The organism is Microbacterium sp. C-MGS6 (assembly GCF_058140415.1).
Window position 1 is genome coordinate 1,461,410 of record NZ_CM176934.1, and the last position, 111,352, is coordinate 1,572,761.

The 111,352-nt window shown below is 70.0% G+C and carries 111 protein-coding genes, 1 tRNA gene and 1 other RNA gene (2 of these 113 cut by a window edge); 75 read left to right on the top strand and 38 right to left on the bottom strand.

From position 1 onward, the window contains the following. From atpD to AC3B5L_RS07005, 6 genes are all read left to right on the top strand, one after another. Positions 1-1,053 carry the 3' portion of a F0F1 ATP synthase subunit beta gene (atpD, locus tag AC3B5L_RS06980; protein ID WP_187663822.1) on the top strand. Its footprint begins 402 nt before the window's first position, so the window shows 1,053 of its 1,455 coding nt (coding positions 403-1,455); the start codon falls outside the window, past its left edge; it ends in the stop codon at positions 1,051-1,053. A gap of 2 nt (positions 1,054-1,055) precedes the next feature. Beyond that, positions 1,056-1,316: a F0F1 ATP synthase subunit epsilon gene (locus AC3B5L_RS06985; protein WP_025103153.1), complete on the top strand. Its 261-nt coding sequence runs from the start codon at positions 1,056-1,058 to the stop codon at positions 1,314-1,316. Between the two features lie 75 nt (positions 1,317-1,391). Continuing rightward, positions 1,392-2,138, top strand: coding sequence for a YaaA family protein (locus tag AC3B5L_RS06990; protein ID WP_259953680.1), 747 nt, complete (start codon positions 1,392-1,394; stop codon positions 2,136-2,138). A gap of 136 nt (positions 2,139-2,274) precedes the next feature. Further along, a complete protein-coding gene (locus AC3B5L_RS06995; protein WP_268776469.1) occupies positions 2,275-3,084 on the top strand; it encodes a large exoprotein in 810 nt (269 codons plus the stop codon). Between the two features lie 243 nt (positions 3,085-3,327). Then, positions 3,328-4,125 (top strand): PP2C family protein-serine/threonine phosphatase, encoded by a 798-nt coding sequence (locus AC3B5L_RS07000; RefSeq protein ID WP_187663825.1) that lies wholly within the window; start codon positions 3,328-3,330, stop codon positions 4,123-4,125. 57 nt (positions 4,126-4,182) lie between these two features. Then, positions 4,183-6,948, top strand: coding sequence for an FtsK/SpoIIIE domain-containing protein (locus AC3B5L_RS07005; RefSeq protein WP_490096341.1), 2,766 nt, complete (start codon positions 4,183-4,185; stop codon positions 6,946-6,948). A 31-nt stretch (positions 6,949-6,979) separates the two neighbouring features. Here the strand turns inward: AC3B5L_RS07005 and AC3B5L_RS07010 are convergent, their stop codons facing one another. Further along, positions 6,980-7,975 (bottom strand): asparaginase, encoded by a 996-nt coding sequence (locus tag AC3B5L_RS07010; RefSeq protein ID WP_490096342.1) that lies wholly within the window; start codon positions 7,973-7,975, stop codon positions 6,980-6,982. A gap of 84 nt (positions 7,976-8,059) precedes the next feature. On the opposite strand from AC3B5L_RS07010, the gene AC3B5L_RS07015 reads away from it, so the two are divergent. Next, complete coding sequence (locus AC3B5L_RS07015; protein WP_259953684.1) at positions 8,060-8,557, top strand: OsmC family protein; 498 nt, start codon at positions 8,060-8,062, stop codon at positions 8,555-8,557. Positions 8,558-8,566: 9 nt separating this feature from the next. Here AC3B5L_RS07015 and AC3B5L_RS07020 read toward each other — a convergent pair whose 3' ends face one another. Further along, positions 8,567-9,346, bottom strand: coding sequence for a lysophospholipid acyltransferase family protein (locus AC3B5L_RS07020; RefSeq protein ID WP_259953685.1), 780 nt, complete (start codon positions 9,344-9,346; stop codon positions 8,567-8,569). 124 nt (positions 9,347-9,470) lie between these two features. Between AC3B5L_RS07020 and AC3B5L_RS07025 the strand changes: the two genes are divergently transcribed. Both AC3B5L_RS07025 and dxr read left to right on the top strand, forming a co-directional pair. Next, the gene (locus AC3B5L_RS07025; RefSeq protein WP_187663830.1) at positions 9,471-10,433 is read left to right on the top strand and encodes an FKBP-type peptidyl-prolyl cis-trans isomerase; all 963 of its coding nucleotides are present in this window, start codon (positions 9,471-9,473) and stop codon (positions 10,431-10,433) included. Between the two features lie 42 nt (positions 10,434-10,475). Then, a complete protein-coding gene (gene dxr / locus AC3B5L_RS07030; RefSeq protein WP_490096343.1) occupies positions 10,476-11,558 on the top strand; it encodes a 1-deoxy-D-xylulose-5-phosphate reductoisomerase in 1,083 nt (360 codons plus the stop codon). Between the two features lie 12 nt (positions 11,559-11,570). Here the strand turns inward: dxr and AC3B5L_RS07035 are convergent, their stop codons facing one another. From AC3B5L_RS07035 to AC3B5L_RS07045, 3 genes are all read right to left on the bottom strand, one after another. Next, positions 11,571-13,187 carry a Mur ligase family protein gene (locus AC3B5L_RS07035; RefSeq protein ID WP_490096397.1) on the bottom strand — a complete coding sequence of 539 codons (1,617 nt, stop codon included), beginning with the start codon at positions 13,185-13,187 and terminating at the stop codon, positions 11,571-11,573. A 92-nt stretch (positions 13,188-13,279) separates the two neighbouring features. Continuing rightward, positions 13,280-13,954 carry a YcnI family copper-binding membrane protein gene (locus AC3B5L_RS07040; protein WP_280569756.1) on the bottom strand — a complete coding sequence of 225 codons (675 nt, stop codon included), beginning with the start codon at positions 13,952-13,954 and terminating at the stop codon, positions 13,280-13,282. An 89-nt stretch (positions 13,955-14,043) separates the two neighbouring features. Then, complete coding sequence (locus tag AC3B5L_RS07045; protein ID WP_490096344.1) at positions 14,044-14,628, bottom strand: hypothetical protein; 585 nt, start codon at positions 14,626-14,628, stop codon at positions 14,044-14,046. Between the two features lie 66 nt (positions 14,629-14,694). Here AC3B5L_RS07045 and AC3B5L_RS07050 point away from each other — a divergent pair, with 66 nt between their 5' ends. Further along, positions 14,695-16,008, top strand: a complete 1,314-nt coding sequence (locus tag AC3B5L_RS07050) for a M50 family metallopeptidase (protein WP_259953691.1) — start codon at positions 14,695-14,697, stop codon at positions 16,006-16,008. 15 nt (positions 16,009-16,023) lie between these two features. Here the strand turns inward: AC3B5L_RS07050 and AC3B5L_RS07055 are convergent, their stop codons facing one another. Next, positions 16,024-17,907, bottom strand: coding sequence for a chorismate-binding protein (locus AC3B5L_RS07055; protein WP_363444411.1), 1,884 nt, complete (start codon positions 17,905-17,907; stop codon positions 16,024-16,026). 210 nt (positions 17,908-18,117) lie between these two features. Here AC3B5L_RS07055 and ispG point away from each other — a divergent pair, with 210 nt between their 5' ends. The 3 genes from ispG to AC3B5L_RS07070 are packed head-to-tail and all read left to right on the top strand — an operon-like array spanning position 18,118 to position 20,513. Further along, positions 18,118-19,248 (top strand): flavodoxin-dependent (E)-4-hydroxy-3-methylbut-2-enyl-diphosphate synthase, encoded by a 1,131-nt coding sequence (gene ispG / locus AC3B5L_RS07060; protein WP_025103167.1) that lies wholly within the window; start codon positions 18,118-18,120, stop codon positions 19,246-19,248. A gap of 14 nt (positions 19,249-19,262) precedes the next feature. Further along, positions 19,263-19,595 (top strand): nuclear transport factor 2 family protein, encoded by a 333-nt coding sequence (locus AC3B5L_RS07065; protein WP_268776464.1) that lies wholly within the window; start codon positions 19,263-19,265, stop codon positions 19,593-19,595. A 51-nt stretch (positions 19,596-19,646) separates the two neighbouring features. Continuing rightward, positions 19,647-20,513, top strand: a complete 867-nt coding sequence (locus tag AC3B5L_RS07070) for an alanyl-tRNA editing protein (RefSeq protein WP_366236567.1) — start codon at positions 19,647-19,649, stop codon at positions 20,511-20,513. Between the two features lie 89 nt (positions 20,514-20,602). Here AC3B5L_RS07070 and AC3B5L_RS07075 read toward each other — a convergent pair whose 3' ends face one another. Further along, a complete protein-coding gene (locus AC3B5L_RS07075; RefSeq protein WP_187663838.1) occupies positions 20,603-21,295 on the bottom strand; it encodes a nucleotidyltransferase domain-containing protein in 693 nt (230 codons plus the stop codon). Positions 21,296-21,398: 103 nt separating this feature from the next. Next, positions 21,399-22,814, bottom strand: coding sequence for an RNB domain-containing ribonuclease (locus AC3B5L_RS07080; RefSeq protein WP_187663839.1), 1,416 nt, complete (start codon positions 22,812-22,814; stop codon positions 21,399-21,401). Between the two features lie 78 nt (positions 22,815-22,892). Here AC3B5L_RS07080 and AC3B5L_RS07085 point away from each other — a divergent pair, with 78 nt between their 5' ends. Continuing rightward, positions 22,893-23,663, top strand: coding sequence for an isocitrate lyase/PEP mutase family protein (locus AC3B5L_RS07085; RefSeq protein ID WP_187663840.1), 771 nt, complete (start codon positions 22,893-22,895; stop codon positions 23,661-23,663). Between the two features lie 39 nt (positions 23,664-23,702). Further along, positions 23,703-25,463 carry a proline--tRNA ligase gene (locus AC3B5L_RS07090; RefSeq protein ID WP_187663841.1) on the top strand — a complete coding sequence of 587 codons (1,761 nt, stop codon included), beginning with the start codon at positions 23,703-23,705 and terminating at the stop codon, positions 25,461-25,463. A gap of 22 nt (positions 25,464-25,485) precedes the next feature. Here AC3B5L_RS07090 and AC3B5L_RS07095 read toward each other — a convergent pair whose 3' ends face one another. Then, on the bottom strand, positions 25,486-25,989 hold the full coding sequence (locus AC3B5L_RS07095; RefSeq protein WP_187663842.1) for a pyridoxamine 5'-phosphate oxidase family protein: 504 nt from the start codon (positions 25,987-25,989) through the stop codon (positions 25,486-25,488). A 134-nt stretch (positions 25,990-26,123) separates the two neighbouring features. On the opposite strand from AC3B5L_RS07095, the gene AC3B5L_RS07100 reads away from it, so the two are divergent. The 6 genes from AC3B5L_RS07100 to AC3B5L_RS07125 all read left to right on the top strand — a co-directional run bounded on the left by AC3B5L_RS07100 (position 26,124) and on the right by AC3B5L_RS07125 (position 34,221). Then, the gene (locus AC3B5L_RS07100; RefSeq protein ID WP_187663843.1) at positions 26,124-27,164 is read left to right on the top strand and encodes an LOG family protein; all 1,041 of its coding nucleotides are present in this window, start codon (positions 26,124-26,126) and stop codon (positions 27,162-27,164) included. A 186-nt stretch (positions 27,165-27,350) separates the two neighbouring features. Next, a complete protein-coding gene (nusA, locus tag AC3B5L_RS07105; protein WP_187663844.1) occupies positions 27,351-28,334 on the top strand; it encodes a transcription termination factor NusA in 984 nt (327 codons plus the stop codon). A gap of 62 nt (positions 28,335-28,396) precedes the next feature. Then, on the top strand, positions 28,397-28,651 hold the full coding sequence (locus AC3B5L_RS07110; RefSeq protein ID WP_083391685.1) for a YlxR family protein: 255 nt from the start codon (positions 28,397-28,399) through the stop codon (positions 28,649-28,651). A gap of 94 nt (positions 28,652-28,745) precedes the next feature. Continuing rightward, positions 28,746-31,475 carry a translation initiation factor IF-2 gene (infB, locus tag AC3B5L_RS07115; protein WP_490096345.1) on the top strand — a complete coding sequence of 910 codons (2,730 nt, stop codon included), beginning with the start codon at positions 28,746-28,748 and terminating at the stop codon, positions 31,473-31,475. 105 nt (positions 31,476-31,580) lie between these two features. Beyond that, positions 31,581-32,006 carry a 30S ribosome-binding factor RbfA gene (gene rbfA, locus AC3B5L_RS07120; protein ID WP_187663847.1) on the top strand — a complete coding sequence of 142 codons (426 nt, stop codon included), beginning with the start codon at positions 31,581-31,583 and terminating at the stop codon, positions 32,004-32,006. A gap of 208 nt (positions 32,007-32,214) precedes the next feature. Further along, positions 32,215-34,221, top strand: coding sequence for a LuxR C-terminal-related transcriptional regulator (locus tag AC3B5L_RS07125; RefSeq protein ID WP_490096346.1), 2,007 nt, complete (start codon positions 32,215-32,217; stop codon positions 34,219-34,221). A 7-nt stretch (positions 34,222-34,228) separates the two neighbouring features. Here the strand turns inward: AC3B5L_RS07125 and AC3B5L_RS07130 are convergent, their stop codons facing one another. Then, positions 34,229-35,125, bottom strand: coding sequence for an HhH-GPD family protein (locus tag AC3B5L_RS07130; protein ID WP_268776457.1), 897 nt, complete (start codon positions 35,123-35,125; stop codon positions 34,229-34,231). A 52-nt stretch (positions 35,126-35,177) separates the two neighbouring features. Between AC3B5L_RS07130 and truB the strand changes: the two genes are divergently transcribed. From truB to AC3B5L_RS07160, 6 genes are all read left to right on the top strand, one after another. Next, positions 35,178-36,071 carry a tRNA pseudouridine(55) synthase TruB gene (gene truB, locus AC3B5L_RS07135; protein ID WP_315637026.1) on the top strand — a complete coding sequence of 298 codons (894 nt, stop codon included), beginning with the start codon at positions 35,178-35,180 and terminating at the stop codon, positions 36,069-36,071. After that, the gene (locus tag AC3B5L_RS07140; RefSeq protein WP_187663851.1) at positions 36,068-36,436 is read left to right on the top strand and encodes a hypothetical protein; all 369 of its coding nucleotides are present in this window, start codon (positions 36,068-36,070) and stop codon (positions 36,434-36,436) included. Before truB ends, AC3B5L_RS07140 begins: the two co-directional genes overlap by 4 nt. A gap of 56 nt (positions 36,437-36,492) precedes the next feature. Then, the gene (locus AC3B5L_RS07145) at positions 36,493-36,930 is read left to right on the top strand and encodes a hypothetical protein (protein WP_268776454.1); all 438 of its coding nucleotides are present in this window, start codon (positions 36,493-36,495) and stop codon (positions 36,928-36,930) included. Then, positions 36,927-37,877, top strand: a complete 951-nt coding sequence (locus AC3B5L_RS07150) for a bifunctional riboflavin kinase/FAD synthetase (RefSeq protein ID WP_268776453.1) — start codon at positions 36,927-36,929, stop codon at positions 37,875-37,877. The genes AC3B5L_RS07145 and AC3B5L_RS07150 overlap by 4 nt, the downstream gene beginning before the upstream one ends. A gap of 201 nt (positions 37,878-38,078) precedes the next feature. Further along, positions 38,079-40,223 carry a DEAD/DEAH box helicase gene (locus AC3B5L_RS07155; RefSeq protein ID WP_187663853.1) on the top strand — a complete coding sequence of 715 codons (2,145 nt, stop codon included), beginning with the start codon at positions 38,079-38,081 and terminating at the stop codon, positions 40,221-40,223. A gap of 204 nt (positions 40,224-40,427) precedes the next feature. Continuing rightward, the gene (locus AC3B5L_RS07160) at positions 40,428-41,456 is read left to right on the top strand and encodes a 6-phosphofructokinase (protein ID WP_187663854.1); all 1,029 of its coding nucleotides are present in this window, start codon (positions 40,428-40,430) and stop codon (positions 41,454-41,456) included. A gap of 197 nt (positions 41,457-41,653) precedes the next feature. Here AC3B5L_RS07160 and AC3B5L_RS07165 read toward each other — a convergent pair whose 3' ends face one another. After that, positions 41,654-42,517: a DUF559 domain-containing protein gene (locus AC3B5L_RS07165; RefSeq protein WP_187663855.1), complete on the bottom strand. Its 864-nt coding sequence runs from the start codon at positions 42,515-42,517 to the stop codon at positions 41,654-41,656. A 285-nt stretch (positions 42,518-42,802) separates the two neighbouring features. Beyond that, positions 42,803-44,896 carry a S9 family peptidase gene (locus AC3B5L_RS07170; RefSeq protein WP_490096347.1) on the bottom strand — a complete coding sequence of 698 codons (2,094 nt, stop codon included), beginning with the start codon at positions 44,894-44,896 and terminating at the stop codon, positions 42,803-42,805. Between the two features lie 154 nt (positions 44,897-45,050). Between AC3B5L_RS07170 and AC3B5L_RS07175 the strand changes: the two genes are divergently transcribed. The 4 genes from AC3B5L_RS07175 to AC3B5L_RS07190 are packed head-to-tail and all read left to right on the top strand — an operon-like array spanning position 45,051 to position 49,237. Then, positions 45,051-46,415 (top strand): inorganic phosphate transporter, encoded by a 1,365-nt coding sequence (locus AC3B5L_RS07175; RefSeq protein ID WP_490096348.1) that lies wholly within the window; start codon positions 45,051-45,053, stop codon positions 46,413-46,415. Next, the gene (locus AC3B5L_RS07180; protein ID WP_187663858.1) at positions 46,412-46,747 is read left to right on the top strand and encodes a peptidase; all 336 of its coding nucleotides are present in this window, start codon (positions 46,412-46,414) and stop codon (positions 46,745-46,747) included. Before AC3B5L_RS07175 ends, AC3B5L_RS07180 begins: the two co-directional genes overlap by 4 nt. A gap of 47 nt (positions 46,748-46,794) precedes the next feature. Continuing rightward, the gene (locus tag AC3B5L_RS07185) at positions 46,795-47,724 is read left to right on the top strand and encodes a phosphodiesterase (RefSeq protein ID WP_490096349.1); all 930 of its coding nucleotides are present in this window, start codon (positions 46,795-46,797) and stop codon (positions 47,722-47,724) included. Positions 47,725-47,776: 52 nt separating this feature from the next. Further along, complete coding sequence (locus AC3B5L_RS07190) at positions 47,777-49,237, top strand: aspartate ammonia-lyase (protein WP_187663860.1); 1,461 nt, start codon at positions 47,777-47,779, stop codon at positions 49,235-49,237. A gap of 63 nt (positions 49,238-49,300) precedes the next feature. On the opposite strand, the gene AC3B5L_RS07195 is transcribed toward AC3B5L_RS07190, so the two are convergent. Further along, entirely contained in the window at positions 49,301-50,170 is an 870-nt protein-coding gene (locus AC3B5L_RS07195; protein ID WP_490096350.1) for a fumarylacetoacetate hydrolase family protein, read from the bottom strand. Positions 50,171-50,259: 89 nt separating this feature from the next. Here AC3B5L_RS07195 and AC3B5L_RS07200 point away from each other — a divergent pair, with 89 nt between their 5' ends. From AC3B5L_RS07200 to AC3B5L_RS07210, 3 genes are all read left to right on the top strand, one after another. Then, positions 50,260-51,561: a PrsW family intramembrane metalloprotease gene (locus AC3B5L_RS07200; RefSeq protein WP_490096351.1), complete on the top strand. Its 1,302-nt coding sequence runs from the start codon at positions 50,260-50,262 to the stop codon at positions 51,559-51,561. Positions 51,562-51,775: 214 nt separating this feature from the next. After that, positions 51,776-52,144, top strand: coding sequence for an FKBP-type peptidyl-prolyl cis-trans isomerase (locus AC3B5L_RS07205; protein ID WP_025103196.1), 369 nt, complete (start codon positions 51,776-51,778; stop codon positions 52,142-52,144). Positions 52,145-52,321: 177 nt separating this feature from the next. Next, positions 52,322-52,876, top strand: coding sequence for a YceI family protein (locus tag AC3B5L_RS07210; RefSeq protein WP_187663862.1), 555 nt, complete (start codon positions 52,322-52,324; stop codon positions 52,874-52,876). 28 nt (positions 52,877-52,904) lie between these two features. Here the strand turns inward: AC3B5L_RS07210 and AC3B5L_RS07215 are convergent, their stop codons facing one another. Beyond that, positions 52,905-54,200: an MFS transporter gene (locus AC3B5L_RS07215; RefSeq protein WP_490096352.1), complete on the bottom strand. Its 1,296-nt coding sequence runs from the start codon at positions 54,198-54,200 to the stop codon at positions 52,905-52,907. A gap of 186 nt (positions 54,201-54,386) precedes the next feature. Between AC3B5L_RS07215 and rpsO the strand changes: the two genes are divergently transcribed. The 3 genes from rpsO to AC3B5L_RS07230 all read left to right on the top strand — a co-directional run bounded on the left by rpsO (position 54,387) and on the right by AC3B5L_RS07230 (position 56,003). After that, on the top strand, positions 54,387-54,656 hold the full coding sequence (rpsO, locus tag AC3B5L_RS07220) for a 30S ribosomal protein S15 (RefSeq protein WP_017203073.1): 270 nt from the start codon (positions 54,387-54,389) through the stop codon (positions 54,654-54,656). Between the two features lie 155 nt (positions 54,657-54,811). After that, positions 54,812-55,681, top strand: coding sequence for a hypothetical protein (locus AC3B5L_RS07225; protein WP_280566055.1), 870 nt, complete (start codon positions 54,812-54,814; stop codon positions 55,679-55,681). Then, positions 55,674-56,003 (top strand): transcriptional regulator, encoded by a 330-nt coding sequence (locus tag AC3B5L_RS07230; RefSeq protein ID WP_280566053.1) that lies wholly within the window; start codon positions 55,674-55,676, stop codon positions 56,001-56,003. Before AC3B5L_RS07225 ends, AC3B5L_RS07230 begins: the two co-directional genes overlap by 8 nt. Before the next feature lie 7 nt (positions 56,004-56,010). Here the strand turns inward: AC3B5L_RS07230 and AC3B5L_RS07235 are convergent, their stop codons facing one another. Continuing rightward, on the bottom strand, positions 56,011-57,015 hold the full coding sequence (locus AC3B5L_RS07235) for an isopenicillin N synthase family dioxygenase (RefSeq protein ID WP_259963049.1): 1,005 nt from the start codon (positions 57,013-57,015) through the stop codon (positions 56,011-56,013). Between the two features lie 150 nt (positions 57,016-57,165). On the opposite strand from AC3B5L_RS07235, the gene efeU reads away from it, so the two are divergent. From efeU to efeB, 3 genes are read left to right on the top strand one after another with little or no spacing between them, the layout of a single operon-like run. After that, positions 57,166-58,104 (top strand): iron uptake transporter permease EfeU, encoded by a 939-nt coding sequence (efeU, locus tag AC3B5L_RS07240; protein WP_490096353.1) that lies wholly within the window; start codon positions 57,166-57,168, stop codon positions 58,102-58,104. Continuing rightward, positions 58,101-59,333, top strand: coding sequence for an iron uptake system protein EfeO (gene efeO / locus AC3B5L_RS07245; protein ID WP_490096354.1), 1,233 nt, complete (start codon positions 58,101-58,103; stop codon positions 59,331-59,333). Before efeU ends, efeO begins: the two co-directional genes overlap by 4 nt. Positions 59,334-59,352: 19 nt before the next feature. After that, entirely contained in the window at positions 59,353-60,663 is a 1,311-nt protein-coding gene (efeB, locus tag AC3B5L_RS07250; protein WP_419181670.1) for an iron uptake transporter deferrochelatase/peroxidase subunit, read from the top strand. Between the two features lie 7 nt (positions 60,664-60,670). Here efeB and AC3B5L_RS07255 read toward each other — a convergent pair whose 3' ends face one another. Together AC3B5L_RS07255 and AC3B5L_RS07260 are read right to left on the bottom strand one after the other, a co-directional pair. Continuing rightward, positions 60,671-61,555 (bottom strand): serine hydrolase domain-containing protein, encoded by an 885-nt coding sequence (locus AC3B5L_RS07255; RefSeq protein WP_490096355.1) that lies wholly within the window; start codon positions 61,553-61,555, stop codon positions 60,671-60,673. Then, positions 61,552-62,682, bottom strand: a complete 1,131-nt coding sequence (locus AC3B5L_RS07260) for an acyltransferase family protein (RefSeq protein WP_268776443.1) — start codon at positions 62,680-62,682, stop codon at positions 61,552-61,554. Before AC3B5L_RS07260 ends, AC3B5L_RS07255 begins: the two co-directional genes overlap by 4 nt. 111 nt (positions 62,683-62,793) lie before the next feature. Between AC3B5L_RS07260 and AC3B5L_RS07265 the strand changes: the two genes are divergently transcribed. Further along, positions 62,794-64,020 carry an LLM class flavin-dependent oxidoreductase gene (locus AC3B5L_RS07265; protein WP_490096356.1) on the top strand — a complete coding sequence of 409 codons (1,227 nt, stop codon included), beginning with the start codon at positions 62,794-62,796 and terminating at the stop codon, positions 64,018-64,020. A 1-nt stretch (position 64,021) separates the two neighbouring features. Further along, entirely contained in the window at positions 64,022-64,666 is a 645-nt protein-coding gene (locus tag AC3B5L_RS07270; RefSeq protein ID WP_268776441.1) for an FMN reductase, read from the top strand. A 107-nt stretch (positions 64,667-64,773) separates the two neighbouring features. On the opposite strand, the gene AC3B5L_RS07275 is transcribed toward AC3B5L_RS07270, so the two are convergent. Both AC3B5L_RS07275 and AC3B5L_RS07280 read right to left on the bottom strand, forming a co-directional pair. Beyond that, the gene (locus AC3B5L_RS07275) at positions 64,774-64,953 is read right to left on the bottom strand and encodes a DUF5302 domain-containing protein (RefSeq protein ID WP_136052140.1); all 180 of its coding nucleotides are present in this window, start codon (positions 64,951-64,953) and stop codon (positions 64,774-64,776) included. 39 nt (positions 64,954-64,992) lie between these two features. Then, on the bottom strand, positions 64,993-65,577 hold the full coding sequence (locus AC3B5L_RS07280) for a DedA family protein (RefSeq protein ID WP_490096357.1): 585 nt from the start codon (positions 65,575-65,577) through the stop codon (positions 64,993-64,995). Between the two features lie 139 nt (positions 65,578-65,716). On the opposite strand from AC3B5L_RS07280, the gene AC3B5L_RS07285 reads away from it, so the two are divergent. Then, complete coding sequence (locus AC3B5L_RS07285; RefSeq protein ID WP_490096358.1) at positions 65,717-67,657, top strand: GDSL-type esterase/lipase family protein; 1,941 nt, start codon at positions 65,717-65,719, stop codon at positions 67,655-67,657. Between the two features lie 13 nt (positions 67,658-67,670). Here the strand turns inward: AC3B5L_RS07285 and AC3B5L_RS07290 are convergent, their stop codons facing one another. Next, the gene (locus tag AC3B5L_RS07290; RefSeq protein WP_259953994.1) at positions 67,671-68,981 is read right to left on the bottom strand and encodes a UDP-glucose dehydrogenase family protein; all 1,311 of its coding nucleotides are present in this window, start codon (positions 68,979-68,981) and stop codon (positions 67,671-67,673) included. 359 nt (positions 68,982-69,340) lie between these two features. Here AC3B5L_RS07290 and AC3B5L_RS07295 point away from each other — a divergent pair, with 359 nt between their 5' ends. The 5 genes from AC3B5L_RS07295 (at position 69,341) to AC3B5L_RS07315 (ending at position 74,766) form a co-directional block, all read left to right on the top strand. Beyond that, positions 69,341-71,617, top strand: a complete 2,277-nt coding sequence (locus AC3B5L_RS07295) for a polyribonucleotide nucleotidyltransferase (RefSeq protein ID WP_259953993.1) — start codon at positions 69,341-69,343, stop codon at positions 71,615-71,617. Between the two features lie 213 nt (positions 71,618-71,830). Continuing rightward, positions 71,831-72,859 carry an aldo/keto reductase gene (locus AC3B5L_RS07300; RefSeq protein ID WP_187664141.1) on the top strand — a complete coding sequence of 343 codons (1,029 nt, stop codon included), beginning with the start codon at positions 71,831-71,833 and terminating at the stop codon, positions 72,857-72,859. A gap of 73 nt (positions 72,860-72,932) precedes the next feature. Continuing rightward, complete coding sequence (locus tag AC3B5L_RS07305) at positions 72,933-73,535, top strand: histidine phosphatase family protein (protein ID WP_187663877.1); 603 nt, start codon at positions 72,933-72,935, stop codon at positions 73,533-73,535. A 56-nt stretch (positions 73,536-73,591) separates the two neighbouring features. Continuing rightward, positions 73,592-74,332 carry a 4-hydroxy-tetrahydrodipicolinate reductase gene (gene dapB / locus AC3B5L_RS07310; RefSeq protein WP_187663878.1) on the top strand — a complete coding sequence of 247 codons (741 nt, stop codon included), beginning with the start codon at positions 73,592-73,594 and terminating at the stop codon, positions 74,330-74,332. Beyond that, positions 74,332-74,766: a tetratricopeptide repeat protein gene (locus AC3B5L_RS07315; protein ID WP_187663879.1), complete on the top strand. Its 435-nt coding sequence runs from the start codon at positions 74,332-74,334 to the stop codon at positions 74,764-74,766. The genes dapB and AC3B5L_RS07315 overlap by 1 nt, the downstream gene beginning before the upstream one ends. A gap of 12 nt (positions 74,767-74,778) precedes the next feature. Here AC3B5L_RS07315 and AC3B5L_RS07320 read toward each other — a convergent pair whose 3' ends face one another. The 3 genes from AC3B5L_RS07320 to AC3B5L_RS07330 form a co-directional block, all read right to left on the bottom strand. After that, positions 74,779-75,204, bottom strand: a complete 426-nt coding sequence (locus AC3B5L_RS07320; RefSeq protein ID WP_259953991.1) for an OsmC family protein — start codon at positions 75,202-75,204, stop codon at positions 74,779-74,781. Between the two features lie 84 nt (positions 75,205-75,288). After that, positions 75,289-75,870 carry a DUF4395 family protein gene (locus AC3B5L_RS07325; RefSeq protein ID WP_490096359.1) on the bottom strand — a complete coding sequence of 194 codons (582 nt, stop codon included), beginning with the start codon at positions 75,868-75,870 and terminating at the stop codon, positions 75,289-75,291. Positions 75,871-75,890: 20 nt separating this feature from the next. Further along, positions 75,891-76,307: a TlpA family protein disulfide reductase gene (locus AC3B5L_RS07330; protein ID WP_187663882.1), complete on the bottom strand. Its 417-nt coding sequence runs from the start codon at positions 76,305-76,307 to the stop codon at positions 75,891-75,893. A 113-nt stretch (positions 76,308-76,420) separates the two neighbouring features. Between AC3B5L_RS07330 and AC3B5L_RS07335 the strand changes: the two genes are divergently transcribed. The 16 genes from AC3B5L_RS07335 to dapF all read left to right on the top strand — a co-directional run bounded on the left by AC3B5L_RS07335 (position 76,421) and on the right by dapF (position 91,900). Continuing rightward, positions 76,421-77,230: a thymidylate synthase gene (locus AC3B5L_RS07335; RefSeq protein WP_259953989.1), complete on the top strand. Its 810-nt coding sequence runs from the start codon at positions 76,421-76,423 to the stop codon at positions 77,228-77,230. Beyond that, positions 77,227-77,703, top strand: coding sequence for a dihydrofolate reductase (locus AC3B5L_RS07340; protein WP_187663884.1), 477 nt, complete (start codon positions 77,227-77,229; stop codon positions 77,701-77,703). Before AC3B5L_RS07335 ends, AC3B5L_RS07340 begins: the two co-directional genes overlap by 4 nt. After that, positions 77,703-78,464: an SDR family NAD(P)-dependent oxidoreductase gene (locus AC3B5L_RS07345; RefSeq protein WP_490096360.1), complete on the top strand. Its 762-nt coding sequence runs from the start codon at positions 77,703-77,705 to the stop codon at positions 78,462-78,464. Before AC3B5L_RS07340 ends, AC3B5L_RS07345 begins: the two co-directional genes overlap by 1 nt. 52 nt (positions 78,465-78,516) lie before the next feature. After that, a complete protein-coding gene (gene dapA, locus AC3B5L_RS07350) occupies positions 78,517-79,494 on the top strand; it encodes a 4-hydroxy-tetrahydrodipicolinate synthase (protein WP_187663886.1) in 978 nt (325 codons plus the stop codon). 53 nt (positions 79,495-79,547) lie between these two features. After that, positions 79,548-81,224, top strand: coding sequence for a ribonuclease J (locus AC3B5L_RS07355; RefSeq protein ID WP_259953985.1), 1,677 nt, complete (start codon positions 79,548-79,550; stop codon positions 81,222-81,224). Positions 81,225-81,313: 89 nt separating this feature from the next. Next, positions 81,314-84,025, top strand: a complete 2,712-nt coding sequence (locus AC3B5L_RS07360) for an FtsK/SpoIIIE family DNA translocase (RefSeq protein ID WP_490096361.1) — start codon at positions 81,314-81,316, stop codon at positions 84,023-84,025. Further along, the gene (gene pgsA / locus AC3B5L_RS07365) at positions 84,025-84,600 is read left to right on the top strand and encodes a CDP-diacylglycerol--glycerol-3-phosphate 3-phosphatidyltransferase (RefSeq protein ID WP_268776433.1); all 576 of its coding nucleotides are present in this window, start codon (positions 84,025-84,027) and stop codon (positions 84,598-84,600) included. Before AC3B5L_RS07360 ends, pgsA begins: the two co-directional genes overlap by 1 nt. Further along, complete coding sequence (locus tag AC3B5L_RS07370; protein WP_292797151.1) at positions 84,597-85,085, top strand: CinA family protein; 489 nt, start codon at positions 84,597-84,599, stop codon at positions 85,083-85,085. The genes pgsA and AC3B5L_RS07370 overlap by 4 nt, the downstream gene beginning before the upstream one ends. Before the next feature lie 141 nt (positions 85,086-85,226). Next, positions 85,227-85,535, top strand: coding sequence for a helix-turn-helix domain-containing protein (locus AC3B5L_RS07375; RefSeq protein WP_025103227.1), 309 nt, complete (start codon positions 85,227-85,229; stop codon positions 85,533-85,535). Positions 85,536-85,553: 18 nt separating this feature from the next. Then, positions 85,554-85,778 (top strand): DUF3046 domain-containing protein, encoded by a 225-nt coding sequence (locus AC3B5L_RS07380; protein WP_187663891.1) that lies wholly within the window; start codon positions 85,554-85,556, stop codon positions 85,776-85,778. 262 nt (positions 85,779-86,040) lie between these two features. After that, complete coding sequence (gene recA, locus AC3B5L_RS07385) at positions 86,041-87,087, top strand: recombinase RecA (protein ID WP_268776431.1); 1,047 nt, start codon at positions 86,041-86,043, stop codon at positions 87,085-87,087. Between the two features lie 281 nt (positions 87,088-87,368). Further along, positions 87,369-87,935: a regulatory protein RecX gene (locus AC3B5L_RS07390; RefSeq protein ID WP_259953979.1), complete on the top strand. Its 567-nt coding sequence runs from the start codon at positions 87,369-87,371 to the stop codon at positions 87,933-87,935. Between the two features lie 48 nt (positions 87,936-87,983). Next, the gene (gene miaB / locus AC3B5L_RS07395; protein WP_280566019.1) at positions 87,984-89,528 is read left to right on the top strand and encodes a tRNA (N6-isopentenyl adenosine(37)-C2)-methylthiotransferase MiaB; all 1,545 of its coding nucleotides are present in this window, start codon (positions 87,984-87,986) and stop codon (positions 89,526-89,528) included. Further along, entirely contained in the window at positions 89,525-90,436 is a 912-nt protein-coding gene (miaA, locus tag AC3B5L_RS07400) for a tRNA (adenosine(37)-N6)-dimethylallyltransferase MiaA (RefSeq protein ID WP_490096362.1), read from the top strand. The genes miaB and miaA overlap by 4 nt, the downstream gene beginning before the upstream one ends. A gap of 33 nt (positions 90,437-90,469) precedes the next feature. After that, complete coding sequence (locus AC3B5L_RS07405; protein WP_490096363.1) at positions 90,470-91,018, top strand: dihydrofolate reductase family protein; 549 nt, start codon at positions 90,470-90,472, stop codon at positions 91,016-91,018. Between the two features lie 9 nt (positions 91,019-91,027). Next, positions 91,028-91,900, top strand: a complete 873-nt coding sequence (gene dapF / locus AC3B5L_RS07410; RefSeq protein ID WP_187663897.1) for a diaminopimelate epimerase — start codon at positions 91,028-91,030, stop codon at positions 91,898-91,900. Positions 91,901-91,914: 14 nt separating this feature from the next. Here the strand turns inward: dapF and AC3B5L_RS07415 are convergent, their stop codons facing one another. Continuing rightward, positions 91,915-92,556 (bottom strand): class I SAM-dependent methyltransferase, encoded by a 642-nt coding sequence (locus AC3B5L_RS07415; RefSeq protein WP_259953970.1) that lies wholly within the window; start codon positions 92,554-92,556, stop codon positions 91,915-91,917. 66 nt (positions 92,557-92,622) lie between these two features. On the opposite strand from AC3B5L_RS07415, the gene hflX reads away from it, so the two are divergent. Further along, positions 92,623-94,134: a GTPase HflX gene (gene hflX / locus AC3B5L_RS07420; protein WP_259953968.1), complete on the top strand. Its 1,512-nt coding sequence runs from the start codon at positions 92,623-92,625 to the stop codon at positions 94,132-94,134. A gap of 9 nt (positions 94,135-94,143) precedes the next feature. Here hflX and AC3B5L_RS07425 read toward each other — a convergent pair whose 3' ends face one another. Then, positions 94,144-94,809: an SIMPL domain-containing protein gene (locus AC3B5L_RS07425; protein WP_187663900.1), complete on the bottom strand. Its 666-nt coding sequence runs from the start codon at positions 94,807-94,809 to the stop codon at positions 94,144-94,146. Positions 94,810-94,950: 141 nt separating this feature from the next. On the opposite strand from AC3B5L_RS07425, the gene ssrA reads away from it, so the two are divergent. Beyond that, positions 94,951-95,320: a transfer-messenger RNA gene (ssrA, locus tag AC3B5L_RS07430) on the top strand. Between the two features lie 64 nt (positions 95,321-95,384). Here ssrA and AC3B5L_RS07435 read toward each other — a convergent pair. After that, positions 95,385-95,729: a hypothetical protein gene (locus AC3B5L_RS07435; protein WP_187663901.1), complete on the bottom strand. Its 345-nt coding sequence runs from the start codon at positions 95,727-95,729 to the stop codon at positions 95,385-95,387. A 262-nt stretch (positions 95,730-95,991) separates the two neighbouring features. Between AC3B5L_RS07435 and AC3B5L_RS07440 the strand changes: the two genes are divergently transcribed. Next, positions 95,992-96,333, top strand: coding sequence for a DUF7882 family protein (locus AC3B5L_RS07440; protein WP_187663902.1), 342 nt, complete (start codon positions 95,992-95,994; stop codon positions 96,331-96,333). A 25-nt stretch (positions 96,334-96,358) separates the two neighbouring features. On the opposite strand, the gene AC3B5L_RS07445 is transcribed toward AC3B5L_RS07440, so the two are convergent. The 3 genes from AC3B5L_RS07445 to AC3B5L_RS07455 form a co-directional block, all read right to left on the bottom strand. Then, positions 96,359-96,535: a hypothetical protein gene (locus AC3B5L_RS07445; protein ID WP_187663903.1), complete on the bottom strand. Its 177-nt coding sequence runs from the start codon at positions 96,533-96,535 to the stop codon at positions 96,359-96,361. A 92-nt stretch (positions 96,536-96,627) separates the two neighbouring features. Further along, a complete protein-coding gene (locus AC3B5L_RS07450; RefSeq protein ID WP_187663904.1) occupies positions 96,628-97,176 on the bottom strand; it encodes a hypothetical protein in 549 nt (182 codons plus the stop codon). A gap of 15 nt (positions 97,177-97,191) precedes the next feature. Continuing rightward, complete coding sequence (locus AC3B5L_RS07455; protein ID WP_187663905.1) at positions 97,192-97,989, bottom strand: inositol monophosphatase family protein; 798 nt, start codon at positions 97,987-97,989, stop codon at positions 97,192-97,194. Positions 97,990-98,144: 155 nt separating this feature from the next. On the opposite strand from AC3B5L_RS07455, the gene AC3B5L_RS07460 reads away from it, so the two are divergent. After that, positions 98,145-98,217: transfer RNA gene (locus AC3B5L_RS07460), tRNA-Lys, on the top strand. 232 nt (positions 98,218-98,449) lie between these two features. Here AC3B5L_RS07460 and AC3B5L_RS07465 read toward each other — a convergent pair. From AC3B5L_RS07465 to AC3B5L_RS07500, 8 genes are all read right to left on the bottom strand, one after another. Further along, on the bottom strand, positions 98,450-98,725 hold the full coding sequence (locus AC3B5L_RS07465) for a hypothetical protein (RefSeq protein WP_187663906.1): 276 nt from the start codon (positions 98,723-98,725) through the stop codon (positions 98,450-98,452). A 29-nt stretch (positions 98,726-98,754) separates the two neighbouring features. Further along, a complete protein-coding gene (locus AC3B5L_RS07470) occupies positions 98,755-99,006 on the bottom strand; it encodes a hypothetical protein (protein WP_187663907.1) in 252 nt (83 codons plus the stop codon). Positions 99,007-99,087: 81 nt separating this feature from the next. Beyond that, positions 99,088-99,429, bottom strand: coding sequence for a DUF7882 family protein (locus tag AC3B5L_RS07475; RefSeq protein ID WP_187663908.1), 342 nt, complete (start codon positions 99,427-99,429; stop codon positions 99,088-99,090). A 145-nt stretch (positions 99,430-99,574) separates the two neighbouring features. Then, a complete protein-coding gene (locus AC3B5L_RS07480) occupies positions 99,575-100,267 on the bottom strand; it encodes an SOS response-associated peptidase (protein WP_187663909.1) in 693 nt (230 codons plus the stop codon). Positions 100,268-100,344: 77 nt separating this feature from the next. Then, positions 100,345-100,827, bottom strand: coding sequence for a YbaK/EbsC family protein (locus tag AC3B5L_RS07485; protein WP_259953926.1), 483 nt, complete (start codon positions 100,825-100,827; stop codon positions 100,345-100,347). 22 nt (positions 100,828-100,849) lie between these two features. Next, positions 100,850-102,088, bottom strand: coding sequence for an MFS transporter (locus tag AC3B5L_RS07490; protein ID WP_187663911.1), 1,239 nt, complete (start codon positions 102,086-102,088; stop codon positions 100,850-100,852). After that, entirely contained in the window at positions 102,085-102,522 is a 438-nt protein-coding gene (locus AC3B5L_RS07495; RefSeq protein ID WP_259953925.1) for a MarR family winged helix-turn-helix transcriptional regulator, read from the bottom strand. The genes AC3B5L_RS07490 and AC3B5L_RS07495 overlap by 4 nt, the downstream gene beginning before the upstream one ends. 35 nt (positions 102,523-102,557) lie before the next feature. Continuing rightward, entirely contained in the window at positions 102,558-103,346 is a 789-nt protein-coding gene (locus AC3B5L_RS07500) for an IclR family transcriptional regulator (protein WP_259953924.1), read from the bottom strand. A gap of 103 nt (positions 103,347-103,449) precedes the next feature. Between AC3B5L_RS07500 and AC3B5L_RS07505 the strand changes: the two genes are divergently transcribed. From AC3B5L_RS07505 to AC3B5L_RS07515, 3 genes are read left to right on the top strand one after another with little or no spacing between them, the layout of a single operon-like run. Next, complete coding sequence (locus tag AC3B5L_RS07505) at positions 103,450-104,223, top strand: CoA transferase subunit A (RefSeq protein ID WP_292797183.1); 774 nt, start codon at positions 103,450-103,452, stop codon at positions 104,221-104,223. A gap of 1 nt (position 104,224) precedes the next feature. Next, complete coding sequence (locus tag AC3B5L_RS07510; RefSeq protein WP_259953922.1) at positions 104,225-104,887, top strand: CoA transferase subunit B; 663 nt, start codon at positions 104,225-104,227, stop codon at positions 104,885-104,887. Then, complete coding sequence (locus tag AC3B5L_RS07515) at positions 104,884-106,068, top strand: acetyl-CoA C-acetyltransferase (RefSeq protein WP_187663916.1); 1,185 nt, start codon at positions 104,884-104,886, stop codon at positions 106,066-106,068. The genes AC3B5L_RS07510 and AC3B5L_RS07515 overlap by 4 nt, the downstream gene beginning before the upstream one ends. A gap of 21 nt (positions 106,069-106,089) precedes the next feature. On the opposite strand, the gene AC3B5L_RS07520 is transcribed toward AC3B5L_RS07515, so the two are convergent. Then, positions 106,090-106,389 (bottom strand): hypothetical protein, encoded by a 300-nt coding sequence (locus AC3B5L_RS07520; RefSeq protein ID WP_490096364.1) that lies wholly within the window; start codon positions 106,387-106,389, stop codon positions 106,090-106,092. A 206-nt stretch (positions 106,390-106,595) separates the two neighbouring features. On the opposite strand from AC3B5L_RS07520, the gene AC3B5L_RS07525 reads away from it, so the two are divergent. The 4 genes from AC3B5L_RS07525 to ilvD form a co-directional block, all read left to right on the top strand. Beyond that, positions 106,596-107,852, top strand: coding sequence for an MFS transporter (locus AC3B5L_RS07525; protein WP_187663917.1), 1,257 nt, complete (start codon positions 106,596-106,598; stop codon positions 107,850-107,852). A gap of 65 nt (positions 107,853-107,917) precedes the next feature. Continuing rightward, a complete protein-coding gene (locus tag AC3B5L_RS07530; protein ID WP_259953919.1) occupies positions 107,918-109,324 on the top strand; it encodes an alpha,alpha-trehalose-phosphate synthase (UDP-forming) in 1,407 nt (468 codons plus the stop codon). Positions 109,325-109,367: 43 nt separating this feature from the next. Beyond that, positions 109,368-110,165 carry a trehalose-phosphatase gene (otsB, locus tag AC3B5L_RS07535; RefSeq protein ID WP_259953918.1) on the top strand — a complete coding sequence of 266 codons (798 nt, stop codon included), beginning with the start codon at positions 109,368-109,370 and terminating at the stop codon, positions 110,163-110,165. Between the two features lie 9 nt (positions 110,166-110,174). Continuing rightward, positions 110,175-111,352, top strand: partial view of a dihydroxy-acid dehydratase gene (gene ilvD / locus AC3B5L_RS07540; RefSeq protein ID WP_259953917.1) — the 5' portion only. It continues 541 nt past the right edge of the window; 1,178 of the gene's 1,719 nt are visible here — the first part of the coding sequence; its start codon is at positions 110,175-110,177; its stop codon lies off the right edge, out of view.

Here is a 111,352-nt window from a genome sequence, read left to right on the forward strand (position 1 = left end):
TTCGACCAGCTCGAGTCGAAGACGCAGATGTTCGAGACGGGCATCAAGTCGATCGACCTCCTCACCCCGTACGTGCTGGGTGGCAAGATCGGTCTCTTCGGTGGTGCCGGTGTCGGCAAGACCGTCCTCATCCAGGAGATGATCCAGCGCGTCGCGCAGGACCACGGTGGTGTGTCGGTGTTCGCCGGTGTCGGTGAGCGCACCCGTGAGGGCAACGACCTCATCCACGAGATGGAGGAGGCGGGCGTCTTCGACAAGACCGCCCTCGTCTTCGGCCAGATGGACGAGCCGCCGGGGACGCGTCTGCGCGTCGCCCTGTCGGCTCTGACGATGGCGGAGTACTTCCGTGACGTGCAGAAGCAGGACGTGCTGCTCTTCATCGACAACATCTTCCGCTTCACGCAGGCCGGTTCCGAGGTCTCCACGCTGCTGGGCCGCATGCCCTCCGCCGTGGGTTACCAGCCGAACCTCGCCGACGAGATGGGCCTCCTGCAGGAGCGCATCACCTCGACGCGCGGTCACTCGATCACCTCGCTGCAGGCGATCTACGTGCCAGCCGACGACTACACCGACCCGGCCCCGGCCACGACCTTCGCGCACCTCGACGCGACGACCGAGCTCTCCCGTGAGATCGCGTCGAAGGGTCTGTACCCGGCCATCGACCCGCTGACCTCGACGTCGCGCATCATGGACCCCCGCTACTTGGGCGAGGACCACTACCGCGTGGCCACGACGGTGAAGCAGATCCTCCAGAAGAACAAGGAGCTGCAGGAGATCATCGCGATCCTCGGTGTCGACGAGCTCTCCGAGGAAGACAAGATCGTCGTGTCGCGTGCACGTCGCATCCAGCAGTTCCTCTCGCAGAACACCTACATGGCGAAGAAGTTCACGGGCGTCGAGGGCTCGACCGTGCCGCTGAAGGAGACCATCGAGTCGTTCGATGCGATCACCCGGGGTGACTTCGACCACGTCGCCGAGCAGGCCTTCTTCAACGTCGGTGGCATCTCCGACGTGGAGGAGCGCTGGGCGCAGATCCAGAAGGAGAACGCCTGACCATGGCGCTGCATGTCAGCCTCGTCTCCGCCGACGCGGAGGTCTGGACGGGAGAGGCGAGCCTCGTCGTCGCCAAGACCGTCGAGGGCGAGATCGGCTTCATGTCCGGTCACGAGCCGGTGCTGGCCATCCTCGCCGAGGGTCAGGTCCGGATCACCCAGACGGATGGCGCCAAGGTGCTGGCGAACGCGCAGGACGGCTTCCTCTCCATGGAGGGCGACGTCCTGACGATCGTGGCCGGCAACGCGGCACTCATCTCCTGACAGTCCTGTACATCGCGTCCGCCTCGACACCCGCCCGGGTGTCGAGGCGGACGCGTCTCTTTCCCCTGAGGTCCCATGAAGATCCTGCTTCCGCCGTCCGAGACCAAGCGCGAGGGCGGTGACGGCGGCCCGCTGGATGTGCCCGCGCTGGCACTCCCGGACCTCACACCGCAGCGGACCGCCGTGATCGACGCTCTCGTCGCTCTCGCCGCCGATGAGGACGCGAGCCGGCGCGTGCTGAAGCTGAGCGATCGGCAGCGGGGGGACATCGCGCACAACCGTGTCATGAGGAGCGCGCCCACGATGCCCGCGGTGGACCGCTACACCGGTGTACTGTTCGACGCCCTCGACGCGGCGTCGCTCTCGACCGCCTCCCGTCGCTGGCTGGACGCCCACGTGTGGATTCACAGCGCTCCGTTCGGCCCGGTCGCGGCCCTGGACGCGATCCCGACCTATCGCCTGGCAGCCGGCACCACGCTTCCGGGGATGCCGCCGCTGCGTCGCCACTGGGCCGATCCGACGGCGGCGGCGATCGCGGCCGATGCCCCGGCTTTCGTGCTCGATCTGCGCAGCGAGGCGTACGCGGCACTCGGACCCGTGCCGGCCGGGGTGCCGTCCGTGTACGTGCGGGTCGTCACGGCGCAGGGGAGGGCGCTGAACCACTTCAACAAGAAGTCCAAGGGGCTGCTCGTCCGGGCACTTTCCGAGGACCGGCCGCGTCTCGGCTCGCTCCGAGGGCTGCACCGGTGGGCGCGGGCGCACGACGTCGTTCTGCGGGACGGCGCCGCACCGGGGGAGATCGAGCTGGTCGTCGCCGACTGACGGTCCCGAGGCCGGCGAATCGCCCCCGGCGGTCGTTGCCGCCCCCTGGGCGCACCGCTACCATGTCCAATGCGAGGCGGGGAGTCTCGTGGCGGGGGACGAGAGCCGTCTCCCCTGACCAGAGAATGTGAGCCTCATGGGTTACGACGACTACGGAGCGGGCTATCTCGGCCTGCTCTTCGCCTACTTCTTCGTCATTCTGCTGATCGCGGTCGCCGGGTACGTCCTGGTGTCGCTCTTCTACATGAAGATCTTCCAGAAGGCCGGCGTGCAGGGCAACTGGCGTGCCTGGGTGCCCGTCTACAACATGATGATCTTCTTCAAGCTCGGTGACCTGAGCCCGTGGCTCGTCCTGTACGGCATCGCCGGCACGGCCCTGCTGAGCTGGATCGGCATCGGCTTCCTGTTCTCGCTCGCGCTCTCGGTGCTCTCGGTCATCGCCGCGTGGCGCGTGGGCCTCAAGCTCCAGAAGGACGCCGTCTGGGTCGTCCTCTACGTCTTCCTCTCCGTCGTCTGGCTCGGTATCAACGCGTTCGACAAGTCGCGCTGGAACCCGAACATCCAGCCGGCCTCCTGGGCGGGTAACGGCTTCCTCGGCGACCGCACGGTGTGGGACGGCATTCCCGTCCAGCCGGCAGCGGCCGCCCCGCAGCAGGGCTACGGTGCGCCGCAGGGATATGGGGCACCGCAGGGCTACGGCACCCCGCCGCAGGGCTACGCGCCGCCGACGCAGGCGTACACGCCGCCTTCGGCACCCGGCTACGCGCCGCCCGCCGGCCCCGCCGCCCCGGCGACGGGTGCGCCGATCCCTCCGGTGCCGCCCACGACGCCTCCGGCGCCTCCCGCGGCTCCGCCCACGACGCCTCCGGCCCCGCCCGCGGCTCCTCCCGCCGCTCCTCCGGCTCCGCCGACCACACCGAACGATCCCACGCAGCCGCCTGCGTGACGACGTGAGGAGAACCCCCGGTCTTCGGATCGGGGGTTCTTCGCGTCCGTGGCTCCTCCGTGTCCCCACATGCCGCTAACGTGGAGACATGGACTCGTCGCAGCGGAGGGAAGTCGTCCCTCCTCCCGTCGCCCCGCGCCCCGTCCACCGCCATCCCGGTGCGGTCCCGAGGAGCGAGTTCCACTACGATGTGTGAGTATCCTGCGCCCGCCCCATCCGCCGCAGGTCCATCGGAGGCAGTTCGTGGCTGAGACCAAGACGCACACCCTCACGGTTGCGCATCGTCCGTTGCGGCTGTCCTGGGCCGGCGTCACCGACCAGGGGCGCCGCCGGGAGACGAATCAGGACGCCCTCCTCGCCGAGTACCCGCTCTTCATCGTCGCGGACGGCATGGGAGGTCATGCCGGCGGGGAGATCGCGAGTCAGAGCACAGTCGCGCGCCTGCGGGCGATGGTCGATGCCGACGACGTCACCCCCTCCGCGATCGAGAAGGCTCTCGCGCTCGCGGTAGACGACATCGCCGAGCACCCGGACACCACCGACGAGGGGACCGGCACCACGCTCACCGGCGTCTACCTGGACGAACAGGGAGACGAGCCGCACTGGGTGGCACTGAACATCGGTGACTCGCGCGTGTACCTGCTGCGCGACGACCGGCTGCTGCAGGTCACGACCGATCACTCCGTTGTGCAGGAGCTCATCACCGCCGGCAAGCTCAGTCCCGAAGAGGCGGAGGGCCACCCGTACAGCAACGTGATCACCCGCGCGGTCGGTGCGAGCGAGCTCACGGCGCCGGACTACGTCACCATCGACGTGCGGCCGGGCGACCGTTTCGTCATCTGCTCCGACGGTCTCACGAAGGAGCTCACGGACTACGGCATCCAGCACTTCCTCCGCGCTCATGCCGACCCCGCGGAGAGCGTCGACGCGATGCTCGCGGCGGCCCTCGACAACGGAGGGCGCGACAACGTCACCGTGATCGTGCTGCAGGTCGACGATCCCGAGGATCCTTCCTCCCCACCCGCGGACTCGGGGGAGTAGCGCTCCGGACCCTGTGGAGAGGCCCTATCCGCCCCGGCGGTGAGCTCCACTGGAGGCATGCACTCCTCGCCCCTGGTCCTCCCGTCCGCCATGGCGCCGGCCCGGCGGCGCCCGCTTCCCCTCATCGCCGCCGTCGTCCCCGTGGGAGTCGGTCTGGCTCTCTGGTTCACGACCGGTGCGCTGCATGCGCTCTGGTTCGCGGCTCTCGGGCCGCTGATGCTGGGCGCGTCGCTCCTCGACGCAGCCCGCGGACGTCGTCGCGAACGGCGAGCCGAGGTGCTCCGGATGGACGCCGCATGGGCAGAGGTCGAAGCCCAGCTGCACCGCCGCCACGCGGAGGAGCGCGCAGACGAGGAACGTCGTCACCCGGATGCCGCCTCGTGTCTGCGCAGCCGCCCGTTGCAGGATGCCCGGCCGCCCGACCACGACACTCCGCTCGTCGTGGGACGCGGATCCCGGGTCAGCACCGTGCGCTGCGAGGGCGGTGACGACGAGCGCGCCGCTGCGTTCCGCCGCCGGTGCGGTGTCCTGGAAGACGCGCCGCGGGTCGTCCTCCTCGGTCGAGGAGTATGCCTGCGGGGCCCGCAGCCGCTCGCCAGGGCCGCCGCACGTGCGCTCGTCGTCCAGCTCTGTCTCCGCTTCTCCCCGAGTGTGCTCTCCCTCGTCGGCGACCCGGCGCGGGACGGGGCGCTGGCGGGCTTCCCGCACATGCAGCAGGCGCGACGCGGTGGTTTCCGGCTCGCCCTCGCAGAGGAGGCCGCATCGGCCCCGAGCGCCGATGCGGTGATCTGGACCCTGCCGACCGGTGCGGACGTTCCGGACGGCATCACGACGGTGGTCGACATCGTGGAACCCGGTGCGGCGACTCTGCGCACCCCGGACGGCGAGGACGGGGTGGACGTCGAGTACCTGTCGTCGGCGCAGGCGACGGCGGCCGCCGAGCTGTGCGGCGGGAAAGGGTCCGCGACGGAGGCGACCGGGGCGGCGGTGGCGCTCCGGGACCTTCCGCAGCCACCGGTGGGCCCAGGCCTCCTCGTGGCGCTCGGTCGCGGAGCACACGATGCCCCGGTGATGGCCGACATCGTCGAGGACGGCCCGCACGCGATCGTGACGGGGATGACGGGGACAGGCAAGAGCGAACTCCTCATCACATGGGTCGCCGCCGTCTGCGCGGGGTACGGGCCGGAGCGGGTGAGTGTCCTCCTCGCGGACTTCAAAGGAGGGACGGCCTTCGATCGCCTGCGTGAGCTGCCGCAGGTCGTCGGCGTCCTCACGGACCTCGACGAGACGGAGGCGCGGCGCGGCGTCGCCAGCCTGGTCGCAGAGATGCGCCGCCGTGAGGGTGCCCTCGCGGCGGCGCAGGCGCGCGACGTGCGTGAGACCGACCTTCCCCGACTCCTGATCGTCGTCGACGAGTTCGCCGCCCTGCTGCAGGAGCACACAGAGCTGGCGGCGGTGTTCACCGACGTCGCGGCGCGGGGGCGCGCCCTGGGCATGCACCTGGTCCTCGGCACGCAGCGCGCCGCCGGGGTCATTCGCGATGCGCTCGCGACGAACTGCCCGCTGCGGCTGAGCCTGCGCGTCGCCGAGACTTCTGACAGCAGGGCGATGCTCGGCACCTCCGGCGCCGCCGAGCTTCCCGGCGGAGCGGAGGGCCGAGGCCGTGCGCTCCTCCGTCGCCCGCAGGACGACGAGCCGCTGCCGGTGCGCATCGCCCTCACCGATGACGACGTCATCCGACGGATCGCGCAGCGATGGGCGGGAGCGCCGACGTCTCCACCTCCGTGGCGACCCGCTCTCCCGACGCGCCTGCCGCTCGACGCGCTGCTGACCGCTCGGGCAGGGTCCGCGCCTTCGGAAGCCGGGCCCTCCCTGGTGCTCGGACGCGCTGACGAGCCCGAGAATCAGGCGCAGCCGCTGGAGATTCTGCATCCTGGCCGCGACCGCGGGCTCGTGGTCCTCGGCGCCCCGGGAACGGGGCGGACGACAGCCTTGCGTGTGATCGCAGCGCAGCATCGCCACAGCGCGTGGTTCCCGGATGATCCCGAAGCGGCCGTCGACCTGCTTGCCGCGTGGGTCGAGGGCGGCACGGCGCCACCCGACGTCGTGCTCGCGGATGATCTCGATCTGCTCCACGCGCGCCTGCCTCTCGACGTCGGCCACGAGTTCGTCCAGCGGTGGGAGCAGCTGGTGCGATCATCGGCCACCGTCACCTGGGTGCTCGCGGCCGGTCGGGCGACGGGTCCGCTGGCCCGCGTGCTGGAGGCACTCCCGCGTCGGGCCCTGCTGCGGATGCCGACCCGCGTCGAGCACATCGCCGCGGGCGGCGAGGTCGCTCACTTCCGACGCGATCGTCCGCCGGGGAGGGCCGTGTGCGGAGAGCGGGAGATGCAGTTCGCCTGGGTCGAGGGTCCCGGGGTGGAGTCGCGCTCCGGAGAGCTGCGGGGGACCACGCCGGTGTGGGTGCCGCAGGCGGAGATCACGGCGTTGGTCACCCCGGGCGTCGTCGGCGTCGTCGCGGCGTTGGCGGCCGCGCATCCCGGCTGCGACGTACAGGCGGTGGGTCCGGAGGTGAGCGGAACGGGGCGACCGCTCGTGCTGGTGGGCGATGCCGAGAACTGGCAGCGTCAGTGGGCACTGTGGCAGCGGGTGCGATCGCAGGGGGAGGTGCTCATCCGGGCGGAGCGGCCCGGCGAGCTCCGCCAGCTCGTCGGCATCCGCGCTCAGCCGCCGTACGCGCGACCGGACGCCGGGCGGGCCTGGTCCGTGATCGGAGACCGCCCTCCCCGGAGGGTGGTCCTCCCGGCGCTGGACCGGCGATGACGGTCAGCGGCACGGGGACGACGAGGTCGGGTCAGATGCCCGCACCCGGACGGATCGCGCCGACGTTCGCGCCGCCTCCGAGCACCGTGAGCGGCAGGGAGTCGGCCAGTCCGGTCACGTCGGCGTCGCTGAGCCCGCCCGCCCGTGCCAGCAGCGTGGCGGCCACGATCGTGGACGCGCGTGCGCCGCCGTCGAGCATCTTCAGCGCCACCGTGGTCCCGTTCGGGGCGACCATCACCATGACACCCTCCGCGCCGCCCTTGGCGAAGACCCCGAGCCGTTCGATCGCGATCGTGTCAGGGCGCCCGGGACCGTCGATGGTCCAGGGGTTCTCGCGCACCGCCTTCACCAACGAGCCCGCCACGCGGTGCAGCGCGAAGGGGGAGCGCTCGGAGGCGGTTCCGATGCGGTGGATCGCGCGGGCCAGTCCGGTGAGGCTGAGCGCGTACACGGGGGCACCGCAGCCGTCGATCGCAGTGTGGGCCATCTTCTCGCCGGTCAGCCGGGCGATCACATCGCGGATGTGCGCCTGGAGCGGATGCGAGGGCTCGAGGTAGCCGTCGGTCGGCCAGCCCGTCGCGACGCAGGCGCGGAGCATCGCGGCGTGCTTGCCCGAGCAGTTCATGCGGATGCGCGCCTCCTGGCCGTGCTCGCGCACCATCTCATCGCGGGTCGCGGAGTCGCTCGGCCAGGCGGGAGGACACGCGAGGTCGTCCTCGTTGAGGCCGCCCGCGGTGAGCATCTCGCGCACGACCTCGGCGTGCCGATCGGTGCCGGAATGGCTCGCCGTCGACAGCGCCAGCTGCTCGCCCTCGAGTACCGCACCGGCGGTGAGGCAGGCGACCGCCTGCAGGGGCTTCAGGCTGGAACGGGGGAGGATCAGCGCATCCGCATTCCCGTGCCGCGCGACCACCTCGCCCTCGGGGGAGAGCACCACGGTCGCCCCGGCGTGACGCGACTCGATGAAGCCGCTCCGCTCCACGACGGCGAGCTCGACGGAATCCTGAACGGTGAGAGTCTCCAGCACCCGACAACTCTACCGGCGGGTCCGGCCCAGCCTGGTCGGGTGCCGAGTCGGCGCCGTGTCGGCCGCACCTGGCAGACTGAGCGCATGCCAGAGCAGACGACTCCGCGGTCCCTCGGCGAGCACCGCTACGCCCTCACCTCCACCTGGACCGGCAACACCGGATCCGGCACGAGCGGCTACCGGGACTACCGCCGCGATGTCACGATCGAAGTCGCGGGCAAGCCCGAGCTGCTCGCCTCCTCCGACAAGCCGTTCCGCGGCGATCCGGCGCGGTGGAATCCGGAGGATCTGCTGCTGGCCTCGCTCTCCGAGTGCCATCTCCTGTCGTACTTGCACGCCTGCGTGACGGCCGGAGTGGTGGTCGTGTCCTACCGGGACACCGCGAGCGGCCTGATGCGCGAGAACGGCGCCGGCGGCGGTTCCTTCGTCGAGGTGCTGCTGCGCCCAGAGGTCGTCGTCGCCGAGGCCTCGATGATCGAGGCGGCCGAGCGCGCGCACGCTCAGGCGAACGAGTGGTGCTTCATCGCCAACTCGGTCAACTTCCCCGTCCGGCACGAAGCGACGGTGACGGCCGCCGGCTGAACGGACTCCTCAGCGGCGTTCGTGCGGGAGCGCCTGCTTGATCTTCTCGATCGTGTTCTGAGCCGGCGCCTCGTTGTAGGTGCCCGCGAGCTCCTGTCCGGAGAGCGCGTGGATCGCGGCCATGATCTCGTCGGTCGCGAGCCGGCGCGCGCGGCCGCTCGTGGCCGGTCCGTGCGGCGACAGATCCAGGGGCTCGCCGAAGCGCACGGTGATCCGCTCGGACAGCGTGGGCATCTTGGCGCCGACCGGCATCACCTTGTCGGTGCCGATGAGTCCCACGGGGACGACGGGTGCTCCCGTCTGCAGAGCGAGGAAGGCCACGCCCGTGCGGCCCTTGTACAACCGGCCGTCGGTGGAGCGGGTGCCCTCAGGGTAGAGCGCGACGGCGAGGCCCTCGTCCAGGAGCTGACGCTGCAGGTCTAGGGCGTCCAGCGCCGCCTGGCCGGCGCCGCGGCGGACCGGGATCGCACCGATCGCCTCGAAGAACGTCTTGGACGCCCAGCCCTTCATGCCGGTGCCCTCGAAGTAGCTCGACTTGGCGAGGAAGTGCACGGGACGCGGAGCCGCCACCGGGATGGCGATGGAGTCGATGAACGACAGGTGGTTGCTGGCGAAGATCACCGGGCCTGTGGTGGGGACGTGCTCACGTCCTTCGATACGCGGCCGATAGACGAGCCGGGCGAGCGGGGCGATGAGGCTGCGGCCCAGCGTGTAGGTGAAGCCGGCGTGCCGGGGCTTCGGGGAGTCCTCTGAGGGGGTTTCGGGGTCCACGGACTGCTCAGAGCTCATCAGAGCAGGCTACTCCCGGATCCATGCCGACGTGGGAATGAAGACTCGCGCCGCCGCTTCCCAGCGCGAGCAAAGGGCGATGAGGCAGGATGGAAGCTCCCGCCCGCGATCGTGAGGTCTTCCTGTGCGCACCCGTCCGCTGCTCGTCCTGTCCACCGTCGCTGCGGCGACCCTGCTGCTGGCGGGATGCTCCGGGAACGGCGATCCGCAGAGCACCTCCTCTCCGGACGCCTCCGGGTCGAGCCAGTGCCTCGTGAACGCGAAGGCCGGCGACACCTCGGACGCCATCGAGGTGGACGGCGAAGGTCTCGACGCCAAGATCACGGTTCCCGCCGATGCGGAGTTCGCGAACGTCGAGCGGACCGTCGTGTCCGAGGGCGAGGGAGACGACCTCGCGGCGAACGACCTCGTCTCCGTCCAGTATCAGATCGTCGATGCCGCCAGCGGCGACGTGGTCGACTCGTCGGCGCGCGGCGAGGACGGCACGCTCCCCGTGCTCCTCGACCCGAACCAGTCGTCGCTGTTCGTCGCCGCGCTCGAGTGCGAGCCGGTCGGATCCCGCGTCGTCCTCGCCATCCCCGGCAGCGCGCTCGGTGAGGGGCAGAGCAACATCGTCGTCTACGCGGAGGCCGTCGACCGGCTCCCCGAGGTCGCCTCCGGCAAGGAGGTCGAGCCGACCGCCGGCATGCCCGAGGTCGAGCTCGACGACGATGGCAAGCCGTCCGTCACGATCCCGGACGGCGATGCGCCGACCGAGACGAAGGTCTCCGTCCTCAAGCAGGGCGACGGCGCAACGGTGGCGTCCGGCGACCTCGTCGTGGTCCAGTACCTCGGGGTGAAGTGGTCCGACGGCGAAGAGTTCGACTCCAGCTGGAGCCGCGATGCGGCCCCCGCCCAGTTCCAGACGACGGGAGTCGTCGCCGGGTTCCAGAAGGCGCTCGAGGGTCAGAAGGTCGGTTCGCAGGTTCTCGTCGTCATGCCGCCGTCCGATGGCTACGGCGCGAGCGAGGGGCACGAGCTGCAGGACGAGAGCCTCGTGTTCGTCGTCGACATCCTCGCCACGACTCCGGTCCAGCCGCAGCAGTAGCCGCGGCCCGGGAGAGCCGGCGGCGTGTCCTAGGCTGGCGTCATGCGTCGCGTCATCATCCTCGGCTCCACCGGTTCCATCGGCACGCAGGCGCTGGATGTGATCCGCGCCAATCCGCGACGCTTCGAGCTCGTCGGTCTCGCCGCGGGGTCGAACGCCACGATGGTGGCCGAGCAGGCGGCGCAGTTCCAGGTGGAGCACACGGCTCTCGGCGCGGTCGAGGCTGAGCAGCTGGTCCGCGACGTCGAAGCCGATGTGGTGCTGAACGCCATCACCGGCTCGATCGGTCTCGGCTCGACGCTCGCTGCGCTGGAGGAGGGGCGGACCCTCGCGCTGGCGAACAAGGAGTCGCTGATCGTCGGCGGTGATCTCGTGCTCGCCGCCGCGGCACCCGGGCAGATCGTCCCCGTGGACTCCGAGCACTCCGCGCTCGCCCAGGCCCTGCGCTCCGGCACACACGATGAGATCCGCCGTCTGGTGGTCACGGCCTCGGGTGGCCCGTTCCGCGGCAGGTCGCGCGACGAGCTCACCGGAGTGACCCCGGAACAGGCGCTGGCGCATCCGACGTGGAACATGGGTCGCACGGTCACCACGAACTCCGCCACACTGGTCAACAAGGGGCTCGAGGTCATCGAGGCGCACCTGCTGTTCGACGTGCCCTACGACGACATCGACGTCGTCGTGCACCCGCAGTCGATCATCCACTCGATGGTGGAGTTCGTCGACGGCTCGACCATCGCGCAGGCTTCGCCGCCGGACATGCGTCTGCCGATCTCGCTGGGCCTGGACTGGCCGCACCGCGTGGGCGGCGTGGGCCGTCCGCTGGACTGGAGCACGGCGACGTCCTGGACCTTCGAGCCGCTCGACGACGACGCCTTCCCCGCGGTGGCGCTCGCAAAGGCCGTCGGGCGCGCCGGAGGCACCTTCCCCGCCGTCTACAACGCCGCCAACGAGCAGGCCGTGGACGCGTTCCACGAAGGGCGTCTGCCGTTCCTCGGCATCGTCGACACCGTGCAGCGGGTCGTCGACGCGCACGACGCTCCGGACGCGTTGACCGTGGAATCGCTCGCGGCGGCCGAGGACTGGGCGCGGCGGAAGGCCGACCAGCTCATCGCCGCCGTCTGACGCGGCGCGGGCTCAGTCCTCGTCCGGGTACGGCACGGGCCAGCGCGGCTCCGGCACCGGCCAGCCGGCGGCCTTCAACGCACGCCGGGAGAGCTCGCGGGCCGAGTACGGCGTCCGCACCCCTCGGATGTCGCGGTAGTCCTGGTGCCCGGGACCGGCCCAGAGGATCGCGTCGCCGTCGCCGACGAGTCCGACGGAGGCCACGATCGCGGCCTCCGGCGGGGAGTACTCGTGGATCTCGGCGTCGGGACGGGCGCGACGTGCGCCCTCGACGAGCGTCGCGCGGATCGACGCCGGGTCTTCGAATCGTGGGTGGTGATCCGTCACGACGAGGATGTCGCTGCCCTCCACCGCGGTGCGGGCCATGTCGAAGCGCTTGCTGGCGTCCCGGTCGCCGTCGGCGCCGAAGAGCATGAGCACCTTGCCGGGAGTCACCCGCCGCACGGCGGCCAGGGTCTTCTCGAAGGCGTCGGGCGAGTGGCCGAAGTCGACGAAGACGGCCGGCCCCCGCGCGCCTGAGACGAGCTGCGTGCGCCCTGGCAGGTAGGCGTGGATGCCGCCGTCGCGCTGCAGGGCCTCGACGATCCGCTCCCAGGCATAGCCGCCCTCGAGCAGCATGACGATCGCGAGCGCCGCGTTCGCGGCCATGTGGGGGCCGATCACCGGGACGGTCGTGGTGAGCGTGCCAGCCGGTCCCGTCATCGTGAACGTCGTTCCGGTCGTCCGCTCGTCGTCGATGACGACCACCCAGTCCGCTCGCGATGCCTGATCGGCGTCGGCGGCGATGGAGGGCGTCCCGACGGTGATGACGGGGATCTCGGAGCGCTCCACGACCAGGGCCCCGGAGGCGGAGTCGAGGCACACGACGCCGCGGACGGCGCGATCGGGCCGGAAGAGCGGCAGCTTCGCCTCGAAGTACTCCTCCATGTCGGCGTAGTCGTCGAGGTGGTCGTGGCTGAGGTTCGTGAATCCCGCGACGTCGAATCGGATGCCGTCGACACGGTGCCGGGAGAGGGCCTGGGCGCTGACCTCGACCGCGACGGCCTCGACCTCGCGCTCCCGCATCAGCGCGAGCAGGGCGTGCATCTCCGACGCCTCAGGGGTGGTGAGCCGCGAGACGATGACCTCGCCCGCGATGTGTCGTTCGGCCGTGGAGGAGAGCCCGGTGACGACGCCCATCTGTTCGAGGATGCCCTCGAGGAGGTGCGAGACGCTCGTCTTGCCGTTCGTCCCGGTGGTCGCGAAGAGGAGGGGAAGCGGGTCCTCCGCTCCCGTGCCGTACACCCAGGCGCTCAGCGCGCCGAGCACGCCGCGGGGGTCGTCGACGATGAGGATCGGGAGGCCGGCGTCCGCGGCGATGTCGGCGCCCGCCTGGTCCGTGATCACGGCGACCGCCCCCTTCTCGGCAGCGGTCTTGGCGAAGTCCGCGCCGTGGCGGTTCACGCCGCGGATCGCGACGAACGCCTCGCCGGGACGCAGGTCCGCCGTGGCGAGGGTGATGCCACTGAGAGCGACGCCCTCCACGTCGCCGCGCACGGAGCGGGCGAATCGGGAGGCGAGTTCGGACAGCTCGCGCCGGGGCGGGTTCGCGGGGCGGAGCACGGGGGGCAGGGTCGGCTGTTGTTCCATCGACATGTCGTCTCCATGTTCTCATGACGGCGGTGTCGGCCCGGGCGGGTCGGTCCGCCGCGCGCCGGAGCCGGGCGCGGCGGACCCGGGGCTCAGGCGCGGCGGCGGAACGCGAGCACGGCGACCACGAGAGCCGCGACACCGGCCAGGAGGCCGCCGGCGCCCAGCGCGATACCCAGGGCGTCGTCGCCGGCATCGGCCGTCGCGGGCTGCGGTACGGTGCTCGTGCCGTGACCGCCCTCGGCGTTGTCCGTCACCGTCACGACGGGAGCGGGGGAGTCGAGGTCGTGAGGGTCCTCGCCCTTCTCGGCGAGCTGCGTCCACTCCGTCGCCCCGTCGACGCACTGCTGGACCACCGGGAAGGCGAGCGTCTCGGGCGTGTCCTCATCCAGTCCCACCGACATGCTCACGGCGCCGCGGAGGTCGGTCGGCACGGGCGTGAGGGCGGTGTAGGTGACCGCGCTCACGAGACCGTCGTCGCCGCGTTCCACCTGGATGCTCCAGTCGCCGTCGAGCGTCGGGGCGACGGAGGCGAGGCCCTCCGGCATGGTGACGCGCAGGGCTGTGGTGGGCGAGGTGCCGCACCCGTGCGAGAAGGAGAAGGTCAGCACGCCGTGGTCACCGGCGGCGAGCTCGTCCGGGCTGACGGTGACGTGGGCGCCGGCCATCGCCGGGACGGCGAGGGCGAGGGCGAGTCCGCCGATGATGCCGGTGGCTCCGAGGAGGGCGCGGCGCGGACGGCGGGGGCGGATGGTGGGGTTCGACATGGGGTCTCCAGATGCTCGTGTGGGGGCGCGCGGGAACAGCGCGGCCCGAAGGGGCCGTCTCTCGAGGACGGCAGGGTCGGCGGGGCGGCTCAGCCGCCGACGGGCACCGGCGGACCGCGCCGCGACACCACCGCGGTCATCGCGGCATCGAGCGGAGAGCGGAGAGCGGAGCGCAGCGGACGCGGCGGTGCGGGAGGCGCGGAGGTGGGAGTCGCCGCGCGCCGGAGCGCGGCCTGGAACCAGCGGGCGATCGCGCGCAACACGCTCTCGCCATGCCACAGCAGCAGCGTGGTCAGCACCGCGCAGGCGAGGTGCGCCGACAGCATCAGCGTGTCCGGGCCGGCAGCCGGGGACAGCGGTGCGAGCGCGCCCAGGTCGAGGTGATGCGCGTGCGTGCCGATGACGGACGCGCCCCCCGCTGTGGGCGCACCCAGAAGCTGGAAGAGCAGGTGGAACGCGGCCTGCGCCAGGAGCACGGCCACGGCGACCCGTGCGCGTGACGGCCGACCGCCGGCCACCGCGGCGGAGAGCGGGACGAAGAGCACCGCGACGGCGGCGATGAGCAGGGGGTGCGGAGCGGCGCCGCCGGCGAGCGTGTGCGACACGGCTGCGAGGAGCGTGGCGATGGCGGACACGGCGGCGGCGCGGAGGAAGCGCAGCTGCCGGGACGTCATCCCGCCAGCCTAGCCATGCTGTGCGAGCCGGGCGGATTCCTAGGCGGTGGGCAGTAGCGTGGGCACGTGGAATTCCTGCTCTATCTGGGCGGCATCGTGTTCATGCTGATCGGCCTCGGGCTCTCGATCGGTCTGCACGAGGTCGGTCACCTCGTCCCTGCGAAGCTCTTCGGCGTGCGTGTCGGCCAGTACATGATCGGCTTCGGGCCGCGCCTGTGGTCGAAGCGGATCGGCGAGACGGAGTACGGCTTCAAGCTCCTGCCTCTCGGCGGCTTCATCTCGATGTCGGGGATGTATCCGTCGTCGAAGGACAGCGGACCCGCGTCCGGCGCGTTCCGCACGCTCATCCAGGATGCGCGCTCGGCCAACGACGAGACGATCGCCGAAGGCGCGGAGGATCGGGTCTTCTACAAGCTGCCGGTCTGGAAGCGCGTGATCGTCATGCTCGGCGGACCGCTCATGAACCTCGTGCTGGCCGTGGTCATCTTCACTGTCCTCGTCAGCGGAATCGGCGTGCAGCAGGGCACCACGACGGTCGCGGCGGTGAACGAATGCGTGGTCCCTGCCTCATCGTCGGCGACCGAATGCGGTGCCGACGATCCGGAGTCTCCGGCGGCGGCGGCCGACGTGCAGCCCGGCGACGTCCTCGTCTCGATCGACGGGACACCGGTGGCGACCTTCGCCGAGGCGACGGCGATCGTGCAGGCCTCGCCGGGACAGCCCCTCGATCTCGTCGTGCGCCGGGACGGCACGGAGCAGACGCTCACCCTCACGCCGATCGCCGCGGAGCGCACCATCACGGATGCGAGCGGGCAGCCGGTGCTCGACGACGACGGCGAACCCGTCGTGAAGGAGGTCGGCTACGCGGGCATGATCGCGCAGATGGGCTACGTGCAGCAGCCGCTCACCGCCGGACCGCAGATGGCGGCGGACACGGTCGCCCGGGTCGGCTCGCTCATCGTCACGCTGCCCGTGCGGCTGTGGGACGTGGGCGTGTCGTTGGTGACGGGTGGGGAACGCGATCCGAACGGGCCGCTGAGCGTCGTCGGTGTCGGGCGTCTGGCGGGCGAGGTGGCCGCGACGGACGCGCCGGTTCTCAACCGCTTCGCCGTGCTGCTCGGCCTCCTCGGGTCGCTCAACGTCGCGCTCTTCGTGTTCAACCTCATCCCGCTGCTGCCCCTCGACGGCGGACACATCGTCGTCGCGCTCTGGGAAGGGATCAAGCGGGCGTGGGCGAAGCTCTTCCGGCGGCCGCCGCCGGCTCCGGTCGACGCCACGAAACTCGTCCCGCTGACCGTCGTCGTCGCGACGCTGCTGATCGCGATGGGAGCTCTGCTGTTGGTGGCCGACCTCTTCAACCCGGTCAAGCTGCTGGGCTGAGCGACCGGGACGCACTCAGCGCAGGGCGTGCGCGACCAGACGCTCCAGCGTGCGGATGCCGTCGCGGGACAGGATCGACTCGAGGTGGCCCTGCACCGATGCGAACCCGTCGCCCCGGAGGGCGTAGACGTCGCCGGTCGCCGGATCCGCCGACACCTCGGCCGCGCCGACGGTCAGCGTACCCGGGTCCACCCGCGCTGTGAACGTGTTGTAGAACCCGATCGACGCGTCCTCGCCGAAGATCGGCACGGCCTTCTGCAGCCCCTGATGCGGAGCGTCGAGGGGCGTCAGCGCGATCCCCATCCGGTCCGCCAGGATCTGGTGGCTCAGGCAGACCGCGAGCAGCGGGGCATGCGCCTGCAGGCGGGCCGCCACGACCTCGCGCATCCGGGCGATGCGCGGGCTCGCGTCGTCTCGGGGGTCGCCGGGGCCGGGGCCGGCGACGACGAGATCGGCCGTCTCGACCGCCTCGTCGTCCACGTCGTCCCAGGACGCGATGGTCACGTCGAGCCCGAGGTGCCGCAGCTGATGCGCGAGCATCGTCGTGAAGCGGTCCTCGGCGTCGACCACGAGGGCGGAGCGGCCGGAGAACGGCCCCGTGAAGTCCTCACCCTGCGGGTTCAGCCAGAACTCGGCGAGGCGGGCGTTGCGCGAGGAGAGGAGCGCGGCGACGTCCGGGTCGTCGGCGAGACGCCGGGGCTCACCGGGGGCGTCGGCGTCGCTGCGGGCTTCCGCCACACGGTCCCGGTCGATCGCGCCGATGGCGCCGAGCACACCCGCTGCCTTGCCGTGGGTCTCGGAGACCTCGCCGTGCGGGTCGGAGTGGCGGACGAGGGTGGCGCCGACGGGAACGCTCAGCTCGCCGTCCTGCAGATACACCGTGCGGATGAGGATCGGCGCGTCGAGGTCGTGGCCGCCGTCGGCGTTGGGGGTGAAGAGCGCGGCGACGCCGGAGTAGTAGCCCCGCGGCTTGCGCTCGTGCCGCCGGATCACGGCGCAGGCGTTCTGCATGGGGGAGCCGGTGACGGTGGGGGCGAACATCGTCTCGCGGAGGATGTCCCGGGGGTCCAGAGCGCTCCGGCCGCGCAGCATGTACTCCGTGTGCGTCAGCCGCGACATCTCCTTCAGATGCGGGCCCGTGATGCGTCCGCCATCGGCACAGACGGCGCTCATCATCTTGAGCTCCTCGTCCACGACCATGAACAGCTCCTCGGTCTCCTTGGTCGAGGCCAGGAAGTCGGTCAGCGTCTCCTTCGTCGCGCCGCCCGCCGGATGCCGGAAGGTCCCCGAGATGGGGTTCATGGTGACGACGCCACCGCGGGCCACGACGTGTGCCTCCGGGCTCGCCCCCACCGCGATGTGGCGGGGGGTGAACACCGCGAACGTCCAGTAGGCCCCGCGCTCATGGGCGAGCAGAGCCCGGAACCAGGTGAGGGCCGCCTGCCGTTCGTCCGCCTCGACGGTCGCCGTGAAGTCGCGACGGATGACGAAGTTCGCCCCCTCGCCGCGGCCGATCTCGTCGGCGATCACGGTCTCGACGATGGCGGCGTACTCCTCGTCGGCGATGTCGAAGCCCTCGTCGCGCAGTGGGATCGGCGCGGTGGGAAGCGCATCGAGCACAGCCGCGGTCGGCAGATGGAGGTGCTCGTCCACGACGATGCAGCGCAGCGGCGCCCCGTCGTCCTGCGCGACGAATCCGCGCTCTCGGACCTGCCGGTAGGGGACGAGGGCGAAGACCTCCCGGGGCTCTCCCTCGGACGTCAGAGGGATGTCGGAGAGCAGCTCGACATCGGTCACGGCGCCGGTGAGCAGCTCCACGGTGTCCGCGCCGTCACGGGCGATCAGCACGAAGGACGCGGTGGGATCGGCGCTGAGCTCGTCGAGGCGAGAGAGGGTCATCGATGTCTCCTGTGCGAGGGCTCCGGCTCGGCGCAACGAAAAGACCGCCCCGGAGGCGGTCTGGATTCGAGGGAACGCGAACACACCGCCTAGGAGGCGGGCCACCAGGTGATGTGCGCGATCATGGGGCGAAACTACCACACCCGCCGCATCCAGCCCTTCCGCATCCTGGCGGCGTAGGCTGGGATCGTGCCAGCAGTGAATCTTGGGATGCCGAAGGTCCCCGAAGTCCTCGCCCCGCGTCGCAAGTCCCGTCAGATCAAGGTGGGCAAGGTGCTCGTCGGCGGCGATGCGCCCGTCAGCGTGCAGTCGATGACGACGACGAAGACCACCGACATCAACGGCACTCTGCAGCAGATCGCGGAGCTCACCGCCTCCGGCTGTGAGATCGTCCGGGTCGCCGTGCCCTCGCAGGACGACGCCGACGTGCTGCACATCATCGCGAAGAAGAGCCAGATCCCGGTCATCGCGGACATCCACTTCCAGCCGAAGTACGTCTTCCAGGCGATCGACGCCGGCTGCGCCGCCGTGCGGGTCAACCCGGGCAACATCCGCAAGTTCGACGACCAGGTCGGCGAGATCGCCAAGGCAGCGAAGGACGCGGGTGTCTCGCTCCGTATCGGCGTCAACGCGGGCTCCCTCGACCGTCGCCTGCTCGAGAAGTACGGCAAGGCCACTCCGGAGGCCCTCGTCGAGAGCGCTGTCTGGGAGGCGTCGCTGTTCGAGGAGCACGACTTCCACGACTTCAAGATCTCGGTGAAGCACAACGACCCCGTCGTCATGGTCAAGGCCTACCGTCAGCTCGCCGAGCGGGGCGACTGGCCGCTGCACCTCGGCGTGACCGAGGCGGGACCGGCCTTCCAGGGCACGATCAAGAGCGCGACCGCCTTCGGCATCCTGCTGGGGGAGGGCATCGGCGACACCATCCGCGTCTCGCTGTCCGCGCCGCCGGCCGAGGAGGTCAAGGTCGGTCACCAGATCCTCCAGTCCCTCAACCTCCGGGAGCGCAAGCTCGAGATCGTCTCGTGCCCCTCGTGCGGTCGGGCTCAGGTCGACGTCTACACGCTCGCGGAAGACGTCACCGAGGGGCTCAAGGAGATGACGGTGCCGCTGCGCGTCGCCGTCATGGGCTGCGTCGTGAACGGCCCGGGTGAGGCACGCGAGGCCGACCTCGGCGTCGCGTCCGGCAACGGCAAGGGCCAGATCTTCGTCAAGGGCGAGGTCATCAAGACCGTCCCGGAGGCTGACATCGTCGCCACCCTCATCGAGGAGGCGAACCGCATCGCCGCCGAGATGGGCCCGGACGCTCCGCTCGGCACCGCCCAGGTCGTCACGGCCTGACTCGAGGAGCGCCTGTGTCCGACTTCCTGTTGCCCGCGCCGGTCCAGACGATGATCGACGCGATCAATGCCGGAGACACCGAGGCCTTCGTCGCCGCGTTCACCGCGGACGGCTTCGTGAGCGACTGGGGCACCGTGAAAGCCGGTGCCGACGGCGTGCGCGGCTGGGCGGACAGCGACGCGATCGGCGCCGGGGCACGGATGACCGTGCTCTCCGCCACCACGGACGGCGACATGACGCGCATCCGCTTCGGGTGGAGCAGTCGCGTCTTCAACGGCGAGTCCGATGGGATCTTCGTCGTCGACGGCGACCGGCTCGCCAGCTTCACGATCCCACCGTCCCACTGACACCCCGTGCCTGATCGGCACCATCGTTCCGTCGTCTCTCCGAGGAGCCCCATGACCACGCCCACGATCGTCACCTTCCCGGACGGCAGCCTCCGCGGAGACGCCGTCGTGACCCGCGTGGCGGACGATGCCGACGGAGCCGTGGTCGTCGTCGACGCCACGCCGTTCCACCCCGTCGATCACACCTGGCCCGATCAGCCCGGCGATACCGGCGAGATCTCCGGCGAGGACGGAGCCGTCCACGTGACCGAGGCGCTCATGGCGGCGGTCTCGGATGACGGCGCGTTCGCGGTGGGGAGTGCGATCCCCGTCAAGCGTGGGACCGAGGGGTGGACCTGGCTGGTGGGCCAGCGGCTCGATGGTGCCGCGCCCGCCTGGCTCGCGGAGGGGACGCGCGTGGCCCTCTCGGTCGACGAGGCGCACCGTGCCGGCCTCAGCCGCGGTCACACCGCGTGCCATCTCGCCTCCCTCGCTCTCGATATCGCCGTCTCGGACCTTTGGCGCAAGGACCCGGGGGAGGATGCGCTGGGAAACCCGGACTTCGAGGGACGGGCGAACCAGTCCAGCCGCATCCACGAGGACGGCGCCGTCGACGAGTACCGCCTGGGCAAGAGCCTGCGCCGCGCGGGATTCGACACCGAGACGTTCGCGGCGACGTTGTCTGACCGCGAGCACCGCATCAATACGCAGCTCACCGCGTGGGTCGCCTCGGCTGCCGCGAGCCGCATCGAGGTGGACGGACCGACGATCGTGGACCGGCGGCGCTGGCACTGCGAGCTCCCGGAGGGCGAGGCCGTCATCCTCTGTGGCGGCACCCACGTCCGTTCCCTCGCGGAATTCGCCGCCATCACGGTGGCCCTGGACCTGTCCGACCCTCAGCTGCTCGTGATGACGACGACTGCGACCCCCGCCTCCTGAGCCCTCGCCCGCCTCAGGCCTTCGCGCGAGGACAGGCGCCAGCCGCCGGTGTCGCCTGCTGTCGCGCGATTGCCTGTGAACGAGTGAGGTCAGCGCACGAACCCCGCCTGCACTCGACCACCCGCCATCGTCAGTTCCTCATCGACCCGCGCCGCGAAGCCGGGGAAGTCTCCAGCGAGCAGCGGAGTGCTGAGCTGGTCCGCGCGCTCGGGGCTCCACGCGCGCAGACGTCGGGGGAGCCACTTCCCGGATCCGATCCACTGCCCGCTGGCCAGCAGCATCAGCTCGGCCATGCGCTCGAACAGCAGGCCGGCGACGACGCGCTGCTCGAGAGGGTCCGTCGCGTCCTGGAGGTCGTCGAGGAGATCGGTGATCACGTACCGCCGGATCCGCGACTCCGTCTCACTCAGCACAGAGCCGAGAGCGAGCACAGCGGACCACCGCGTCCGCAGTTCCGCGAGCGCGGGCGTCGACCGGATCGCGGCTCCTTCCACGAGCATGTGCGCGATGACGGGGCGGTGCTGGGCCACGCCGCGGTCCGCCCACTCCCGGAACCCTTCCACCGTGTACGCGAACACCTCGAAGATCTCGTCCTCGAACGCGTGGGTGGCGGCCTCGCTCACCTGTGACACGTCGGCGAAGAGGTCGTCGTCGATGAGGAGGAGGTCGATGTCACTGGTGGGCGTGCGCTCCCCACGGGCCGTGCTCCCGGCGACGATCGCGATCCCTGCACGCGGATACCGCGCCACGAGGAAGCGCTCGATGCGCTCTGCCTGATCCATCTCGACAGGGTATCCGGCGCGGACGCAGGCGGCCGCTGCGGTACAGGCAGTCCTGCCCGGGAGCGCCTGATTCGACGTCTTCGCCTGATCCCCGGCGGCGGGCTCAGAGGGCGAGCTCGATCTCACCCGTCCCGATGTCCACGCGCACGACGCGCACCTGCACCACATCGCCGGGCTTGGTGTCGGGGGCCACCGGCGCGGTCGTGGTCACTGCAGGGTCCGCGATCTGGACGGCGGCCCGCTCGCCCCGGAGCTCGATCACCGTGGCCTCGATGGTCTGTCCGACAAGCGGAGTGAGCAGCGCGGCCTCGACGCGGTTCACGGTGTCCGCGTCCAACTGCGACGCCCGCCGACCCGATTCCTGCATGAGCGCGGGGAGCTCTCCGAGGGAGGAGCGGACCCATCCCGGCACCGGCTGCCCGGTCGACACGGCGAGGCAGATGGCGAGCACCCAGCGGTCGACCAGTCGGCGCAGGGGTGCGGTCGCGTGCGCGTACGGTGCTCCGATCGCGGCCTGCACGGCGTCGGCGGGTGGTTCGCCGTCGAACACCAGGTACCCCGCGCCGCGGAACAGCGAGGCGGCGGCCTCCAGCACCGGGAGCGTCATCGGGTCGGAGCGGTCGAGGCCCCGGAGGTACTCGCCGTAGGTGCCGTCGGTCCACGGGCGCCCGAGTGCCTCCGTCTGGTGCCGGAAGGCAGTGAAGGCCGCCTCGTCGGGTTCCGGCATCGTGCGGAGGATGCCGACGCCCGCGTCGATCATGAGCGCGGCGGCCGCCATCCCCGTCATGAGCGACAGCTGCGCGTTCCACTCCTCGACGGGCAGCGGGCTGCGGCGCTCGATCGCATAGGAGCCGTCGTCGGTGCGCACGACCTCCTCGTCCGGCATGTTCAGGCTGGCGCCACCGCGGCGGCGCTCCTGCTCCAGACGGAGGGAGCCGATCTCCGGCAGCAGGGCCGCGTGACCGCCGTCGCCCCGGTCGAGCGCCTCCTGGGTGGAGGCGTAGTCGAGCTGGGCCCGGGAACGGATGAGGGCGCGCTCCAACCGGAAGTCGATCACGGATCCGGCCGCATCCAGGTGGAACGTCCACACCAGGGCGGAGCGGTCGACGTCGGGGAGCAGGGAGGCACGGTCCTCGCTCAGCACGGGTGGGTGCAGCGGGATCGAGCCGTCCGCGGCGTACAGGGTCTGTCCGCGCCGGCGGGCCTCCGCGTCCACGGCACCACCGGGGGTGACGAAACCCGGCACGTCCGCGATCGCGTAACGCACCCGATAGCCGTCGCCGTCCCGTTCCAGGTGGAACGCCTGGTCGAGGTCGCGGGCACCGGCCGGATCGAGGGTCGCGAACGGCACATCCGTGAGGTCGAGGTCGGGGAGAGTCGCCGTGGCGGCTTCCGCCTCCGCGAGTACGTCGGCGGGGAACTCCGTCGACGCGTCCAGATCCTCCCGAAGGGCCGAGAGCGCCGCGGCGAGCTCGGTCTGGGCGGCGGAGGGGGCGACATGCGAGCGGCGCTGGGGCATGCTGCCAGCCTAGGTCGACCGCCGCAGGGAACCCGGGCATCCGGCCCGCGTGCCCGCACCGGCCGCTAGCGTGGGGACATGACCACTGCTGCCAAGGCCCAGACCCTCGTCGGACTCTATGACGCCCCGGAGATCCTCCGCGTGGTGAACGTGTGGGACGTCGTCTCCGCGCGTGCCGTCGCCGCACTGCCGGAGACCACGGCGATCGCGACCGCCGGTCACGGCATCGCGGCGTCGTTCGGCTACGACGACGGGGGCACCCCGCGCGACGTCATGATCGACATGGTCGGACGGATCGCCGCGGCCGTGTCCGTTCCCGTCACCGCCGACCTGGACGACGGATACGGGGACGCCGGGGAGACCACCCGCCTCGCGATCGCGGCCGGCGTCGTCGGCGCGAACGTCGAGGACCGCCTCAAGCCGCTCGACGAATCGGTCGCCGTCGTCGAGTCCATCGTGAAGGCTGCGGAGGCCGAGGGCGTGCCCTTCGCCCTGAACGCCCGCACCGATGCGTTCGTGCGTGCCGGGTCGCGGCCCGTGGAGCAGAGCATCGCGGATGCCATCCAGCGCGGCCGCGCCTTCCTCGACGCCGGTGCCACCGCGGTGTTCGTCCCCGGCATCCTCGATGCGAACGTCACGCGACAGCTGGTCGAGGGCATCGGGGAGCGCAAGGTCAGCGTGATCGGGATCCCCGGGGCGCTCGCCGCATCCGAGTACGAGAAGCTCGGCGTGGCCCGCATCTCCTACGGTCCGCTGCCGCAGCGGGTCGCGCTGACCGCGCTGCAGGAGCTCGCCGAGAGCCTCTACCGCGGCGGCGTCGTGCCACAGGGGCTGCCGGCCCTCAACTGAGCGACGAGGCGGGTGACCGCGGCTCACTACACTTGAGCCGTGGTCACTCGTCTTTCGAACTTCTTCCTCCGTACGCTCCGCGAAGATCCTGCCGGTGCCGAGGTCGCCAGTCACAAGCTGCTGATCCGCGCCGGGTACATCCGACCGCAGGCAGCAGGCATCTTCGCGTGGCTGCCGCTCGGGCTGCGCGTCAAGGCGAAGATCGAGACCGTCATCCGCGAGGAGATGGCCGCCGCCGGTGCCCAGGAGGTGCACTTCCCCGCACTGATGCCGCGCGAGGCGTACGAGGCGACCGGGCGCTGGGACGAGTACGGCGACCTGCTGTTCCGCCTCCAGGACCGCAAGGGCGGCGATTACCTCCTGGCGCCGACGCACGAGGAGGCCTTCACGCTGCTGGTGAAGGACCTGTACTCGTCGTACAAGGATCTGCCGCTGACGATCTTCCAGATCCAGGACAAGTACCGCGACGAGGCCCGGCCGCGCGCCGGTCTCCTCCGCGGGCGCGAGTTCACGATGAAGGACGCCTACTCCTTCGACGCCTCGGACGAGGGGCTGGACGTGAGCTACCAGGCGCAGCGGGACGCCTACGAGCGCATCTTCCAGCGGCTGGGCCTCGAGTACGCGATCGTGCAGGCCGACGCCGGCGCGATGGGCGGTTCGCGGAGCGAGGAGTTCCTGCACCCGACGCCCGTCGGGGAGGACACCTTCGTCCGCAGCGCCGGGGGGTACGCGGCCAACGTCGAGGCCTTCAGCACGCCCGTGCCCGCTCCGGTCCCGTTCGACGCCGATGGCGCTCCGGTGATCTTCGATTCGCCCGACACGCCCACCATCGAGACTCTCGTCGCGCACTGCAACCGAGAGCTCGACGGCGAGTACACCGCCGCCGACACGCTCAAGAACGTCGTGCTCGCCCTGAAGCACCTCGACGGCACCCGTGAGCTCGTGATCGTCGGCATCCCCGGCGACCGCGAGGTGGACGAGAAGCGTGCCGAGGTGGCCTTCGCCCCTGCCGAGGTGGAGACCGCGACCGCGGACGACTTCGAGAACAACCCGCTCCTAGTGAAGGGGTACATCGGTCCCTGGTCGCCTACGGGTGCGGTGCTCGGCGAGGAGTCCGCCACGGGCATCCGCTACCTCGTCGACCCCCGCGTGAGCGAGGGCACGAGCTGGGTCACCGGCGCGAACATCGACCAGAAGCACGCGCACTCGGTCGTCGCCGGGCGCGACTTCGAGGCGGACGGCATCGTGGAGATCGCGAACGTGCGCGCCGGCGACCCGGCGCCCGACGGCTCCGGTCCGGTCGAGCTCGCCCGCGGCATGGAGATCGGTCACGTCTTCCAGCTCGGGCGGAAGTACGCGGAGGCGCTCGGCCTGAAGGTCCTCAACGAGAACGGCAAGCTCGTCACGGTCACCATGGGGTCGTATGGCATCGGCGTGACGCGGATCCTGGCGATCATCGCCGAGCTCAACAACGACGACAAGGGCCTCATCTGGCCGGCCTCGGTCGCGCCGTTCGACGTGCAGGTCGTCGCCGCCGGCCGTGACCAGGTCGCCTTCGACGTCGCGGAGGGCCTGTCCGCGCAGCTGGAGGCGGCCGGCCTCGACGTGCTCTACGACGACCGCCCGAAGGTGTCGCCCGGGGTCAAGTTCGGCGATGCCGAGCTCGTCGGCGTCCCGAAGATCGTCATCGTCGGCCGCGGAGCCGCCGACGGGCAGGTGGAGTTCTGGGACCGTCGGACGGGCGAGCGTGAGGCCGTCTCGGTCGCCGAAGCGGTGGAGCGGGTCTCCGCCGCGCGCTGAGCCGGCGCTCGGAGCGGGCCGCTCAGCAGGTGATGCGGCCGTGGTTCATGATGTCGTCGTCCGGGGTGTCTCGGGTCACCAGCGCCTTGAGCGCCCCGGCGGCCATCGCGACCTTGCCCTTCGCGGGCTCCCAGAACTCGGCGACGACCGGAGTGACCTTGAGCAGCGCGATGCCCGGGGTCCCCAGGCCGTCCTCGAACCAGATGTCGAGGGAGGGGGAGTAGAGCTCCTCCATCTTCGCGCGGTCGTGGACGATCTCCGCGGTGCCGGCGACCGACACGTAGCGCATCCCCTTGGCGTCGCAGTAGGCCAGCCCCACGTCGTGATGACGACGGGCCTCCTCGACCTTCTCGGTGTCCTCCGCCGTGAAGAACCAGATGGCGCCGGCATCGTCCATCTGCCTGGTCGACATGGGGCGGCTGACGAGGTTCCCGTCCGGATCGGTGGTCGTGAGCATGGTGAAGTCGATGTCCTCCACGAGTTCGGCGACGCGGGCGAGGGCTTCGGGACCGGTGATCTCTGTCATGTCGCCATGGTGACGCCTTCCCCGGCGGCGGGCACGGGTGTTGACACCGCTCCTTCTCCGTGCTCCGGAGCCCCGGGGTACGGTCCCTCGGCGTTGCGTCCCGCCGACCGGATGCCGCGTGGGACGCTGGGGGCATGACCGAGGAACCGCTGCCGGCAGCCCTGAGCGACGAGATCAACCGTGTGCTGGACGAGGCGGGTGTGGCCACGGACCGTCGCCTCGTGATGCGGATGCTCCGCACCGCGCTGCTGCTGGGGGAGGACGGCACCGACCGCCTCGACCTCAAGATCGCTTCCGCCGCCCTGGCCGAGATGCGGGACGCGTTCCGCCTGTTCGCGCCCTTCCGCGGGGTGCCGAAGGTGACGGTGTTCGGGTCCGCCCGCACCCTCCACGACGACCCGCTGTACCTGCAGGCGCGTGATGTCGCCGCGGCCCTCGCGAGCGACGGCTGGATGGTGGTCACGGGCGCCGGGCCGGGGATCATGCAGGCCGCGGCCGAAGGAGCCGGGCCCGCGCTGTCGCTCGGTGTCTCCATCCGTCTCCCCTTCGAGGAGAAGGCGAACAGCCTGGTCGCGGGAAGCGATCAGGTCGTCGCGATGAAGTACTTCTTCACCCGCAAGCTCATGCTCATCAAGGAGTCGAGCGGCTTCATCTGCCTCCCCGGCGGATTCGGCACGCTGGATGAGATGTTCGAGCTGCTCACCCTCCAGCAGACGGGCAAGGCCGAGCCCACGCCGATCGTGCTGCTCGACGAGAAGGGCGGATCGTTCTGGCAGGGCATGCGGCGCTTCGTCGACGAGCACCTCGCGCCGATGGGGGTGATCTCCCCCGGTGACTTCGATCGGGTCGTCGTCACCGATTCCGTGGAGGAGGCTCGCGCCGAGATCACGGGGTTCTGGCGCAACTACGATTCGCTGCGGTGGGTCGGCGACACCCTGGTGCTGCGCCTCAAGGCCGAGCCGACAGACGCCGAGATCGAGGAGCTCAACGCCGGCTTCGCAGGGCTGCTGTCCACCGGGCGCATCGAGCGCACGGCTCCGCGGTCCCCGGAGGTCGCCGACGACGACCGGCTCGACCTCCCGCGCCTCGCCCTGCACCTGAATCAGCGTCAGGTGGGCAATCTCTTCCGCCTGATCGGGGCTCTCAACGCGCTCCCGTCCGCGCCGAAGGTCTGACCCCGCGACGCATCCCACGACGCAACAGGCTCCCACGCGGAGTCAGGCTGTTCCCGCGGTGGGCGCCTGCTGCCGCGCGAATGCCTGTGCCCGGGCGCGGATGGCCCGGGGGCGCGGCACACGGTATCGTGGTACGGATGTCGCGCGTGCATTCGGGCGCGACGAGAGCTGAATAGGGAGGCCGTCATGGACATCGAACTGAGTCTGCTGCGAGGGATCGAGAAGGAGAAGGCGATCCCGTTCGACGAGCTCGTCGCGATCATCGAGCAGGCGATCCTGACCGCGTACTCCAAGCACGTCTCGCCCGAGGGCGCCGCGCCGGAGGGCGTCCGCGTGCACCTCGACCGCAAGACCGGCCACGTCGCCGTCCTCCAGGTCGTCCGCGACGACGAGGGTGCGATCATCGGCGAAGAGGAGGCGACGCCCGACGACTTCGGGCGCATCGCCGCGTTCGCCGCCAAGCAGGTCATCAGCCAGCGCCTCCGGGACATCGCCGACGACGCCGTCCTCGGCGAGTTCAAGGGCAAGGAGGGCGACATCGTCGCCGGCGTGATCCAGCAGGGGCCCAACCCGCGCATGATCCACGTCGACCTCGGCTCCGTCGAGGCGATCCTCCCGCCCGAGGAGCAGGTGCCCGGCGAGGAGTACACGCACGGGTCCCGTCTGCGCGTCTACGTCACCAGCGTCGCCAAGGGGCTCAAGGGTCCGCAGATCACCGTGTCGCGCACGCACCCCGGCCTCGTCCGCAAGCTCTTCGCCCTCGAGGTGCCGGAGATCGCCGCCGGACTCGTCGAGATCGTCGCGCTCGCGCGTGAGGCGGGCCACCGCACCAAGATCGCGGTGAAGGCCAACGACCCGGCGATCAACGCCAAGGGGGCGTGCATCGGTGAGATGGGGCGCCGTGTGCGAGCCGTCACGGAGGAGCTGGCGGGGGAGAAGATCGACATCGTCGACTACGACGCCGACCTGCCGACGTTCGTGGCGCACGCGCTGTCGCCCGCCAAGGTCACGAGCTCGTTCGTCCTCGACGCGAGCACCAAGGCCGTCCGCGCCCTCGTGCCCGACTACCAGCTGTCGCTCGCGATCGGCAAGGAGGGTCAGAACGCGCGTCTGGCCGCCAAGCTCACGGGTGCGAAGATCGACATCCAGCCGGACAGCGTCCTCGACTGATCCCGGTCCGTCCTCGACGCCACGCCCGGTGGCGGCGAGGACGGACGGAACGCAGGTGTAAGATGGAACCCGTACGAACGTGCGTCGGTTGCCGCACGCGTGCTCCCCGCTCCACTCTGCTCAGGGTGGTTGCCCAGAACGACACCCTCATCCCCGATGAGCGTGCTGTCCTGCCGGGGCGCGGCGCGTGGGTGCATCCGACACCCGAGTGCATGGAAGCCGCTCTGCGGCGTCGAGCTTTCGGAAGAGCACTGCGTGTGACCACTCAGCTGGACACACGGACCTTCGAACAGCACCCACCAAGAAACAAAGGCTGAACAGCTATGGAAACAAAGTGAACGGCTCGAAATGAGACCCGTCCGCGACTAGTGGTCTGCCCTGTCTGGGCAGACCGACCCAGACAGGAGAATTGTGGCTGGTAAACCACGCGTACATGAGATCGCCGCCGAACTCGGCGTCGACAGCAAGGTCGCACTTGCGAAGCTCAAGGAACTCGGCGAGTTCGTGAAGAGCCCGTCCTCGACGGTCGAGCCCCCGGTGGCGCGCAAGCTGCGCGCCGCGATCGAGGCCGACCCGTCCCTCAAGGCCGGGTCCGAGCCCGCTGCGGCGAAGCCCGCCGCGAAGCCGGCACCGAAGTCCTCGGCGCCCACCCCTGGCCCGAAGCCCGGACCCAAGCCGGGTCCTGCGGCTCCGGCCGCCCCGGCACCGGCGCCCGCCCCCGAGGCGGAGAAGGCTCCGGCACCGTCGGCGCCCGCGAAGTCCGCGGCTCCGGCCCCGGCCGCGCCGTCCTCCGGTGACGGCAACGCGCCGAAGCCCGGCGCGCCCCGTCCCGGCAACAACCCGTTCTCGTCCGCTCAGGGCATGGGCCAGCGTCCCGCCGGCCCTCGTCCCGGCAACAACCCCTTCGCCTCGGCGCAGGGGATGGGCCAGCGGCCGACCCCCGGCAACATCCCGCGTCCGCAGGCGCCGCGCCCCGGTGCTCCGCGCCCGGGTGCCCCGCGTCCCGGCTCGCCGCGTCCCGGCGCTCCCCGCGGCGGCCAGGGTGGTCGTCCCGGTGCTCCGTTCCAGCAGCGTACGGGCGGTCCCGGTCGCCCCGGCGGCGGTGGCGGTCCCGGTGCGGGTCCCCGTCCCGGTGGCGGTTTCGCCGGTCGTCCGGGTGGCGGCGGTGGCCGTGGCCGTGGTCCCGGTGGTGGTACCGCCGGTGCCTTCGGTAAGGGCGGCGGCAAGAGCAAGCAGCGCAAGTCGCGGCGGGCGAAGCGGCAAGAGTTCGAGATGCGGAGCGCCCCGGTCGTCGGTGGCGTCAACGTCACCCGCGGCAACGGGGAGATCATCCGCATGCGTCGCGGTGCGTCCATCGCGGACTTCGCCGACAAGATCGAGGCCCTGACCGGCTACACGGTGCAGCCGGGCACCCTCGTCACGATCCTCTTCAACCTCGGCGAGATGGCCACGGCCACCGAGTCGCTGGATGAGGCCACGTTCGAGGTCCTCGGTGAGGAGCTGGGCTACAAGGTCCAGATGGTCTCGCCCGAGGACGAGGACAAGGAGCTCCTCGAGGGCTTCGGTCTCGACCTCGAGAAGGAGCTGGAGGAGGAGAGCGAGGACGACCTCGAGATCCGTCCCCCGGTCGTCACCGTCATGGGTCACGTCGACCACGGTAAGACGCGCCTCCTCGACGCGATCCGTCAGACCAACGTCATCGAGGGTGAGGCCGGCGGCATCACCCAGCACATCGGTGCTTACCAGGTCTGGACCGAGCACGACGGCATCGAGCGGGCGATCACGTTCATCGACACCCCGGGTCACGAGGCGTTCACCGCCATGCGTGCCCGTGGTGCGCAGGTCACCGACCTCGCGATCCTCGTGGTCGCGGCCGACGACGGCATCATGCCGCAGACGGTCGAGGCGCTGAACCACGCCCAGGCGGCGAACGTGCCGATCGTGGTCGCGGTGAACAAGGTCGACAAGCCGGAGGCCAACCCGGCCAAGGTGCGTCAGCAGCTCACCGAATACGGTCTGGTGGCCGAGGAGTACGGCGGCGACGTCATGTTCGTCGACGTGTCGGCCCGTGCCAACACCGGCATCCAGGAGCTCCTGGACGCGGTGCTGCTCACGGCGGACGCCGGTCTCGACCTGACCGCCAACCCGAACAAGGCTGCTCGCGGTGTCGCCATCGAGGCGAAGCTCGACAAGGGCCGCGGTTCGGTCGCGACGGTGCTGATCCAGTCCGGAACCCTCCGGGTCGGCGATGCGATCGTGGCGGGCACCGCCTACGGCCGCGTCCGCGCGATGATCGACGAGAACGGCGAGGTCGTCGAGGCGGCTGCGCCGTCCCGACCGGTCCAGGTGCAGGGTCTGAACTCCGTGCCGCGCGCCGGCGACGTCTTCATCGTCACCGAGGAAGACCGCATGGCGCGTCAGATCGCGGAGAAGCGCGAAGCCGTCGAGCGCAACGCCCAGCTGGCCAAGGCCCGCAAGCGCATCTCGCTCGAGGACTTCACCCGTGCTCTCGAAGAGGGCAAGGTCGAGTCGCTCAACCTCATCATCAAGGGTGACGTCTCCGGTGCCGTCGAGGCGCTGGAGGAGTCCCTCCTCAAGATCGAGGTCGACGATTCGGTGCAGCTGCGCATCATCCACCGCGGTGTCGGTGCGATCACCGAGTCCGACGTGAACCTGGCGACGATCGACAACGCGATCATCGTGGGCTTCAACGTCCGCCCCGACACGAAGGCGCGCGAGCGTGCTCAGCGTGAGGGCGTGGACATCCGCTTCTACTCCGTCATCTACAACGCGATCGACGAGATCGAGAGCTCGCTCAAGGGCATGCTCAAGCCGGAGTACGAAGAGGTCCAGTCGGGTGTCGCCGAGATCCGCGAGGTGTTCCGCTCCTCGAAGTTCGGCAACATCGCCGGTGTCATCGTGCGGTCCGGGACGATCACGCGCAACGCGAAGGCCCGTGTCATCCGAGACGGCGTCGTCATCGCCGATGGCCTCGCCATCGAGTCGCTGCGCCGGTTCAAGGACGACGTCACCGAGGTGCGGACGGACTACGAGGCCGGTATCGGCCTCGGCAAGTACAACGACATCCAGATCGGCGACGAGATCGAGACGACCGAGATGGTGGAGAAGCCGCGCGGCTGATCCGCACGGCTCCGGCGGCTGCCTCCTCCTCCCATGACGGGGGAGGGGGCAGCCGCCTCCGCGGTTCGCTGGGAACCGCGATGCACAGAGGTGGGAGAAGGAACAATGGCTGGTGAACGACAGGCCCGACTCGCGGATCGCATCCGCGTGATCCTCGCCGAGCGCTTGGAGAAGGGGCTGCGCGACCCGCGTCTCGGCTTCGTGACCATCACCGACGTCCGCGTGAGCGGCGACCTGCAGCACGCTTCCGTGTTCTACACGGTGCTCGGTACGGAAGAGGAGCGCCTCGCCAGCGGTGCCGCGCTCACGTCCGCGACCGGAATGCTGCGCAGCGAGGTCGGTCGACAGCTCAGCACGCGACTCGTCCCCACGCTCGAGTTCATCCCGGACGCCCTCCCGGAGAACGCGGATCACATCACCGCCCTGCTCCGTGAGGCGCAGGAGCGGGACGCGGAGGTCGCCAAGCTGGCCTCTTCCGCGACCCACGCCGGTGAGGCCGACCCCTACCGTGCGGACGACGACGAGGACTGATCCCGTCTGATACCCTCAGGTCCGCGGCGGGACAACCGGTGGATCTGGGGGGATCGACATCGAGTCTCGGAACGCGCCTGCGGGGTCGTCCGTCGCGCCCGGCGACGTCGAGGCGCTGCTGGACGAGCTTCGGGCTCGAGAGCTCGCGTGTGCCCCGCACGTAGCCGCGCGGCTCGTCGCCGCGCTTCCGGAGGATCAGGCTGCCGTCATGGCGGTGGCGGCCCGCCTCACACCGGAGCAGCGGCGAGGTCTCGGCCGGCTGCCGTGGCCGCTGCCGTCCGCCGCCGATGCCGTCCCTCTCGGCATGCTGTCGACCCCGGACCGGCTGCTGCTGCTCACCGTGGCGTTGGCGTTCGAGGATGACCTCTATCCGGTCCTCGCGGTGGACGGGCGCGGCGTGGAGGAGGTGCGGGCGAGCGGCGCCGCGCCGCACCTGGTGATCCACGCGGGACGCGTCCGGTTCGCCGACCCTCGGATGGAGACGCGAGTGCACGCGACCGCGTCGGCGGCTGAGGTCGCGCATACGCACGCGCGCCTCGCCGCGGTCGCCGTCCGGCGGCGAGATCGGGTGGCTGCGGCCTGGCATCGCGCCCGTGGAGGCGCCGCCCGCGATCGTCTGTCCGCGGCGGCGTTGACGGCGGGTGCCCGCGCCGCGGCCGCAGAGGGACGCACGGAACGCGTGCTGCTGCTCGCCGCCGAGGCCGCGAAGCACGCGGCCGGCGACATCGGCGAGGAAGCGCGAATGCTCGCCGGGTGCGCGGCGCTCGCATGCGGTCATGCGGCGGATGCCGAGGAATGGTTGGGAAGCCTCGTCTGCGGTGCCGCCGAGCACCGTCGGGGGCGAGCGCTCGGACCGTTCCTCGTCGCCCGCACGTTCCGGTACGGAGCGGTGCCGGCCGTCGATCCGCAGCGGCTCGCTCCGCTGCGTACGGCGGACGGCGACTCCTGGGCGCGGTCCGCGGCGCTCCTGGCGATCCTGTGCGCGGAGCGCGGCGACCGCAGGGCGGGGCGCCGCTGGCTCGCCGATGTCCGTGACGGGGCCTCGCGCGTCGGCGGAGACGGCGTCCTGCGGGACGCGGTCGAGTCGCTGTGCGGCCTTCTCGCCGGGGAGGTCGTCACGGGTGACGTGCCAGGAACCGGCGGGCTGCTGGGCGCCGTGTCGGGGGCTCTGCATGCCGCGTGCGGCGGCGACATCGACGAGGGCCTGCGGCTGCTGCAGACCGCGGATCTCTCCGGGGTGGGGGAGCGCGATCCGATGATCCCCGGTTTCGAGCACAGCCCACTGGGCCGGGCCTACCGGGCCGTCACCGAGGTGCTGCTTCTGGTCTGGCGGGGAGACATCGGTCGCGCCAGGCTGCTGCTGCGGCAGGCAGCGGTCGAGCTCCCCGTCGCGATCCCGTTCGCGGGACTCGGCGTGGTGCTGGCTCGGCGGCTCGATCTCGCGGTCCTCGGCGCTTTCAGCCCGATCGCCAGGGCTCTCACCGCCGTGCTCCCTCCGGCCGCAAACATGGACGTACTGGTGGACCGCGCTGTCGAGGCGTTCCTGAACGGCTCCTTCGAGGCGGCCGCCGGTGCGATCGGGCTGTGGCGGGATCGCGGGGAGCCGCAGGCGCGCTTCGCGGTGCCGGGGGTGGAGGAGGTCGTGCTCGTCCCCGAGGCCGGACGGGCGTCACCGGCGGTGCGCCCACCGGAGACGGAGTTCGCCGACGCCCTGCGTCACGCCGTCGCGCCGTCCGGCGACGGTGCCTGGCGCACGGAGCAGGAGACCCTGCGAGAGGCGGCACGACGGCTTCGGTCGCCCTTCGCCCGCGGCCGCGTCGAGACGCTGCTCGGGGTCAGGTCCGGGCTGCACGGGGATCCGATCGCGGCCCGCAGTCACCTTGCGCAGGCCGAGATACTGTTCGAGGCCGCCGGGGCGAGCGCGTGGGGGCGTGCCGTCCGCCGGCGTCTGCAGCGGCTGGAGACCGACCCGCACGTCACGGGCGGCGCGCATCTCCCCGTGTGCCGGAGCGCCTGGGCGCAGCGGCTGACGTCGCGGGAGCTGGAGGTCGCGATGCTCGCCGTCGAAGGCACGGGGAACCGCGCGATCGCGGAGCGCCTGTCGGTGTCGATCCGGACGGTCGAGGTGCATCTCGGACGCGTGTTCGCGAAGCTGCACGTGCGCAATCGTGTCGAGCTGACCGTGTTGGCGCACCGGACCGAGCAGTACCTCTGAGCAGCGCTCACCGCGGCAGCGAGAGGCCCTCCCCGTCCGCTTCCGCGAGTCCGTCTGCGATCAGGGAATCGATCGCCCGATCCCGCTGACGCAGGTCGGGCCATGCCGGGAGGACCGCCGCGAGGGGAACCGGCTCGGGGGCCGCGTCGCGCAGGAGCCGGAGCACGGCGCCGCGGGCCTGCCGGTCCGACCCCTCGAACGTGGCCTGTCGCCGTCGCTCGTCTCCGGTATCGGGTCGGCCGGCTGCGAGCCACGCGCAGGTGTCAGCCAGCGGGCAGCGCTCGCACCGGGGCGCGCGCGACGTGCAGATCGTCGCGCCGAGTTCCATCGCCGCGGCGTTGAGGACGCTCGCCTCAGTCACCCCCTCGGGAAGCAGGGAGGACATGAGAGCGAGGTCGCGGCGGGATGGTGGCCCCGGTTGTGCCCGTCCATCGACGGCTCGTGCCAGGACGCGCCGTGTATTGGTGTCGACGACGGGATGTCGGTCGCCGTACGCGAAGACGGCCACGGCACGGGCGGTGTAGTCGCCGATGCCGGAGAGGGCGAGGAGGGCGTCGACGTCGCGCGGCACGACGCCTCCGTGCCGTTCGACCACCTCGATGGCGGCCCGGTGCAGCCACAGGGCCCGCCGCGGATAGCCGAGGTTCGCCCACTGGTGCACGACGTCCGCCGTGGACGCTGTCGCCATCGCGCGGGGCGTGGGCCACCGTGTCAGCCACGCGTCGAGATGCGGGATCACCCGGGTCACGGGCGTCTGCTGCAGCATGAACTCACTCACCAGGACGCCCCAGGCGCCGAACGTCGCATGGAAGTCCGGCCGGCGCCACGGGAGGTCGCGCGCCGCCTCGGCGTACCAGCCGAGCAGGGGCGTCAACGTCGCAGGGGACGGTGCGGGCGCGGCCATCCCTCCAGCCTAGGCGAGCGGTCGCCGCTCTCGGCCTCGGTAGGCTGGAGGGATGGCGACCCCCGGTATCCTCCTCGTCGACAAGCCCGGCGGGCTGACCAGTCACGACGTGGTCGCCCGCACCCGACGGGCCTTCGGGACCCGCAAGGTCGGCCACGCCGGGACTCTCGACCCGATGGCCACGGGGCTGCTCGTCATCGGCATCGAGGGTGCGACCCGCCTCCTCACGTACATCGTGGGCGCCGACAAGACCTACGAGGCGACCATCCGGCTCGGTGCCGTCACCTCCACGGATGACGCGGAGGGCGAGATCCTCCACACTGCGGACCCCGCCGCTCTCGTCGCGGTCGAGGACGCGGCGATCGATGCCGGGGTGGCCGCGCTGACGGGCGCGATCTCCCAGGTCCCGAGCGCGGTGTCGGCGATCAAGGTCGACGGTCGTCGCGCGTACGACCGGGTCCGTGCGGGGGAGGAGGTCGTCCTCGAGCCGCGGGAGGTCGTCGTCTCCCGGTTCGATGTCCTCGCCCGTCGCCGCGACGACCACGCCCTCGACCTCGATGTCGTGGTGGACTGCTCGTCCGGCACCTACATCCGCTCGCTCGCCCGCGACCTGGGCGCTGCCCTCGGCGTCGGCGGCCACCTGACGGCGCTCCGCCGCACCCGCGTCGGCCCGTTCGACGTGCGCGACGCGGTGTCGATCGACGCGCTCGACACCGCTCCCGTGCTCACCCCCGGCCAGGCCGCCGCTCGCGTCCTCCCCGTCCTCCCCGTCACGGCGGACGAGGCCCGCGATCTGCGCCACGGCAAGCGTCTGGCGGGGCAGGCGGTGCGCCTGGACGGTCCGCTCGCCGCGGCCATCGAGGACGACGGCGCGCTGGTGGGGATCGTCGAGAAGCGCGGCGCCGATGTGAAGAGTGCCATGAACATGCCGGAGGTCTCCCGATGATCCTGTGGTTCACGATCGTGGAGATCGTCGTCGCCGTCGCCGCCGGGCTCTTCTGCCTCGGTGCCGGGTTCGCCGGTCGGCGCCCCAGCGACTTCTCGGTGGGCGCACTCGCGCTCGTCGAGCTGCTGCTGCTCGTGCAGGTCGTGGTCGCCATCGTCGCGCCCCTCGCGGGGAATCCGCCGACCGGGGACCTGCTGGAGTTCTGGGTGTATCTCGTCTCGGCGGCTCTGCTCCCGATCGGTGCGGTGCTCTGGGCCCTCATGGAGCGCAGCCGGTGGAGCACTGTCGTTCTCGGCGTGGCCGCCCTCGCTATCGCGATCATGCTGTGGCGCATGCAGGTCATCTGGACGATCCAGGTCGCCTGAGCGCGGGCCGGGAGCGGACGCCGGGCGGCTCACCCGGCTCTAGGATGGAATGCGCTATGAGCTCCACCGCCCCCTCCACCCGGATGACCGGTATCGGTCGTGTCCTGGTGATCGTCTACGCCGTGATGGCGCTGGCGGCCACCGGGCGCAGCTTCGTGCAGATCGTCCGTCGATTCGACGAGGCCCCGCTGGCCTACACGCTGTCTGCGCTCGCCGCGGTCGTGTACGTCCTGGCGACGCTCGCACTCGTCTTCGCGCGGCGTCGGGGCTGGTACACCGTCGCGTGGGTCGCGATCGTGTTCGAGCTCACCGGCGTCCTGGTCGTCGGCGTCCTCAGCCTCGTCCTCCCCGAGCTCTTCCAGCACGAGACCGTGTGGTCGCTGTTCGGGCGCGGTTACCTCTTCATCCCTCTCGTCCTCCCGGTCTTCGGGATCTGGTGGCTCCGCACGCACCGGCCCGTCGAGGCCACGCGTCCGGTCGAGGTCGCCGCGTGATCGTGTTCCGGAATCCGGACGAGGTCCCGGACGGCTACGGCCCCAGCGCCGTCGCCATCGGGAAGTTCGACGGCGTGCACGAGGGGCACCGGGCAGTCATCCGCCGTCTGGAGGAGGCCGCCGCAGCCTCGGGGAGCCGTGCCGTCGCGGTGACGTTCGACCGCAACCCGCTCGCCGTGATCCGTCCGGACCGGTGCCCCGAGAACGTCGTGACCGTCGACCGCAAGCTGGAACTCCTCAGCGAGCTCGGCCTCGACGCGACGCTCGTGCTCACGTTCGACGAGACGCTCGCCGCCCGCAGCGCCGAGGACTTCGTCGTCGACATCCTCGTCGGCGCGCTGCACGTGTCCACCGTGCTCGTCGGTGCCGACTTCCGCTTCGGGCACCGGGGTGCAGGAACGCCCGAGCTGCTGCGCGCACTCGGCCCCCGCTACGGCTTCACGGTCGAGGTCGTGGACGACGTCTACCTTCCGGGTTCCAGCCGACGGGTCTCGTCGAGCTGGATCCGCGAGCTGTTGATGGCGGGGGATGTCGCCGAGGCCACTCGCGCGCTCGGACGGTATCCCGACGTGCGCGGCGTCGTGGTCCACGGTCTGAAGCGCGGACGCGAGCTCGGCTTCCCGACCGCGAACCTCTCCACGATCGTCGACGCGTTCGTGCCCGCCGACGGCGTCTACGCCGGATGGCTCGTCGACCACGACACGGGGATCCGGCATCCGTCGGCGATCTCGGTGGGAACGAACCCCACCTTCGACGACGTGCTCGTGCGTCAGGTCGAGGCCCATGTGCTGGGGGAGACCGGTCTCGACCTCTACGGTCATGACGTGACGGTCGAGTTCGTCGAGCGGCTGCGCGGCATGGTCGCGTTCGAGGGCATCGAGAAGCTGATGACGCAGATGGCCGCCGACGTCGCGCAGGCCGCGGCCATCCTCGACGAACCCGTGTAACACGGCGGCACCCTGCTTCCGCGGCCGGGGGCCGGGATGGCATAGAATGGCATCAGGCTCCCACCGGTCCCGCACGTATCGCGTGCTCCGGCGGGAACACCGATCCACAGTCCGCACGGTCCTGGCTCACGCCACACGCGGACGACGAGAACGGCTCACGGCTCCCTGAGGGAGCCGGAGCCCTTCAGGCTCAGGAGGAGCATGCCGACCACGGCAACCGCCGCCCCGCGGCGCAAGAAGACGTCCCGTCGCGATGACGAGGCACCCCTCATCCCGATCCTCGCGCGCAAGGTGCGCGAGATCGAGGCGAAGTCCCAGCGCGGCAAGCTGGGCCCCACGAACCGCACGAAGTTCCAGGTGATCGCGTTCCTGGTGCGCGAGGAGCGCGCCAGGGTCAAGGCCGACACCGAGATCACCGATGCGGCCCGCGCCGAGCTGCTCAAGCGGCTCGACGGCGTCGCGACGATCCTCGCGAAGACGGCCGCTCGGGACACCTCGCTCATCCAGCTGCTCGAGGCCGACCAGGCCACCTCGCCGGTCGCCAAGCGGATGCGTCGCGACTGGCTGCTCGAGTCCGGTGCCGAGCTTCCCCCCGAGGAGCTCATCATCGCCGACCCCGCGCCCGTACAGGTGTCGGTGGTGCCGGCGGCCATCGCGGAGCGTCAGGTCACCCCGCCGTCGGTCGAGGCCCGCCAGCTCGCCAACCCTTTCCTGGCGCCCGACCTGACGCCGCGTCCGGCCAGCACGCCGCGCCGCCGTCTCGACGGCTGGGAGCTCATGGGGCCGCTGTACAAGGCATTCGAGACGGGTGCGGGCGGTGCCGCGGCGTCGATGGAGCTTCCCCCGGCCCCCGAGTTCGATCACCTCTCGCCCAAGGGCCGCGAGATCATGGTGCACCAGTCGCGCTTCCTCGAGGCCGTCCGCGCCGGGCACCGCAGCTTCCTGCTCGCCGACGAGCCGGGCCTCGGCAAGACGGCGCAGTCGGTGCTCGCGGCCTCCGTCGCCGGCGCCTATCCGCTGCTGGTCGTCGTGCCCAACGTCGTGAAGATGAACTGGGCGCGCGAGGTCGAGCGGTGGACGCCGCAGCGTCGTGCCACGGTCATCCAGGGCGACGGCGATGACATCGACGCCTTCGCCGACGTGTTCATCGTGAACTACGAGATCCTCGACCGTCACATGTCGTGGCTGGCGTCGATTGGCCTGCGCGGCATGGTCGTCGATGAGGCGCACTTCATCAAGAACCTCTCGTCGCAGCGCTCGCAGAACGTGCTCTCGCTCGCCGCGCAAGTGCGCGAGCGCACGCCGGGGCACGATCCGCTCATGCTCGCGCTCACCGGTACCCCGCTCATCAACGACGTCGAGGACTTCGACGCCATCTGGCGTTTCCTCGGCTGGACGAACGGCGAGAAGCCCGGACCGGAGCTCATGGAGAAGCTCGACGCGACGGGACTGACGCCTGCCGACAAGGCCTTCTACCCGGAGGCCCGCGACGCGGTGATCTCGATGGGCATCGTGCGACGGAAGAAGAAGGACGTCGCCGCCGATCTGCCCGACAAGCTGATCGCCGATCTGCCCGTGCAGCTCGACGACGAGTTCGGCCGCAGCATCCGCCAGGCCGAGCGCGAGCTGGGGGAGCGGCTGGCCGCCCGTTACCGTCGCATCATCGAGGCACGCGGCGACCGCGGCCTCGCCCCGGGCGAGATCGACGACGACATTGTCCGTCTCGTCGCGCAGAACGAGCTCGAGGAGTCGAAGGCGGCCGGCACCGGGGGAGACAACGTCTTCACCATGGTGCGCCGCATCGGTCAGGCGAAGGCGCTTCTGGCGGCGGACTACGCCGCGCAGCTGCAGCGTTCGGTCGGCAAGGTCGTGTTCTTCGCGAAGCACATCGACGTCATGGACCAGGCGGAGGCGCACTTCGCTTCGGCCGGCATCCGCGCGGTGTCCATCCGCGGTGACCAGACGAACACAGCACGGCAGCAGGCCATCGACGACTTCAACGGCGACCCCGAGGTCGGCATCGCGGTGTGCTCGCTCACGGCGGCCGGCGTCGGCCTCAACCTGCAGGCGGCGTCGAACGTCGTGCTCGCGGAGCTGTCGTGGACCGCGGCCGAGCAGACGCAGGCCATCGACCGCGTGCACCGCATCGGACAGGACGAGCCCGTCACGGCGTGGCGGATCATCGCCGCCCACACGATCGACACGAAGATCGCGGAGCTCATCGACCAGAAGCAGGGGCTCGCGGCCCGCGCGCTGGACGGCGAGGCGACGGAGGAGACCGCCAGCGAGTCGGTGCAGCTGGCCGCGCTGATGCATCTTCTGCGCGAGGCTCTCGGCGGCCGCTGAGCGAGCGTCAAGAACAAGAGTTCTTAACGCTGCTGCAGGCGGAAGTTCCTGTCGCGGCGCGAACTTCGTCGGCATCGGTCGCTGCGGCCGTCAAGATCGCGGGTTTTCGACGCGCTCGAATGGCCACGCGAGGGGGCGGCGCGCTAGTGTCGATCGCAGGCACTGTCGCCTCACCCCCATCCCTCGACCTCCGAAGGCAGCAGCATGAAAATCGGCATCCTGACGAGCGGCGGCGACTGCCCCGGACTCAACGCGGTCATCCGCGGCATCGTGCTCAAGGGCACCACGACCTACGACCTCGAGTTCGTCGGCATCCGCGACGGATGGCGCGGCGTCGTCGAGGGCGACTTCATGCCCCTGACCCGGCACGAGGTGAAGGGCCTGTCCAAGGTGGGTGGCACGATCCTCGGCACCAGCCGCACCAACCCGTACGAGGGGGAGCGCGGCGGTGCGGAGAACATCGCGAAGACGCTCTACGGCCACAAGATCGACGGCATCGTCGCGATCGGCGGCGAAGGCACCCTCGCGGCGGCGGACCGTCTCGCCAAGGACGGCATCAAGGTGCTCGGCGTTCCGAAGACGATCGACAACGACCTCCGGGCCACGGATTACTCCTTCGGCTTCGACACCGCCGTGAACATCGCCACGGACGCCATGGACCGGCTCCGCACCACGGGTGACTCCCACCAGCGCTGCATGGTCGCCGAGGTCATGGGTCGTCACGTCGGCTGGATCGCGCTGCATGCCGGGATGGCCGCCGGGGCCCACGTCATCTGCATCCCCGAGGTGCCGATGTCGCTGGACGAGATCACCGCTCTCGTCACGAGCGCCCACGATCGCGGTCGTGCACCGCTCGTCGTCGTCTCCGAGGGCTTCAAGCTCGCCGGCATGGACGAGGCCTACAGCGACAAGGGCCTGGACGCGTTCAACCGACCGCGGCTGGGCGGCATCGGCGACCTGCTCGCCCCCGAGATCGAGCGGATCACGGGCATCGAGACCCGCGCCACGATCCTCGGCCACATCCAGCGCGGCGGCTCGCCGTCGGCGTTCGACCGCGTCCTCGCGACCCGCCTCGGCCTGCACGCCGCAGACGCCATCGTTGACGGCGCCTGGGGGCAGATGGTCGCGATGCAGGGCACCGACATCGTCCGCGTCCCGTTCGCCGATGCTCTCGGCGAGCTGAACACGGTGCCGCGCTACCGCTACGACGAGGCCGCCGCCCTCTTCGGCTGACCTCCGCCCGGCTTCAGGCTCTCGCGCCGCTTCAGGCCTCTTGCTGTCTTCCTCGCCTGAACTTGCGTGAGAGCCTGTGTCCGCGTGGCCGCCTGTTCTCACGGCCTCACGCCGTGTCAGGCTCTCGCGCCGCTTCAGGCGTCTTGCTGTCTTCCTCGCCTGAACTCCCGTGAGGGCCTGTGCTTGTGTTCGGTCCGCTATCCGCGACCCGTCGCTCGATGGTCTGCGCGATGGAGCCCCTGCGCGAGCGCGGCCAGGACGGTGTCCTCGACATGACGGTCATCGACCATGACCTGGTGATAGTCGAAGCGGAGGACGGTGTAGCCGCGGAGTGCGAGCCTTGCGTCGGCAGCGAGGTCGCGTCGCCGGTCGCCCGCGGCGCTGTGGTGGCGGAAGCCGTCGATCTGGATGGCGAGCCGTTCGCCGATCACACCGTCGAGCGGATGGCCGTCGACCCACACCTGCTGTCGCACGTCAATGCCGACCGCGCGCATCCGTTCTACGAAGACCGTCTCGGGACCGGAGTCCGACCGGCCGCGGACGGTTCGAGCGAGGCGGTTCGCGGCATCGCACCGCCACCGGACGCGTGCGAGGGTGTCCAGTTCCACGGCCCCGTGGCGGACGGCGGACTCCCAGATCGCGCGGGCCTCGATCAACGGCCGGCATCGCGCGACCTGGAACAGGACGCCTAGGACAGGATCGACCGCCGCCCGCGGATGCACCGGAACGGGCCCCTGTGCGCAGTGCACCTGGACGCCGACGCGATCGAATCGAGAGGCGGTGCGGGGGAGGGCGACGTGCACCTCCGCGGCCCCGACATCCCACCATCCGGCGAGGGCCGCCGCGCTCACGCAGGTGACCCTCCCGCCCACGGATGCTGCGGCCCTGCGCCGTGGATCGACCTCAGGGACGAGCAGCCACGACCGGCGCACGCGCTCGAGCGTCCCTTCCCGCACCGCCCGACGCATCTGGTACTCGGTGAAGCCCGCCTCGCGCACGCGCGACGAATGCGCGGATCCTCCCTGCTCCCGGACCCAGCTCTCCACCCGTGTGCGTGTCACCCCTCCACCCTGCGGGCTCCCGCTGCCGCGCTTCACCACGCCACCGCGGATGGGGAGGCGCTTCCCGGAACTCTCCGCCTGTGCAGGAGCAGTGCTCGGTCGTCGATACAGGCCTCCACGCGAGCTCAGGCCAGGACAGGCATGGGCGCCTGACGCCCCGCGCGTGCCTGACTCCGCGCCGATGCCTGTGCCGGCGTCGCGCCCCGTGAGCACAGGCGCGCGCGCGAGTTCAGGCCAGGTCAGCGCGCAGGCGCCTGATGTCGCGCGAGCGCCTGATGTCGCGGGTCAGGCGAGGTGGAGGGTGTCGAGGAGCCAGGCGATCTCGAACGCCCGCTCGCGCCAGGAGTTGTACCGTCCGCTCACGCCCCCGTGCCCCGCGACCATCTCGCACTTCAGCAGCACGTCCTTCGCGCCGGCCTCCCGCAGCCGGGCGACCCACTTCGCCGGCTCGACGTAGAGCACCCGGGTGTCGTTCAGCGAGGTCACCGCGAGGATCCGCGGATACTCCACGCCGTCGCGCACGTTCTCGTACGGCGTGTACGACTTCATGTACGCGTAGACCTCGGGGTCGTGCAGCGGGTCGCCCCATTCGTCCCACTCGATCACGGTGAGGGGGAGCGACGGGTCGAGGATCGTCGTCAGCGCGTCGACGAACGGCACACCCGCGAGGACGCCGGCGAAGAGCTCCGGGGCGAGGTTGGCGACCGCGCCCATCAGCAGACCCCCGGCACTGCCGCCCTCCGCGACGAGCTGGGCCGGGGTGGTCGTCCCCTCGTCGACGAGGTGCCGGGCGCAGGCGACGAAGTCCGTGAAGGTGTTCCGCTTGTGCAGGAGCTTGCCCTCTTCGTACCACTGCCGACCCATCTCGCCGCCTCCGCGCACATGCGCCACGGCGAACACGACTCCGCGGTCCAGCTCCGAGAGCCGTGCGACCGAGAAGCCCGGGTCGATGGAGTGCTCGTACGAGCCGTAGCCGTAGAGGTGGACGGGACGCGTGGTCGCACCGGGCTCGCCGAAGGAGCGCTTCCACACGAGGGAGATCGGCACGCGGGTGCCGTCCTCCGCGGGGGCCCACTCCCGACGCTGTCCGTAGTCGGCGGGGTCGTAGCCGCCGAGCACCGTCACCTGCTTGCGCAACACGAGTTCCCGCGTCGCGAGGTCGAGCTCGTACACCGTGCCCGGCGTGACGAACGACGTGTACCCGAGTCGCAGGAAGGGGGAGTGCCACTCCGGGTTGCCGCTGACCCCCGCGGAGTAGAGGGGCTCGTCGAACCGCAGCTCCTCCACCGTGTCGGTCGCGTAGTCCAGGAGGCCCACGCGCTCGAGTCCTTCGCTGCGATACTCCACCGTGGCGAAGTCGCGGAAGGCGTCCACTCCGAGCAGTCGCCGTCCTGGCTGATGGGCGACGACGACGCGGCGCTCGCCCTGCGGGTCGTCCGCCGCTACGGAGACGAGTTCGAAGTCCAGGGCGTCGTCGTTGTGCAGGATGAGGAGCCGGTCCTCACCGTCCACCACCGCGTGCTCGAGCGAGTACTCCACGCCTTCGCGCCGCGGCCACACCGTGCGCGGCTCCGCGGTGATGTCGCCGGCGAGGTCGACGAGGTACTCCTCGCTCGTGATGCTGGAGCCCACACCGATCACGAGGTAGCGCCGGCTCCGCGTGATCCCGGCGCCGAGCCAGAACTTCTCGTCGGGCTCGTGGAAGAGCGTGATGTCGTCCGCCACCGGGGTCCCGAGCCGGTGCAGCCACAGGGTGTCGGGGCGCCACGCATCGTCGCGGGTCGTGTAGAGGACCCCGGTGCCGTCCGGGGTGAAGAACGCGCCTCCGGTGTTCGGGATCTCATCGTCCAGGGTGAGGCCCGTCTCCAGATCGCGGACGCGGACCGTATAGAGCTCGTCGCCCTCGAAGTCCGTCGACCACAGCAGCTTCGTCGCGTCGTCGGAGGTGTCGAACGCGCCGAGGGAGAAGAACTCGTGCCCCTCCGCCTCGACGTTGCCGTCCAGCAGCACCACCTCACCGGGGACGGGCACCCCCGGCTCGAGACGCGGCGGCGTCCAATCGCCCTCGGCGGCGGCGGCGCGACAGTGGATGCCGTACTGCGCGCCTTCCTCGGTGCGGCTGTAGTACCACCAGTCTCCACGCCGTGTCGGCACCGAGAGGTCGGTCTCCTGAACCCGTCCCTTGATCTCCTGGAACAGCGTCTCGCGGAGCGCGGCGAGGTGCGCGGTCTCGGCCTCCGTGTGCGCGTTCTCCGCCTCCAGGTGCGCGATGACCTCGGGGGAGTCCTTGGCGCGCAGCCACTCGTACGGGTCGTCGACCGTGTCGCCGTGGTGCGTGCGGAGGGTGGAACGGCGGGCGGCGATCGGGGCGTCAGTCACCGTCCCACGCTATCCCAGGTCGAGTTGACCGGCACGGGGGACGGTGGCAGGATTTACCGGGGCCGGTAAACGGAAGTCAAACCCACGGTGAACTCTTCGTTCGTCACGTCGATCCCGTCGACATCTCCCTCTTCCTCAAGACCGAAAGCGAACGGTGGAAACCGCAGCCCTCATCGTCGTGCTCGTCATCGCGCTGGCACTCTTCTTCGATTTCACGAACGGGTTTCACGACACCGCGAACGCGATGGCCACGCCCATCGCGACCGGAGCGCTCAAGCCCAAGACAGCGGTCCTCCTGGCCGCTCTCCTCAACCTCGTCGGCGCCTTCCTGTCGACCGAGGTGTCCAAGACCATCTCCGGCGGCATCATCCAGGAGGATGCGATCATCGCCGCGGGAGCGGAGCTGTTCCTCTCGTTGATCTTCGCCGGGCTCATCGGCGCCATCACCTGGAACATGCTGACGTGGCTGCTCGGCCTGCCGTCGAGCTCGTCCCACGCGCTCTTCGGCGGACTGATCGGCGCGACGCTCGTCGGCGCCGGTCTCGGCGGCATCGACTTCGGCGCCGTGCTGTCGAAGATCGTCCTCCCCGCCCTCATCGCCCCCATCACAGCCGGCATCATCGCGTACGTCGCGACGAAGATCGCCTACTCGGTCACTCGTCGCTACGACGGCAAGCCGGACGGACGGGACGGATTCCGCTGGGGTCAGATCTTCACGTCCTCCCTCGTCGCCCTCGCACACGGCACGAATGACGCGCAGAAGACGATGGGCGTCATCACGCTCGCCATGATCACCGTCGGCTGGCAGTCCGGTGCGCACCACGAGCCCGAGCTCTGGGTCATCATCGCCTGTGCGTTCACGATCGCCCTCGGCACGTACCTCGGCGGCTGGCGCATCATCCGCACGCTGGGCAAGGGCCTGACCGACGTCAAGCCGGCTCAGGGCTTCGCGGCGGAGAGCTCGACGGCCGCGACGATCCTCGCCTCCAGCGCCCTCGGATTCGCGCTCTCCACCACGCAGGTGGCCTCGGGATCGGTCATCGGATCGGGCCTCGGTCGCCGCGGGTCCACGGTCCGCTGGCGGACGGCAGGTCGCATCGGCGTCGGCTGGCTGCTGACCCTGCCAGCGGCCGGCGGCGTCGGCGCCCTGGCGGCACTGCTCGTCGTCTGGCTCGGCCCGTGGGGCGTGGCCATCGACGCCGTCCTCGCGGTGGCGATCATCCTCGGGCTGTACATGCGCTCTCGGCGCAACGCCGTCACACCGGCCAACGCCATGAGCGACGTCGCCGAGTCCCACCTCGCCGTCGAGGTTCCGGACACGCCGCCGCCCACGCGCCGCCAGCAGCGCATCGCCCAGGCGAAGGCGGAGGCGAAGGCCCGTGCCGAGGCCAAGGAGAAGGCGAAGGCCGAGGCGAAGGACAAGGCGAAGAAGAAGGCCAAGGCCAAGGCGGACGCGAAGGCCGCGAAGACCGGCAGCGCCTCGTCGTCCGACGCGTCGCAGAACAGGGACTCGGCATGAACGTCACGATCGACTGGATCGCCTTCCTGCAGGTGTTCGCCGCCGCGCTCATCGGCGCCGCCGCCATCGTCACCTTCTACGCCCTGGGCCTGCGTCTGCTCGTGCGCAGCGGGCGGGCGCCCGTCGTGAGCCCCGCGGAGTTCACCGACGCCATCACGGTGATCTCGGAGAAGGAGCTCAAGCGGGCCGCCAAGCAGGCGGCGAAGGCAGCGAAGAAGAGTCCGCTCACCGAAGGACAGAAGACCCTCGCGCTCGTGGGCGCCTACGGCTGCTTCGTGCTCTGCGCCGCCGCAGTCATCGCCGGCATCCTCCTGATCGTCATCGGCCACTGAGTCCGCGGTGCGCCGGCTGCGTCGGTGACCGGCCGTAGGCTGAGGACATGTCCGCAGCGAAGGGAACACCACCGGTCTTCGGTCGGTACGTCCCCGCCTCCCACGTCCTGATCCATGTGAGCGATCCGCACTTCCTCGCCGGAGGTGCGGCTCTGGGGGGACGGTACGACGTCGAGCGCACGTTCGCGCGGACGCTCGAGGCGATCCGCGCCGTGCATCCCGCTCCCGCCGCCATCGTGATCACCGGGGACCTCGCAGACCTCGGCGAGCCGGATGCGTACCGCCGGCTGCGTGCGGCGATCGAGCCGGTCGCCGCCGAACTCGGCGCTCCCGTGGTCTGGGTCGCGGGCAACCATGACGAGCGCCCGGTGCTGCGCGAGGTCCTCCTCGATGCCGAGCCCACGGAAGAGCCGGTCACCGGGGTGTGGGATCTCGACGGGCTGCGTCTGGTGGCCCTCGACACGAGCGTTCCCGGGTGGCATCACGGCGACCTCGACCCGGCGCAGCTCGCGTGGCTCGCCGAGGTCCTCGCCGAGCCGGCGCCGCACGGCACGCTCCTGGCGATGCACCACCCGCCGCTGCCCAGCCATCTGCCGCTGTTCGACATCCTCGAGCTGCGGCATCAGGACGAGCTGGCCGCCGTCATCCGGGGCACCGACGTCCGCGGCATCCTCGCCGGTCACCTGCACTACTCCTCGCACGGGCTGTTCGCCGGCGTCCCGGTGAGCGTGGCGTCCGCCACCTGCTACACGATGAACGTCGCGCGCCCCGCGTCTGAGGTGAACGGCATGGACGCCGCCCAGGCGTTCCAGCTCGTGCACGTGCGGCCGGAGACCATCACGCACACCGTCGTCCCGGTGGTCGATGCGCCGACCGGCGACTACTTCTCCGAGGAGTGGGTCGCCCGCATGGCGGCGCTGACGCCGGAAGGGCGCCTGGAGGCGTTCTCCAGAAAACCCCCGCAGGGACCGGCGTAGACTGGACGCATCCCCCGACCTTTCCGTTCGCCACGACCCACGAGGATGTGACATGGCTTCTGCCGCGCCCGCCAATACCCGTACCGAGACCGATTCGCTGGGGAGCATGGAGATTCCCGCCGAGGCGTACTGGGGGATCCACACCGCCCGCGCCGACGCGAACTTCCCGATCACGAAGCGCCCCATCTCGGTGTACCCCGAACTGGTGATCGCGCTCGCGATGGTGAAGCAGGCCAGCGCGAGGGCCAACAAGGAGATCGGGGTCCTCGACGCCGAGCGCGCCGACCTCATCGACCGCGCGGCGCAGCGCGTCATCGACGGCGAGTTCCACGATCAGTTCACGGTCGGCGTCATCCAGGGTGGTGCCGGCACCTCGACGAACATGAACGCGAACGAGGTCATCACCAACATCGCGCTCGAGATGGCCGGACGCGAGAAGGGCGACTACGCCTTCCTCTCTCCGATCGACCACACGAACCGCAGCCAGTCGACCAACGACGTCTACCCGACGGCGGTCAAGATCGGCCTGTCGCTGACGCTGCGCTCGCTGCTCGACGAACTGGACGCCCTGCGCGTGGCGTTCCTCGGCAAGGCGGGGGAGTTCCACGACATCCTCAAGGTCGGCCGGACCCAGCTCCAGGACGCGGTGCCCATGACGCTCGGCCAGGAGTTCCATGGCTTCGCCACGACCCTGGGCGAGGATCACAGCCGCCTCACCGAGAATGCCTCGCTCATGTTCGAGATCAACATGGGCGCGACCGCCATCGGCACCGGCATCACCACCCACCCCGACTACGCGCCGGCCGTGCTGAAGCACCTGCGCGAGATCACGGGGCTCGACCTCGAGACGGCCACCGACCTCGTCGAGTCCACGAGCGACACGGGCGCCTTCATGTCGTTCTCGTCGTCGCTCAAGCGCAACGCCATCAAGCTCTCGAAGATCTGCAACGACCTGCGGCTGCTGTCGTCCGGTCCGCAGGCGGGCCTCGGCGAGATCAACCTGCCCGCACGGCAGGCCGGTTCCAGCATCATGCCCGGCAAGGTCAACCCGGTGATTCCGGAGGTCGTGAACCAGGTGGCCTTCGCGGTCGTCGGCGCCGACATGACGGTGACCATGGCCGTCGAGGGCGGTCAGCTCCAGCTCAACGCCTTCGAGCCCGTCATCGCGCACTCGATCTTCCAGTCGATCACCTGGATGCGTCAGGCCATGTGGACGCTGCGCGTGAACTGCGTCGAGGGCATCACCGCCAACCGCGACCGTCTGGGCGCGATGGTCGGCGCGTCGGTCGGCGTCATCACGGCGCTCACGCCCTTCATCGGCTACGCGGCGGCCGCGGCTCTGGCCAAGACGGCTCTGCTGACCAACCGCAACGTCGCCGACCTGGTGGTCGAGGCCGGGCTCATGTCCCGCGACGAGGTGACCAAGCAGCTCTCTCCTGCCCGCCTGTCGGGCCTGGAGGCGGTCACCGCGGCCATCCCGATCGTCACCCCGGACGACCTCATCCAGATCTGAGCGTCGACCCGATACGGGAAGGGGACGGGAGCTCGAGCTCCCGTCCCCTTCGTCGCGTCCGAGTCAGTCGAGGATGCGGCAGTGCGTCGTGAGCTCGCCGATCCCGTCGATGCCGACCGTGACGGTCGAGCGGTCGCGGAGGAAGATCTGCGGGTCGCGGGAGTAGCCGGCGCCACCCGGGCTGCCCGTCGAGATCAGGGTGCCGGGCAGCAGCGTGAGCGACTGGGAGAGGTGCGCGATGAGCTCCGCCACCGAACGCACCATCTGGTCGGTGCTGGCGTCCTGCACGGTGTGCCCGTCGACGACGGTCCAGATGTGGAGGTCCTGCGGGTCGGCGATCTCGTCGGCGGTCACCGCGAACGGGCCGGTGGGGGTGAAGCCGTCGAACGACTTGCAACGGGACCACTGCGCCTCGGAGAACTGGATGTTCCGGGCGGTGATGTCGTTGACCACGGTGTAACCCCAGACGTGCGCGAGGGCGTCCGCCTCCGGGACGTCCTTCGCGGGGGTGCAGATGAGCACGCCCAGCTCGGCCTCGTAGTCGACGGCCTCGCTGAGGCTCCGCGGCCAGGAGGTGGTCTGATCGTGACCGGTGAGCGAGTTGGGCCACAGGGTGAACACGGTCGGCGCGGCGTCGGTCTTGAGGCCGAGCTCGCTGGAGTGGGCGGCATAGTTGAGCCCGACGGCGAGCACCGCCGGCGGCGCGATGACCGCGGAGGCGAAACCCCAGTCGGTCAGCGGGTGGCGCGGGGCCGTGCCGTCGCGGAGGGCGGCGCGGAGCTCGTCGAGTCCGGCGTCCCCTCGCTCGATCAGCTGCTGCAGGGTGGCAGGCGCGTCGGACAGGAGATCGGAGACGAGGATGGCGTCCGAGCCCTCCACCACGGCGAGAACCGCACGGGAGGAGTCTGGACGGCGCAGGTGAGCGAACCGCATGGTTCTACGCTACCGGGTGCCTGCGGCCGGTCGGGTGGAGGAAGCCCCCAGAGCCCGGCGCGCAAGCTTGTGCCCCATAAGCTTTGACCATGACCTTCGGAGGACCGTCCGACCCCCAGCAGCCCGCCCGATACACGCCCCCGGCGGGGACACCACCACAGCCCTCGGCGTACTCCGCCGCGCAGTACGCGCAATCGCCCTACCTGCCGCCGTCCTACGGACAGCAGCCGGGCTATGCGTCGGCTCTCGCGCAACCCACGCCCTACACACCGCCGGCGCCGGTCGCGCCGTCGCCCGCGGAGTCGCTGCCGGCTCTCCCGGTGCCGAACAAGAAGGGCCGCACGATCTCGCTGTGGCTCTTCGGCTTCCTCGGCTTCCTGCTGCTCGCACTCATCGGCTATTTCGGCTGGGCCCTCGGCCCGACCGCCTCGGTGATCGGGCTCGTCCTGGCTGTGATCCCGCTCACGATCGTCTTCCTCGGAGTGCGCATGATCGACCGTTGGGAGCCCGAGCCCAAGCGCCTCGTCGCATTCGCCATCGCCTGGGGTGCGGTCGCCGCCGTCGGCCTCACGCTCCTCGTCGACATCGGGCTCACGATGCTGCTGGGCATCCGGTCCGAGGAGTTCTCGGCGGTGGTGCAGGCCCCCATCGTCGAGGAGTTCTGGAAGGGCCTCGGGGTCTTCCTCATCTTCCTGCTCGCGCGGCGGTCCTTCGACGGGCCGGTCGACGGCGTCGTCTACGGGGCGCTCGTCGGTGCAGGCTTCGCGTTCACCGAGAACATCCAGTACTTCGCCATCAGCCTCATCGAGGGCGGCGGGGAGCAGCTCGGCGTCACGTTCATCGTGCGGGCGGTGCTGTCGCCGTTCGCGCACGCGATGTTCACCTCGCTGACCGGCTTCGCGATCGGCCTCGTGGCCCGCCGGCACGCCTCCGCCGGAGCGGCCGCCGGAGCAGGTCTGCTCGGCATGGTCGGGGCGATCCTCCTGCACGCACTGTGGAACGGATCGGCCACATTCGCGGACTTCTTCGGCCTCTACTTCACCCTGCAGGTGCCGCTGTTCATCGGCTTCATCCTCGGGATCATCGCCTTGCGCAGGGAGGAGGCGCGGCTCACCCGGGCCCGCCTGGCCGAGTATGCGGCCGCCGGCTGGTTCACGCCGGAGGAGGTCACGATGCTGGCCACGCCGGCCGGGCGCAAGGTGGGGCTCGCCTGGGCCGCGCAGCTGCGCGGCGACCGCCGGCCGCTGATGCGCGAATTCATCAAGGATGCGGCGGCTCTGGCCGCGGTCCGCCAGCGGGCGATCACCGGACGAGACCCGCTCGCCGTCGAGGACGAGCGTGCCCTGTTGATCCGGACCAGGGCGGCACGCGCCGCGCTGCTGGCCTACTGAGCGGCGCCCCCGCAGACAGACTCAGCGCCCGGTGCTGCGGCGATGCCTGCATGTCTCCCGGGCGCTGAGTTGATCTGCCACCAGGGTGCACCCGCGTCCCGCGAACTGTCAAGAGCCCCGGGGGACTTCGGAGCGGAGTCCCTCGGCGAGGTGTTCGCTGTGAGCAGGTGCCGTCGCGTTGACCGGCCGCGCGACGGTCGGGTTGGATGGAGCCATGACTGATCGCACAAAGCCCGAGTTCGACGCCCCGACCGGCCCTGCCCCCGCAGAACTGGTCATCCGCGACATCATCGAGGGTGACGGCGCCGAGGCCAAGCCCGGCGACACCGTGACCGTCCACTACGCCGGTGTGGAGTTCGAGTCCGGCGAGGAGTTCGACTCGTCGTGGGGTCGCGGGGAGACCATCCAGTTCCCGCTCCGCGGCCTGATCCAGGGCTGGCAGGACGGCATCCCCGGAATGAAGGTCGGTGGCCGCCGCGAGCTGATCATCCCGCCGCACCTCGCGTACGGCCCGGCCGGGGGAGGACACTTCCTCTCCGGCAAGACGCTGATCTTCATCATCGATCTCGTCGCCGTCGGCTGACATCGTCGCTCCGAAGCGCCCTGCACCCCGTGGTGCGGGGCGCTTCTGCATGTCGAGACATTTCTGATCGTCACGGGAATACATGCGAGTGAATGTATGTTGTCGGAAGGGTGCCGCGGACGATCGCGGTGCCATCCCTTCGCCGCCGCCGCGGCCGACGTCTCCTGAGGAGCAATCATGAGCAGCATCGACATCCCCGGTTACCGCCCCGGCACCTGGGTCCTCGACCCGTCCCACAGCGAGGTGACGTTCAGCGTCCGCCACATGATGATCTCGAAGGTGCGCGGCACCTTCGGTGTGAAGAGCGCGACGCTCGTGGCTCCGGAGAACCCCCTCGAAGCCAAGGTCGAGGCCTCCGTCGACGTGACCTCCGTCGACACTAAGGACGAGGGTCGCGACCAGCACCTCCGCTCCGCCGACTTCTTCGACACCGAGAACTTCCCGACCATGGAGTTCGTCTCGACCGGCGCCCGCGTCGAGGGCGGCGACTTCCTCGTCGACGGCGACCTCACCATCCGCGGCATCACGAAGCCGGTCACCTTCGAACTCGACTTCGGCGGCTTCGGCAGCGACCCGTGGGGCAACTACAAGGCCGGCGCCTCCGCCAAGACCGTCATCAACCGCGAGGACTTCGGCCTCACCTGGAACGCCGCGCTGGAGACCGGCGGCGTGCTCGTCGGCAAGGACGTCACGATCACGCTCGACCTCCAGGGTGCGCTGCAGCAGGACTGACGCGCAGACCCTGTGAACCCCGGGCCCGTCAGGGCTCGGGGTTCTCTGCGTCGTAGTCGCGGAAACGAGGATGCCGCCGGGCGAGGACCGCGACGAGGGCGATCACGATGATCCCGCCGAGCAGCGGCGGGAACCACAGTGACGTCAGCGTCGCGAGCGTCCCGGCGTAGAGGGCGCCGACACGGGGACCGCCGGTCACCACCACGACGAACAGGCCCTGCAGGCGTCCGCGCATGGCATCCGGCACCGCCGCCTGCATCATGGTGTTGCGGTAGATCGAGCTGACGTTGTCCGACGCGCCGGAGAGGGCCAGCGCCACGCAGGCGGCGACGATCAGTGCGACGTGCGGTCGGTCCTCTCCGGCAGGCGTCGCGGAGAACGCGCCGATCAGGAGGACGAGGCCGAACAAGGCGATGGCGGCGCCGTAGGCCTCCACCGCGCGGGCGATGCCGCGGCCGTGCCACCGGTACTGCACCACGCGCCCGGAGAACAGGCTCGAGGAGAAGGTGCCGACGGCGACCGCCGCCGTGAGGATGCCGGTGGTGAAGGCCCCGCCGCCGAGGATGACCGTGCCGAGTGCCGGGAAGAGCACGAGCGGCTGTCCGAACGTCATCGCGATGATGTCCATCACGTACTGCATCCAGATGTTGCCCGCGCGGCGGAGGAAGCGCCAGCCGTCGACGAGCGAGGCGAGGCCGGGGCGCACGATGTCGCCTTCGGGTCGCAGGGCGGGGAGCGTCCACAGGCCGAGGAACATCGACAGCATGAGCACGACGTCGATCGTGTACGTCCAGCCGTATCCGGTGAGCGCCACCAGGAGCCCGGCGAGGGCCGGACCCGCCATGACCGTGAGCCCGAACGCGACGCCGTTGAGCGCGGACGCGGCCGCGAGCATGCTGCGGGGAATGAGGCGGGGGACGATCGCGGTCCGCGTGGCCATGCCGACGGAGTTCGCCGCCGAGTTCACGATGCTCAGCGCGTACAGCCACCAGATCGTCTCCGTGCCGGTCCAGGTGAGCGCCGCGAGCAGCCCCGTGGAGGCGAAGGTCACGGTGGCGGCGATGAGCGCGACCCGCCGCCGGTCGAACGCGTCGGCGAGCATCCCGCCGTAGAGGCCGGCGAGGATCATCGGGAGGAGGCCCGCGACGGCGATCATCGAGACGGCGAACGTGCTCGCGGTCAGATCGAACACATGCAGCATCACGGTCACGATGGTGAGCTGACCGCCGATGCCGGCGAGTGTTGAGCCGATCCACATCCGGGCGAAGGCCGGGCTCGCCTTCAGCGGAGTCAGGTCGATCAGATGGCCGCGTCGGGAGCTCACAGGGCGGTCTTCTTCTGCACATCCCGAGCCTAGTTGACCCCACGCGCCTCGTCCCGGGCGCCGTGTCCCGCCGTGGTCGTCCGGGCTGGTAGACTCGTCAGGTTGCCGTTCGATCGGCCGCGGATAAAGAGAGCTCACGCATCAGGCGTCGGGCGCCGCGCAACAAGCAGAGAGGGGATCGAATCTATGGCACTGGAAGCAGACGTCAAGAAGGCGATCATCGAAGAGTACGCGACGCACCCCGGTGACACCGGATCCCCCGAGGTGCAGGCCGCGATGCTGACGCAGCGCATCAAGGACCTCACCGAGCACCTGAAGGAGCACAAGCACGACCACCACTCGCGTCGTGGTCTGTTCCTGCTCGTGGGTCAGCGCCGTCGTCTGCTCGGCTACCTCCAGAGCGTCGACATCGAGCGTTACCGCTCGCTGATCGCACGCCTTGGTCTTCGCCGATAAGGCACCACGGACCCCGCGTTCAATCGCGCAGAACATTCTTGAGAAGGCCGCCCCACGGTGTGGGGCGGCCTTCGTCATGTCCGGACTTGTCCTGGCCATCACTTTCCGGTAGGAAAGTTCTAGAGCTTTCCACCAGGAAAGTCGGGGAGGCCACGATGGAGCAGAAACCGATCGCTGGTCAGGACCCTCTGGCCCCGCCGGACTCCGAGACCGCCAGTCAGTACCTGGCAGCGGCCCAGGCGGTGGTCGAGCGCCGCGATCGCGCGGTCGACCGGCGTGCGCTCGCGCGGCTGGAGATCGGCAACGCGGTGGTGACGGCCGCCTACCTCGTCGCCTTCGCACTCGTTCTCCGGCGCGGCGATGTGCTGGCGTCGCAGATCGTCCTGTTCACCTTCCTCGTGTGGGGGCAGTTGTCCAGCGGGATGGCGCAGCGCACCGGGCTGCAGTGGCGGATGACGCGTTCACGATTGCCGTTCCTGCTCGGAGGGGGAGCGGTTCTCATCGGCGCACTCGTGGTGTTCGGCTTCGCCGCCCTGGACACGCGGCTCCCCGAAGCCGTGGTACTCCTTCCCGCCGCCGTGGTGCTCGTCGGCATCGGGGGGCACGGAGTCGTGCAGCTCCTCCGAGCGTCGAACGACTCGCACCGTTCCCGCCCGGGTCCCGTCGCTCTTAAGGGCCCACGTCGTTGGGGCACCGCCCTGGTCGGCATCGCGATCGGAGTGCTGACCATGCTGGCGGGATCGCCGGACGATGTGCTGCGAAGCGCGATCTCGCTGCTCGTGATGCTCTGCCTGGTGGCGTGGATAGCGGTCTCGACCTCGGAGGTCGGGCTGCCGGCGATCGGCGCGTCGTGGCGGTGGCCGCATGTGCTCGTCTTCTTGCTCGCCGCGTGCGTTCCGGTGACCCTCGTCTTGGGTGCGGGAGTGCTCGGCGATGCGGGGTGGGCCGGAGTCTGGGGTGGGGTTGCCGTGATCGTGTGCTTCGCGGTGGTCACCTGCATCCCGGGACGTGCGGAACGTGACTGACTCCCATGCCGTCCCGCACCCGCGAACGCGGTTGGATGACAACTTCGCGTCCCCGATCCGCTTCTCGCTCATGGCGGGCTTGGGAGACGGGATGGAACTCGACTTCGCGGCGCTGCGCGAGATGCTGCAGTGTGGCGACTCGCCCCTGAGCAAGGCGATCACCCATCTGCAGGCGGCGGGATACGTGACCGCGCGCAAGGGGACCGTCGGCGGGCGCTCGCGCACGTGGGTGCGGTCGACGAGCACGGGCCGAGACGCCTTCGCAGCGCACCTCCAGGCGCTGCGGGAGATCGTCGCCCTGGGCGGCAAGACGTCGTTCTGAGACCCCGTCAGGCGGTGGCACCCACGAGATCAGGGTGGTGGATGGCCGCCACGTCGGGGTGTGCGCGCAGTCGGGACTTCATGGCGTTCTCGCCGTAGGTCGCGTGGATCGGATTGCTCGGGTCCTCGGTGACTCCGGTCGCCTCGGCGGCGAGGTCGGCAGGGAGCTCGAGCAACGGGAGCTGCTGATCGAGCGCCGGGTTGAAGAAGAACGGAATCGAGATGCGCTCCTCGGGCGCCCGCGGCGAGATCACCCGGTGGTTCGTCGCCTTGAGGTAGCCGCCGGTGGCGTACTCGAGCAGCTCGCCGATGTTGACGACGAAGGCGCCCGGCACCGGGGGAGCCGACACCCACTCGCCGTCACGCTCGACCTGGAGTCCGCCCTTGCCCGGCTCCACCCAGAGCAGCGTCAGCACGCCGGAATCCTTGTGCGCACCGACGCCCTGCTGCGGTTCCGGCTCGTTCGTTCCCGGGTATCGCACGATCTTGATCAGGGTGGACGGATCGCGGAACGGCTCGTCGAAGTAGTTCTCCTCCGCCCCGAGGGTGAGGGCCCAGGCGCGCAGGAGCTTGCGGGCGATCTCCGTGAGGGTGTCGTGCCACTCCGTGACGACCTCCTTGAGCTCCGGCTGCGCGGCGGGCCAGAGGTTCGGTCCGGTGAGGCGGTTGAAGGCGGGGCCCCCTTCGACCGGCTCGCGTTCGGGGCCGATGTCGATCTGCTCGCGCCAGTCGACCTTGCCCTGCGTCCGCTCCCCGCCGATCCGGGTGTAGCCGCGGAAGTGCGGGCTGTTGACGTTCTCGATCGCGAGCTTGTCCTCCTCCGGCAGAGCGAAGAAGTCGAGGGCGGCCTGATGCAGCCGCGCTTCCAGTTCGGGAGAGATGCCGGTGCCGGTCAGGTAGAAGAAGCCGACATCGTGCGTGGCCGCGCGGAGGTCGTCGCGGAAACGCGCCGCGGCCTCGGGGCCGTCGTCGAGCTGGGACAGGTCGAGGATGGGGAGCGAGAGTTCAGCCATGGACCGAGGCTATGTCGCGGATGAGGCCCGAGGATGCTCTGTTGCATTCCATTACTTCGGTGGCCGGTGTCGGGCGGGCGCCGATCACGGTGCTAGAGTCTCGTCGGTAAGGGATGCCTTACCTCAGTCGCCTGCCAGAGAGTGTCTCCCGTGCTCGCCACCTTCCTCATCGGACTCCGCGAGGGTCTCGAAGCCGCGCTCGTCGTCGGCATCCTCGTCGCTTACCTCCGCCGTCTCGGTCGCCGTGACGCGCTGCCGAAGATGTGGGCCGGGGTCGGCCTTGCGGTCGCCCTCGCTCTGGGCATCGGCGCGATCCTCACCTTCGGGGCCTACGAACTCACGTTCCAGGCGCAGGAGCTGATCGGCGGCGGGCTGTCCCTCGTCGCGGTGGCGATGGTGACGTGGATGATCTTCTGGATGCAGCGTGCCGGCCGCACCATGAAGGCGACCCTCGAGGGCGGCATCGACCGCGCGCTGACGGTGGGCGGTCTCTGGGCGCTCATCGCGATCGGCTTCGTCTCCGTCGCCCGGGAGGGGATCGAGACCACGCTGCTGCTGTGGTCGATGGTGCAGTCCTTCGGCGATGCCCCCTCGGCCCTCCTCGGCGCGCTCCTGGGACTCTCCGTGGCCGTCCTGCTCGGCTGGCTCATCTCCCGCGGGGCGCTGCGCCTGGACCTGCGGCGGTTCTTCGCCTGGACGGGCGGCTTCCTCGTGATTGTCGCGGCCGGTGTCCTCGCCTACGCCCTGATGGATCTGCAGGAGGCGGGAGCACTTCCCGGTCCCTTCACCGCCGCCGCTCCGCTCGACCCGGTCACCGGCGCCGTCGCCGTGGGCGCGGCCGGCTTCCCGTTCGGCTGGGCGTTCGACGTGTCGGCGGCGATCGCTCCCGGCGGCGCGCTGGCCTCCGTCCTGCAGGCCACGGTCGGCTTCATGCCCGCCATGACCTGGCTGCAGGTGCTCGCCTGGGGCCTCTACATCCTCGTCGTGGGCGGGCTCTACCTCCGCGGCCTCCGCTCGGCACGCCCTTCGACGCGCGGCGCCTCCGCCGTCACCTCGACGTCCTCCCTCACACAGCAAGGAGCAGCATGATCACCTCGCACCGGGTCCTCGCCGCGGCAGCCGCCGCGGGCACCGCCGTCCTCCTCCTCAACGGCTGCGTCGCGAAGAGCGATGCCCAGGCGACGGCGGCGTTCGACGTCTCATCCACCGCCACGGACTGCGCCGTCTCCGCGTCCACCGCGAAGAGCGGGACGCTGACGTTCGATGTGAAGAACGACACCGACCAGGTCTCCGAGTTCTACCTGCTGGCCGAGGACGGTCTGCGGATCGTCGGCGAGGTCGAGAACATCGCCCCGGCTGCGTCCCGCACCCTCACGGTGGTCGCCCAGCCGGGCGAGTACTTCACGCTCTGCAAGCCGGGCATGGTCGGCGACGGTGTCGGCCGGGCCTCGTTCACGGTGACCGGAGACCGCGTGGCGGTGGACGGCCCCGACGCCGAGCAGAAGCAGAAGGCCGTCGATCTCTACGGGGCGTTCGTGAAGGATCAGGTCGGGCAGCTCGTGCCGGCCGTGGAAGACCTCGTGGCCGCCTACGAGTCCGGCGACGATGAGACCGCCCGCACGCTCTTCCCACAGACGAGGGCGTTCTACGAGCGCATCGAGCCCGTCGCCGAGGCGCTCGGGGACCTCGACCCGCGGATCGACTATCGAGAGGTCGATGCGGTGGCCGAGGGCCTGGACTGGACCGGCTTCCACCGCATCGAGAAGGACCTCTGGGTGCCGGCGGAGGACGCGCTGAACGCCGACGGAGAGACCCCGGCATGGCAGGACTGGGCGCCGTCCACGCCCGCGGAGCGCGCCGATTACGGCGACCTGCTCCTGGCCGACGTGCAGGAGCTGTACGACTACGTGCACTCGGACGACTTCACCACCGCACTGGACGACCAGGGGATCGGCGGCATCTCCAACGGCGCGATCGCACTGCTCGACGAGGTGGCCACCGGCAAGATCTCCGGCGAGGAGGACTGGTGGTCCGGCACGGATCTCTTCGACTTCGCCGCGAACGTCGAGGGCTCCAAGATGGCCTTCTCGCTGGTGCAGGACTTCGCCGCGGCGCAGGGAGACGACGGCGAGGCCCTCGTCTCCGAGATCGAGACCGGATACACCGCCCTCGAGGAGTCCCTCGCCGCGCACGGCTCGCTCGCAGAGGGCTTCGTGGGGTACGGCGAGCTGACCGAAGCGGACAAGCGGGAGTTCACCGATCTCATCAACGCCCTGGCGGAGCCGCTCTCGCAGCTCACCGGCACGGTGCTCGACTGACGACGGTGCACGGGTAGGCATGGACGTGAACGAGTCGGAACCGGAGGCCCACGAGGCATCAGCGGGGGTGCCTACTGCGCCCTCCGGCGGCGGTCTCAGCCGCCGCGGGCTGCTCGGGCTGGCCGTCGGCGGCGGGGTCGCGGGCCTGGCCGTCGGCCTCGGGGCCGGGACGGCCGGCGGCGTGGCGCTCGGACGCGCACGAGCCGCGGAAGACGCCGAGTCGCGGTACGAGTTCTTCGGCGCGCACCAGGCGGGCATCACGACGCCCGTGCAGGACCACCTGCACTTCGCGAGCTTCGACATGATGCCCCGCACCGACCGGGACGACCTCATCTCCCTGTTGCAGGACTGGTCGTACGCCGCGGCACGGATGACGCAGGGCCTGGAGGTGAGTGCGAGCGGCGCGGTGAACGGTCCCGCCGAAGCGCCCCCGGATGACACGGGGGAGGCGCTGGGGCTCCCCGCCGCGGGCCTGACCCTCACGTTCGGGTTCGGTCCTGGACTGTTCGAGAACGAGGACGGCGATCGCTACGGTCTCGCCGCCCAGCGGCCACCCGGTCTCGAGCGGCTTCCGGCCTTCCTCGGGGACGACCTCGATCCCGCGGCGTCGCACGGCGACTTGTGCATCCAGGCCTGTGCCGACGACCCCCAGGTCGCGGTTCACGCGATCCGCAACCTCAGCCGCATCGCGTTCGGGCGGGCGCGCCTGCGCTGGTCGCAGCTCGGATTCGGTAAGACCTCTCGTACCACGGCCGGCCAGGCGACGCCGCGCAACCTCTTCGGCTTCAAGGACGGCACGGCCAACATCCTCGCCGACGACGCCACGGCGCTCGCGGACCACGTCTGGGTCTCGACCGACGACGAGCCGTCCTGGATGGCCGGCGGTTCGTACCTCGTCGCGCGGAAGATCGCCATGCTCATCGAGACCTGGGACCGGGTGCGGCTGGCCGAGCAGGACACGATCATCGGACGGGACAAAGGTGTGGGGGCGCCGCTCTCCGGCGGTGACGAGTTCACGGCCCCGGACTTCCGCGGCACGAAGATCGATGCGAACAGTCACGTCCGGCTCGCCCACCCGGAGCAGAACGACGGCATCCGCATCCTGCGCCGCGGGTACAACTACGTCGACGGCAACAACGCCCTCGGGCGACTCGACGCCGGGCTGTTCTTCCTGTCCTACCAGCGTGATCCCGCCCAGTTCATCAGCCTGCAGCGCCGACTGTCGACCGACCGTCTCAACGAGTACATCCGTCACGTGGGCTCAGGCATCTGGGCGATCCCGCCGGGCGCGCGACCGGGTTCGTACGTGGGGGCGGAGCTGTTCGCCTGAGCAGGACTCAGCCGGCGGCGACGTCTTCCAGGGCGGCGACGGCGTCCGCAGCGAACGCATCCGCTCCGGCGTGATCGTGAGCGGTCACCGTCACCACCGCGTCGCCGAGGAACAGCAGCAGCTGGCCGTGGGCCCCGTGCAGCCGCCACGCCCGCCCCGGACCCTGCCAGCCCGCGAGCGCATAGCGGTCGTAGCCCGGGTTGACGCCCGCGACGACGCCGTCCTCGTGCATGGCGTCGATCCACTCCGGGGCGACCAGTCGACGACCCTGCCAGGAGCCGCGATCGCGGATGAGCAGCCCCAGGCGCGCGACCTCCTCGGTGCGGAGCGGCAGGCCGCCACCCGCCTCGATGCGTCCGTTCGGGCATCGCGACCAGACCACGTCCTCGATGCCGAGCGGGGCGAAGAGGCGCGTCGAGAGGTAGTCGCCGATGTCGCCCACGCGGGTCGCGAGGGCGGTCATCGCGGTATAGGTGCTCGCGTCGGAGTACTGGAACACACGCCCGCGCGAGGGCCGTCGCAGGAACTCGCGGGCCACATCCGGCCAGTCCGTCATCAGCGTCTCGGACCACGGAAGGTCGATGCCGCTCGACATCGACAGCAGGTGACGCAGGGTGACCTGAGCGACACCGTCGCCGAGCTCGTGGTCCGGGAGGAGGGTGGCGACGGTGTCGTCCAGGCGGATCAGTCCGTCGTCGGCGGCGAGGGCCGTGGCCAGCACGCAGACGCCCTTCGCGATCGAGTGCACGTCCTCCCGGACGTCGGGTGCCCAGCGGTGACCTGCGGTGTCCTCGCCGATGCGCACGTGGAGCCCGTGCGCGGCGAAACCCTGGGAGTCGGCGATGGCGACGAGCCGATCCCTGACCTCGGACGCGGGGTGGGCGGCTGTCATCGCGGACGCCGGGATCCGGTCGGATCGTTGCGGCGGCCTTCCCGCGACGCGAGCTCGGGATCGGCGAACAGCCACCGCGGCCGCGGCTCCACGAGCGGACGGAACACCCGCCGCACGGGCGTGGTCGCGAGCAGCAGTGCGAGGACCACCGAGAGCGCCGTGACCGCAGGGAGCCAGAACCAGGTCGGCTCGAGGTCGCGCAGCACGCCGCTCTCGCGGAACGGGTAGAGCACGAACGAGTGCAGGAGATAGACGTACATCGTGTACTGGCCGAAGGTGGTCCACCAGTAGGACCCGCGGGGGATGAGGACGAAGAACGCAGCGCAGAGGACGACGGCGAGGAGCAGGAGCGCGAAACGGATGCCGCCGGCCCACCACTGGTCCCCGACGAGGTCGGAGTAGGAGGCCTCGTAGAACAGCCAATGCCGCAGATCGGTGGCCTGCCAGACGGGGAGCCAGTTCCACGCAGCCCACCCGGCGGTGCCGAGGACGGCGACGGCGGTGATCCGGACCCACCACGGGCGGAAGTCGAGGAGACGCAGGCGGTCGACGATGTTGCGCTCCCTGAGCCACCAGCCGAGGGCGAAGAAGGGCAGCAGGCCCAGGGTGCGCGAGAGCGAGAAGGTGCTGTCGACGTTCGGGAGATAGCCCGCGCCGACGGAGATGACCACCGTCCACAGCAACGGCCAGCGCAGCAGGGCGAGGTAGGGGAGGACGAGGCGGAAGATCCCGAGCGCGAGCAGGAACCAGAGCGTCCAGCTGGGCTGAGTGGGGTTCGGGGTGGTCTCTCCCTCCACGAGCCACTTGGTGAGCGTCCAGAGGGCCTCGAAGATGACGTAGGGGAGGATGATGTCGGTGATGACGCGGGCCATCTGCGTCCGGGTGGGGGAGCCCGATTTGGAGAAGTAGCCCGAGATGATCGCGAACGCCGGCATGTGGAAGGCGTACAGCGCCAGGTAGAGGGCGAAGGCGATGTCCGAGTCGTAGATGAGGCGCTGGATCGCGTGCCCCAGGACCACGAGGACGATGCAGGCGTACCGCGCGTTGTCCCAGAAGGGCACGCGTCGGCGTTTGCGGTCGACCGGCCCTGTGCTGGACCCCGTCGTCCCGACTCCGGTGGTGCTCATTCTCCGAGGCTACCGGCCGGGAATAAAGTTGCCCTGCACGCGTTGACCCAATTACATTCAAATGAATAGAACCGGATGTCGAGCATCCGATTCGGAGAACACGGAGCAATCATGAGCGAGCAGTCAGGCGCGCAGGCGATGCAGTTCGGCATCATGTCGGTCAGCGACATCACCCGCGACCCCACCACGGGAGTCACCCCCAGCGAGCAGGAGCGGATCAAGGCGACGCTGGCCATCGCGACGCATGCCGAGGAGGTCGGACTCGACGTCTTCGCGATCGGCGAGCACCACAACCCGCCGTTCTGGTCGTCCAGTCCCACCACGTTCCTCGCCGCGCTCGCCGCACAGACCGAGCGGCTCATTGTCTCGACCTCGACGACGCTGATCACGACGAACGACCCGGTGCGCATCGCGGAGGAGTACGCGATGCTGCAGCACGTCTCGGACGGCCGCATGGACCTCATGCTCGGTCGTGGCAACACCGGTCCGGTGTACCCCTGGTTCGGCCAGGACATCCGCCAGGGGCTTCCGCTGGCGATCGAGAACTACGCGCTCCTGCACAAGCTGTGGCGCGAGGACGTCGTGGACTGGGAGGGCAAGTTCCGCACCCCGCTGCAGGGCTTCACCTCGACCCCGCGTCCCCTCGACGGCATCGCGCCGTTCGTGTGGCACGGCTCCATCCGCACACCGGAGATCGCCGAGCAGGCCGCCTACTACGGTGACGGGTTCTTCGCGAACAACATCTTCTGGCCGAAGGAGCACTACCAGCGCCTCATCGAGCTGTACCGTCAGCGCTTCGAGCACTACGGTCACGGCACGCGGGAGCAGGCGATCGTCGGTCTCGGCGGCCAGGTGTTCATGGCGGCGAAGTCGCAGGAGGCGGTGAACCAGTTCCGCCCGTACTTCGACAACGCCCCGGTCTACGGTCACGGTCCCAGCATGGAGGACTTCACCGAGATGACCCCGCTCACCGTGGGATCGCCGCAGCAGGTGATCGACCGCTATGCGGCGATGCGGGAGCACTACGGCGACTACCAGCGTCAGCTGTTCCTCATCGACCACGCCGGCCTGCCTCTGAAGACGGTGCTCGAGCAGCTGGACATCCTCGGTTCCGAGGTCGTGCCGGTGCTCCGCAAGGAGCTGGCGAAGGACCGCCCGTCCACGGTGCCCGACGCGCCGACCCACGCCGCGCGCGTGCAGGCGACCTACGGAAACGGACCGACCCGGCAGGCGCGTCCCGGCGCGAACCGCGGCGACAACCTTACCGGGGACTCGCCCTACCAGGACACGCCGGCTCCCGCGGGAGCCGCGTTCGGACTCGGCCGGAGGGAGGCCTGACATGACCACGCGTCGCATCGCCGTCGTCTCGGCGGGTCTCTCCAACCCGTCGTCCACCCGGATGCTCGCCGACCGCCTGGCGGCGGAGACCGTGAAGGCGCTCGCGGAGCGCGACATCGAGGCCACGGTCGACGTGATCGAGCTGCGCGACCACGCGCACGACATCACGAACAACATGCTGACCGGCTTCGCGCCGCCTGCACTCGAGACGGCGATCAACACCGTCGTCTCGGCCGACGCGCTGATCGCGGTGACGCCGATCTTCTCCACGAGCTACTCCGGATTGTTCAAGTCGTTCATCGATGTGCTCGACCCGGACGCGCTCACGGGGAAGCCCGTGCTGATCGGGGCGAACGCGGGGACACCGCGGCACTCGCTCGCGATCGACTACGCGATCCGTCCGCTGTTCGCCTACCTGCACGCCGAGGCCGTCTCCACAGGGGTCTTCGCGGCGTCGAGCGACTGGGGCGGCGCCGGAGACGATGTCGCACCGTTGGCGAAGCGCGTCGAGAAGGGGGCGAGGGAACTCGCCGAGGCGGTCGCGCGCCGGGAGGCTGCCACCGTCGTCGACCCTTTCGATCCCGCGACCTACCTGGGTGAGGGGCGCTCGTTCGGCCACATGCTCGGCGGTCTCGCCGGAGAGTGACAGGGAGCCTCTCGAGAGCGACATGCCCCGTGCCTTTCGGCGCGGGGCATGTCCGTGTCTGCGGAGAGGGATGCGGGAGCCGTGGACCGGCTCCCGCATCCGCACGGTCAACCGCTCTTGCGTCGGAACTCGCGCCGCGTCTGCGGGGCGTTGGCGGCGTGCACGGCGGAGTCGCCGTCGAGGTGGGCCTCGCCCTGCCGGTGGTGCGCGTTCTTCTTCTCGAGCGCTTCCTTGAACTTGCGCTTCATGTCCTCCGAGGAGGAGCCGGCGCCTTCTTCGGTGCTCATGCTCCCGAGCCTAGGGCACGGCAGGAGCAGCGGCGAGTGTCACCGCTCCCGCCCTCGCGTGAGCCGGTCGACCCCGAGCCCGATACCGACGGCCAGGGCGACCGACACCGGGACCGCGACGAGGGCGCCGCCGGGCAGCACCGCGGCGACGAGCGCGCCGATCGCGGCCTGGTATGCCGCCCATCCGGTCGCGGCGAGCGTCACGAGAGCCAGATAGCGGGGCGGGTGGATCCGGGAGGCGCCCGCCACGAGGTTCACGGCAAGCCGGGCGAACGGGACGAAACGAGCGGTGAACAGCACCGTGGCCGTGCCGCGGTCCAGCCGGTCGCGTGCCCAGCCGAGGGCCTGCCGCATGCGGCGGCCTCTCATCCAGCCCCAGCGCTCGGTGCCGACGACGCACCCGATCAGATAGCAGCAGGTGTCACCGAGCGCTGCTGCCGCCGCCGCGCAGAGCACCACCGCCCAGAGCGCGGGCGTTCCGGTCGTCATCGCGACCGCGCCGAGGGCTGTCACGGCGATCTCCCCGGGGACGACGACGAAGAACGCGTCCCCGAGCACGAGCAGGCTCATCGCGGCCAGGCTCCAGGGACCGGCGAGGACGTCAGCGAGCAGGTCTGTCGACACCCCGCCACCCTGCCCTGAGACGGTGAACGGGAACCAACGCGCGGATAGCCGGTGACCCGTGATCCAGCATCCGGTGAACATCCGGTGCTCGACGCCGGTTTCTCGCAGCGGGGGCGAGGTGCACCGTCATCCTGAGGGGGTGAGAGTCGCGATTGTCACCGAGTCCTTCCTTCCGCACATGAACGGCGTGACCGGATCCGTGATGCAGATCCTCCGCCATCTGGAGCGCCGAGGGCACGAGGCCTGTGTGCTCGCTCCCGCCGCCACGGGCATCCCGGAGCGGTTGCACGGTGCCCCCGTCACGGCGATCCGCAGCGTGCCGCTCCCCGGATACCGGGATGTCCGCGTCGGCGCGGCGACGACCCGTCGGATCGGAACGGAGCTCGGCCGCTTCCGCCCCGATGTCGTCCACCTCGCGTCGCCGTTCGCCCTCGGGTGGCGCGGGCTGCTCGCCGCAGAACGCGGCGGCATCGGGACGGTCGCGGCCTACCAGACCGATGTGGCCGCATACACGGAGAGGTATCGCGTCGCCGCGACGACCGGTATGGCTCACGCCCACATCGCACGGCTCCACCGGCGAGCGACCCTCACGCTCGCGCCGTCCACCGAATCCGCGCAGCAGCTGGGTCACCTCGGCGTCGACCGACTCCGATCGTGGGGGAGAGGGGTGGACGCGGAGCGCTTCCACCCCTCCCGGCGCAGCGACGCGCTCCGAGCGGAATGGGGAGCGGAGATCGTCATCGGCTACGTCGGACGCCTCGCCGCCGAGAAGCAGGTGGAGGATCTCGCCGCGCTGCACGGCATCCCCGGCGCCCGTCTGGTCATCGTCGGCGACGGGCCACGGCGGGACCGGCTGCAGGAACAGCTTCCCGACGCTCTGTTCCTCGGGAGGCTCGACGGGGATGCGCTCGCCACCGCGCTGGCCTCCTTCGACGTGTTCGTGCATCCGGGAGAGAGCGAGACGTTCGGCCAGACGCTGCAGGAGGCCCACGCGAGCGGGGTGCCCGTGGTCGCCACCGGTCGCGGAGGGCCGCTCGATCTGGTGAGGGCCGGCGTGGACGGCTGGCTCTACCGCCCCGGGGACCTCGCCGACCTCCGCCGACGCGTGACCGCTCTCGCCGGGGACGAGCAGACCCGCCGAGCGTTCGGGCACGCGGGCTGGAGCGCTGTGCAGGGACGAAGCTGGGAGCACCTCGGGGATCAGCTCCTGGGGCACTTCGAGGAGGCGCGGGCGCTGCACGCCGTGGACAGCCGTCTGCGCGCTCGCCGCCTCGTCCGACCGGAACCCGCCGCGCCCGCCCCGTCGCGACGGCGGCGGCGGGTGGTCGCGCTCGGCGACTCCTTGACCGAGGGACTGTGCGACCCCGGGCCGGACGGTGCTCTCCGCGGGTGGGCGGACCGGCTCGCCCTGCTCCTCGCCGCGCGGGGCGGCCTCCACTACGCCAACCTCGCGGTCCGCTCGAAGCGCGTGGCCGACGTGTGCGGCCCGCAACTGGAGCGCGCACTGGAGCTCCGACCCGATCTGGTCACCGTGCTGGTGGGCGCCAACGATCTCGTGAAGCACCGTGCCGCCGTGCCGGCGCTCGCCGCGAGTCTGGAGGCCGCCGTGCGGCGAGTGCGCGCGACCGGCGCCGACGTGGTCCTGGTCACCCCGTTCCTCCCGGACCGACGCGCGGCGGCGCTGTACACCCGGCGCTTCTCCGCCTTCGCCACGGCCCTCGCGGGGATCGCTGCGCGGACCGGTGCGATCCTCATCGACACGGATCTGCATCCGGTGCTGGCGGAGCGGCAGCACTGGGGCGAGGACCTGGTGCACCTCAGCAGTCGCGGACACCGCTTCCTCGCCTATCGGGTCGCCGAGGTGCTCGGGGTGCCGCACGCGGACGCGCTCGGACTGCTGGATGCGGCCCTGCACGAGAACGAGCCGATCGGCCGCGCGGCCTGGTGGCGGCGGCACGCGCTGCCGTGGGTGTGGCGGCGACTCCACGGCCGTGCCGCGGGAGACGGCCGTCGGGCGAAGCACGACGACTACGTCTACGTGGGACGCTCCTCCGTCGAGCGTGACGCCAGCGTGGTCTGAGGGACGGCAGCCCTCAGCGTCGCCCCATCCCGCGGTACGTCCAGCCGGCGGCTCGCCAGGCGGCGGCGTCCAGACAGTTCCGTCCGTCGATCACGATCCGGCCCCGCACGAGCCCGCCGGCGTGCTGCGGACTGAGCTCGCGGCGGTACTCGTCCCACTCCGTGACGACGACGACGGCGTCCGCGTCCCGCAGGGCCTCATCCCTGGACGACGTGTATCCGAGCTGCGGATGCCGCGCACGGGCGTTCTCGATCGCCGCCGGGTCCGTCACCACGACATCCGCGCCGAGTCCGCGCAGCCGCACGGCCACCTCCAGCGCGGGAGAATCGCGGACGTCGTCGCTGAAGGGTTTGAAGGCCGCGCCGAGCACGGCGATCCTCCGCCCGAAGACCAGGCCGTCCAGGGCATCGACGACCAGACGCACGGCGCGATCACGCCGGCGGAGATTGATGGCGTCCACCTCGTGCAGGAAGGCGACGGCCTCGCCGCGGCCGAGCTCCTCGGCGCGGGCGGCGAACGCGCGGATGTCCTTCGGGAGGCAGCCGCCTCCGAACCCGATCCCGGAGCCGAGATAGCGGCGGCCGATGCGTGAGTCGTGGCCGAGGGCTTCGGCGAGGAGGGTGACGTCGGCACCGGCCGCTTCGGCGACCTCAGCCATGGCGTTGATGAAGGAGATCTTCGTCGCGAGGAAAGCGTTGGCGGCACCCTTGACGAGCTCCGCGGTGGCGAGGTCCGTGACCAGGAACGGGGAGCCCGCATCGATCGCCGCGGCGTATACGCGGCGGAGCAGGTCGACGGCGGCGGCACCCTCCGGGGTGTCATCGGCCCCCACCACCAGGCGGTCGGGGGTGAGCGTGTCGTGGACGGCCCAGCCTTCCCGGAGGAACTCGGGGTTCCAGGCGAGCGTCGCCCCGGTCTGTGCGATCCGACGGGCGAGGCGCGCGGCCGTGCCCACGGGGACCGTCGACTTCCCGGCCACCACCGCGCCCGGCCGCAGGTGGGGGAGCAGCCCGTCGATCGCCGCGTGGATGTAGCGGAGGTCGGCCGCGGGACCGGAGGCGGACTGCGGGGTGCCGACGGCGAGGAAGTGCACATCCGCCCCGGAAGCGGCCGCCGCATCCGAGGCGAAGCGCAACCGCCCGGATCGCAGCCCCGCGTCGAGGAGCTCGTCGAGGCCCGGCTCGAAGAAGGGCGCGGCGCCTGCGGCGAGGTCGGCCACCTTGCGCTCGTCCACGTCGACGCCCACGACGTCGTGACCGAGCGAGGCCATCGCCGCAGCGTGCACCGCTCCCAGATACCCGCAACCGATCACCGACATCCGCATGCGTCCAGCACAGCCGACCCGTCCCTCGCCCCGGCGGACGCGCGGTGAACGTCGGGTGACGGTGCGGTGTCGTGACCGAACCGCGTGAGGAACCCTCGGGACTGAGGGCGCACGCTGGTAGTGTGGTCGAGGGTGACCCCGGTCATCCGACAATTTCATATCGACTCATGGAGCGATCGGCGGAGAAGCTGGTCCCCTGTGGTGGGTTCCTCGGCACACGTCGGGTGGCTTTCTACTGGTGGCCAGCGCAGGCGAGATTCGCGGGAGTGCCCGCGCGCCCGAACCCTTCCGTTCCGCTCCTTTGAACATGCTCGCGCGTCACACGGATTCGCGAGTCTAAACAAAGAAGGAGAGACCTCTTGGAAGGTCCTGAAATCACCGCCACCGAGGCCGTTCTCGACAACGGCCGCTTCGGCACCCGCACCATCCGCTTCGAGACCGGCCGCCTCGCGCAGCAGGCTCAGGGCGCCGTCGCCGCCTACCTGGACGGCGAGACCATGCTGCTCTCGGCCACGAGCGCGGGCAAGCACCCGCGTGAGGGCTTCGACTTCTTCCCGCTGACGGTCGACGTCGAGGAGCGCTCCTACGCCGCCGGCAAGATCCCCGGCTCGTTCTTCCGTCGTGAGGGTCGCCCCTCGACCGAGGCGATCCTGGTCTGCCGTCTGATCGACCGTCCGCTGCGTCCGTCGTTCGTCGACGGTCTGCGCAACGAGGTCCAGATCGTCATCACGGTCCTCTCGATCGCCCCGGGCGAGTTCTACGACGCCCTCGCGATCAACGCCGCCTCCGCGTCGACGCAGATCTCGGGTCTGCCGTTCTCGGGCCCCGTCGCCGGTGTGCGCCTCGCGTTCATCCCCGGTCACGGCCAGCACGAGGACCAGTGGGTCGCGTTCCCGACCGCCGAGCAGGTCTCCGAGGCCGTGTTCGACCTGATCGTCGCCGGTCGCGTGGTCACCAAGGCCGACGGCTCCGAAGACGTCGCGATCATGATGGTCGAGGCCGAGGCGACCGAGGGCAGCTGGAACCTGATCAAGGCCGGCGCCACCAAGCCCGACGAGACCATCGTGGCCCAGGGCCTCGAGGCCTCGAAGCCCTTCATCGCCCAGCTCGTCAAGGCGCAGGCTGAGCTCGCCGCCACCGCGTCGAAGGAGCCGGGCGTCTACCCGGTCTTCCCCGCGTACAGCGACGAGGTCTATGACTTCGTGTCCGAGCGTGCCTTCGCCGAGCTGAGCGACGTGTACCAGATCGCGGACAAGAGCGAGCGTCAGAACGCCGACGACGCGATCAAGGATCGCGTCAAGGCCGAGCTCATCGAGGCCACCGAGGCGGGCTCGCTCCCGGCTGCGGCACCGCTGGAGTTCTCCGCGGCGTACAAGTCCGTCACGAAGAAGATCGTCCGCGGTCGCATCCTCACCGAGGGCACCCGCATCGACGGCCGCGGCCTGGCGGACATCCGTCCGCTCGACGCCGAGGTGCAGGTCATCCCGCGCGTGCACGGCTCCGCGATCTTCCAGCGCGGCGAGACCCAGATCCTGGGCGTCACCACGCTGAACATGCTCAAGATGGAGCAGCAGATCGACTCGCTGTCGCCCACGACGAGCAAGCGCTACATGCACCACTACAACTTCCCGCCCTACTCGACCGGTGAGACCGGCCGCGTGGGTTCGCCGAAGCGTCGCGAGATCGGGCACGGCTTCCTCGCCGAGCGCGCGCTCGTGCCGGTGCTGCCGAGCCGCGAGGAGTTCCCGTACGCGATCCGTCAGGTGTCCGAGGCGCTCAGCTCCAACGGCTCCACGTCGATGGGTTCGGTGTGCGCCTCGACCCTGTCGCTGCTGAACGCGGGTGTGCCGCTGCGCGCTCCCGTCGCCGGCATCGCGATGGGTCTGGTCTCCGACGAGGTGAACGGCGAGACCCGTTACGCGGCGCTGACCGACATCCTGGGTGCCGAGGACGCGCTGGGTGACATGGACTTCAAGGTCGCCGGTACCAGCGAGTTCGTCACCGCCATCCAGCTCGACACGAAGCTCGACGGCATCCCGTCGTCGGTGCTCGCGGGCGCGCTGACCCAGGCCAAGGATGCTCGTCTGACCATCCTCAACGTCCTCAACGCCGCGATCGACGCGCCTGACGAGATGGCGCCCACCGCGCCTCGCGTCATCAGCGTCCAGATCCCGGTCGACAAGATCGGTGAGCTGATCGGCCCGAAGGGCAAGACGATCAACGCGATCCAGGACGAGACCGGTGCGCAGATCTCCATCGAGGAGGACGGCACCGTCTACATCGGCGCGACCGACGGCCCCTCGGCCGAGGCCGCCCGCGCCCAGGTCAACGCGATCGCCAACCCGACCAACCCGGAGGTCGGCGAGCAGTTCCTCGGCACCGTCGTGAAGATCGCCACCTTCGGCGCCTTCATCTCGCTGCTGCCGGGCAAGGACGGCCTGCTGCACGTCACCGAGGTGCGCAAGCTCGCCGGTGGCAAGCGTGTGGAGAACGTCGAGGACGTGCTCTCCGTCGGCCAGAAGATCCTCGTCAAGATCACGAAGATCGACGACCGCGGCAAGCTGTCGCTCGAGCCCGTGCTCGACGACGCACCCGCCGCGGACGAGGCTCCGGCCGAGGACGCCGCCGCCGAGTAGGACACGGTCGGAACGGAACCCGGGTCCCTCCGTCGGGAGGGGCCCGGGTTCCGTCGTTTGATCCGTGATCGAAACGTTATGGGAAGTTTGCGCGCCGTTCCCCGGATTGGCCGGGACGCTCGCGCACGTCGCATACCCTCGAAGTACGCACCGGGGGGTGCCGGAGAAGCAGTGATGTCGATCGGTCCAGCCGATCGCAGCGGGGGTGAGAGTATGCGGTTGTTCGGCGTAGGCGCAGGTCCCGACGCGGAACGCGTCGCGCTCGAGCACGAGGATCATCCCTCCGCCCCGATCCCCATCGTCGGCCCCGGTGTGGGGGAATCCATCCGCACCGCCATCGGCGAGACCGGATACGAGACGTTCCCGTTGATGCTCGGCGCCGCGGAGTTCGGGTGGAACGTCGATCTCGAGACGAGCCACGGCATCCTCGATCGCTACGTGGAGTTCGGCGGCAACGCCATCCATACGGCGGACGGATTCTCCGGCGGTCGGAGCGAGCACATCCTCGGGCAGTGGCTGCGGTCGCGCGACCAACGGGAGCGCGTCGTCCTCAGCGTCCGCATCGGAGCGCATGCCGACAACCCCGGTCTGGGGTCGGTCAACCTCGTCCGCGCCGTCGAGGGGTCGCTCACCCGGCTCGGCGTCGAGCGCATCGACGTGCTGTACCTGGACGCCACGCTGGATGCGACCACCAACCTCGAAGACACGCTGGCCACGGTCGAGTGGCTCGTCGAGGCCGGGAAGATCGGCGCGCTCGGCGCGTACGGCTTCACCCCGGAGCGGCTGGTGGAGGCCCGCATCCTCGCGTCCGCAGGGTACCCGCGGATCACTGTGATCGACACGCCCTACAACCTCGTGCGGCGGCAGCCGTTCGAAGGCGATCTGCGCCTCGTGGCCGGCGCGCAGAACCTCGCGGTCACGCCCTCCCATGCGCTGGAGCACGGGTTCCTGTCCGGGCGCCACCGCACCAAGGCGCTCGCGTCACGAGGCGTCCGCGGAGAGCAGTTGCGAGGGAATCTCAACCGCCGCGGTACGAAGGTGCTGCGCGCGCTGGATCAGGTGGCCGCCGAACTGGCAGTGCCGGTGGCCGCTGTGTCCATCGCCTGGCTGCTCGCGCAGCGCACGGTCGCCGCGCCGATCGTGAACACATTCGCGACCGACCATGTCGACGAGCTCATGCAGGGCGCCGGTGTGACGCTGTCCCGGGCGCAGGTGGCCGACCTCACCCGCGCGGGCGCCTGAGCTTCCGCTGCCCGTGACATAGGGTGGAAGAGGAAGACCGGCGGATGCTGGCGATGAGGCGAGCGAGCGAGTTGTGACGCACTACATATATCTGGTCAGACACGGTGAACATCAGGATGCCGAGCACGGTCTCGCCGACGGACCCCTTTCGCCGCGCGGCCAGCGGCAGGCGGAGCTGATCGCGGATCGGCTGTCCGGGCTCCCGCTCGACGCCGTGTGGCATTCGCCGCTGCTCCGCGCGGCCGAGACGGCGAGATCGATCGCCGGTCGCCTCCCGTCCGTGGACCCCGCGCCGTCCGCTCTGCTGTTCGACTGCGTGCCCACGGGGATGACAGAGGAGACCCCGGCGGTGTTCGAACCGTTCTTCGGCTCGGTGACCGAAGCCGAGATCGAGGCCGGTCGCGCCCAGATGTCCGACGCCGTCAACGAGTTCCTCGTGCGGAAGACCGGGGACGTGCACGAGGTGCTCATCACACACAACTTCGTGATCTCGTGGTTCGTGCGCGAGGTGCTCGCCGCACCCGACTGGCGGTGGATGACGCTGAACCAGTCGCACTGCGGACTGACGGTGATCGCCCAGAAGCAGGGTCGGCCGTGGACCCTGCTCACGCACAACGACACCGGCCACCTGCCGATGGAGTTGCGGACGGGGATTCCCGACGCGCTGTTGGTGTGATCACCGTATCCGCGCGCCGCGGCCTCCGCTCGACGCCCGGAAAATAGACTGGACGCATGACCACGAAGGTAGCCCTCGTCGGCGGGACCGGAAAGCTCGGAACGATCATCGGCGCGGTGATCGGCGAGCTGGAAGGCTTCGAGGTGAGCCGGGTGCTGACCTCGGCGAGTGACCTTTCGGAGCTCGCGGGAGCGGACCTCGTGATCGACGCGTCCACTCCGCAGATCAGCATCGATGTGGTCCGCACCGCCGTCGAGCACGGCCTCAACATCCTCGTCGCCACCTCCGGCTGGTCGGCCGAGCGGATCGCGCTCGTGCGGCCGCTGGTCGAGGCCGCTGACACCGGAGCGGTCTTCATCCCCAACTTCTCCCTCGGCTCCGTGCTCGGTTCGGCCCTCGCCGCGGCCGCCGCGCCGTACTTCGGCTCCGCGGAGATCGTCGAGGCGCATCGGGAGACCAAGGTCGACTCCCCGAGCGGTACCGCCGTCCGCACGGCGGAGTTGATCGCCGCCGCGAGGGCGTCCCAGGGCCCCGTCAGCGCCCCGCATGCGGATCAGCGCGCGCGGGGGCAGCAGGTCGGCAGCGTGCCCATCCACTCCCTCCGGCGGCCCGGGGTGATCGCGAAGCAGGAGGTGATCCTGTCCGGGCCGGGGGAGTCGCTCACGTTCACGCATGACACCACCGACCCGGCGCTGGCCTACGCGCCGGGGATCCGGCTGGCCGTGCCGTATGCGGCCACCGCGTCCGGAGTCGTGGTCGGTCTGGAGAACATGCTCGACATCGGCATCCGCTCGTGATGTCCCGGATCGGGGTCGCACTGATGGCGGCGGCCCTCCTGCTGTACCTCGCGGTCGCGGGCTGGCTCGCGGTCATGTTCCTGGCCGTCGGGACGCCGGTCTCCATCGGGATGGGCGTCACCCTCCTCGTGCTCGCCCCCGTCGGCGGATGGGCCCTGGTTCGCGAGATGCTCTTCGGTTTCGGAGCGGATCGTCTGGGGCGTCTGCTCGACGCCGAAGGCGGAATGCCGCCGGTCGAGACCGAGCTCACGCCCAGTGGCCGCATCGCCAGGAAGGACGCGGACGCGCTCGTCGCGCGCTACACGGCGGAAGCGGAGGCGGCACCCACGGACTGGCGTGCGCGCTACCGGCTCGGCGTCGTGCAGGATGCCGCGGGGCGCAGGAAGGACGCCAGGGCGAGCATCCGGCAGGCGATCAGCCTGTCCCGCGCCTGACGTCCACGGAGCTCAGGCGAGCGTCGCCTCGAGGGTGATCTCGATGCCTGCGAGAGCCTGGGACACCGGGCACCCGGTCTTGGCGCCCTCGGCGATCTCCTGGAACTTCTCCGGAGTCAGACCCGGAACCGTGGCGTTGACGTTGAGGTGGCTGCCGGTGATGCCGACGCCTGGCTTGAAAGTGACCGAGGCGCTGGTGTCGACGCGCTCCGGCGGGGTGCCGTTCTCGGCGAGGGCGTGCGAGAGCGCCATGCTGAAGCAGGAGGCGTGGGCCGCGGCGATGAGCTCTTCCGGCGTCGTGGTGGTGTCGCTGCCCTCGCTGCGGGACTTCCAGTCGATCGGGAACGTCCCCAGATGCGAGGAGGAGAAGGCGACCGTGCCGGAACCCTCCATGAGCGATCCGGTCCAGGTGGCGGCGGCTTCACTGGTGACGGGCATGGTTCCTCCGGTTCTGACGCCACCGGGGGAGCGGCGTCGCTTGGTCGCCAGCCTACCGAGCGACCCGGCCGTCGGAAACCGGGATCACGCGGTGCGGCGCGTTCTCCCGGTCAGCCCGACGCGCTGTAGCAGGAGGTAGAGCTGGCAGCCGAGACAGAATGCGAACACGGCGTTGAGGAAAGCGGCGAGGAACGCTGCGGCGGTGGCGATGGGAAGGGCCCACGGCACGCCGGCGAGGTGGAGCAGGAGGCCGAGCCCCACCACGACGAGGCCCACGCCTTGGGCGAACCGCGGGGGGCGGGGATCCTCCAGTTCGACGGGCGGCGCCAGGCGCGGACGGACGAGGCGGCGGTAGAGCACGCCCCACGGTGCGGTGGCCGGCGAGACCACTCCCCAGAGGAACAGCAGCGCGATCAGCGTCGCAAGGAGGAAGCCCGGGTCGAGCACGCGCGCGACGGGCTCTACTGAGGGCAGTGCCCACGCGCCCGCCGGTACGAAGACGGAGCCGCTCTGCGGCTGGACGGCGAACCCGCCGGCGCGCTCTGCGCCGGCGGGAGTCGTGGAGATGCCGATGAGTGCGAGGAACGTCGCAACGGCGAGGAGGAATGCGGTGATCGCGCCGGCGAAACGGGGGCCTCGCGGGTCGATCCCAGCGGGTGTCGTCATCGGGTTCTCCATACTGCGCTTCAGACGAGGGTGGCGACGGCTGTGGCCAGGGCATCCCGGGCGGGCACGCCCCCGAATCGGGCTCGCACGACACCCGAGGCGTCGACGAGGAACGTGGTCGGGGTCTGCAACACCCGGTACCGGGCGGAGAGGTCGGGTCGGTGCGTGAGGTCGACCTCGATGTGTGCGAGCCCTGTCGTCTCGGCAGCGTACGCGCCGAGCAGCCGGCGCACCTGCGGACACCGGGTGCACATCTCGGTGCTGAACTGCACGAGGGTCGCGCTCGCGCCGAAGGCTGCGCCCGCCGCATCCGCCGGCTCGAACCTCAGGTCGCCGCCGTTGCGTCGACGACCCTCACGCCGACGGAGCGCGAGACCGACGAGGGTGGCGAGTGCGAGAAGCGCGGCCACGGCGGCGAGGGCGAGTGCGGGGGACACACGTCGAGCGTACGGCCGGAGGACCAGGGGTGCCGCGATGTGTCCATCCGTGACGAGAACATCGCGCCGATGACACCGCCTTCGGGGCGACCGAGGCGGGTATCCTGACAACCATGAGCGCCGCTGTCCCGACTCCGTACGAAGACCTGCTCCGCGACGTGCTCGAGACGGGCACGCACAAGAGCGATCGCACAGGGACCGGGACCACGAGCGTGTTCGGGCGGCAGATCCGCTTCGATCTCGCGGAGGGCTTCCCGCTCATCACCACGAAGCGCGTCCACTTCAAGTCCATCGCGTATGAGCTGCTCTGGTTCCTGCGCGGCGATTCCAATGTCCGCTGGCTGCAGGAGAACGGCGTCTCGATCTGGGACGAGTGGGCGGACGAGGACGGCGACCTCGGCCCGGTGTACGGCGTCCAGTGGCGGTCCTGGCCGACTCCCGACGGCGGCAGCATCGATCAGCTGGCCGAGGTCATCGAGCAGATCCGGCGGTCACCGGACTCGCGGCGCCTTCTCGTGTCCGCCTGGAACCCCGCGGACATCCCGGACATGGCCCTCGCACCGTGCCACGCGCTGTTCCAGTTCTACGTCGCCGACGGCAAGCTCTCCTGTCAGCTCTACCAGCGCAGCGCGGACATGTTCCTCGGCGTGCCCTTCAACATCGCCTCCTACGCGTTGCTGACGATGATGATCGCGCAGCAGGTGGGGCTGGAGCCGGGCGACTTCGTCTGGACCGGCGGGGACTGCCACGTCTACGACAACCACGTCGAGCAGGTGCGCGAGCAGCTCACGCGAGAGGCCTACCCGTACCCGACCCTGCGGTTCGCGCGGAAGCCGGACTCGATCTTCGACTACCGGTTCGAGGACTTCGTCGTCGAGGACTACCAGCACCACGCACCGATCCGGGCGGCGGTGGCGGTATGACCTGGGTGGGACTCATCTGGGCCGAGGCCGCCGGAGGCGTCATCGGTGCTGAGGGCGGTATGCCCTGGTATGTGCCGGAGGACCTGGCGCACTTCAAAGAGACCACGCAGGGCGCACCTGTCGTCATGGGACGGAAGACCTGGGATTCGCTGCCGGAACGGTTCCGGCCGCTCCCCGGGCGCGACAACATCGTCGTGACCCGCCAGCAGGACTGGGCGGCCGACGGCGCCCGCCGTGCGGCGACGGTGTCCGAGGCCGTCCGCGGCCAGGAGAAGGTGTGGATCATCGGCGGGGCGGAGATCTTCCGTCAGGTGATCGCCGACGCTGACCGGCTCGAGGTCACCGAGCTCGACCTCGAGGTCGCCGGCGACACGTTCGCTCCGCCCAAGACCGGGTGGCGCGTGGTCGACGAGGGGGACTGGCTGACGTCCCGTACCGGCGTCCGGTATCGCTTCGTGAGGTACGAGCGCTGATGCCCACCGCACTGATCACCGGAGCCAGCGCCGGGCTGGGAGCCGAGTTCGCCCGTCAGCTGGCTCGTCGGCGCGCCGATCTCGTGCTCGTGGCCCGCTCGGAGGAGTCGCTGTCGGCTCTTGCGACGGAGCTGCGCGGCGAGTGGGGAGTGGCCGTCGAGGTGCTTCCGGCCGACCTGTCCGAGGAGGACGGCGTCGAACGCGTCGCGGCTCGGCTCCGTGACCGGGACGACCCGATCGACCTGCTCGTGAACAACGCCGGCTTCGGGCTGCCGCTGCAGTTCGGCGACAATGACATCGAGGACGAGGTGCGGCATCTGCGCCTGCACGTCGAGGCCTCCATGCGCCTCATGCACGCGGCCCTGCAGACCATGCGGGGGCGGGGCGGCCGGATCATCAACGTCGCCTCGGTCGCCGGTTTCATCTCTCGATCGACGTACTCCGCGTGCAAGGCCTGGGTCATCGACTTCAGCCGCTGGGCGAACACGGCCTACGGTCCGGACGGTGTGAGCGTCACCGCGCTCTGCCCCGGCTTCACGCACACGTCGTTCCACGAGCGGATGGGTCTCGCGGTCGGCGAGGAGGGCGTGCCGTCGTTCCTGTGGCTCGATGCCCGAGACGTCGTGCGCGAAGGCCTCCGGGATGCCGCGCGCGGGAAGTCCGTGTCCATCCCCTCGCTGCGTTACAAGGCCGTCGTCGCCGTGACGAAGGTACTGCCCCGATCCCTCACCGCGGCGGTCGCGCGTCGGGGTCGGGTCTGACGGTTCCCGTCACCGTCCGCGGCAGCGGCATCCGACCCGATACGCTGGACGCATGACGCACTCGGGCAACCCTTTCGGACAGGTTCTCGTCGCGCTCGTCACTCCGATGACGGCCGACGGCGAAGTCGACTGGCCCGCCGTCGAGAAGCACATCGATGACGTGATCACCGCAGGCGCGGACGGCATCGTCGTGACGGGAACGACCGGCGAGACCTCGACCCTGACGGACCCCGAGAAGCTCAAGCTCGTCGAGGTCGGGAAGTCCGTCTCCGCCGGCCGGGCGAAGATCATCACGGGCGGCGGATCGAACGAGACCGCGCACGCCATCGAGCTGTACAAGGCCAGCGAGAAGGCCGGCGCCGACGGCATCATGATCGTCACGCCGTACTACAACAAGCCGACGCAGGCCGGCATCCTCACCCACTTCCGGCTCGTCGCCGACGCGACCGATCTGCCGGTCATCCTGTACGACATCCCCGGGCGCACCGGTGTGCCGATCAAGTACGAGACGATCCTCCGGCTCGCCAAGCACCCGAACATCCTCGCGGTGAAGGACGCCAAGGGCGACTTCTCCGAGGTGAGCCGCGTGCTCAATCAGACCGACCTCATGTACTTCTCCGGTGATGACGCGAATGTGCTTCCGCACCTGTCGATCGGTGCGACCGGCCTCATCGGCGTGACCGCGAACGTGGCGTCCGCGCCCTACCGCACGATCATCGACGCCGTGAACCGCGGCGACCTCGCCACGGCGACTGCGGAGCACAAGCGCCTGGAGCCGCTGGTCCGCGCTGTCATGACGCACGTCCCCGGCACCGTCGCCGCGAAGTACATCCTGCACGGGCTGGGTCGCATCTCCAGCCCGCGCGTCCGCCTTCCCCTCGTCGGCCCGGAAGAGTGGGAGGCCGCCCTCATCGAGGACGAGCTCGACCTCGTCAGCGGCGTGCCGGGGGCGGACTTCTCGAACTTCCGGCCCGACCGCAACGCGGCCGCGGGCGGCGCCCTGCCGAAGGTGCACGGCACGACGCGCTGAGCCGCGTCACCATGAACGAACGGACGCGTGGAGTGTCCGACTGAGGAGACAGCATGTCCATTCCCCTGGCCGAACCGTCCGCTCTCGACGAAGGGACGCTCCGGGTCATCCCGATCGGCGGCCTGGGGGAGATCGGTCGCAACATGACCATGTTCGAGTACGACGGGAAGATCCTGATCGTCGACTGCGGCGTGCTCTTCCCGGAGGAGCACCAGCCGGGGGTCGACCTGATCCTCCCGGACTTCGAGCCGATCCGTGATCGCCTCGATGACATCGTCGGCGTGGTGCTTACACACGGTCACGAGGACCACATCGGTGCCGTGCCCTACCTCCTGCGTCTGAAGAGCGACATCCCCCTGATCGGCTCCGGGCTCACGCTCGCGCTGGTCGAGGCGAAGCTCAAGGAGCACCGCATCAAGGCCTTCACCCTCACCGTGAAGGAGGGTCAGGAGGAGCGGGTCGGTCCGTTCGACCTGGAGTTCGTCGCGGTCAACCACTCCATCCCGGACGCCTTGGCGGTGGCCATCCGCACCCCTGCCGGCATGGTCCTCGCCACCGGCGACTTCAAGATGGACCAGCTGCCGCTGGACGGTCGGATCACCGACCTACGCGCGTTCGCCCGCCTCGGGGAAGAGGGCGTCGACCTGTTCCTCGTCGACTCGACCAACGCCGACGTTCCCGGTTTCACCCCGACGGAACGCTCCATCGGTCCCGTGCTCGACCAGGTCATCGCGAAGGCGCCGCGTCGCGTCATCGTCGCGAGCTTCTCCAGCCACGTCCATCGCGTGCAGCAGGTGATCGATGCCGCACACGCCAACGGGCGCCGCGTCGCGTTCCTCGGACGCAGCATGGTGCGGAACATGACGATCGCCGAGCAGCTCGGCTATCTGAAGGTGCCGTCGGGCGTGCTGATCGACTTCAAGAAGGCACGCGACCTCCCGGACGAGCAGATCGTCTACATGTCGACAGGGTCGCAGGGCGAGCCGATGGCCGTGCTGAGCCGGATGGCGAACATGGACCACGCGATCGAGATCAGCGAGGGCGACACCGTCATCCTCGCCTCCAGCCTCATCCCGGGCAACGAGAACGCGGTCTACCGCGTCATCGACGGCTTGACCAAGCTCGGCGCCAACGTCGTGCACAAGGCGAACGCGAAGGTGCATGTCTCCGGACACGCCGCCGCGGGTGAGCTCATCTACTGCTACAACATCCTCAAGCCGAAGAACGTCCTGCCGGTCCACGGCGAGTACCGGCACCTCATCGCCAATGCCAAGCTTGCACAGGACACCGGGGTGCCGGAGGACAACACGATCATCGCCTCGAACGGCACCGTGATCGACCTCAAGGGCGGCATCGCGAAGGTCGCGGGCCAGCTCGACCTCGGCTTCGTCTACGTCGACGGCTCGACCGTCGGCGAGATCACCGATGCCGACCTCAAGGACCGCCGCATCCTCGGAGAAGAGGGCTTCATCTCGGTCATCGTCGTCGTGGACGCCACGACCGGACGCATCATCTCGGGTCCCGAGATCCACGCCCGAGGTGTGGCGGAGGACGACGCGGTCTTCGACGACGTCGCGCCGAAGATCGTCGCCGCGCTCAAGGAGGCGTCGGGCAACGGGGTGCGTGACACGCATGCGCTGTCCCAGGTCGTCCGCCGGACGATCGGTCGTTGGGTGAACCAGAAGCTGCGCCGCCGTCCGATGATCGTGCCTCTCGTCATCGAGGCCTGACCCTCCGATACGGCGTGCTGTCGCGCGCCGTATCGGCGAATTCCGCGTGGTGACGCGGAGATGTCGGTCGCGGGTCGTACCGTGGAGGCATGGCCAGGAGCAGCACCAAGACCGAGCGCGCCTCGACGAGCGCGCCGTCGCGCCCCAAGCGGCAGGCGGCTCCCAAGGCGCAGCCCGCCCCCAAGAAGTACATCGATGAGGCGGACAAGCCGTCTGTCGCCGCGCGCGCCTGGACCGGGCTCGCGCACGGCGTCGGCGGACTCTTCCGCGCATTCGGACCGGAGACGCTGCAGAAGGACGACCGGAGGGACGGATTCCCGTTGCTCCTGGTCATCCTGGCGGCCCTCGGCGCCGTCAACGAGTGGTTCTTCATCGGCAACGAGGTCGCGTCGAACATCAGTGCCTACTCCGTGGGCCTCTTCGTGGGCCGCGTGGCATTCATCATGCCCGTGCTTCTGCTGCTCTTGGCGGGCTGGCTGTTCCGGCACCCGTCGTCGGTGCACGACAACGGCCGCATCGGGATCGGCTTCGGCATGTTCGTCCTCGCCCTCGCGGGGATCTTCCACGTCGCCGGTCCCCGTCCCCACCCCAACCAGGGCATGCCCGCGCTGAGCGAGTCCGGCGGTCTGCTCGGCTGGCTTGTCGGGCAGCCGCTCACGTACCTCACCGACATCCCCGCCTACATCGTCCTCGGGCTCCTCGCCGCCCTCAGCATCCTGATCCTCACGAAGACACCGCCGAACCGCATCGGTGCGCGGCTCGGAGACCTCTACGCCTGGATGTTCGACGCCGAGCGCCCGGAGAAGCCGGCGAAGGACGCCTCGGCCACGGTCGACGAGGCCGACAAGGTCGACGACCCCGACGTGCTGCCCTGGTGGCGGCGCAACAAGACCGGCCGCGAGGAAGATCCTGACGAGGGCACGCTCGCGTCCGACGACATCACGGCGCTCCTGTCCACCACGGAGGCCACCCCGGCGTACGACCAGGCGGTGACGGTGGCGAACCCGTACGATGCCGCGACCGAGGTGCTGAGCGACGTCCGCTCCGTCACCGACACGCTCGCGGAGCAGCAGACGACCGCGCTGCTGGACGATGAGTCCGACACCGGCGAGATGCCGGAGCTCCCCGGGCTCGACGGGTTCGGCACTGAGGGACCCGGCGACCGCGGTCCGCAGGCGCCGGTGGCCCCGTACATCCTCCCGTCGCCGGGAGTGCTGTCCGAGGGTCCGCCATCGGTCGCCCGCTCCGAGGCGAACGACCGCATCGTCGAGCAGATCACCAGCGTCCTGGACCAGTTCAAGGTCGATGCCAAGGTCACCGGCTTCTCCCGCGGTCCGACGGTCACCCAGTACGAGGTCGAGGTCGGCCACGGCGTCAAGGTGGAGAAGATCCTCCAGCTGAGCAACAACTTCGCCTATGCCGTCGCCTCCAACGACGTGCGCATCCTCTCGCCGATCCCCGGCAAGAGCGCGATCGGCATCGAGATCCCGAACACCGACCGCGAGACGGTCGCCCTCGGCGATGTGCTGCGCTCGGGTGCAGCGCAGAAGAGCACGCACCCGCTCACGATCGGCGTCGGCAAGGACGTGGGCGGCAACTTCGTCGTCGCCAACCTCGCGAAGATGCCGCACCTCCTGGTGGCGGGCTCGACGGGGTCCGGTAAGTCGAGCTTCGTGAACTCGATGATCACGAGCCTCCTCATGCGGGCCCGCCCCTCGGACGTGCGCATGGTCCTCATCGACCCGAAGCGCGTGGAGCTCACCAGCTACGCGGGTGTCCCGCACCTGATCACCCCCATCATCACGAACCCGAAGAAGGCCGCAGAGGCGCTGCAGTGGGTCGTGAAGGAGATGGACATGCGGTACGACGACCTCGCGTCGTTCGGCTTCCGCCACATCGACGACTTCAACCGCGCCGTGCGAGCGGGGGAGGTGGAGGTGCCCCCGGGCAGCGAGCGCGTGCTCAAGCCGTACCCGTACCTCCTCGTCGTGGTCGACGAGCTCGCGGACCTCATGATGGTCGCGCCGCGGGACGTCGAGGACTCGATCGTCCGCATCACGCAGCTCGCCCGTGCCTCCGGCATCCACCTGGTGCTCGCCACGCAGCGCCCGAGCGTCGACGTGGTCACCGGCCTCATCAAGGCGAACGTGCCGTCCCGCCTCGCGTTCGCGGTGACGAGCGTCACGGACAGCCGCGTGATCCTCGACAGCCCCGGCGCCGACAAGCTCATCGGCCAGGGTGATGCCCTGTTCTCGCCTATGGGATCGTCGAAGCCGTTCCGCCTGCAGGGCGCGTGGGTCGACGAGAAGGAGATCGACGCGGTCGTCAAGCACGTCACGCGTCAGGCGCGTCCCGAGTACCGCGCGGACGTCCAGGAGGCGATGGAGCCGGTGAAGAAGAAGGAGGTCGACGAGGACATCGGCGACGACCTCGAGCTCCTGCTCGCGGCGGCCGAGCTCATCGTCTCCTCGCAGTTCGGATCCACGTCCATGCTCCAGCGCAAGCTGCGGGTCGGGTTCGCCAAGGCCGGACGCCTGATGGATCTCCTCGAGTCGCGTGAGGTCGTCGGCCCCTCGGAGGGCTCGAAGGCCCGGGATGTGCTCGCGACCCCCGAGCAGCTGCCGCAGGTCATGGCGAAGCTCCGTGGCGAGGACGTGCCGTCGGCTCCCGCGGCACCGGCTGCGCCCGCCGCCGCAGCGCCACCGGCCGAACGCGATCCGCTGGAGGCTCAGTACGACGGCCTGCCGGTCGTCGAAGCAGAGGGCGACGAAGACGCCTGGGGCCTGACGGGACGCGACTGATGGCGATTCCCCGACAGCTCCCCAACGCGATCACCGTGGCGCGCATCCCGCTCGCCGTGGTGTTCTTCGTCCTCCTGCTCGTCGGCGGGACATACGGTCTCACCGACCTCACCGTGCGCTGGATCGCCGCCGTCCTCTTCATCGTGGCCATCTCCACCGACTGGGTCGACGGCTATCTCGCCCGCCGGTACGACATCGTCAGCGACTTCGGGAAGCTGTGGGATCCGATCGCGGACAAGCTCCTCACCGGCGCGGGATTCGTAGGGCTGGCGATCCTCGGCGAGGTCTCCTGGTGGATCGTCGCGGTCATCCTCGTCCGCGAGTGGGGGATCACCATCCATCGCCTGGTCGTCGCGAGCGAGCACGTGGTGGCGGCCGCCTGGATGGGCAAGATCAAGACAGCGTTCCAGGGCGTCGCTCTCGGGTGGGCCCTCCTGCCGTTGCATGTGTTCATCGGTCTCGGGCCCTGGACCGTCGTGACCACCGTCCTGATGGTCATCGTTCTGGTGCTCACCGTGGTCAGCGGCATCGACTACATCGTCGCGCAGGTCCGCGGCGCCCGTCAGAGCCGATGAGCGGGACGACGCCGACCGAGGCGCTGACCGCTCTGCGGGGGCGGGGTTGGACGCTCGGCGTCGCGGAGTCCCTCACCGGCGGTGCGGTGTCTGCGGCGCTCGTCGCGGTCCCCGGCGCCTCGGCGGTGCTTCTCGGCGGCGTCGTCGCCTACGCGACCCCGGTCAAGCACACCCTGCTCGCGGTCGATGCCGAGCTTCTGGAACGATACGGGCCGGTGCACGCGGAGGTCGCGCGGCAGATGGCCGCCGGTGTGCGAGAGGCTGTCGCGGTCGACGGGCGCCCTGCCGACGTCGGAGTGTCCACCACCGGGATCGCGGGGCCGGAGTCCCCGGACGGCCAACCTGTGGGTACCGTCCACATCGGAGTGGTGACGCCGACCATGAGTCGCACCGAGCAGTTCCGCTTCGGAGGCGACCGCGACGCGGTGCGGGCGCAGACGGTCGCGGCCACCCTCGACGTGATGGCCGCCGCACTGCGGGAATAGGGACGTGCAGCGTCATGTTGATACGGATGTGCTCACATTCAAACCACAGAGTGCAAGGGTAGATTCTGTGCAAGCCAGGAGGACTAGACTGGCCGTCTCTTCGGGGGAGACCCCGATCCATGAACTGCGGAGGAGGTTCCGATGATTCTTGTACGACAGGAGATCGGCGACGTGCTGAGGGACTTCCGTCTGCAGAAGGGGCGGACGCTCCGCCAGGTCGCGAGCAAGGCTTCGGTCGCCCTCGGTTACCTCAGTGAGGTCGAGCGCGGTCAGAAGGAGGCCTCGAGCGAGATCCTCGCCTCGGTGGCGGAGGCGCTCGACGTCCCCATCTCCACGATCATGCGCGAGGTCGGGGACCGCATCTCGGTCCTCGAGGGTATCCAGGTCTTCCCGGACGTCGTTCCGGACGACCTGGTAGCGTCCGTGGAACCCGAGCTCTCGCTCCGCTGAGTCCCGGAGATCCCTTCTATGCGACGCAGTGAGTTCCTGCGCGCCGTCGATGCCGAGTTCCACGCCCGAGCATCATCTCTGGTGAACGACCTCGTGCTGTCCGGGATGGACGGGCGCACCGCGCTCGAAGCGCTCGACGCCGGGGTGCCGCCGCGGGACATCTGGTTGGCGCTCTGCGCGGACATGGACGTCCCGGAGTCCCGCCGTCATGGCGTCGGACGCCTGGAGCCGCGAGGGCGGTGACGGTCACGTCCCGGTGTGCGGATGTCCGACACGCCGATCCCGGCGTGGTGTCGAAAATCTGTTCGAAGCGGGCGTAGTCTTCTGCACAAGTGGTCAGACGGATCTGATCCCCACGATCCCCGGCTCCTGCGACCGAATGTCGGAGGCCCGCCGTACCGTGAGGGCCAGGCTGAAAAGCCATACGCCTTGTCGGAGAGTTCCTTCCAGCCGGAAGAGCCGCGACAGCCTACAGGCGGCAGCACACGCGCAGAAGGAGCACACCATGCCATCACCCGCCGACCGCGAGAAGTCCCTCGAGACAGCCCTCGCTCAGATCGACCGCCAGTTCGGAAAGGGCTCGGTCATGCGGCTGGGCAGCGATGAGCGTGCCCCTGTGGCCGTCATCCCCACCGGCTCCATCGCCCTCGACGTCGCTCTCGGCGTGGGAGGTCTGCCGCGTGGACGCATCGTCGAGATCTACGGCCCGGAGTCCTCGGGTAAGACGACGCTGACGCTGCACGCCATCGCGAACGCCCAGCGGGCCGGCGGCATCGCGGCGTTCATCGACGCCGAGCACGCCCTCGACCCCGACTACGCCGCGAAGCTCGGCGTCGACATCGACGCCCTTCTCGTCTCGCAGCCCGACACGGGTGAGCAGGCGCTGGAGATCGCCGACATGCTGGTGCGCTCCGGAGCCATCGACCTCATCGTCATCGACTCAGTGGCAGCGCTCGTGCCCCGTGCCGAGATCGAGGGCGAGATGGGTGACTCGCACGTGGGTCTGCAGGCGCGACTCATGTCGCAGGCCCTTCGTAAGCTCACCGGTGGGCTGAACCAGACCAACACCACCATGATCTTCATCAACCAGCTGCGCGAGAAGATCGGCGTCTTCTTCGGTTCTCCCGAGACCACCGCCGGTGGTAAGGCGCTGAAGTTCTACGCGTCGGTCCGCATGGACATCCGTCGTATCGAGACGCTGAAGGACGGAACCGACGCCGTCGGAAACCGCACCAGGGTCAAGGTCGTGAAGAACAAGATGGCCCCGCCCTTCAAGCAGGCGGAGTTCGACATCCTCTACGGCGTCGGCATCTCCCGCGAGGGCAGCCTGATCGACTTCGGCGTCGAGCACGGCATCGTCAAGAAGTCCGGGTCGTGGTACACCTACGACGGCGATCAGCTGGGCCAGGGCAAGGAGAACGCGCGGACGTTCCTGCTCAACAACGCGGACATCGCGTTGGCGATCGAGAGCCAGATCAAGCAGAAGCTCGGTATCGGCGGCCCGACCGCGGCTCCGGGTGCTGATGAGCTGGCCGAGCGTCGCCCGGCCTGATGAGTGACCAGCGTGGGGGCGATTCCGAGCGGATCGCCCCCATCATCCCTCTCTTCGGCGGCCCCGCGCGTGCCGAGCGCCCGGCGGATGACCGTGCGAGCGGCGCGTCGCCCGGGCGGCACGGCCGGTCGGCGCCGTCTACGGACGCTGCGGGACTCTGGCGGTCGACCTGGGACGATCCCGCGACAGCGGGGAAGCGGACTGCTGACGACGACGGTTCTCCCGGCGCACGTCATCCCGCACGCGGGACCGCGGGTGCGAAGAAGACCAGGCTGCGTGCAGTGGGTGACACGTCCCGGTCGGACGGTGGGGGAGAGGCCGGCGAGAGCGCGCCCTCCGCGGAGGAGGTCCGCACCACGGCGGAGGAGTCGTTGGTGCGGAAGCTCCGTACGCGATCGCTGTCCGTCTCCGAAGCGCGGCTGGTGCTGAAGGGCCATGGGCTCGCCGCAGACGCGATCGAAGACGTCATCGACGACTTCATGCGGCGAGGCTATCTCGACGATGCGGTACTCGCCGAGCTCCTCGTCACGGCCGGGGTCGAGCGCAAGGGCCAGGGCCGGATCGCGCTGTCCCGGGCGCTGGCACAGCGGGGCATCCCTCGCGAGGTCATCGATGCCGCTCTCGACGAGCTTCCGGACGATGACGCGGAGCGGGCGCTGGAGTTCGCACGGACCAAAGCGCGCTCGATGAGCCGCCTCGATCCCGACGCGGCACTACGGCGATTGGTCGGGCAGCTGTCGCGCCGCGGATACGCCGGTTCCGTCGCCATGAACGCCGCGAAGACGGCGCTGCGGGAGGCGTCTTTCGGTAGCGGCGTCTCCGGCGTCCGGTTCGTGGATTCCGACTGACAGCCGCACGCGGTCGCCTCTCGGTGACGCTCGTACAATGGGAACATCATGACTATCCCCCGCAGCGAACCGACGATCATCAGCGCGTCGTCAGCGGCCGTCGACGATGACGGGCGCCAGCGATCGTACGAAGTGCGCACGTTCGGTTGTCAGATGAACGTGCACGACTCCGAGCGCCTGTCAGGGTCTCTGGAGAGTGCCGGCTACATCCGTGCCGACGCCGGGACCGAGGCCGACGTGGTGATCATCAACACCTGTGCCGTGCGGGACAACGCTGCCGGCAAGCTCTACGGAACGCTCGGCCATTTGGCTGCCGTGAAGCGGCGCAAGGCCGGTATGCAGATCGCGGTCGGCGGCTGCCTCGCGCAGATGGACAAGCAGGCCGTGCTCGACAAGGCACCCTGGGTCGACGTGGTCTTCGGTACCCACAACATGGGCTCCTTGCCCGGTCTGCTCGAGCGCGCCCGTCACAACGGCGACGCGGAGCTCGAGATCCTCGAATCACTCGAGGTGTTCCCCTCGACGCTTCCCACCAAGCGCGACTCCGCGCACAGCGGCTGGGTGTCGATCTCCGTGGGCTGCAACAACACCTGCACGTTCTGCATCGTCCCCAGTCTCCGCGGCAAGGAGAAGGACCGTCGACCGGGCGACATCCTCAACGAGATCCGTCTTCTCGTCGAGGACGGCGCCATCGAGGTCACCCTCCTCGGACAGAACGTCAACTCCTACGGGGTGGAGTTCGGGGATCGTCAGGCGTTCGGCAAGCTTCTCCGTGCCGCCGGTGAGATCGAGGGCCTCGAGCGCATCCGCTTCACGAGCCCGCACCCCGCTGCCTTCACCGACGACGTGATCGACGCGATGGCGGAGACCCCCGCGGTCATGCCGCAGCTCCACATGCCGCTGCAGTCCGGAAGCGATCGGATCCTCAAGGCGATGCGGCGCTCGTACCGCAGCGAGCGCTTCCTCGGCATCCTGGACCGCGTTCGGGAACGCATCCCGCACGCGGCCATCACGACCGACATCATCGTGGGCTTCCCCGGCGAGACCGAGGAAGACTTCGAGGACACGATGCGCGTCGTCGAGCAGTCCCGATTCTCCGGAGCCTTCACCTTCCAGTACTCGATCCGCGAAGGGACCCCCGCGGCCACCATGCCGGATCAGGTGCCCAAGGAGGTCGTGCAGGCCCGCTACGACCGGCTGATCGCGCTCCAGGAGCGCATCTCGTTGGAGGAGAACCAGAAGCAGGTCGGCCGGGAGGTCGAGGTGCTCGTCTCCACGGGTGAAGGCAAGAAGGACACGGAGACCCGTCGACTGACCGGACGAGCTCAGGACAACCGGCTCGTGCACTTCGAGGTGACCCCGGGTTCGGAGCTGCCGCGTCCGGGTGACGTCGTCACCGTGAGGGTGACCCACGCCGCACCGTTCCACCTCCTCGCCGACGATCCGACCGGCGCGCCGCTGCGCATCCGCCGTACGCGCGGTGGAGATGCCTGGGATCGGGGACAGGCGGAGTCGTGCGCCGTGCCGGCTCCGAGCGACGGGGCACCGCGCGCCGTCTCCCTCGGCCTGCCGACTCTCCGCGTCGGAGTGTGACCACACCTCGGCTCTGGGCCGTCGTCGGCGCGACAGGCACCGGGAAGAGCGATCTGGCGCTCGATCTCGCCGAGGAGCTCCGGCGTCGCGGCAACCCGGCGGAGATCGTCAACGCGGATGCGATGCAGCTCTACCGCGGCATGGACATCGGAACGGCCAAGCTGCCCGTCTCCGAACGACGCGGCATTCCGCACCATCTCTTCGACGTGCGAGAGGTGACGCAGGATGCCGCTGTGGCCTGCTATCAACCGCTCGCACGCGAGGCCGTGCAGAGGATTCACGCGGGGGGCGGCGACGCGATCCTCGTCGGCGGATCCGGACTCTACGTGTCCAGTGTCGTCTACGAGTTCCACTTCCCGCCTCGAGACCCCGTGATCCGCGAGCGTCTCGAGCAGGAGCTGGATCGGGATGGCGTCGATGCTCTCCTCCAGCGGCTGCATGCGCGCGATCCGGAAGCCGCAGCCCGGGTGGACCCGCGCAACGGCAGACGAGTGATCCGTGCTCTCGAAGTCGTCGAACAGGGGAGCGCGACGCACGGCGCGACACTGCCCGAGAAGCCGACGCTCTGGCATCCGCGCACCCGGCTGATCGGTCTGCACGTGGATCGCTCCGATCTCGTCGCCCGACTGGATGCTCGTGTCCGGCGGATGTGGGAGCACGGCCTCGTGGCCGAGGTCGCGCGGCTGCGTGACGAGGGTCTGGAGCGCGGGACGACGGCTCCCCGGGCCATCGGGTACGCGCAGGCGCTCGCACAGCTGGAGGGACGCTCCACCGCCGAGGAAGCGATCGCGGAGACGCAGGCACTCACCCGGCGCTACGCGCGTCGTCAGGTGTCGTGGTTCAAGCGCTATCCGGAGCTCGAATGGATGGCGCCGCCGGTGGCCGTCGCCGACCTGCTGGCGCCCTGACCTGATGTCGGTGGCCCGTGCGACGATGCGCGCATGGCCACTCATTACTTCACCGCGTCCAGCCTTGACGGGTACATCGCCACGACGGAGCATTCCTTGGATTGGCTTCTGACGCAGGACATCGACATGGAAGGTCCCATGGCCTATCCGGCGTTCGAGAAGAGTATCGGGGCGCTCGTGATGGGGTCATCGACGTACGAATGGGTCATGCGCCACGAGGAGGGCCGGTGGGCGTATGAGCAGCCCACGTGGGTGCTCTCGCATCGTGAGCTCGCCGTGCCGACCGGGGCGGACGTCCGTGTGACGAGCGCGGCGATCGCCGACGTCCATGCCGCGATGCGCGAGGCGGCGGAAGGAAAGGACCTCTGGGTCGTCGGCGGGGGAGACGTGGCAGGACAGTTCGCAGACGCGGGCCTCCTGGACGAGGTCTGGGTCCAATACGCCCCGGTGACCCTCGGGGGCGGTGCCCCACTGTTGCCCCGGCGTCTCGACCTGGATCTGATCGAGGTCGCCCGCAACCGCAGCTTCCTCTGCGGGCGTTACCGCGTCGCGGGGCGGAGCGCCGGCTCGACGGCTCCCTAGACTGGTCCCATGGTCGCATTCACCAAGGGGCACGGTACCGGCAACGACTTCATCATCATCGCCGATCCCGACGGCCAGCTGGAGCTGACCGCGGAGCAGGTCGCGGTGCTCTGCGATCGCCATTTCGGCATCGGGGCCGACGGCGTTCTCCGAGTCGTGCGTTCGTCCGCGATCGCGGAGGGGGCAGCGGCCCTGGCGGAGGAGCCGGATGCCGAGTGGTTCATGGACTACCGCAACGCGGACGGCTCGGTCGCCGAGATGTGCGGCAACGGGATCCGAGTCTTCGCGCACTACCTCGTGCGCTCCGGTCTCGCCGACATCGAGGCCGGCAGTACTCTCCCCATCGGCACCAGGGCTGGCGTCCGTGACGTCACGCGCGGCGTGAGCGGTTACCAGGTCGACCTGGGCGCGTGGCGCCTGTCGGGCGTCGACCCGCTGGTGCGCGCGGACGGGCTGACCGTGACCCGGCCCGGACTGGGCATCGACGTCGGGAACCCGCACGTCGTGGTGGCGCTCGCCTCCGACGCCGAGCTCGGCCTGCTGGAACTCACGCGCGCGCCCGAGTTGGAACCGGCTCCGCCCGCCGGGGCGAACGTCGAGTTCGTGGTGCCCGGCGAGCCCCTCGTGCGCGACGGCGTCGGCCACGTGCGGATGCGTGTGTTCGAACGCGGCGTCGGCGAGACCCTGAGCTGCGGCACGGGCGTGGCCGCCACCGCACTCGCCGTGCGCTACTGGGCCGGTGCCCAGGCGCCTGACAACTGGAAGGTCGAGGTTCCGGGTGGCACGCTCGGAGTCCGGATGTTCCCCGCCGAGGACGGGGAGCACGTCGCGCTGTCCGGACCTGCTCAGCTCGTCTACCAGGGCGAAGTCGATCTGGTCTGAGGGGTGAGGGGGGCTCAGACGACGTCGATCGGTTCCGTCGGCGGCGTCCCGTGCTTCCTCACCTTGAGGATGCGGTAGCCCTTGCCCGTCGCCGTGCGGAAGACGCTGAAACCGGGGTGGAAGGTCGCAGCGATCCAGCGCTGCAGAGAGTCGGCGCCGAGATTGCGCTGGACGACGAGCCACGCGTCGCTGCGTTCGTCGAGCCGCGGGATCCACTTCTCCAGCAGCCCGTGCAGTTCGTTCTTCCCGACGCGGATCGGCGGATTGGACCGGATCGTGCGGAAGGTCACGTCGTCGGGAACATCTTCGGGCAGGGAGGCGTTGATATTGGTGAGGCCAAGGGCAGCCGCGTTGCGACGTACGAGATCCAAGGCCCGCTCGTTCACGTCCACCGCCCAGACGGTCGCGTGCGGCGAGGCCAGTGCCATCGACAGGGAGATCGGCCCCCACCCGCTCCCGAGGTCGAGAAGATGACCTCCGGGAGGAACGGGAGGCATGTTGGCGAGGAGCACTGCGGTGCCGGCGTCGAGTCGATCCGGGCTGAAGACACCACCCGCGGTGGTCACTTCGAGCTCACGGCCTGCAAGGGATACGCGGATCTTGCGCAGGTTCTCGGGGCTAGCCGGGGCCGCAGTGAAATAGTGGTCGGACCCCATACGGTGAGCGTACCGGACAGCGCGGGCTAAGGTTAAGGCTCGCGAGGAAACCAGAGACAGGAACGGATGACGGAGACGAAGACACCCTCCACCGACGACCAGACGGTCGACCGCGTGCTGGCGAACGCAGAGAAGCGCTCCGAGGTGCGCACGTTCGGCGCCGCGCAGGCACTCCAGGACGAAGCGACGGCCGCGCATTCGACGGCCGACGGCGAACAGTGGGACCTCGAAGATCGGCACGCGCTGCGGCGCGTGGGTGGTCTGTCCACCGAACTCGAGGACGTCACCGAGGTCGAGTACCGCCAGCTCCGGCTGGAGAACGTCGTGCTCGTCGGGGTGTACCCGCAGGGTGCCCAGGAGGACGCGGAGAATTCGCTGCGCGAACTCGCGGCGCTCGCGGAGACAGCGGGCGCGGTCGTGCTCGACGGCGTGCTGCAGCGCCGCCCGCACCCGGATGCCGCCACCTACCTCGGGCGAGGCAAGGCCCAGGAGCTGAAGGACATCGTCGCGGCGGTCGGCGCCGACACGGTCATCGCCGACACCGAGCTGGCGCCCAGCCAGCGACGAGCGCTCGAGGACGTCGTGAAGGTCAAGGTGATCGACCGGACCACTGTGATCCTCGACATCTTCAGCCAGCATGCCAAAAGCCGGGAGGGCAAGGCCCAGGTCGAGCTCGCACAGCTCGAGTACCTGCTGCCGCGCCTGCGTGGTTGGGGTGAATCGATGAGCCGTCAGGCCGGTGGACAGGTCGGCGCCGGCGGCGCCGGTATGGGTTCGCGCGGTCCTGGTGAGACGAAGATCGAGCTCGACCGTCGACGCATCCGGACGAAGATGGCGCTGCTGCGCAAGCAGATCCGCGACTTCGCCCCGGCGCGTGAGGCGAAGCGCGCCGAGCGCAAGCGGAACACGATCCCGTCTGTCGCCATCGCCGGATACACGAACGCCGGAAAGTCCAGTCTGCTCAATGCGCTGACGAGCGCGGGCGTCCTCGTGGAGAACGCGCTGTTCGCCACCCTCGACGCGACCGTGCGGCGCTCGGAGACCGAGGACGGCCGCGTGTACACGCTGACCGACACCGTCGGCTTCGTGCGCAACCTGCCGCACCAGCTCGTCGAAGCCTTCCGTTCGACGCTGGAGGAGGTCGGGGACGCAGACGTCGTCCTCCACGTGGTCGACGGCTCGCACCCCGATCCGGCCGGACAGCTGCAGACCGTGCGTGACGTGATGGGCGACGTCGGTGTGCGTGACATGCCGGAGCTCGTCGTCTTCAACAAGGCCGATCTGATCCCCGAAGACGAGCGGCTGGTTCTCCGCGGCCTGGAGCCGCGGGCGCACTTCGTGTCGTCGCGGTCGGGTGAGGGCATCGCCGAACTCCGTGCAGCGATCGAGGAGGCCCTACCGAAGCCCGCGGTCGAGCTCCACGCCGTGATCCCTTACGACCGTGGAGACCTTGTCGCCGCGATCCACGAGACCGGGATGCTGCTGTCGGTCGAGCACGAGGAGGCGGGTACCGCCGTCCACGCGCACGTGTCGGAGCGCCTCGCCGCCGACCTCGCCCCCTTCGTCGTCGCCAACTGAGGGCGCGGGTCAGCGAGCGAGGAACCGCGCCTCGACGGTTGCCGTGAGCACGATGTCCTGCGGCTCGTACTCCATGGCCGGGGCGGCATCGGCCGCGAAGGCGACGGCGCCGCGTGCCTTCCCGAGCGGAGCGCCCGGCGCCGGCGTCGTGGAGGAGAGCAGGCCGGTGTCAGCGATCTCCACGGGAGTCACCTGGGCGAGACCGAGAGCAGCGGCGTAGGCCTCGGCCCTCGTCACGGCCACGCCGACGGCCTGTGCGGCGACCTCTCGTTCCACGCGGACGCGGGTCTCCGGGGTGAGATGCCAGTCGACCCAACCGATCTCGACACCGTCCCACGCGGAGATGTCGGAGATCCAGAGGGACAGCTCCGAGGCCTCCGCGAAGGTCGCGGTCACGTCGATGCTCGCGTAGTACACCGGGGCGAGACGCTTCCCCTCGGCGTTCCACGGGCGCTCGGCACGCACCGAGAGTCGCGTGCTGCTCCAGTCGAGGGCGGTGCCGGCATCCACACGTCCCACGATGCTGCTGCGGACGGGCTCGGTCAGACGCAGGACGTGGTCGACGACGGTCGCGCGCTCCGGACCCTCTGCGCGCACCGTGACGCGGATGGTCGCCCGTTCCGGCGACAGACGCGCCTCGTGTTCGCCGCGGACGGTGACTGTCACATCGCTCATGGGCCGACTCTACGCGACGGGTATCGGCGGCGGGGAATGGCGGCCGAGGCGCGAACGTTGTAGTCTGAGATGCTCGGGTGCTCGTCGCCCGGGAGTGACAATTCCACAGTGTGACAGCGGCTCCTTCGAGAGAAGGACCACGGGGCTGATCGGTTTCGACAGCGCCTGTGAATCCACGAGAAGCGGGCCGAGGATGCAGAGTTATCTCGTAAACGCTCTCTGCAAAACAATAGTTGCCGAAACCAAGCGCAACGACTTCGCCCTCGCTGCCTAAGCGAGCCCGATAGTCCGTCAGACCGTATGTGATTCCGATACGGATCCTGGCGTCATCTAGGAATCTTGCTGCGTGACGGCGTCTGGACGTCACGTGGGACTCTTCCCAGGCTGGGCTCGTCGACTTAGGTGTCTGTGACAAAGGTCGGAGCCGAGCAGAACGCTTCCACAGACTGCGCCCGGAGAAGGCGTGGAGACTCAGCGTTGGACGGGGGTTCGATTCCCCCCAGCTCCACCAGGTCGCTGTCACCAGAAAGAAGCCCCGGTGGCTCGGACTCTCGTCCGGGACACCGGGGCTTCTCCTATGAGGCCACCCAGCGGACGCCGTCGGCGTCCGGAGGGAAGCGGTGCGCGGCGTCCGTCTCCAGCTCCTCCATGAGGGGGACGATGACGCTCCACAGCGCCCAGTGCTCTGATGTCCCCTCTCCGCCCTGGACACGACCCTCCCACCGCGCGGCATTCGGAAGCGCCACGCGCATGCCGAATCGCGAGCCGGCGGGGTCGGCCACCTGAGCAGTCAACGATCCGGCATCGACCGTCACCTCCGTCAGCTGGAATCCCGAGGGCATGAGGATCGTTCCCCGCGCCCTGGCCCACGCCTCGCGGACTGCTGCCACCAGCGGCTCCGCAACGACATCGATCGTCATGAGAAGTCCTTCCGATCATGAGCGCCGGGCGATGATCGGCGTGACCGGCCATCGACGCTCGCACCTCTCGCATCTCGCACGAGTCCCCTGATCCGGCCAGAGTATCGACGTATGCCAGGAGCCGTCTGTCCCCTCTTCGGGGGACGTCACTCAGCGGTGGGCGCTCATACAGACATGCTCGCGCTCAGATCCCGGCGGCCATGAACTCCAGAGGACCTGACTGCCTCTGGTGACGGATGGAACGCGGGCCTACGATTCGCACATGGGGTTCATCATGTACGACGGCACGAGCCAGCTCCACATCGAAGACCGAGCGCTCGCGCACCTCAAGGTCGTGATCGCGACGAAGCTCCGACGCAACGAGAGCTTCACGGTGTCCTGGACCCACCCCGAGGGAGAGGCCTACGGTCGCTCTACGATCTGGCTGCATCCGGCGATCCCGCTGCGCTTCACGTTCGAAGGTCGGGAGCCGCCGAAACTGAATCCGCAGTGGATCGAGGATCTGATGCAGTCGGCCAACTCGACTGGGGGGATCCACCTCGTCGACGAGATCGTCCAGGGGTCGACGCCCGGACGAGACGATAGGAGCCCCGCCTCGTCATGAGGCGGGGCTCCTGTGTTCGACAGGCTCAGTGCGAGCGGTCCGGATCCTCCGCGAGGACGTCGTCCCCGTCATCGTCGGACCCATCCGTGGGCGGAACCGTTCGCGGCTCGCCCTTGTTGTCCTCGGCGCCGAGGTTGTCGTTCTCCTCCGGGCCGGGGGAGGGCTCGGTGCTGATGTCGTTGCGGTCGCTGTCGTTAGCCATGCGCGTTCCTTTCCTCGACGAATACCTCCAGCATGCTCTCTCCGCGGAGAGGAGCCCAGACGCTTGACAACGTCGTCGGGATGATGCGCTGCTCAGTCCCGGCCTTCGACCAGAAGCAGCCCCTGTTTGGTGTCGGCGACCTTCACCCAGCCGTCGCCGAAGAGGTACGTCATGCCGTAGCCGTCCTCGTCGGTGCTCATCGCGTACTGAGGATCCTCCGTGACGTAGACGCCCTGGGCGCTCTCCTCGCTCCGCCAGCCCTCGTCCTCGAGGCCCTCCCGCGCCCGTTCGGCGTCGGCGGGGGAGAGCGCAGACCAGCCGTACATCTGACCGTGATCGGACGGGACGGTGAAGTCCGCCCAGAAGCACAGGAGTCCCTCCGAGAGCTCGACGCCGCCGACGCGGAATTCCCGCGGCTCGGCGGTCCACCCGGCTTCGGTGAGGGCGGCGACCGTGCCCTCCGAGATCATCGACTCGCACGTCAGCTCATCCGTGGCCGCCGGCGTCGCCGCGGCGTCACCCGCGGCGGATGTGGGCTCCGGCGAGGGCGACGGGTCGGGTGTGCCGCCGTCAGTACACGCCGTGAGGAGCGCCCCGATCAGTACGAGGCCGGTCAGAGCCGCGAGTCGTCGGGAGTTCATGGTGCCTCGGAGGTATCAGTCGTGCAGAAGACGGAGGAAGTCGTCGTGAAGGATGCCGTTGGTGGCGAGCGTCGAGCGCGCCGAGATCGTCTCGGAACCGTCGAAAGCCGTCATGCGCCCACCCGCCTCGTTGACGATGGCCACGGCGGCGGCGATGTCGTATTCCTTCACATCGAACTCGGCGACGGCTTCCAATCGTCCCTCCGCCAGGAGCATGTACGCATAGACATCGCCGTACGCCCGATCGCGCCAGACGTGCTCGCTCAGACGCAGCAGGGCGTCCAGCTGCCCGGCGTCGCGCCACTGGGCGATGCTCTGGAAACTCACGCTGGCCTCATCCAGCGCCGAGACGGAGGAGGTGGCGAGGCGTCGCTCCGTGCGGTCATCGACGGTCCAGGCGCCGTGTCCCGTCGCCGCCCACCACCGTCGACCGAGCGCCGGCATGCTGACCACGCCGACCCGTGGCACACCGTCGATCGCGAGAGCGATCATCGTGCCCCACAGCGGGACGCCCCGGAGGAAGTTCGCCGTGCCGTCGATCGGATCGATGATCCACTGCCGCGCGGTGCTGCCCTGGGCGCCGAACTCCTCGCCGAAGATGCCGTCGTCGGGACGTTCCTCCTCGAGGAGTCGGCGGATCGCGCGCTCCGTGGCGAGGTCGGCGTCGGTCACGTGGGAGTGATCCGCCTTCGTGGAGATCACCAGATCGGCAGCGTCGAACCGGGGGAGCGACTGCGCGTCCGCGGCGTCGGCGAGGCGAAGGGCGAGCTGGAGATCGGCGCGCAGGTCAGCGGCGTCGGAAGTGGCGGTCACGCTCTCAGAATAGTCGCCGTCATCGACGCAGCCGCAGAGACCATCGGCCAGGATCGGCGGGCGAAACGCCCGAGCCACGCCCGGGTCGCCGTGGATTTCGTCTCGGCGCCAACCGCTGGTAATGTAATTCCTCGGTCGGGGTTATCCCGGGCCACGCACCTCTAGCTCAATCGGCAGAGCAACTGACTCTTAATCAGTGGGTTCAGGGTTCAAGTCCCTGGGGGTGCACGGAACAAGCCTCAGAGATCTCGCCATCTCCGAGGCTCTTTCTTTTGTCTGTACGAACGAGACGCTCGCTGCATCCACGGTCGCGTCCATGCCGGCCGCCAGGGTGCTCTTAGCGGGATCGAAACCGCACCTCTGCAGGCTAGGGCAGGAGCCTTTTCGAGCCCGCACGGTGCGTGCGGGTCGACCTGCGCGAGAGGGTGGGAAACGTGCGCTCGGGTGGGCGGGTCGCGCGTCAGGCGCGACGGACCGACAGCAACTGCCAGCCCTCGGGCACTTTGGCCTCGATGCCTGCCATGTCGTCGGCCTCGATCTGCTCGACGCCGTCGATGCGATGGAACGTTCCCGTCGCCTCCATCTTCGCCTCGCCCTTGAGCATGCGCACCGGGGCGGACGTGAGCGCGTAGCCCGGCTCGCGATGAGCATCGAGCTGCGTGTGGACGTCTTCGAGGGATGTCCCGGTGACGTCGATGGTCATGGATCCTCGGGGGCGGATGAGAGCGACGAGCATCGGTCCAGTCTACGAGCGGGCCGTGCTCCTCAGAGATCCCAGTCGAGCGTCGAACGGGCGTCGATGGGGGCATCCTGCCCCGTGTCCTCGCGGATGAGGTAGACGACCACCCGGGATTGGGCGGTGATGAGCACGCTCGTCAGCGCATCGCCCGTCGCCAAGTCGACGAAGGTCGGTTGCGAGCGGGCGGCCGCTTCGATCCGAGACATGAGGTCCGCGACGTCCGTGCTGCGAGGCAGGAGGAAGTCGTGCCCATCGATCTCGATGTGCGTCGTCGTCATTCCCGTATGGTTCCCCATGGCTCCACGGTACGAAGGGACAGGACCGATACGAAGGGGGGTTGAACCCGCTCCGTCGGCGTGTTAGGAGCGCGTGAGAGCGCTCTCGCGCTCATCCGGCTGCTGCTGCTCCGCGGGCTCGGGGACGAGATACAGCCCGCTCGGGGCGTTCGCCGTGAATGCGAGAGCCTCGATCCAGGCGCGGTTCACGCTGGGCTGACGGCTGCCGTGGTACTTGTACACGAGCGAGCTGCCGGCATGGATCCAGACCGTCGTCCGGCCGCCGCCCATGCTGACGTCGTCCTTCCACGTGAAGCCGAAGGGCTCGCCACGGCGGAGCTTCGCGGTCATGACCAGCTGGATGTGAGTGAGAGCGCGGTCTTCGATATCGACCTTGACGCTGTTCTCGTAGATGAACTTGCCCATTGCAAGATTCCCTTCTCGCCACGGGAACCTGTGCCAAGAGGCGCGGACGCGATGACCGCTGGTGTGGGGTGTGCTCAGCGTTTCACACTTCTGCCCGTTCTCCTACCCGACCGGGGTGTCGTGCGTCGTCGCGTGTCTCCCCGTTTCAGGCCACCGGATCGAGAAGCGTGGGATCGGACGGGTCGACGGTGCGGGTGTTGCTCACCTTGCGGTCCACGACGTGGCCGCGGAGCGTCGCCGCGACGTCGGCGGAGGTGTGATCGAGCATTGCCAGCGTGTCCAACTTGGTCTGCCCGGTGAGCTTCTCCGGTGTGAGCCAGGCGTCCCACGTGTCGGGGGTCAGGAAGGCGGGCATCCGGTCGTGCACCTCGCCGCCGGCGTCGCGCGCCTCCCTGGTGACGACGACGAAGCAGCGCACCTTCTCGCCCTCGTGATCCATCGACCAGGTGAGGCCGGCGGCGGCGAGCAGGCCGTCCCCGTGGAGGAAATGCGGCGTCTTGTGCCCCTTCTCACCTGTCCACTCGAAGTACCCGCGCATCGGGACGAGGCAGCGGGCCGCAGAAAACGCCGGCGCCCAGAATCCGGCGGCGAGCTTCTCCATCCGTGCATTGATCAGCGGGGCGCGCTGGGGACGGTTGGGGGGACTCTGCCAGTCCCACCGCACGAGTTCGAGGATGCGGCCCTCACCCCGGTCCCGGACGATGGGGGCGCTCTCGGTGGGCGCGATCGAGTAGGCGCCGTGCCAGGACTTCCACCAGTCCTCCGGTCGGCCGCCCTCGGCGACGAACTCCCGGATCAGCTCGTCCGTCGTCGCGTCGTTCGCGAATCGTCCGCACATGTCGTCGCCTCCCTGTCGTCGGTCACCCGACCGCGGCCGGTATCGCCTCCATCATGGGGCATGGCGCGGACATCCGGTCAGACGACCTTGATCACCGTGCCGGCGGTGAGGCTCGACAGCTGGGCGAAGGTCAGCGGCATGACGGTGTGCGGATGGCCCGCCGCGGCCCAGATCGCGTCGTGCTGCTGCAGGGCGCGGTCGATGAAGGTGGGGAGGGGTGCGGGATGGCCGACGGGCGCCACTCCGCCGATCGCCTGTCCTGTGGCCTCACGGACGACGGCGGGTGGCGCCATGGCCACCGCACGCGCCCCGATGCTCCGCGCGAGAACGGCGAGATCCGCCCGGTGCCCGCCGCTGGTCATGACGAGGACGGGGCGGCCGTCGGCGAGGAAGACGAGACTGTTGGCGATCGCGGCGACGTCGCAGTCGATGGCGGCGGCCGCCTCCGCAGCGGTGCGTGCCGAGTCCGGCAGGACCCGGATCTCGGTCTCGACACCGGCCGCAAGGAGGTGCTCCTGCACCCGTCGGCTGCGCTCGGGGAGGGAAGAGGGGTCGCTCATGCCCCCACGGTAGTCGAGCGTGTCAGCCGGCGTCACCGACGAGGATCGCCGCCGCGTCCTCCGCGGTCGCGTCGGCAGGTTCGTCGTCGATGTGCGCGAGGACCTTCCGGCCGAGGAGGATCGTCAGTGCTGCCAGAAGGACGGCGGCGGCGGCGAAGAGGTACGGCACGGTCGCGCTGAACAGGTGCCACAGGAGCGCCGCGATCGGCGGGGCCATCGCGCCGCCGAGGAAGCGGACCGCGGAGTAGGCCGAGGAGGCGACGGAGCGGGGGAGGTCGGTCGCCTCCATCACGGCTTCGGTCAGCACGGTGTTCATGACGCCGAGCAGCAGGCCGCCCACGATGATGCACACGACGAGAGCGGCAGGTTCGGCGACCACCAGCCCCGCGACGACGAGGTCGACGGCGAGCAGCGGCAGCACGGCGAGGATGACGTGGGTCCTCGGCATCCGGCGCATCAGCACGGGCGCGACCCACACGCTGGTGACCGCGAGGGCGACGCCCCAGCCGAAGAACGTCAGGCCGATGCCCATGGCCCCGAAGCCCAGGGGGAACGGCGAGAACGCCAGCAGCACGAAGAAGCCGATGTTGTAGAACAGGGCGGCCACGGCGAGGATCGCGAGAGCGGGACGGCGCAGAGCGGTGAAGGGGGCGGAGAACTTCACGGGGGTGCGCTTCTCGCCCGGCCCTCGCAGCAGCACCAGGACGGCGATGAACGCGATGGCCATCAGGGCGACGACGCCGAAGAACGGTCCGCGCCAGCTCTGCTCGCCGAGGATGCCGCCGAGCAGCGGGCCCACGGCGATGCCGAGGCCGAGAGCAGCCTCATACAGCACGATCGCCGCGCTGCTGCCGCCGGATGCCGCGCCGACGATGGTGGCCAGCGCGGTCGAGATGAACAGCGCGTTGCCCAGACCCCAGCCGGCCCGGAATCCGATGACGGCGTCGACGCTGCCGCTGATCGCGCAGAGGAAGGCGAACACCACGATCAGTCCGAGTCCGACCAGCAGCGTGGCCTTGGCGCCGATCCGGCTGGAGATCCAGCTCGTGACGAGCATCGCGAGGCCGGTGACCAGGAGGTAGCTGGTGAACAGGAGCTCCGTCTCGACCGGCGTCGCTTCCAGGGACTCCGCGATCGCCGGGAGGATCGGATCGACGAGGCCGATGCCCATGAAGGCGACGACGCACGCGAAGGCGACGGCCCACACCTGGGCGGGCTGCTTCCAGACCGATGGGGTGCGGGATGCGGGGGCGGTGTTCAACGGATCTCTCCTGTCCGGTCTGCGGAGGTGCGGGCGGCGAGGATCTCTGCCGCACGGGTGAGGGCGTGCCAGTCATCGTCGTCGAGGTCGGCGAACCGCGGCGCGATCGTCTCCCGGAACTCGGAGCGCCAGGCAGTCAGGGCCGCCGTCCCGTCCCGGGTCACGGCGACGACGGTGGCACGGGAGTCGTCGGCATCGGGGGAGCGATGCACGAGACCCTCGCGTTCGAGCGTGCCGAGCAGCCGGGTCATCCCGGGCTGCGTGGTGCGAGCTGCTGCGGCGAGCTCGCCGACACGGCGGGGACCGGACTGATCGAGCAGGCTGAGCACCCGCCACTGCGCCGCGGGGGCGTCGTTCCCTGCGTCCTGGGCGGCGATGCGGCCCAGCGCGTACCCCGACAGGACGAGTGACGGGATGACCTCCGAGCGATTCATACCAGAAAGTATATACCTACTGATATGTATCGAGGTCACCGCCGGGCGTGGGCGATCCTCGCCGAGAGCTGATGGGCGTGGGCGAGGAGGATCCGGCCCAGCTCGGCCTGACGCTCCGGGCCGAAGCGGAAGGCGACACCGGTGAGGCTGAGCGCCCACTCCGGGCGCCCTGCACGGTCGAACACCGCCGCGCCGAGGCCCCAGCTCCCCTCGACGATCAGGCCGGGGTTGACGGCGAATCCGCGTTCCTTCGTCTCGGCGAGGCGCTTCCGCAGCGGGCGCTCGCCATGAGCGCGCCCCCAGCTCTCGACGAGCTCAGGATGGCGCTCCAGATAGGCATCCACATCATGGTCGGGGAGGAACGCGAGGATCGCGAGGCCGGCGCTCGCCACTCCGAGCGGGAAGCGCACCCCCTCGCTCAGCACGAAGGAGCGGATGGGGAACGAGCCCTCCTCGCGCAGCAGGCAGACCGTCTCGTCCGCGCGCCGGACGGAGAAGAAGGCGCTCTCCTCGGTCTTCACGGCGAGCGACCGCACGATGTCCCGGGCCAGGGCCGTCACGTCGTATCGAGCGGCGGCCACGGATCCCATGAGGAAAAGCTCGGGTCCCGGCATCCAGCGGCTGCTGTCGCCGTCCCGGTCCACGAGCCCCTCCACGCGCAGGGCGCTGAGCAGGCGATGCGTCGTGGGGCGGGAGAGACCGGCGCTGCCGGCGAGTTCCTGCAGGGTGGCGCCGTCGGTGCCGGCGGCCGTCACCAGTCGCAGGAGCCGCGCCGCCCGCGCGACAGCCTGAGTGCCGGGGACGGGGTTCGTCGCAGTGTCCACATCGTGGACGCTAGTGGCGCGGGCGTCCACATCGCAAGAGGGAGCTGGCCGTGACTCCGCCGGGGCGGGAGGCTGGTGGGGACACGGAACCGAAGGAGCAGACGTGATCGACAAGCAGTGGGAATCCGCGGAGGCCGCCGTCGCCGACATTCCGGACGGCGCTTCGCTCGCCGTCGGAGGCTTCGGACTCTCCGGGAACCCGATCGCGCTCATCGAAGCGCTCCTCGCACAGGGCACGACCGACCTGAGCGTGGTGAGCAACAACTGCGGGGTGGACGACTGGGGGCTCGGCGTGCTGCTCGCCGCGCAGCGCATCCGCAAGATGACCTCGTCGTACGTGGGGGAGAACAAGGAGTTCGAGCGGCAGTTCCTGTCCGGGGAGCTCGAGCTGGAGCTGACGCCGCAGGGCACGCTCGCCGAGAAGCTGCGAGCGGGAGGATCCGGGATCGCCGCGTTCTACACCCAGACGGGCGTCGGCACCCAGGTGGCCGACGGGGGCCTGCCCCGCCGGTATCACCCCGACGGATCGATCGCGGTGGGATCACCGCCCAAGGACGTGCGCACGTTCGCGGTGCACGGCGAGCCCCGCGAGTTCGTGCTGGAGGAGGCCATCACCACCGACTTCGCCCTGGTGCATGCGGCGCGCGGCGACCGGCACGGCAACCTCGTGTTCCGCAAGGCAGCCCGGAACTTCAACCCGCTCGCCGCGATGGCCGGACGCGTGTGCATCGCGCAGGTGGAGCGGCTCGTGGAACCGGGGGAGCTGGATCCGGACACGATCCACTTGCCCGGGGTCTTCGTGCACCGGATCGTCGAGGTCGGCGAGGACATCCCCAAGCGCATCGAGCGGCGGACCGTCGCCGCGGAAGGAGCCTGACATGGCGCTCACCAGAGATCAGATGGCCGCGCGCGCTGCGGTCGAGCTCCCGGACGGCGCGTACGTGAACCTCGGCATCGGCCTGCCCACGCTCGTCCCGAACCACGTCCCGTCCGACGTGACCGTGGTGCTGCAGTCGGAGAACGGCATCCTCGGGGTCGGGCCCTACCCGCGGGAGGACGAGGTCGACCCGGATCTCATCAACGCGGGGAAGGAGACGGTGACCACGCTCCCCGGAGCGGCGTTCTTCGACTCCGCCCTCAGCTTCGGCATGATCCGCGGCGGGAAGATCGATGCCGCCATCCTCGGGGCGATGCAGGTCTCTGCCTCCGGCGACCTCGCGAACTGGATGATCCCGGGCAAGATGGTCAAGGGCCCCGGGGGCGCCATGGACCTCGTGCACGGCGCCGGACGGGTGATCGTGCTGATGGAGCACGTCGCCAAGGACGGCTCGGCGAAGATCGTCGATGCCTGCACGCTGCCGCTGACCGGCCGCGGCGTCGTGGACCGGATCATCACGGACCTCGCGGTGATCGACGTGACGCGGGAGGGCCTCGTGCTGGTCGAGGTCGCGCCCGATGTCACGGTGCAGCAGGTACGGGAGGCCACGGAGCCGTCCCTCCGCCTCGCCCCGGAACTGGAGAACGGAAGGACCGAGCAATGAGTGAGAACGATGTCGTCATCGTCGCCGCGGCGCGCACCCCGCAGGGCCGGCTGAAAGGACAGCTCGCCGCCTTCACCGCGCCGCAGCTCGGATCGTTCGCGATCCGCGGCGCCCTGGAGCAGGGGGGAGTGGATCCGGCAGACGTCGACGCGGTGATCGTGGGACAGGTGCTCGCCGCCGGATCCGGGCAGAACGCCGCCCGTCAGGCGGCGATCGGCGCAGGGATCGGCTGGGACGTGCCCGCGCACTCCGTGAACAAGGTGTGCCTGTCCGGGCTCACCGCGGTGATCGATGCGGCGCGCATGATCCGGACCGGGGACGCCGAGGTGGTCGTCGCCGCCGGCATGGAGTCCATGACCCGCGCGCCGCACCTGCTCATGGGATCGCGCGACGGCTGGACCTACGGCACTGTCGAGGTCCTCGACCACATGGCCTACGACGGGCTGACGGACGCCTACGACCGGGAGAGCATGGGCGCGTCGACGGAACGGCACAACGCGCGATACGAGCTCACCAGAGAGATGCAGGACCAGGTGGCGGCGCTCTCGCATCAGCGGGCCGCCGCCGCCCAGGAGAGCGGGGTGCTGGACGCGGAGATCGTCGCCGTCGAGGTGCCGCAGCGCCGGGGCGAGCCCGTGCGGGTGACCCGAGACGAGGGGGTGCGCCCCGAGACCACCGTGGAGACCCTCGCGGGACTGCGTGCCGCCTTCGCCGAGGGTGGGTCGATCACCGCAGGCAACTCGTCCCAGATCTCGGACGGCGCCTCCGCCGTCGTCGTCACGACGCGCGGGACGGCCGAGGCCAAAGGCTGGCCGGTGCTCGTGACCGTCGGGGCGAGCGGCCAGACCGCCGGCCCGGACAACTCGCTCCAGGCGCAGCCGGCGCGGGCGATCGAGCAGGCGTGCCGGAAACAGGGCATCACGCCGCAGGATCTGGATCTCGTGGAGATCAACGAGGCGTTCGGGGCCGTAGTCGCGCGCTCGCAGACCGAGCTCGGGCTGCACGGCGACATCGTCAACGTGCACGGCGGCGGCATCGCGATCGGTCATCCGATCGGCGCCTCCGGCAACCGTCTCGTGGTGCACGTCGCGCACGAGCTGGCCCGCCGGGGTGGCGGAACCGCGGCGGTCGGCCTGTGCGGCGGCGGCGGTCAGGGCGAGGCGCTGATCCTCACCCGTTGACGCGGGAGGCGCGGGGGTGCGTCAGGACCGCTTGTCCTGGGCGTGCCCCTGCGCATCGGCGAGGGCCTTCTGCGAACGGAACTGCAGACGCTGCGCCTTCTTGGACTTCTTCACCGACTGCGGGGAGTCGGCGTCCACCGGCACGCCGTGGCGTTCGCGGCGCAGGTCGACGACCGCGCCGACCGCGAGCGCCATCGTGATGCCCCAGCTCACCCACGACAGGAGCGAGCGCCAGGTGATGGGTTCATTGCGGGTGCCGCGCAGCAGCGAGATCCCAGCCGAGATCGCGGCGACGAGTCCGGTGCTGAAGAGGTAGCGCATGCCCCTACGGTACCCGCAGCCGGGGCGCGGGGGCCGGAGCCTTGACAAGCCGGGGGAGAGGCTGGCAGGGCGTCCGTCCAGGGCCACCGGATATCATGGGAGGGTCGCGGTTCACCCGCGGCCGCAGAAACCGTGTATCTACCGGCCGTCGGCGTCTCCGGCGGACAGCGGCGGCACCCGACACGCGTCATCGACGCGCGAGAGCCATGACACACACCAGCACCACGCCTGACACCGCCGAGCCGAGCCTCTTCCGCCTCGCCGGCCTGCCGTACTTCCTCATCGCGTTCATCGCGCGACTGCCGTTCGCCATGATGGTGGTCGGCGTCCTCACCGTCGTCGTGTCGGCGCGGGGGTCGCTCTCCCTCGGCGGACTCACTTCGGCTGCGGTCGGTCTCGGTACCGCCTGCTTCGGACCGCTCCTGGGCGCCGCCGCCGACCGCTTCGGTCAGCGCACGGTCCTCCTCGCGCTCGCCGTGGGCAACGCGGCGATGCTCCTGCTCTTCACGGCGGTCGTCTACGGCCCGGCCGCTGATGGGTTCGTGCTCCTCGCCGCGATCGGCATCGGCGCGACCGCGCCCCAGGTGGCGCCGCTCTCGCGCTCCCGGCTGGTGACGATCATCGGCGAGCGGATGCCCGCGGAGCGCCGCGCGCGCACCGTCTCCGGCACGATGGCGTACGAGTCGGCCGCGGACGAGACCGTCTTTGTCTTCGGGCCCTTCCTCGTGGGTGTGCTCGCCTCGGCGCTCGCGCCGTGGGCCCCGCTGGTCGGGGCCGCCGCGCTGACCCTGGTGTTCGTCGGAGCCTTCGCCCTGCACCCGAGCGGGCGGCACGTCTCCCAGGACCGCACTGACGACGGTCGGGCACCGTCCGCCGTGTCCGAGCTGTTCCGTCCGCAGCTCCTCATCGTCGTCCTCGGCATCCTCGGCGTCGGGATCTTCTTCGGCACCATGCTCACCTCGCTCACCTCGTTCATGGCCGACCTCGGAGCCCCGGAGCAGGCGGGGCTGCTGTACGGCGTGATGGGCGTCGGCTCCGCGCTGTTGGCCCTCGGCGTCGCCTGGCTCCCCGTCCGGTTCTCCCTGCGCGCGCGCTGGCTCGTGTTCTCGGGGATCCTGCTCGCCGGATCGCTGCTCCTCGGCATCGTCGACTCCCCGGGGGGCATGATGCTGGCCCTGGCCATCATGGGCATCGGCATCGGTCCGACCCTCGTCACCCAGTACAGCTTCGGAGCCGCTCGAAGCCCCCGTGGCCGGTCGGCGACGGTGATGACGATGCTCGGCTCCGGCGTGATCGTCGGTCAGTCGATCGGCGCCGCGGTGGCGGGGGAGATCGCGGAGAGCCTCGGCACCTCCGCTGCGCTCGTCCTCCCGATGATCGCGGCCGGCATCGCGTTCGCGGCGGGCCTCGGGAACTGGGCTCTCAGCGGTGTGCACCGCGCGGCGTCCGCTGTCAAGGCCTGAGGGAGGACCGGCGGTCGGCGCGCATCCTCGATAGGTTGGAAGCTACTGGACCGAGGAGTGCCCCTGTGACCGCTGCTGATTTCGTCGTCGTCGCCAACCGCCTCCCGGTGGACCGGGTCGTGGGCCCCGACGGCGAGGAGACCTGGCGGACGTCGCCCGGCGGCCTCGTCGCCGCCCTCGAGCCCATGATGCGCCGTGTACACGGTGCCTGGGTCGGCTGGCCGGGCCAGCCCGACGTGGAGCTCGAGGCCTTCGATGCCGACGGCATCCACCTGATCCCGGTGGCGTTGAGCTCCGACGAGGTCGCGGACTACTACGAGGGCTTCGCCAACGACACGATCTGGCCGCTGTACCACGACGTCATCGCGCCGCCGCAGTATCACCGCGAGTGGTGGGACGCGTACGTGCGGGTGAACCGACGCTTCGCGGAGGCGGCCGCGGCCGCGGCGGCGCAGGACGGCACCGTCTGGGTGCACGACTATCAACTCCAGCTGGTGCCGCAGATGGTCCGCGAGCTGCGCCCCGACGTCACCATCGGCTACTTCCACCACATCCCCTTCCCGGCCCACGGCCTCTATGCCCAGCTTCCCTGGCGGGACCAGGTGCTGCGCGGACTGCTCGGCGCCGACGTCATCGGCTTCCAGCGGGCGCAGGACGCGACCTACTTCCTCACCGCGGTCCGGCGCCGGCTGCGCTACGAGGTGAAGGGGTCGAGCATCGCGGTCCCGGATGAGGGGGGCTCGCGGACGGCCATCGCCAAGGCCTTCCCGATCTCCATCGACACCGCCCCGTACCTCGAACTCGCCGCCCGCGAAGACGTCAGGGCGCGGGCCGCGGAGATCCGCGCCAGCCTCGGCAACCCCAAGCGCATCCTCCTCGGCGTCGACCGCCTGGACTACACCAAGGGCATCGGGCACCGGATCAAGGCATACGGCGAGCTCCTCGAAGACGGCCGCCTGGACGTGGAGGACGTCACCCTCATCCAGGTGGCGAGCCCGAGCCGGGAGCGGGTGGACGCCTACGCGCACCTCCGGGACGAGATCGAGCTCGCGGTGGCCCGCATCAACGGCGACCACGACACGGTCGGTCACTCCGCCATCCGCTACCTCCACCAGGGGTACCCGCGCGAGGAGATGGTCGCTCTGTACCTCGCGGCCGACGTCATGCTCGTGACAGCGCTGCGTGACGGCATGAACCTGGTGGCGAAGGAGTATGTGGCCACCCGGACAGACAACCGCGGCGTCCTCGTGCTCAGCGAGTTCACCGGCGCGGCGGACGAGCTCCGCCAGGCCGTGCGCGTCAACCCGCACGACATCGCGGGCCTCAAGGACGCGATCATGGAGGCGGTGGAGATGTCCCCCGCGGAGCAGTCGCGGCGCATGCGCTCCCTCCGCCGCCGGGTGCTGGACAACGATGTGAACGCCTGGTCGTCATCCTTCCTTGACGCTCTGGCCGACGTCCGCCGCCGCTGACCGCACTCCCTGCACACCCTTCTTCATCTCGATCGGAGACACCGTGACGCGCCCCTGGATCCCCGGAACCGCCGACGCCGACCTCACCGCCCTCGCGACGACGCCGCGCTTGGTCGTGGCCCTCGACTTCGACGGCACCGCGTCCCCGCTCGTCGCGGACCCGATGGCCGCGCGGGCGCTGCCGGAGGTCGCCGTGCAGATGGCCCGTCTCGCGGCGATGCCCGACACGATCGTGGCCTACGTCTCCGGTCGCAGCATGCACGACCTCAGAGAGATCACCGAGCACACCGACGACTCCGTGTTCGTCCTCGCCGGCTCCCACGGCGCGCAGTACTGGTTCCCCGGTGAGGGGGCCGCCGACGCCCCGGGGGACACGACCGAGCCCGGGGCGCGCGAGGAGCTGTGGGCCGCCGCGCAGCCGATCATCGACCGCTACGAGGGCGCGGAACTGGAGCCGAAGACCTTCGGCATGGGCGTGCACACCCGGCGCGCGGATCGGGAGACGGAGGAGAGGGTCTTCGCCGAGATCGACGCCCTCGTCGCCGAGCGCTTCCCGCAGTGGCGCCGGCGCGCCGGCCATCGGGTGCTGGAGTTCTCGTCGCGGAACGAGGGCAAGGACGCCGCGATGATCGCCCTTCGGGAGCGCTTCGACGCGACGGGCATCCTCTTCGCCGGTGACGACGTGACCGACGAGGATGCGATGCGTGTGCTGCAGGAAGGCGACCTCGGTGTGCGCGTCGGACCGGGGGAGAGCGCCGCGACCCTCCGTGTGGACTCTCCACAACAGATCGCCGCGCTTCTGGAGACGCTCGCGAACGAGAGGGCCGTCGCGCAGGAATAGACTCTCGTCATGTCCTCGCATGATCCCTCCACCAGCGCGCCCATCGACATCAAGCCCCGCAGTCGCGTCGTCACCGACGGCATCGAGGCCACGACCTCCCGCGGCATGCTCCGCGCGGTCGGGATGGGGGACGCCGACTGGGACAAGCCGCAGATCGGCATCGCGTCCAGCTGGAACGAGATCACACCCTGCAACCTGAGCCTCGACCGGTTGGCGCAGGGGGCGAAGGAGGGCGTGCACTCCGGCGGTGGCTACCCGCTGCAGTTCGGCACCATCTCCGTCTCGGACGGCATCTCGATGGGCCACGAGGGGATGCACTTCTCGCTCGTGTCGCGCGAGGTCATCGCCGACTCGGTCGAGACCGTCATGATGGCCGAGCGCCTCGACGGCTCCGTCCTGCTCGCGGGCTGCGACAAGTCGATCCCCGGCATGCTCATGGCCAGTGCCCGGCTCGACCTGTCCAGCGTGTTCCTGTACGCCGGATCGATCGCGCCGGGCTGGGTCAAGCTCTCCGACGGCACCGAGAAGGACGTCACCATCATCGACTCCTTCGAGGCGGTCGGTGCCTGCCGGGCCGGCCTCATGAGCGAGGAGGACCTCAAGCGCATCGAGTGCGCCATCGCTCCCGGCGAGGGCGCCTGCGGCGGCATGTACACGGCCAACACGATGGCCTCCGTCGCCGAGGCCCTCGGGCTGAGCCTGCCGGGCTCCGCCGCGCCGCCCGCTGCCGACCGCCGCCGCGACTACTTCGCACACCGGTCGGGCGAGGCCGTCGTCAACCTGCTCCGCCAGGGCATCACGACCCGCGACATCCTGACCAAGGAGGCGTTCGAGAACGCGATCGCCCTGGCGATGGCCCTCGGCGGCTCGACCAACGTCGTGCTCCACCTCCTCGCGATCGCCCGGGAGGCCGAGGTCGAGCTGAGCCTGCACGACTTCAACCGCATCGGCGACAAGGTCCCGCACGTGGCCGACATGAAGCCGTTCGGCAAGTACGTCATGAACGACGTCGACCGGCACGGCGGCATCCCCGTCATCATGAAGGCGATGCTCGACGAAGGGCTGCTGCACGGCGACGCGCTCACCGTCACCGGCAAGACGCTCGCCGAGAACCTCGCCGAGCTCGACCCGCAGCCGATCGACGGCGAGGTCATCCACACGTTCGACAACCCCATCCACGCCACCGG

Excerpts from the sequence above, each read along its gene's own strand:
- AC3B5L_RS07360 (WP_490096361.1), top strand. The coding sequence starts at position 81,314 with ATGGCCAGGAGCAGCACCAAGACCGAGCGCGCCTCGACGAGCGCGCCG.
- AC3B5L_RS07035 (WP_490096397.1), bottom strand. The coding sequence starts at position 13,187 with ATGGAACAACAGCCGACCCTGCCCCCCGTGCTCCGCCCCGCGAACCCG.
- AC3B5L_RS07415 (WP_259953970.1), bottom strand. The coding sequence starts at position 92,556 with ATGGGGTCCGACCACTATTTCACTGCGGCCCCGGCTAGCCCCGAGAAC.
- AC3B5L_RS07325 (WP_490096359.1), bottom strand. The coding sequence starts at position 75,870 with ATGACGACACCCGCTGGGATCGACCCGCGAGGCCCCCGTTTCGCCGGC.
- AC3B5L_RS07515 (WP_187663916.1), top strand. The coding sequence starts at position 104,884 with ATGAGTGAGAACGATGTCGTCATCGTCGCCGCGGCGCGCACCCCGCAG.
- AC3B5L_RS07235 (WP_259963049.1), bottom strand. The coding sequence starts at position 57,015 with ATGGCTGAACTCTCGCTCCCCATCCTCGACCTGTCCCAGCTCGACGAC.
- dapB (WP_187663878.1), top strand. The coding sequence starts at position 73,592 with ATGACCACGAAGGTAGCCCTCGTCGGCGGGACCGGAAAGCTCGGAACG.
- AC3B5L_RS06990 (WP_259953680.1), top strand. The coding sequence starts at position 1,392 with ATGAAGATCCTGCTTCCGCCGTCCGAGACCAAGCGCGAGGGCGGTGAC.
- AC3B5L_RS07085 (WP_187663840.1), top strand. The coding sequence starts at position 22,893 with ATGACCACTGCTGCCAAGGCCCAGACCCTCGTCGGACTCTATGACGCC.
- AC3B5L_RS07145 (WP_268776454.1), top strand. The coding sequence starts at position 36,493 with ATGAGCTCCACCGCCCCCTCCACCCGGATGACCGGTATCGGTCGTGTC.
- AC3B5L_RS07005 (WP_490096341.1), top strand. The coding sequence starts at position 4,183 with ATGCACTCCTCGCCCCTGGTCCTCCCGTCCGCCATGGCGCCGGCCCGG.
- AC3B5L_RS07020 (WP_259953685.1), bottom strand. The coding sequence starts at position 9,346 with ATGAGCTCTGAGCAGTCCGTGGACCCCGAAACCCCCTCAGAGGACTCC.
- AC3B5L_RS07465 (WP_187663906.1), bottom strand. The coding sequence starts at position 98,725 with ATGCTCGTCGCTCTCATCCGCCCCCGAGGATCCATGACCATCGACGTC.
- AC3B5L_RS07110 (WP_083391685.1), top strand. The coding sequence starts at position 28,397 with ATGGAACCCGTACGAACGTGCGTCGGTTGCCGCACGCGTGCTCCCCGC.
- AC3B5L_RS07205 (WP_025103196.1), top strand. The coding sequence starts at position 51,776 with ATGACTGATCGCACAAAGCCCGAGTTCGACGCCCCGACCGGCCCTGCC.
- AC3B5L_RS07055 (WP_363444411.1), bottom strand. The coding sequence starts at position 17,907 with ATGACCCTCTCTCGCCTCGACGAGCTCAGCGCCGATCCCACCGCGTCC.
- AC3B5L_RS07130 (WP_268776457.1), bottom strand. The coding sequence starts at position 35,125 with ATGGCCGCGCCCGCACCGTCCCCTGCGACGTTGACGCCCCTGCTCGGC.
- AC3B5L_RS07200 (WP_490096351.1), top strand. The coding sequence starts at position 50,260 with ATGACCTTCGGAGGACCGTCCGACCCCCAGCAGCCCGCCCGATACACG.
- dxr (WP_490096343.1), top strand. The coding sequence starts at position 10,476 with ATGCGTCGCGTCATCATCCTCGGCTCCACCGGTTCCATCGGCACGCAG.
- AC3B5L_RS07040 (WP_280569756.1), bottom strand. The coding sequence starts at position 13,954 with ATGTCGAACCCCACCATCCGCCCCCGCCGTCCGCGCCGCGCCCTCCTC.
- AC3B5L_RS07045 (WP_490096344.1), bottom strand. The coding sequence starts at position 14,628 with ATGACGTCCCGGCAGCTGCGCTTCCTCCGCGCCGCCGCCGTGTCCGCC.
- AC3B5L_RS07525 (WP_187663917.1), top strand. The coding sequence starts at position 106,596 with ATGACACACACCAGCACCACGCCTGACACCGCCGAGCCGAGCCTCTTC.
- AC3B5L_RS07335 (WP_259953989.1), top strand. The coding sequence starts at position 76,421 with ATGAGCGCCGCTGTCCCGACTCCGTACGAAGACCTGCTCCGCGACGTG.
- AC3B5L_RS06985 (WP_025103153.1), top strand. The coding sequence starts at position 1,056 with ATGGCGCTGCATGTCAGCCTCGTCTCCGCCGACGCGGAGGTCTGGACG.
- miaB (WP_280566019.1), top strand. The coding sequence starts at position 87,984 with ATGACTATCCCCCGCAGCGAACCGACGATCATCAGCGCGTCGTCAGCG.
- pgsA (WP_268776433.1), top strand. The coding sequence starts at position 84,025 with ATGGCGATTCCCCGACAGCTCCCCAACGCGATCACCGTGGCGCGCATC.
- AC3B5L_RS07300 (WP_187664141.1), top strand. The coding sequence starts at position 71,831 with ATGCGGTTGTTCGGCGTAGGCGCAGGTCCCGACGCGGAACGCGTCGCG.
- recA (WP_268776431.1), top strand. The coding sequence starts at position 86,041 with ATGCCATCACCCGCCGACCGCGAGAAGTCCCTCGAGACAGCCCTCGCT.
- AC3B5L_RS07470 (WP_187663907.1), bottom strand. The coding sequence starts at position 99,006 with ATGACGACGACGCACATCGAGATCGATGGGCACGACTTCCTCCTGCCT.
- AC3B5L_RS07345 (WP_490096360.1), top strand. The coding sequence starts at position 77,703 with ATGCCCACCGCACTGATCACCGGAGCCAGCGCCGGGCTGGGAGCCGAG.
- AC3B5L_RS07100 (WP_187663843.1), top strand. The coding sequence starts at position 26,124 with ATGACCGAGGAACCGCTGCCGGCAGCCCTGAGCGACGAGATCAACCGT.
- AC3B5L_RS07225 (WP_280566055.1), top strand. The coding sequence starts at position 54,812 with ATGGAGCAGAAACCGATCGCTGGTCAGGACCCTCTGGCCCCGCCGGAC.
- AC3B5L_RS07320 (WP_259953991.1), bottom strand. The coding sequence starts at position 75,204 with ATGCCCGTCACCAGTGAAGCCGCCGCCACCTGGACCGGATCGCTCATG.
- AC3B5L_RS07450 (WP_187663904.1), bottom strand. The coding sequence starts at position 97,176 with ATGAACTCCCGACGACTCGCGGCTCTGACCGGCCTCGTACTGATCGGG.
- AC3B5L_RS07270 (WP_268776441.1), top strand. The coding sequence starts at position 64,022 with ATGACCACGCGTCGCATCGCCGTCGTCTCGGCGGGTCTCTCCAACCCG.
- AC3B5L_RS07180 (WP_187663858.1), top strand. The coding sequence starts at position 46,412 with ATGAACGTCACGATCGACTGGATCGCCTTCCTGCAGGTGTTCGCCGCC.
- AC3B5L_RS07425 (WP_187663900.1), bottom strand. The coding sequence starts at position 94,809 with ATGAGCGATGTGACAGTCACCGTCCGCGGCGAACACGAGGCGCGTCTG.
- AC3B5L_RS07210 (WP_187663862.1), top strand. The coding sequence starts at position 52,322 with ATGAGCAGCATCGACATCCCCGGTTACCGCCCCGGCACCTGGGTCCTC.
- AC3B5L_RS07290 (WP_259953994.1), bottom strand. The coding sequence starts at position 68,981 with ATGCGGATGTCGGTGATCGGTTGCGGGTATCTGGGAGCGGTGCACGCT.
- hflX (WP_259953968.1), top strand. The coding sequence starts at position 92,623 with ATGACGGAGACGAAGACACCCTCCACCGACGACCAGACGGTCGACCGC.
- AC3B5L_RS07485 (WP_259953926.1), bottom strand. The coding sequence starts at position 100,827 with ATGAGCGACCCCTCTTCCCTCCCCGAGCGCAGCCGACGGGTGCAGGAG.
- AC3B5L_RS07370 (WP_292797151.1), top strand. The coding sequence starts at position 84,597 with ATGAGCGGGACGACGCCGACCGAGGCGCTGACCGCTCTGCGGGGGCGG.
- rbfA (WP_187663847.1), top strand. The coding sequence starts at position 31,581 with ATGGCTGGTGAACGACAGGCCCGACTCGCGGATCGCATCCGCGTGATC.
- AC3B5L_RS07440 (WP_187663902.1), top strand. The coding sequence starts at position 95,992 with ATGGGGTTCATCATGTACGACGGCACGAGCCAGCTCCACATCGAAGAC.
- AC3B5L_RS07375 (WP_025103227.1), top strand. The coding sequence starts at position 85,227 with ATGATTCTTGTACGACAGGAGATCGGCGACGTGCTGAGGGACTTCCGT.
- AC3B5L_RS07380 (WP_187663891.1), top strand. The coding sequence starts at position 85,554 with ATGCGACGCAGTGAGTTCCTGCGCGCCGTCGATGCCGAGTTCCACGCC.
- rpsO (WP_017203073.1), top strand. The coding sequence starts at position 54,387 with ATGGCACTGGAAGCAGACGTCAAGAAGGCGATCATCGAAGAGTACGCG.
- dapA (WP_187663886.1), top strand. The coding sequence starts at position 78,517 with ATGACGCACTCGGGCAACCCTTTCGGACAGGTTCTCGTCGCGCTCGTC.
- AC3B5L_RS07275 (WP_136052140.1), bottom strand. The coding sequence starts at position 64,953 with ATGAGCACCGAAGAAGGCGCCGGCTCCTCCTCGGAGGACATGAAGCGC.
- AC3B5L_RS07355 (WP_259953985.1), top strand. The coding sequence starts at position 79,548 with ATGTCCATTCCCCTGGCCGAACCGTCCGCTCTCGACGAAGGGACGCTC.
- AC3B5L_RS07185 (WP_490096349.1), top strand. The coding sequence starts at position 46,795 with ATGTCCGCAGCGAAGGGAACACCACCGGTCTTCGGTCGGTACGTCCCC.
- AC3B5L_RS07125 (WP_490096346.1), top strand. The coding sequence starts at position 32,215 with ATGGCGGTGGCGGCCCGCCTCACACCGGAGCAGCGGCGAGGTCTCGGC.
- AC3B5L_RS07140 (WP_187663851.1), top strand. The coding sequence starts at position 36,068 with ATGATCCTGTGGTTCACGATCGTGGAGATCGTCGTCGCCGTCGCCGCC.
- dapF (WP_187663897.1), top strand. The coding sequence starts at position 91,028 with ATGGTCGCATTCACCAAGGGGCACGGTACCGGCAACGACTTCATCATC.
- AC3B5L_RS07315 (WP_187663879.1), top strand. The coding sequence starts at position 74,332 with ATGTCCCGGATCGGGGTCGCACTGATGGCGGCGGCCCTCCTGCTGTAC.
- AC3B5L_RS07015 (WP_259953684.1), top strand. The coding sequence starts at position 8,060 with ATGCCAGAGCAGACGACTCCGCGGTCCCTCGGCGAGCACCGCTACGCC.
- AC3B5L_RS07160 (WP_187663854.1), top strand. The coding sequence starts at position 40,428 with ATGAAAATCGGCATCCTGACGAGCGGCGGCGACTGCCCCGGACTCAAC.
- AC3B5L_RS07075 (WP_187663838.1), bottom strand. The coding sequence starts at position 21,295 with ATGGATCAGGCAGAGCGCATCGAGCGCTTCCTCGTGGCGCGGTATCCG.
- AC3B5L_RS07475 (WP_187663908.1), bottom strand. The coding sequence starts at position 99,429 with ATGGGCAAGTTCATCTACGAGAACAGCGTCAAGGTCGATATCGAAGAC.
- AC3B5L_RS07405 (WP_490096363.1), top strand. The coding sequence starts at position 90,470 with ATGGCCACTCATTACTTCACCGCGTCCAGCCTTGACGGGTACATCGCC.
- AC3B5L_RS07520 (WP_490096364.1), bottom strand. The coding sequence starts at position 106,389 with ATGCGCTACCTCTTCAGCACCGGACTCGTCGCCGCGATCTCGGCTGGG.
- AC3B5L_RS07255 (WP_490096355.1), bottom strand. The coding sequence starts at position 61,555 with ATGACAGCCGCCCACCCCGCGTCCGAGGTCAGGGATCGGCTCGTCGCC.
- ispG (WP_025103167.1), top strand. The coding sequence starts at position 18,118 with ATGCCGAAGGTCCCCGAAGTCCTCGCCCCGCGTCGCAAGTCCCGTCAG.
- nusA (WP_187663844.1), top strand. The coding sequence starts at position 27,351 with ATGGACATCGAACTGAGTCTGCTGCGAGGGATCGAGAAGGAGAAGGCG.
- truB (WP_315637026.1), top strand. The coding sequence starts at position 35,178 with ATGGCGACCCCCGGTATCCTCCTCGTCGACAAGCCCGGCGGGCTGACC.
- AC3B5L_RS07095 (WP_187663842.1), bottom strand. The coding sequence starts at position 25,989 with ATGACAGAGATCACCGGTCCCGAAGCCCTCGCCCGCGTCGCCGAACTC.
- AC3B5L_RS07080 (WP_187663839.1), bottom strand. The coding sequence starts at position 22,814 with ATGCCCCAGCGCCGCTCGCATGTCGCCCCCTCCGCCGCCCAGACCGAG.
- AC3B5L_RS07495 (WP_259953925.1), bottom strand. The coding sequence starts at position 102,522 with ATGAATCGCTCGGAGGTCATCCCGTCACTCGTCCTGTCGGGGTACGCG.
- AC3B5L_RS07260 (WP_268776443.1), bottom strand. The coding sequence starts at position 62,682 with ATGAGCACCACCGGAGTCGGGACGACGGGGTCCAGCACAGGGCCGGTC.
- AC3B5L_RS07195 (WP_490096350.1), bottom strand. The coding sequence starts at position 50,170 with ATGCGGTTCGCTCACCTGCGCCGTCCAGACTCCTCCCGTGCGGTTCTC.
- AC3B5L_RS07435 (WP_187663901.1), bottom strand. The coding sequence starts at position 95,729 with ATGACGATCGATGTCGTTGCGGAGCCGCTGGTGGCAGCAGTCCGCGAG.
- efeO (WP_490096354.1), top strand. The coding sequence starts at position 58,101 with ATGATCACCTCGCACCGGGTCCTCGCCGCGGCAGCCGCCGCGGGCACC.
- AC3B5L_RS07480 (WP_187663909.1), bottom strand. The coding sequence starts at position 100,267 with ATGTGCGGACGATTCGCGAACGACGCGACGACGGACGAGCTGATCCGG.
- AC3B5L_RS07070 (WP_366236567.1), top strand. The coding sequence starts at position 19,647 with ATGACCACGCCCACGATCGTCACCTTCCCGGACGGCAGCCTCCGCGGA.
- AC3B5L_RS07265 (WP_490096356.1), top strand. The coding sequence starts at position 62,794 with ATGAGCGAGCAGTCAGGCGCGCAGGCGATGCAGTTCGGCATCATGTCG.
- AC3B5L_RS07155 (WP_187663853.1), top strand. The coding sequence starts at position 38,079 with ATGCCGACCACGGCAACCGCCGCCCCGCGGCGCAAGAAGACGTCCCGT.
- AC3B5L_RS07190 (WP_187663860.1), top strand. The coding sequence starts at position 47,777 with ATGGCTTCTGCCGCGCCCGCCAATACCCGTACCGAGACCGATTCGCTG.
- AC3B5L_RS07340 (WP_187663884.1), top strand. The coding sequence starts at position 77,227 with ATGACCTGGGTGGGACTCATCTGGGCCGAGGCCGCCGGAGGCGTCATC.
- AC3B5L_RS06995 (WP_268776469.1), top strand. The coding sequence starts at position 2,275 with ATGGGTTACGACGACTACGGAGCGGGCTATCTCGGCCTGCTCTTCGCC.
- AC3B5L_RS07510 (WP_259953922.1), top strand. The coding sequence starts at position 104,225 with ATGGCGCTCACCAGAGATCAGATGGCCGCGCGCGCTGCGGTCGAGCTC.
- AC3B5L_RS07445 (WP_187663903.1), bottom strand. The coding sequence starts at position 96,535 with ATGGCTAACGACAGCGACCGCAACGACATCAGCACCGAGCCCTCCCCC.
- efeB (WP_419181670.1), top strand. The coding sequence starts at position 59,353 with ATGGACGTGAACGAGTCGGAACCGGAGGCCCACGAGGCATCAGCGGGG.